The sequence below is a fragment of the Bradyrhizobium jicamae genome (assembly GCF_018130215.1).
Lineage (GTDB): Bacteria > Pseudomonadota > Alphaproteobacteria > Rhizobiales > Xanthobacteraceae > Bradyrhizobium > Bradyrhizobium jicamae_A.
Map to the genome: position 1 here is coordinate 57672 of NZ_JAFCKQ010000010.1, position 114877 is coordinate 172548.

Consider the following 114877-nt stretch of genomic DNA (forward strand, 5'->3'; position numbering starts at 1 on the left):
CGATGATCATGGCAAGCGCCGTCATCAGGACCGGGCGGAAGCGGACGAAGCCTGCCTCCAGCGCCGCCGCCACCGGATCGCCCAGTTCCTCATAGCGCTCGCGGGCGAAGCTGATGACGAGCACGCTGTTGGCGGTGGCCACGCCCATGCACATGATGGCCCCGGTCAGTGCCGGGACCGACAGCGTCGTCTGGGTCGTGAACAGCATCCAGACGATGCCGGCGAGCGCTGCGGGCAGCGCCGTTATGATCACGAACGGGTCCGACCAGGACTGGAAGTTGACCACGATCAGGAAGTAGATCAGCACCACGGCGCCGAGCAGGCCGAACAGCAGGCCGGTGAAGGCCGAGTTCATGGTCTGCACCTGGCCGAGCAGCACCACGGAGGAGCCTTTCGGCACCTCCTTGGCGGTCTCCGCGATCAACGCGCGCACCTCGGTCGCGACCGCGCCGAGGTCGCGGCCCTGGGTCGTCGCATAGATCTGCACCAGCGACTGGATGTCGTACTGCGACACCACGGCGCTCGAGGTCGCCCGCTTGATGTCGGCGATGCCGCCGAGGATCGGCGCCTGGGTGTTGCCGGTCGCCGTGATCGGCAGCGTCTGCAGCGCGCTCAGGGAGTCGATCTGGTATTGCGGCGTCTGCATCACGATCGAATAGGACACGCCGTTATCGGGGTTGAGGTAGTAGGTCGGCGCGACCTGCGACGAGCCGGCGAGATTGACCACGAGCGCATTGGTGACGTCGCGCTCGGTCAGCCCGACATATTGCGCACGGGTGCGGTCGACATCGATGTTGAAGGTCGGGCTGTTGGGCGATTGCTGGATGCGCGCATCCGCGATGCCGGGGATGCGCTTGATCCTGCTGAGCAGCTTGCTGGCGTAGGCGAAGTTGGCCTCGAGATTGGCGCCGCGGATCTGCAAATCGATCGGCGCCGGCGCGCCGAAGTTCAGGATCTGGCTGACGATGTCGGCCGGCAGGAATGCGAAGCTGACGCCGGGGAACAGGCGCGGCAACTGCTCCCGCAGCGTGCGGACGTGCTCGGCGGTCGGCTTGTGGCCTTCCTTCAGCTTGATCTGGATGTCGCCATCCTGCGGGCCGATCACGCCGGTGTTGTTGTAGGTCATGTTGATGCCCGAGATCGGCATGCCGATGTTGTCGGTCATGGTCTCGATCTCGCCCGGCACCAGCTTGCGGATCGCCTTCTGGACATCGGCGAGTTGGTTGGCAGCCTCCTCGACGCGGGTGCCGACCTGGGTGCGGACATGCATCAGGATGTTGCCGGCGTCGACCGCGGGGAAGAAGTTGCGCCCGAGGAACGGCACCAGCAGGAACGAGGCAACAACGACGGCCAGGAAGCAGGTCACGAAAATGGCGCGGTGGCCGAGCGCCAGCGCGAGCAGGCCGCGATAGCCGCCGCGGATACGCTCGAACCGCGTCTCGAAGCCGCGCTGGAACCAGACCAGAGGATTGCGTGACCTGGGCGGCTCACCCTCGTGATGAACATGCGACTGCAACAGATAGTTCGCCATCGTCGGCACCAGCGTGCGCGACAGGATGAACGACCAGATCATCGCGAACATCACCGCTTCCGCCATCGGCACGAACAGGAAGCGTGCGACGCCGGTCAGGAAGAACATCGGCACGAACACGATGCAGATGCAGAGCAACGAGACGAAGGCCGGCGTCACGATCTGGTTGGCACCGTCGAGGATCGACTGCTCGACCGGCTTGCCCTGCTCGAGGTGGTAATTGATGTTCTCGATCGTCACCGTGGCGTCATCGACCAGGATGCCGACGGCGAGCGCGAGCCCGCCGAGCGTCATGATGTTCAGCGTCTCGCCGATCGCCGACAGCATGATGATGGCGCCCAGCACCGACAGCGGGATCGACACCGCGATGATGATGGTCGAGCGCCAGCTGCCGAGGAACAGCAGAATCATGACGCTGGTGAGCAACGCGGCGATCACGCCCTCGAATGCGACGCCCTGGATCGCGCCACGAACGAATACCGACTGGTCGCCGATGAAGCCGATCTTGAGCGCGTCCGGCATCTGGTCCTTGACGTCGATGACCTTCTGCTTGATGCCGGAGATGATGTCGAGCGTCGAGGTGGCACCCGCCTTCAGCACCATCATCAGCACCGAGCGGTTGCCGTCGACATGGACGATGTTGGTCTGCGGCGGATTGCCGTCGCGCACGCTGGCGACGTCGCGCACATAGACCATCGCGCCGTTGACTGTCTTGATCGGCAGGTCGCCGAGCTCCTCGATCCTGAGCGGCGAGTTGTTGAGGTTGACGGTGTACTCGAAGCCGCCGATCTTCTGGGTGCCGACCGGCGTGATCAGGTTCTGCGCGGCGAGCGCGTTGGCGACGTCCTGGCCCGACAGGCCGCGCGCCTGCAGCGCGGTCGAATTGAGGTCGATCTGGATCTGGCGCTGCTTGCCGCCGAACGGATAGGGAATCGCAGCACCTGGCACGGTGACCAGCGGCGTGCGCAGCTGGTTGATGCCGATATCGGCGAGGTTCTGTTCGGTCAGGCCGTCGCCCGATAGCGCGACCTGGATGATCGGAACCGTCGAGGCGCTATAGTTCAGGATCAGCGGCGGCGTCGCGCCCGGCGGCATCTGCTTGAGCAGGGTCTGCGAGATCGCGGTGACCTGCGCATTGGCGGTGCGGATGTCGACATTGGGCTGGAAGAAGATCTTGATGATGCCGACGCCGTTATAGGAATTGGCGGCGATATGCTCGATGTCGTTGACCGTCGTGGTCAGCGCGCGCTGGAACGGCGTGGTGATACGCCCGGACATCTGGTCGGGCGGCAGCCCGGTGTACTGCCAGACCACGCCGATCACGGGAATGCGAATGTCCGGAAAGATGTCGGTCGGCGTGCGCAGCGCCGCCAGCGGTCCGATGATCAGCAGCAGGAGCGCGAGCACGACGAAGGTATATGGCCGGCTCAGCGCGATACGGACCAGTGCAATCATAAAGGAAGCATTCCCGAAAAAAGCCCGCTTCAGGCGAAGGAATCGGCGTTACCAAAGGTCGTTCCGCTCAGGTGCCGATTTACCCGAAGCACGGCGAAAGGCCAACCCGCGCAGCCACGGAGGCCTTCACTTCATTGGCATAGCTCGGTGAGGCCGCGGATCCGTGCGGCCCAACCGTCATGGCATTGCCGGCGGGTCGGTCAATGGGGCGCCTGAAACCAAACGTCCCGGCTCCGAAAATCGTCAGACCGGGAGAACGATTTCTCCTCGCACGCGAGCGGCGCATCGCAGGTCTGCGAAAATGCAAAGCGAACGCCGCAGCCAGCCGAAAGTGGCGCGAGCCGCGTGATCAGCGCATCAGGTTGAGCGCATCAGAGAAAAATTGCGGCCCGCCGAAATTGCCTGACTTCAAGGCGAGCAGCATCTCGCCGTTCTTGATTCCGACGGCGCGCAAAACCGGAACGCCGGCCGCGATTTCCGCGCCGACCAGGAATCCCGGAATCCGCAGGCGATCGACCACAGCGCCGGAGGTCTCGCCGCCGGCGACCACCAGCCTGCGCACGCCCGACTGCACGAGACCTTCCGCGATATCGGCCATCGCCTGCTCGATGGCATGTCCGGCCGCATCGCGGCCATGCCGGGACTGCAGGGCTGCGACTTCGTCCGGGGTCGAACTGCTCGCGATCAGCACCGGCCCATCGCCGACGCGATCCTTTGCCCAGGCGAGCGCGCGCTGTGCCTCGTCCTGGCCGGCGATCGCACGCTCGGGATCGAGATGCAGCACCGGCATCACAGCCTCGGCGCTGGCGATCTGCTGCAGCGTAGCCTGCGAGCAGCTACCGGCGAGGCAGGCGGCCGGACCGCCGATCGCGGCGTCGGTCCTTGCGCCGAGCACCTCCCGCTTGACCCTGCCGGAAGCGACCAGCGCCCGCGCCAGTCCAAGGCCGATACCGGAGGCGCCGACCGAGAGGCGATGGTCCAGCGCCACCTGCCCGATGATTTCGAGATCGCGGTCGAACACCGCGTCGATGACTGCAGCGCCGATGCCCTTGGCGGAAAGCTCGGCCAGCCTGGCCCGGACGGCACCCGCGCCGCGGGTCAGCGACGCCAGATCGACCAATCCGACCTTGGTCCCGCTCTGGCGCGCCAGCACCCGGACCAGGTTGGAATCGTGCATCGGATTGAGCGGATGATCCTTCAGCGGGCTTTCGTTGAGCGGCACGGAGCCGACGAACAGATTGCCCTGGTAGACAGTGCGTCCGGTCTCCGGGAAGGCCGGCGTCACCAGCACGATCGCGTCACCACTATCGGCGCGTAGCGCATCCATCACGGGACCGATATTGCCTGCATCGGTGGAATCGAAGGTCGAGCAGATCTTGAACAGGATGTGCGCGGCGCCCCGGCTGCGTAGCCATTTTTCCGCAGCGCGCGAGCGCGTCACCGCGAGCCTGGCCTCGATCGAGCGGCTCTTCAGCGACACCACGACGGCGTCGACCTCGGGCAGCGCCAGATCGTCGGGCGGCACGCCGATGGTCTGCACGGTGCGCAGGCCGGCGCGGGTGAGTGTGTTGGCGAGATCGGAGGCGCCGGTATAGTCGTCGGCGATGCAGCCAAGCGACAGTTTCGCTGCTGGAGTCACGACTTCGCTCCCGCATAGGGCCTGAACCAGGCGAGGCCGTCCGTGGTGTTGCCGCGCGGATTGTATTCGCAGCCGACGAAGCCGTCATAGCCCAGCCGGTCGAGCTCTTCGAACAGGAACGGATAGTTCAGCTCTTCGCCGTCGGGCTCGTTGCGCGAGGGGATCGAGGCGATCTGGATGTGTCCGATGATCGGCATCATCTCGCGCAACCGCATCGTCACGTCGCCATGGATGATCTGGCAGTGATAGATGTCGAATTGCAGCTTGAGGTTCGGGATTCTGAGCTCGTTGATCAGGTCGCGGGCGAACAGGAAGTCGTTGAGGAAGTAGCCGGGCACGTTGCGCGGATTGATCGGCTCGATCACGACGTCGAGGCCATGAGGTGCAAGGAATTCCGCGGCATGGGCGACGGATTTGCGGAAGGCCGCGACCGCCTTGGGGTCATTGAGGTCGGCAATGCCGGCCATCAGATGCAGCCGCTTGACGCCGGTCGCCTGTGCATAGGGCAGCGCGGTTGTCAGGCTCTGCTGCAATGCGGCAAAGTGATCCGGACGCGCCGCAAAGCCCCGCTCGCCGGCCTTCCAGTCGCCCGGCGGCAGGTTGAACAGCGCCTGCGTCAGGCCGTTGCCATGCAGCCGCTTGCCGATCTCGTCGGCAGGATACTCGTAAGGAAACAGGAATTCGACCGCGGCAAAACCCGCCTTCGCTGCGGCCTCGAAGCGGTCGAGGAACGGGACCTCGTTGAACATCATGGAAAGATTGGCGGCAAAGCGGGGCATCGTTCGGTCCTCTTACTTGTTCTCGCCGGGCAATTTCGTGCCGGTGACCTGCGCGTACATCCGCGCCACCGAGGCGTCGTCGTCGCGGCCCATGCCGGCGGCCGACGTCATCAGGAACATCTGCAGTGCCGCGGCCGAGACCGGCACCGGGAAGCGCGCGGTGCGCGCCATGTCCTGGATGATGCCGAGATCCTTGACGAAGATCTCGACCGCGCTGCGCGGCGCGTAGTCGCCGTCGAGCACATGCGGCATGCGGTTCTCGAACATCCAGGAATTGCCGGCGGAGGCCGTGATCACCTCGTAGACTTTCCGGATGTCGAGGCCCTGCTTCGCCGCGAAGGCGATCGCCTCCGAGGCGGCCGCGATATGCACGCCGGCAAGCAGCTGGTTGATCATCTTGAACGCCGCGCCCTGCCCCGCCGCATCGCCGAGTTCGTAGAGCTTTGCGGCCATCGCATCCAGCGCCGGCCGCGCCTTCGCGAACGCCGCCGCGCTGCCGGAGGCCAGGATCGTAAGCTCGCCCTGCGCGGCGCGTTGCGCGCCGCCGGAGATCGGGGCGTCGAGATAGTGCCGGCCGGTCGCCTCGAGCTGCCTTGCCAGTCGCCGCGCGATATCCGGGTCCATGGTCGCGGAGGAGATGAAGACGGCGTCATTGGCGAGCGTCTCGGCAACGCCGCCCGCGCCGAACAGGATGGCTTCGGTCTGGGCAGCGTTGACGACGACGCTGACGACGATATCAGCGTCCTTGGCCGCCTCGGCCGGCGTCCTTGCGCCCTTGCCGCCGTCGGCGACAAATCGCGCGACCGCATCGCCCGAGACGTCGCAGCCGGTGACCTCGAAGCCGGCGCGCTTCAGCGACGTCGCCATGCCGTATCCCATCGAGCCCAGCCCGATGACGGCGACGCGCGGTTTGGCGGAACTGGACATGCGGCGATCCCTCAAAGGTGTTGTCGGCTTTGAAGCCTGCCTATCACGGCTTGGCCGCGCTGCCAAAGCATGAGACAAGGCAAGGAACGGGAGGCTTGCGGACCGCACCATGAGCGAAACAAGGCTTCGTGAGGACATCTGCCGGTTCGGCCGCTCGCTGTTCGAGCGCGGGCTGACGCCGGGCTCCTCGGGCAATATCAGCGTCCGGCTCGATGACGGCGGCTGGCTGGTGACGCCGACCAACGCCTCGCTCGGCTTCCTCGATCCTGCAAAAATGTCGCGGCTCGACGCCGCGGGTCGGCTCGTCTCCGGCGACGCGCCGACCAAGGAAGTGCCGCTGCACACCGCGCTCTACCAGACGCGCTCCGCCGCCCGCGCCGTGGTGCACCTGCATTCGACGCATTCCGTCGCGCTCTCGATGCTGCCCGAGATCGATCCGCGCGCCGCGCTGCCTCCGATGACCGCCTATTACGTGATGAAATGCGCACCTACCGCGCTGGTGCCCTATTATCGCCCCGGCGATCCCGCGGTCACCGAGGCGATCAAGGGGCTGGCAGGCAAATATTCATCCGTGCTGCTGGCCAATCACGGACCCGTCGTGTCGGGTGACACGCTGGAGGCCGCAGTGTTCGCGACCGAGGAGTTGGAGGAGACCGCCAAGCTCTATCTGCTGCTGCGCGGGCTGAACCCGCGCCATCTGTCGCCGGAGCAGGTGGCGGATCTGGTCAAGACGTTCGGGCTCGCACTGCCCGACCACCCCCACTAGATTTCGCGGAGGATTGAAATGCGGAGGGCTTCCATGCTGAGGTTCGCGTTCGGAATTCTGTTGGTCGGCAGCCTGGCAGGATCGGCCGCACAGGCCGAGACCGTCAAGAACATGCTGGCTGCACAGCTTCGAACCCAGGGCTACACCTGTGACAAGGCACTCGGGGCCAGGCAGGACGCAAGGCTCTCGAAGCCGGACGACGAGGCGTGGATCCTCAGGTGCAGCAACGCAACCTACCGCATCAGACGCGCACCGGACATGGCGGCCAAGGTCGTGGTGATCCGACAGCGCCATCCCGCTCACGGCCAGCAGTAACTCGCAGCCCGCGTCGCGAACGCGATGCATCGTGAAACTCTCGAACGCTTGTTCTTACGCCGTTCGAGAGCGCGAGGTCTGACGTGAGACGACCGGTCGCTTACATCGCGGGAGCCTGGGCGGCTTTCTCGATCACATCAGCGACCACTTTCGGCTGCGACACGTAGATCGCGTGGCTTCCGCTTTGTTCGGTGACCGATGCGCCGGCCCGCTTCGCCATGGCCCGCTGGGCGTCCGGCGGGATCATCTTGTCGGCGGTCGCGACGAGATACCAGCTCGGCTTGGTCTTCGATGCCGGCTCCGTCGCCGCGCCGTTGAGGGCTGCAACGCCCCACCTGTGAGTTGGGCATGAATGAGGCGAGCTGTCGGCATTCAACGCGCGGCCCGCTGGGGGCAAGCGGACGTCCACCGGTCCCCAATCCAGGCGCTCGCTACTCCGATGTCGAGATGCGGACGGCGCCTTCCGGCGGTACCTGAGACGCGACGGGGCCGTTTCTGCCCTCAGTTGGGCCTGCTGCGCAGGGTGCTCCTTGTATGCGCTCAATTTCTTTGGACTCCGCCCGATCGATTTCGAGGCGAGCCATCCGGAGTATCAAGGTTGCGGTCGTCAGGCCGAGACGTTCGGCCTCTTGGGCCGCAGTCTCGACCTTCTGCGCCAAACCGTCACGCTTACCCGGGTATGCCATTCCTGCCCTCACTACCGCCTGTTCATCGTTCTCGATCGAAGGCGTCCCGTTTTGAGCGTGCTTTTCATTTGCGCTTCAAAGTCCCAGATACGCCTTCCTCACGTCCGGATTGCTGCTGATCTCGGCCGCCGTGCCCTGCATCAGGACGCGGCCGGTCTGCAGGATGTAGGCACGGTCGGCGATCTCCAGGCACTCGGCCATGCGCTGCTCGACGATCAGCACCGTCATGCCGGCGTCCCGGATGCGCTTCACGGCCTGGAAGATCTCGTCGACCAGCTTGGGCATGATGCCCTGCGACGGCTCGTCGAGCATCAGGAGCCGTGGCCGCGTCATCAGGGCGCGGCCGATCGCGAGCATCTGCTGCTCGCCGCCGGACAGCGTCTCGGCACGCTGCTCCAGCCGCTCGGACAGCCGCGGGAACAGTTCGAACACGAGGCCGAGCGGCGCATCGCGGTCGTCCTGGCTGCGGTAGAGATAGCTGCCTAGGCGGAGATTATCGTGCACCGACAGCCGCGGAAACAGCCGGCGATTCTCCGGCACGAAGGCGATGCCGCCTGATGTGATGACATGCTGCGGCTTGCCGTCGATACGGACGCCGTCGAAGGTGACGCTCCCCGCGCGCGGCCGCTCCGCACCGGCGATCGATTTCAGCAGCGTCGACTTGCCCGCGCCGTTGGCGCCGGCGACGCAGACGATCTCACCCTTGGCGACGTCGATCGACACCGAGGAGATCGCGACCAGGCCCTGATAGGCGGTGGTGACTTCACGCACCGACAGCATGACGATCCCCGAGATAGGCAGAGATGACCTCTGGATTGCGAACCACTTCCGTGGGCTTGCCTTCGACCAGCACCTTGCCGAGATTGAGCACGATGGCGCGGTCGACCAGCGGCATCACGATCTCCATGACGTGCTCGACCATCAGCACCGTGACGCCGGCAGCGCGCACCTTGCGCACCAGCTCGACGCCGGTCTGCGCCTCGACCGGCGTCAGGCCGGTGAGGACCTCGTCCAGCAGCAGCAGCTTCGGCTCGGTCGCGAGCGCACGGGCGACTTCGAGCCGACGCTTCTCCGACGGCACCAGATCGCTGGCGAGCACGTTGGCGCGCGCGGCAAGGCCACAGAACTCAAGCACCTCATAGGCCTTCTTCCGCGCAAGGCGCATCACGGTGTTGCGGATCAGCGCGCCGACGATGACGTTGTCGATCACGGTCATGGTCTCGAAGCTCTTGACCACCTGGAAAGTGCGCCCGACGCCGCGCTGGCAGCGCTCGGCCGCCGGCAGGTTGGTGACGTCCTCGCCGTCGAAGATGATCGAGCCTTGAGTGGGCGGCAGCACGCCCGCGATCAGGTTGAACAGCGTCGACTTGCCGGCGCCGTTGGGGCCGATCAGGCCGACGATCTCGCCGCGGCCGACCGAGATCGAGACATCGCTGTTGGCGACGAGACCGCCGAAACGCTGCCAGACGCCACGTGTTTCCAGCAGCGGGGTTTCCGGAAGCGCCGTCATCGCGCCGCCTCCTTGCGCCAAGGGAACAGGCTGAACACGCTCACCAGCCCCTTCGGCAGCGCCAGCGAGATTGCGACGATCAGCGTGCCGTAGACGATCAGGTCGACGCCGCGCCCCGAACCGCCGACGAAGGACCGCGTCAACTCGGTGAGCGGGATCAGGATCACCGCCCCCAGGACCGGTCCCCACAGCGTGCCGATGCCGCCCAGCACCGCCGGCAGCGCCATCAACAGCGAGAACTGGAAGCCCATCACGCTTTCCGGGTCGATATAGGAGACGAACTGGGCATAGAAGCTGCCGCCGACCGCAACCAGGAAAGCGGAGACGGCGGCCGCGCCCATCTTGGAATTGAACACGACGACGCCAAGGCTTTCGGCGGCGTCCGGATTATCCTTCACCGCGCGCCACCAATAGCCCCACTTGGAATCTTCCAGCCACCAGGTGACGAACCAGGCGATGCAGGCCAGCGCCAGCGCGAAATAGAAGTAAGGCAGTTTCGAGCGCGCGAACTGGAATTTCAGCCAGCTGTCGCCGCGCACGGGAATGTCGATGCCGAGCGCAGCCCCCGCCCAATCCCAGTTCTGGAATAGCAGCAGCGCGATCTCTGCGATCACGATGGTCGCGATCACGAAGTAGTGCCCGCGCAGGCGGAAGCAGGGATAGCCGAGCGCCATCGCGATCAAAGCCGAGATCGCGCCGCCTGCCAGCATGCCGAACCACGGCAGCACACCGAACTTGGTGAACAGGAGTGCGGTGGTGTAGGCCCCGAGCCCGAAATAAAGCGCATGTCCGAGCGAGATCTGCCCGCAATAACCGGACAGGATGTTCCAACTCTGCGACAGCGCCGCATACATCAGGGTCAGCACCATGATGTTCTGGACATAGACGTCCTTGACGAACAGCGGTACCAGGGCTGCGATCACCGCGAGGCAGAAAGCCATGATCAGGTCACGCCTGCGGCGTTGGGCGAAGTTCGCGTCCATCACATCGATCCGAACAGGCCGCGCGGGCGGATAAAGACGACCAGGAGATAGACGGCATAGATACCGACCGACTTCAGCGACGGCGGCAGAATCAACGCGGTGGAGGCTTCCACCAGGCCGACGATGATGCCGCCGGCAAAAGCGCCGAACACGCTGCCGAAGCCGCCGAGCGCCACCGTAACGTAGGCGATCAGCGCAAAGGACGCGCCGACGTCGGGATAGATGTAGAAGAAGATCGCCATGATCGCGCCGGCAAGGCCCACCAGCGCAGCGCCAAGGCCCCAGCCCAGCGCGAACACCCGGTTCTTGTCGATGCCGACGAGCGCCACGGCGCCGGCATCCTCGCGCGTCGCTTCCAGCGCGCGGCCGAAATCGGTGCGGTTGATGAAGAAGTAGAGCGCGACAAAGGCCGCGATCGAGACCATCGCGCCAATGAGTTGCGGCTCCGGCAGGAAGATGCCGGCAACCGACACCGTCTTGCCGCCGAGCCAGGAATGCGTGACGCTGCGGTAGTCGGGCGTGAAGAAGAATTGCGCCAGACCGCGCATCACGATGGCAAGGCCGAAGGTCGAGAAAATCTGCACCATGCCGGCATTGGCCTTGGCGCGCACCGCAAAGCGGACCACCAATAAATAGACCACCGCGCCGAACACGAACAGCGCAGCCGCGACCAACGGCGCGGCCAGCAGGGGATCGATCGCGAAGAAGGCGAACAGGAAGAAGGTCGCGTACATCGCGATCATCAGGAATTCGCCGTGGGCGAAATTCACGACGTCCATCAATCCGAAGATCAATGCGAGGCCGGCGGCGATCAGCCCGTAGAGCAGCCCCATCAGAAGGCCGCTCGCCAGACTCTGGATAATGGTCTCGGCTGTCACCGCCGTATGTCCCCCCTCTTGGCGAGCGACCGATCAGCTGTTCATCGGCCAGATCGCCTCGGAAACGGCGGCCTGTTCCGGGAAGATCGTCACGAAGTTCTTCGCGGCATATTGCAGCAGCACCGGATCGGCGAAGTTGTTCTGCCCCATCTCGTCGAACTTGACGCGCCGCCACGGCATGATGGTGACGTCGCCCGGCATGTCGGTCGCGACCAGCGCCTCGCGAATCTTGTCGCCGTCGGTTGATTTGGCGCGGTTGATGGCGTCGGCCATCACGATCAGGCCCATGAACTGGCGCGACGAGTAGTCGTTGAAGTCCTTGCCGGACTTGGCACGGTACATCTCGTTGATGAGACCGACCATCGGCCGTTTCTGCGCCAGATCGAGCGAGAAGCTGCCGCGCGAGATCACGCCCTCGAGCTTGTCGCCGACCGCGTCGTACGTCGCCTTTTCCGAGAAGCCGGCATCCTGCGCCACGATGTTCTTCGGCTTGTAGCCGAGCTCTGCCATGGTCTTGACAAGCAGGATCGCGTCGGTGGTGTAGCTCGACGGCATCAGCACGTCGGCATTGGCGGCCTTGATCTGCTGCACCTCGGCGGTCAGCGACGGCGAGTTGGCGCGATACTTGATGTCGGTTACCACCTTGTAGCCGCGCTCGGAGGCAAGCTTAAGCTGCGCGTTTGCCGAATCGGTGCCGAAGATGGTGTCCTCGTGGAACAGGGCCAGCGTCTCGATCTTCTGCCCCTTCTTCTTCATCGCGTCGAAGAAGTCGAACATCGCGGTCGAGAACATCTCGTCATGCGGTGCTGCACGGAAATAGAACTTCAGGCCGCGGCGATGCAGGCTCGGCGAGGAGTTGTCGGCCGAGATGAACGGGATCTGATAGCGCTCGCAGATCTGGCTGACGGTGACGGCGACCGCGCTCTGATAGGTGCCGATCACGGCACACACCTTCTCCTGGGTGATCAGGCGCTCGGCCTCGGCGCGCCCCTTCTGCGGGTCGGCCTGGTGGTCGGCGAACACGAGGCGGACCTTGGCGCCACCGAGACCCGGCAGGCCCTCGCCCTTCGCCAGTGGCAGTGCGAAGTCGTAGTTCTTGTTGATGATGTCGGCCGCGGTCTCGAACGCGCGCTGCGCGTCGACGCCGATCTGTGCGCTGGAGCCCGACAGCGGATAGATCACGCCGATCGCCACCTCATTGGTCTGCGCACGTGCGGTCATCGGACCGAATGCCGCGGCAGCGGTGGCACCAAGCAATACGTTGCGGCGAGAGATCGTCATTCCAGGTTCCCCTATCGTCGGATTGTTTTCATCGATGCGGCGCTTGTAGCGCGCAGTAAAGCCTCAATGAATTGCACGAATTGCCTATTCAGAGCACAGCGAGCTGCCGGTTTCTGAGATCGGTGACGAGCATCAGGCCCGGCGCGTGCGTGATCGCGAACGGCAGTTTTGCGTTGGCGATGACGGCTTGCGGTGTGACGCCGCAGGCCCAGAACACCGGGATCTCGTCGTCGGCGACCGGCACGGGATCGCCGTAGTCGGGCTTTGCGACATCCTTGATGCCGATCGAATGCGGATGGCCGAGATGAACCGGCGCGCCGTGCACCGATGGAAAGCGCGAAGTGATCTGCACCGCGCGAATCGCATCGGCCGGCTTGAATGGACGCATCGACACCACCATCGGTCCCTCGAACGGACCCGACGGGCTGCACGCGATGTTGGTGCGGTACATCGGCACTCGCACATTGTGTTCGATGTGACGGATCGGCAGCCCTTCGTCGAGCAGCGCTTCCTCGAATGAAAACGAGCAGCCGAGCACGAAGGTGACGAGGTCGTCGCGCCAATGGTTCATGATGTCGGTCGGCTCATCCGTCACCTCGCCGTCGCGCCAGACCCGATAGCGCGGCACGTCGGTGCGGATGTCGAGATCGAGACCGAGCGCCGGGATCCTGGGATCGCCGACATCTGACATGCCGATGATCGGGCACGGCTTCGGGTTGAGCTGACAGAAGCGGTGGAAGGCGCCGGCGAGCTTCTCCGGCAGGATCGCGAGGTTGCCCTGGACGAAGCCGTTGGCGACGCCCGCCGTGGAGGACGCCATTCCGTTGCGGCAGGCCCGCCGCGCCTCGACGCTCGGAAGCACCGCTTCTCCCTCGGTTCGCTGCACTGCCGCAAAAACAGTCATGGGAGCCTCCTGCCCATAATCTCGACAGGGACAAGCCAACACCAAGCGTGATATAATGTCTAATCGTCCTTTCTAATCAAAATCGATAAATACATTTTATCGATGGGAACACGCTTTCCATGACGGACTTCCGCTCGATCGAGACCTTCCTGTGGGTCGTCAAGCTCGGCAGCTTCCGCGGCGCTGCCCATCGGCTCAACACCACCCAGCCGGCGATCTCCCAGCGCATTGCCCAGCTCGAGCGCGAGATGGGTGTCAAGCTGCTCAACCGCGACCATCGCGTGGCCTCGCCGACGCCCAGCGGCCGACAGATGATGGTCTATGCCGAGAAGCTGATCGGGCTGCGTTCCGAGATGATGGCCGAGGTCGGTGACCGCTCGGCGATGCGTGGCGCGCTGCGGCTCGGCGTCGCCGAGACCATCGTGCACACCTGGCTGCCGCGGCTGGTCAAGAGCGTCAACGAGATCTACCCGAACCTGTCGCTGGAGATCGAGGTCGACATCACGCCCAATCTCTCCGCGCGGCTGCTCGCGCAGGAGATCGAGCTCGCCTTCGTGCTCGGACCGCTGTCAGGCTCCGGCGTACGCAACCGCGTGCTCTGCGACTACCCGATCGGCTTTCTGGCCAGCCCCGCGCTCGGCCTCGGCAATGGCCCCGTGGCGCGGCAGGATCTCGCGCGGTTTCCGATCATCACCTTTCCACGCAAGACCCAGCCCTACGAGACCGTCCGCGCGCTGTTCAACCGGCCGGACCTGCCGCCCATCCGCCTGCACGCCAGCGCCTCGCTCGGCACCGTCGTCCACATGGCCAATGAGGGGCTGGGCATCGCGGTGATCCCGTCCGCGATCGTGGAGAACGAACTCGCTGACGGGCGGCTGCAACTGCTCGACACCGACTTCAAACTGCCGCCCCTCACCTTCGGCGCGAGCTGGCTCGCATCTCCCGACGCCGTCGCGATCGAGCGTGTTGCACATCTCGCCGGGCAAATCGCGCAGCAGAGCATCGCGGTTGACGCCACGGCGGCGACACGTCAAGAAAAACCGGTCGCATGAAGGGAAGAGCCGCATGAGCCGAGCCGTAACCAATCTGCAGATCGATTCCGCCCGCCTGTGGGACACCATTCACGAAACCGCGAAATTCGGTGCGACGCCCAAGGGCGGTGTGCGACGGCTGACGCTGAGCACCGAGGACAAGCAGGTGCGCGACTGGTTCCGCAGGGCCTGCGAGGAGGCCGGCCTCGACGTTCACGTCGACGCGCTGGGTTCGATGTTCGGGTTGAGGAAAGGACGGGATATGTCGAAAGCGCCGATCGGCGTCGGCTCGCATCTCGACACCCAGCCGACCGGCGGCAAGTATGACGGCATCCTCGGCACGCTGGCCGGGCTCGAGCTGGTCCGCACGCTCAACGGCGCCGGCATCGAGACCGAGCTGCCGATCTGCATCTGCAACTGGACCAACGAGGAAGGCTCGCGCTTCGCGCCGGCGATGATGGCCTCCGCGGCCTATGTCGGCGACTTCACCACCGACGACATTCTGTCGCGCAGGGACGCCGAGGGCGTGACGGTGGCGCAGGCGCTCGACGGCATCGGCTATCGCGGCGATGCGCCGGTCGGCAGGCAGAAATTCTCCGGCTTCGTCGAGCTGCATATCGAGCAGGGACCGATCCTTGAAGCGGAGGGCAAGACCATCGGCGTGGTCGATTCCGGCCAGGGCGTGCTGTGGTACGACGGCAGGATCACCGGTTTCGAGAGCCACGCCGGATCGACGCCGATGCCGCTGCGGCGCGACGCGTTGGCGACGCTGTCGGAGATCGTGCTGGCGATGGAAAGCATCGCGAAGAAGCACGGACCGAAGGCGGTCGGCACGATCGGCGAGGCCGTGATCGCAAAGCCCTCGCGCAACGTCATCCCCGGCGAGATCGCCTTCACGGTGGACTGCCGCAGCGCCGACGCCGCGATCATGGACGCGCTCGACCGCGACCTCCGCGCAGCGGTTGCCGAAATCGCGGCGCGCCGCAAGGTCGAGGTCCAGCTCGATCTCGTCTGGCGCAAGGCGCCGACGCATTTCGATCCCAAGCTGGTCGATGCGGTGGAGAACGCCGCCACGCAGCTCGGCTACTCGCACCGCCGCATCACCTCCGGGGCCGGCCACGACGCCTGCAACCTCAACACCGTGATGCCGGCGGCGATGGTGTTCGTGCCCTGCAAGGACGGCGTCAGCCACAACGAGTTGGAGGACGCCACGCAAGCCGATTGCGCCGCCGGCGCCAACGTGCTGCTGCACACGGTGCTGGCGCTCGCCGGCGTCGCGTCCTGATCATTCCTGCTTCAGCGGAGGTTTTCGTGCGCGCAGTGTTTGTCGACGCCAACGAATCGCTTGCTGTCATCGCCGAGCGGCTGGAGAAACCAGGCGATCCCGCGATGCGGATCAACCGCAATCCCGACATCGCTCCCGAGGACTACCCGACCGTCCTCGACGGCGCCGAGATCGCGGTGGTCGATCACACCGCATTGCCGACCGAGGTCGCGAAGCGATGTGCCGGCCTCAAGCACGTCGTGTTCCTCGGCACCGGCGCGCGCAGCTACATGAACCCGGAAGAACTCGCCGGGCTCGGCATCTCCGTGCATCTGATCAAGGGCTATGGCGACACCGCGGTGGCGGAATCCGCCATCGCGCTGATGTGGGCCTCTGCGCGCGTGATTGCGCAGATGGACCGCGAGATGCGCGCCGGCAACTGGCTGCGCGAGGACGGCATGCAGCTCACCGGCAAGACGCTGGGGCTGGTCGGGTTCGGCGGCATTGCCGCCGAGGTCGCCCGCATCGCGCTCGGCAGCGGCATGAAGGTGATCGCCTGGAACCGGTCGCCGAAGAGTTCTGCTGGCGTCGAGTTTGTCGACCTGGACACGGCGCTTTCGAAGAGCGACGTGGTCTCGATCCATTTGCTGCTGAACGACGAGACCCGCGGCATGATCACACGCGAGAAGATCGCGAAGATGAAAAGCGGCGTGATCCTCGTCAACACCGCGCGTGCCGCTATCATAGACGAAGAGGCGATGATCGACGCGCTGAAATCCGGCCACATCCGCCATGCCGGCCTCGACGTGTTCAACGTCGAGCCGCTGCCGCAGGATCATCCGCTGACAGAGATCCCGAACGTGACGCTGTCGGCGCATTCCGCCTTCCGCACGCCGGAAGCGAGCGAAAATTTGATCCATGCCGCATGGGAGCATTGCCGGCGGATAGTAAGAGGATAAACGGCATCGTCCTGGACAAGCGAGCACAACGAGCGTCGATCCAGGACCCATTGCCGTCGCAGCATGTTTTGGGCAGGCCGTGGCCCAAGCGCGTCGCCACAGCCAAATCCCGGCGTAATGGGTCCTGGCCTTCGCCAGGACGACACCTTGGTTGACCGCGTGACCTAATCCACCATCTCCGCCACCGCCTTGCCGCACGCCGTCGTGTCGGCATTGCCGCCGAGATCGCGCGTGCGCAGCGTGCGTTCGGCAAGTGTGCGCTCGATCGCGCCGACGATGGCATCCGCGACCTGCTTCTCGCCGAGATGCTCCAGCATCATCGCGCCTGACCAGATCATGCCGATCGGATTGGCGATGCCCTGGCCCGCGATGTCGGGCGCCGAGCCGTGCACCGGCTCGAACACCGAGGGGAAATCCCCCTCCGGATTGATGTTGCCCGACGGAGCGATGCCGATCGTGCCGGTGCAGGCAGGGCCAAGGTCGGAGAGGATGTCCCCGAACAAATTGGAGCCGACTACGACATCGAACCAGTCCGGATGCAGCACGAAGTTCGCGGTCAGGATATCGATGTGGTACTTGTCCCACTTCACTTTCGGATATTTCCGGGCCATGGCCTCCACACGCTCGTCCCAATAGGGCATGGTGATGGAGATGCCGTTCGACTTGGTTGCCGAGGTCAGGTGCTTTTTCGGTCGCGACTGGGCGAGCTCGAACGCGAATTTCAGGATGCGATCGACACCGGTCCGCGTCATCACCGTCTGCTGCGTCACGAATTCGCGGTCGGTGTCCGGGAACATGCGGCCGCCGACTGATGAATATTCGCCTTCGGTGTTCTCGCGCACCACCCAGAAATCGATATCGCCGGGCTTGCGGTTCGCCAGCGGTGACGGCACGCCAGGCATCAGCCGCACCGGGCGCAGGTTGACGTACTGGTCGAATTCGCGGCGGAACTTGATCAGCGAGCCCCACAGGGAGATGTGATCCGGGATCTTGGCGGGCCAACCGACTGCGCCGAAATAGATCGCATCGTGCTTGCCGATCTTGTCCTTCCAGTCGGCCGGCATCATCTCGCCGTGCTTCTCGTAGTAGTCGTAGGAGGCGAAGTCGAAATGGTCGAACTGCACCGCGACGCCGTGCTTCTTCGCCGCCGCCTCGATGACGCGCAGGCCCTCCGGCATCACTTCCTTGCCGATGCCGTCGCCGGGAATGACCGCGATCCGATACTGCTTCTTTGCGCTGCTCATCGAGAACACCCTTGTGATTTGCCCGGCCGACGATGCCGCCTATTCTGATCGCCCTGCAATGGACCAAACTTCGCACGAGCGCAACGCTGCAGTGCAGTGTTGACCGCAGCGCGACCCTGCTCCAACAAATTCGCCGACATCCGTTCCTTTTTCACAAGCGAGACATCCCATGGATCTGCATCTGCGCGGCAAGCGTGTCCTGATCACCGGCGCCTCCAAGGGCATTGGCGCGGCTGCCGCCGAAGCCTTTGCCGAGGAGGGCGCCCACCTGCTGCTGGCCGCCCGCAACGGCGAGCAGCTCAAGGCGGTCGCCGACCGGCTGCGCGCCGCCCACCAGATCGATGCCGCGACGAGCGTGGTCGATTTGCGCAAGCCGGACGACCTCGCGCGGCTCGCCAACGAGGCCACCGACATCGACATCCTCGTCAACAATGCCGGAGATATCCCGGGCGGCTCGATCGACAAGATCGACGAGGCGACCTGGCGCCACGCCTGGGAGCTGAAGGTGTTCGGCTACATCAACCTGACGCGCCATGTCTACGCCCGGATGAAGACGCGTGGGGGGGGCGTGATCGTCAACGACATCGGCGCGGGCGGCGAGAAATACGACGCCAACTACATCTGCGGCAGCGCCGGCAACGCCGCCTTGATGGCCTTCACCCGCTCGCTCGGCGGCAGGAGTCTCGCCGACAATATCCGTGTCGTCGGCATCAATCCCGGCCCTGTCGGCACCGATCGCCACGTCACGCTGCTAAAGACCCGTGCCAAACACCAGTTCGGCGACGAGAGCCGCTACACGGAGTTCCAGAAAGGCCTGCCGCGCGGCCGTCCCGCGCATGCACGCGAGATCGGTGACCTGATGGCGTTTTTGGCGTCCGATCGCGCGGGTTATACGTCGGGCGTGATCTACACGGTGGACGGCGGGCTGACCTCGGGGTGGGGATAGGCGCCCCTCCCCGTCATTGCGAGCGAAGCGAAACAATCAATTCACCACTTGCCGAGGCGTGGATTGCTTCGTCGCTTCAGCGCAAAATTGCTTTGCAATTTTGTCGCGAGCTCCTCGCAATGACGGGGAAAAGGCGATTTCCGCTTCCCTACAAATTGCTTTGCTGCAACAACAACTGAAGATGCGGAACGAACGGAGACAAGCGCATGGCAGATCAGGGTTTGGTACGTGAAACGGCCTGCGCCGTCGTCGGCAAGTTGAAGTCCGGCGACGTCACGCCGCTCGACCTTCTCGACGTGCTCGAGCAGCGCATCGCCGAGGTGGATGGCAAGGTCAATGCGCTGCCGACATTGTGCTTCGATCGCGCCCGCAGCCACGCTAAGGTCTTGATGCAGAAGCCTGCGGCCGAGCGGGGCCTGCTCGCGGGCCTTCCCGTTCCGATCAAGGACCTCACCAACGTCCGGGGCGTGCTGACCACGCAGGGCTCGCCGATCTTCAAGGACAACATCCCGGCGAAGTCCGACATCCTGGTCGAACGCCTCGAGGAAAATGGCGGGGTGGTCTACGCCAAGTCGAACACACCGGAATTCGGCGCCGGCGCCAACACGTTCAACGAGGTATTCGGTCCGACGCGCAATCCGTGGGACACTTCACGCTCGGCGGCCGGCTCGTCGGGCGGCGCCGCCGCGGCGCTGGCCAGCGGCACGGCGTGGCTTGCACACGGCTCGGACATGGGCGGCAGCTTGCGCAATCCCGCGAGCTTCTGCGGGGTCGTGGGCCTGCGGCCGAGCATCGGCCGCGTCGCGCATACGCCGAAATTCGGCGTCAACCGAACGCTCGGCGTGCAGGGACCGATGGCTCGCAATGTCGAGGACCTCGCGCTGCTGCTCGATGCCATGAGCGGCGAGCACGCCGCCGACCCGCTGTCGCTGCCGGTGCTGCCGACCTCGTTCCTGTCGGCGGCGCGTTCGGGCAGGAGACCGAAGCGGATCGCCTACTCGCCCGACCTCGGCATCACGCCAGTCGATCCCGAGGTCAAGGCCATCACCCGCAAGGCGGCGGAGCGCTTTGCCGAGCTAGGCGCGATCGTCGAGGAGGCCCATCCCGACCTGCGCGAGGCCCATGAATGCTTCCATGTGCTGCGCGCGTTCGATTTCGCGATCAGCAAGGCAGAGCTGCTGCGCACCAAGCGCGACATGCTCAAGCCGGAGGTGATCTGGAACATCGAGGAGGGCCTCAAGCTCACGGTCGAAAAGCTCGAGCGTGCCGAGGCGCAGCGCGTGGCGATGACCGCGCGCACGCTCGATTTCTTCGACACGTACGATCTCTTGCTGGCGCCGACGACCATCGTCGCGCCGTTCCCGGTCGAGAACCGCTACGTCGCCGAGTGCGGCGGCAAGAAATTCGACAACTATGTCGAGTGGCTCGGCATCGTCTATGCGATCACGCTGGCGTGCTGCCCGGCGCTCTCGCTGCCCTGCGGCTTCACCGCAACGGGACTTCCAGTCGGTTTGCAAATGGTGGCAAAACCGCGCGCCGAAGCCCAACTCCTGGCCGGCGCGAAAGTGCTGGAGGATATTCTGGGCGTTCGCGATACCACGCCGATAGATCCGCGGCTGCCGAAGTAGGGCTTAGGCCTTCTCCCCGGTCGCCTTCAACGCGATGGTGAGCGCCAGCTTGGTCTGCTCGACGATCTCGTCCATGAGTTCCTCGCGGCTGATATGGGCGGCCTCGCCGGTGAGCAGCCCCTGCTCCGCGAGCATCACGATGCCGTGCAGCCCGGCCCAGATCTTCAGCGCCTGCCGCTCGCGCAGCAGGCCGACCGCCGGCGCCTCGAACGACTCGATCAGCAGGGCGAGCGTTTCCATCGCGGCGGTGTGCAGTTCGCTGCCCTTTGGCGCACAGGCCATGGTGCGCGAGGCGAACATCAACCGGTAGATGCCGTGGCGCTCCAGTCCGAAGGCGAGCGCGGCCTGCGCGAAGCGCGACAGCTTCGACTGCATGCCAGGCCTGTCGATGGCCTCGCGCATGATCACGTTGAATTGCCGGAACGCTTCGGCGGTAACCGCCTCCAGCAGCGCGTCGCGGTCGGCAAAATGCCGGTACGGCGCCGGCTGCGAGACGCCGAGCTTCTTGGCCAGCGCCTTGATGCTGATCGCTTCCGGCCCGCCCAGTTCGACCTCCTGCAAGGCAGCCTGGATCAGGGCGTCACGCAGATCGCCATGGTGGTAGGTCTTGAACGGCTTGCGAACGATTTGTCCCATCGCTGACGACATCACTGAATTTTCGCTTGACGCGCAAGCGCAACGATAATGTAATATACTATAACTTGGCGATCGGGTTAAGAGGCCGGACGCCCAAGCAAGCTAGAACTTGCGTATAGACCACGAGGAACCCAGCGCGCCCCGTTGCGCGCGAGAGCCGAGGGAGAGGGTTTGCATGTCCAAGCTCAAGATCCGCGTCGACCAGGACAAGTGCCAGGGTCACGCCCGCTGCAAATCACTCGCCCCGGAGCTGTTCGAGCTCGACGACTACGGCAATGCGCATGAGATCGGCGACGGGACCGTCCCTGATGGCCTCGAGGACAAGGCGTGGCTCGCACAGACCAACTGTCCGGAAATCGCAATCGAAGTCACCGAGGAATAGCCGCTACCGGGAGGCCCTGCGGCTTTCCCATTTGGCTGACCAGTGTTTGAACGAACGAGAAGGAAACGAGCTGATGTCCGATTCCCCGTCCGCAAGCTTTCTGCCCGAACACCCCCCGGTCACCGACTGGGTCAACGATTTCGACCATACCGATCCGACCTGGACGGAAAATCCGTTCCCGATCTGGGAGGAGCTGCGCGCGGCCTCGCCCGTGGTGCATACCGAGCGCTTTCTCGGCTGCTACATGCCGACCACCTACCAGGCGGTGAAGGAAATTGCCTACGACACCGAGCATTTCTCCTCGCGTCGCGTCATCGTGCGCGACGTACGTCCCGACATCACCGCAAGGGCGCCGCCGATCACCTCCGATCCGCCGGAGCACAAACCCGCCAAGCAGCTGTTGCTGCCGCCGTTCACGCCCGACGCGATGAAGAAGCTTGAGCCGCGGGTGCGCGCGATCTGCAACGAGCTGATCGATAAATTCATCGCCGACGGCCAATGCGACGCTGCCGCCCGCTACACCAAGCACATCCCGGTGCGCGCCATCGCCCACATGCTCGGGATTCCCGAGAAGGACGGCGACCTCTTCATCAAGTGGATCCACCAGATCCTCGAGCTCGGCATCAAGGACGACAACGAGCTTATGAGCGGCGTACGGGAGATGACCGGCTATTTCGTGTCCCATCTCGAGCAGCGCAAGCACCAGCCGGGTGACGATTTGATCTCGCAACTGATGTTGGCGAAGGGGCCCGACGGCCAGCCGCTTTCCGACGAACACGTGCTGGGCTCGCTGCGGCTGCTGCTGATTGCCGGCATCGATACCACCTGGAGCGCGATCGGGTCCTCGCTCTGGCACCTCGCCCGGACGCCGGCGGACCGCGAGCGCCTGATCGCGGAGCCCGCATTGATCCCGACCGCGATCGAGGAATTCCTGCGCGCCTATTCGCCGGTGACGATGGCGCGCGAGGTGATGAAGGAGACCACCATCTCCGGCTGCCCGGTCAAGTCGGGCAACATGGTGCTGCTGTCGTTCCCGGCCGCCAACCGCGATCCCGCCATGTTCCCCGACGCCGACAAGGTGGTGATCGACCGCAAGGAGAATCGCCACGCCGCCTTCGGCCTCGGCATCCATCGCTGCGTCGGTTCCAACCTGGCGCGGATGGAGATGACGGTCGCCGTCGAGGAGTGGCTGAAGCGGATTCCGGACTTCCGCCTCGACCCGACCGGCAAGGTCACCTGGTCGGAAGGTACGGTCCGCGGCCCGCGTCAACTGCCGGTGCTGTTCGGCAGGACCGCCTGAGGCATGGGGAAGCAGTTACATCGCGTCCCCCAAATGAGGTAGCTTGCCCCCGGAATCGAACAAACGGATCCGGGGGAGGTTACCGACATGACCGATCAAACCGCTCAGCCCGTGAGCGACCGTCTCGACATCCACGACGTCGAGCGGCGGGTGAAGGCGATCTTCATCGGCTCCGTCGGCAATCTCGTCGAATGGTATGATTTCTACGCCTATACGGCGTTCGCGCTGTATTTCGCGCCGGCTTTCTTCCCCAACAGCGACCCGGTGGTGCAGCAGTTCAACGCCGCCGTGCTGTTCGCCGCGACCTTCCTGATGCGTCCGCTCGGCGGCTGGCTGTTCGGCTTCATCGCCGACCGCTACGGCCGCCGGCTGTCGCTGACCCTGTCGGTGGTCTGCATGTGCTTCGGCTCGCTGATCATTGCGGTGACGCCGACCTACGCCACGATCGGCTTCGCCGCGCCGGCGATCCTGGCCCTGGCGCGTGTCATCGAGGGGCTCAGCCTCGGCGGCGAATATGGCGCCAGCGCCACCTATCTCAGCGAGGTCGCCGATGCAAAACACCGCGGCTTCTATTCGAGCTTCCAGTATGTCACGCTGATCGGTGGCCAGCTCACCGCGATCATCGTGCTGCTGTTGCTGCAAAAGGTGTTCCTGACCCCGGACGAGCTGAAGGCCTGGGGCTGGCGGATTCCGTTCGTGATCGGCGCCGCCCTCGCCATCATCGCAGCGGTGATGCGCCGCGGCCTGCACGAGACCGAGGCCTTCGTCGAGGCCAAGAAGGTCTCGAAGCCGACCGGGTCGATCGTCGGCCTCTTGAACTATCCGCGCGAGTTGCTGCTCGTGGTCGGCCTCACCGCGGGAGGCACCGCGGCGTTCTACACCTTCACCACCTACATGCAGACCTTCGTCAAGCTCTCGGTCGGGCTGACCGAGGACCAGACCACCTTCGTGATCTTCGGCTCGCTGATCTTCGCCACCATCCTGCAGCCGCTCTACGGTGCGATCTCCGATAGAATCGGCCGCAAGCCGCTGCTGATCTTCTTCGGCATCGCCGGCACGATTGCTACGATTCCGATCCTGACCGCGCTGAAGGACACCAAATCACCCTTCACCGCCTTCCTTTTGATCTGCGCCGCCTGGATCTTCGTCGCCGGCTACACCTCGATCAACGCCATCGTGAAGGCCGAGCTGTTCCCGACCAATGTCCGCGCGCTCGGCGTCGGGCTGCCCTACGCCATCACCGTTTCGATCTTCGGCGGCACCGCACCGGCCGTCGCACTCTATTTCAAGAGCAGCGGGCACGAAGACTGGTTCTACTACTATCTCAGCGGCATGATCTTCCTGTCGCTGCTGATCTACTCGACCATGCGCGACACCAAGCACGACTCCGCAATGCATCGCCACGAGTGACGGTCGAAGCCCGATGACCGACGAATCCCAGCCCCCGACCGACAACAAACTGACCCGCAGCAAGCAGCGCTGGGCGCGCGAGGGCAAATTCCTCACCGGCAAGGTGGTGCGACCCGAGGCGCAGCGCCTGCCCCCGGGCCAGCACCTGACGCGGGACTGGCCGGTGCTCGACCTCGGGCAATCGCCCAATATCTCGCGCGAGCGCTGGCGGCTCGACGTCTACGGCGCGGTCGACCAGCCGATCTTCTGGACTTTCGAGCAGTTCCTGGCGCAGCCGCAGACGCAGTTCGTCTCCGACATCCATTGCGTCACGACGTGGTCGCGCTACGACAATCAATGGAACGGGCTCGCCACGCGCGACCTGCTCGCCGCCTGCCGGCCGCGCGAGGACGCGCGCTTCGTCGTGCTGCATTCCCATGACGGCTACACGACAAACCTGTCGCTCGAGGATTTCGCCGCCGAGGACGCCCTGCTGGCCCATAGCTGGTCCGGGCAGCCGCTGGAGCAGGAGCATGGCGGCCCGGTCCGGCTCGTGGTGCCGCATCTCTATTTCTGGAAGAGCGCCAAATGGCTGCAGCGGATCGAATTCCTTAATCAGGATGCGCCGGGCTTCTGGGAGGTGCGCGGCTATCACAACCGCGGTGATCCCTGGGCTGAACAGCGTTATTCTGGCGACTGATCACCAACCATGATGGAGCCCGCCGTGCCGCACGAACGCTTTGAATTCACGGGTGAAGGCGGCCATCAGCTTGCCGCAGCGCTCGATACGCCCGACGGCCCGGTCAAGGCCTTTGCGCTGTTCGCCCATTGCTTCACCTGCGGCAAGGACGTGCTGGCCGCAAAACGCATCGCGGTCGCGCTTGCGGGCAAGGGCATCGCAACGCTGCGCTTCGACTTCACCGGCCTCGGTTCCAGCGAGGGCGATTTCGCCAACTCGACCTTCTCGTCGAACGTCGCCGATCTCGTCCGCGCCGCCGATCATCTGCGCGAGACGCGCAAGGCACCGGCAATCCTGATCGGGCACAGCCTGGGCGGCGCCGCGATCCTCGCGGCTGCCGGGCGGATTCCCGAGGCGAAAGCCGTCGTCACCATCGCTGCCCCCTCCGATCCCGCCCATGTTACGCATTTCTTCAAGGACCGGGTCGAGGACATCCGCACGCAGGGCGAAGGAGTGGTCTCGCTCGCCGGCCGCCCGTTCCGCATCAAGCGCGAATTCCTCGACGACGTCGCCGAGCAGAACCTGATGGCGCAGGTGAAGGCGCTGCACAAGGCGCTCCTCGTCATGCACTCGCCGACCGACGACACCGTCGGCATCGACAATGCGACGAACATCTTCGTCGCGGCAAGGCATCCCAAGAGCTTCGTGTCGCTCAATGGCGCAGATCATCTCTTGAGCGGGAAACAGGATGCCGCCTATGTCGCCGACGTGATCGGTGCCTGGGCCGAACGCTATGTCGATCTCGCCGCCCCTTCCACTGAAGCGGCCAGCGGGCCGCGCAACGTCGTGGTGCAGGAGACCCGCGCCGGCAAGTTCCAGCAGATCGTCACCACCGGCCCGCACCGCATGCTGGCCGACGAGCCGGTCGCCGTCGGTGGCGACGACACCGGACCCGGGCCCTACGATTTCCTGCTCACAGGTCTCGGCGCCTGTACCTCGATGACCATGCGCATGTATGCCGACCGCAAGCAGCTGCCGGTCGATCGCATCACCGTGACGCTCCAGCACAGCAAGATCCATGCGAAAGACTGCGCGGAGTGCGAGACGCGCGACGGCATGCTCGACCAGATCGACCGCGTCATCCGGATCGAAGGCGCGCTCGACGCCGATCAGCGCCAGCGGCTGATGGAGATTGCCGACAAGTGTCCGGTGCATCGCACGCTGACCTCGGAGGTACGGATCGTCACCAAGGCCGCGGAGTAGCGACTAGGCTCTGGCCGCACGCTTGCCGGCCAGCACGTTCGCCATGATCCGGACCGCCGCGCTGATCTCGCTTTCGCGCCACGCCGCGAAGCCGAGCAGCAGGCCGCTGTCGCGCGGCCGCTCAAGCGCAAGGCTCGACAGCGCGCGCAGCTCGACGCCGGCCGCAACCAGGCGCTCGGCGATGCTCCGGTCGTTGGCGCCACGGCTGAATCTCGCGATCAATTGCATGCCGCCGGGCGGGACCTCGGCCGCGAGGACCTCGCCGAGCTGCCGCTGCAGGCTACCTGCCAGATGATCGCGGCGTGAGCGGTAGATGCGCCGCATTCGCCTGATATGCGCGAGGAAATGCCCGCCGGAGATAAAATCGGCCAACGCCTCCTGGACATGGACGGATGCGATCAGCCCGAGATGCCGCTGCGCAATTTCCATCGTCTTCGAAAGCTGCGGCGGCACGACGAGATAGCCGATGCGGATATCTGAAGTCATCGCCTTGGCAAAGGTGCCGACATAAAGCGCGCGCCCCTCGCGATCGAGGCCCTGCAGCGCCGGCATCGGCCGGCTGTCATAGTGGAATTCGCCGTCATAGTCGTCCTCGACGATCCAGGTCCTGCCGGGTTCGGCGACGGCCAGCAATTCGGTGCGACGCGCCACCGGCATCACCCGGCCGGTTGGATGCTGGTGCGAGGGCGTCGTGAAGATCAGCTTCGGCACCCGCGCGCGCGCGTCATTCCCCATCGGTCCAGCCGGATGCCGCGGACGTCGGCGCCTGCGGCACGAAACGCCGCGGCCGCGCCGGGATATCCGGGATCCTCGGTCCACACGGTATCGCCAGGCACGATCGTCGTTGCCGCGACCAATGTGAGCGCGGCCTGCGCCGTCGGCAGGATCAGGATCTGGTCCGCCTCGGCGCGCACGCCCCTGTTGACCTCGAGGTAGTCGCGCAACGCTTCCCGCAGGCCTTGCCGGTTGATCAGCGTCTGGTCGTTGAAGCGGCGGCGCAGCGCGCTGCGCCGCAGGCAACGCGCCCAGATCTCGTGTGGAAACTCGCGCGCATCCGCCAGCCCCGGACGCAGTGGCCGGAAATCCGCCTGATACGACAGCGGCCAGTCCACATCCTTGAGCTGCAGCGCCCAGGGCGACAATAGCGGCTTGCGCGAGGCCTCGCGCTTCGGCATGGGCTCGGCCCTCGCGAAGCGCTCCTCGATGTCATCAGTCACCACCGGCCGCCGCCGCGGGGCGACATGCAGATAGCCTTCCGCCGCCAGCTGCTCAAAGGCATGGGTGACGGTGTTGCGCGACACGGCGAGCCCGGCCGCGAGCTGACGGCTCGATGGCAGAACGGTGCCGCTGCGGAGGCGCCCGCCGGAGATCAGGTCGCGGAGCTGATGGGTCAGTTGCGCAACCAGCCCCGCGTCATCCGTCCGCTCCAGCGCGATCAGTTCGGTAAGGATCAATCTGGTACCATGAATCTTCTCAATGTGGCTCTTTCATGAGAGCCAGTGCGATCCTATTCACGGCTGATGCCGCTTGCAAGGATGCCGCCGTGAACCAATCGCTCTCGCCCGCCAAGGCCGCCGCGCTGTTCATCGTCGTAGTGCTGGCCTGGGGCATCAACTGGACGGTGACGAAATCGCTGGTCCAGGCGGTGCCACCGCTGTGGACCGCGGCGATCCGGAGCTGGATTGCCTTGAGCGCCCTGCTGGTGATCCTGCGCGCGAGCGGCAACCTGATCATTCCCGAGATCGCCGATGTCCCGGTCGTCCTGAGCGTGGCGCTGCTGCACATGACCTTCTTCTCGACGCTGGTTGCCACCGGCCTGCGCTATCTGCCGGCGAGCAAGGGCGTTGTGCTCGGCTACACCACGCCGCTCTGGGTCGCGCTCGCCGCTGCCGCTGCAAGAACCGAACGGCTCGGCAAGCTCAAGCTCGCCGGTGTCGCGACAGGGCTGCTCGGGCTGTGCGTGATCCTCAATCCTGCCTCGTTGAACTGGACCAACGCCAACGTCCTGATCGGCGCAGGCATGATCATCCTCGCCGCGATCTGCTGGGCCGCGAACATCATCTACATCCGCTCGCACCGCTGGATCGCGACGCCGCTGCAACTTCTGCTATGGCAAGTTCTGGTCGCGACGCTGGTGCTGACATCGACGGCACTGGTCACGGAAGGCGTGCCCGATGTGACATGGTCGCCCCACCTCGTGCTGCTGTTCCTCTACTCCGGCTTCATCGGCACGGCGCTGGCCTATTGGGCGATGTCTGTCGTCAACAGGAGCCTGCCGGCGTTGACGACGTCGCTCGGCACCACGGCGACGCCGATCGTCGGCATCGTGACGGCGGCGCTGCTCCTGGGCGAACCGATCGACCCGTCGCTGGCCCTTGCCGCAACCCTGATCGTCGGCGGAATAGCGCTGAGCACGCTCGCGGATGCGCCTTCCGGGGCCTGACCTTCAGGCCGGTGCGAGTGGCCTGACCCGCAGAGCGCCGCGCAGGCCTGCGCCGGTACCGAGCAGGATGCCGGCGACAGCGACGAGGGACGACAGCGACAGCGTCGACAATCCGGTCAGGCCCTGGCCGACCGAGCATCCGAACGCCATCACGCCGCCTGCCCCCATCAATGCGGCGCCGCTCGCCGAGCGCAGCATGTGGCGCGGCGACTGATAGCCCTCGAGCTGGAAGCGCCCGGTGACGATCGCCGTGATCAGGCTGCCCGCGAACACGCCGAACACCGTGACGATGCCGAAATTGAGCGTCGAGCCGGTCGACAGCATGACATATTGCAATGCATCCGCGATCGGGGCGACGAAGGTGAGCGATGTCACCGGCGTTGGATTGAAATCATCGGCGCCGAGGTAGCCGGTCGCGTACCACCCCGCAGCGATCAGCACGCCGACGATCAGGCCGGCCACGATCTGACCGAAGGATTTGCGAAACGGCGCATGCGCGAGGGCGAAGACGATCAACGCCGCCGCGAACGCCGAAGCCGCAGCCATCCGCGCCGGGACGGTACCAAGCCCGGCGCTTGCCAGCAGCGCCGGCACCGAGTTGATCGCGGTCGTAACCTGCGAAATCTGCACCATCGCGATCCGCGCCGGTGCGATAAGGCCCTTGAGCGTCATCTCGGCAAAGATGCCGAGCACGATCACGACCACAAAGGAGCGGAGATTGCCGCGCCCGAGCAGAACCAGCGCCCGCGAGCCGCAGCCATTCGACAGCACCATGCCGTAGCCGAACATCAGCCCGCCGAGGAACATCACCGGCGCCGAGAACGACTGCTGCAGGTAGATCGACTTGCCGAGATCGACGAGGCCCGCGGCCGCGAGCAGCTGCGTGGCCGCGATCGCAACGCCCATCGCGAGCGCAAAGGTGCGGACCAGCCTGCTGTCACCAACCGCCCACCAGCCGCGCAGGCCGCTCATCATGCAGAAGCCGCTGAGCAGGCCGACCGAGCCGTAGATCAGGCCGATGATCAGCGCGGAGAGGATGACTATCGTGGCGGAGTCCATGTGAGGTCCTCAAGCGTTCTCGTCATTGCGCGCGAACCGAGCAATCCATATCGCAATGGATTGCTTCGTCGCTTCGTTCTCGCAATTTCGGTGAATCATGGTCGCAGAATCACGCGATCGCGCGACGAGCCGGCGACCGCGACGAACGCGTCCCTCGCCCGCTCCAGCGGAAAGACCGCGCCCGGCCTGATCGGAAACGGCTTCAGATGCCCGCCGGCGAATCCAGGCGCGAGGTCGCGCAGCACCGCGCCGGTCGCGATTGACGACAGTCCGAGCGTATCGATGCCGACATAGGTGTGCTGGCCCCGGTAGAATTCGAGGATGTCGAACTGCACGATGCGATCGACTGCGGCGATCAGGATCTGACGGCCACGCAGCGCCAGCGACTTGTGCGCGGCCTGGAAATAGGGATCGCCGACCGTGTTGAAGACGATGTCGGCGCCCTTGCCGCCGGTCAGCTCGCGCACCTGCGCGGCGACGTCGGTTGTGGACGAATCGATCACCTCGACCGGCGTATTGCCGTGCCCCTCATAGGGCTCGCTCTTGCGCACCACACCCATCACGCGTGCGCCGTGCCAGCCCGCGATCTGCACCGCGGCCTGGCCGACCTTGCCGTTGACGCCCATCACCAGCACCGTTTCGCCTGCCTTTGGCAGGCCGGCGCGGCGAAGGCCTTCCATCGCGGTGACGAAGGGCACGCCAATCCCCGCCGCCTCCTCCCAGGAAATGCCCGACGGCTTCTCCACCGCCGCATCGGCCTCGACAACGAGATGCGTCGCATGGGTGCCGTCGCGGCGGATACCGAGATCGCCGGACGAACCGAACACTTCGCGTCCGATCCAGCCCGCGGGGCCGTCGATCACGACGCCCGCATAGTCGCGGCCCGGGGTGCGCGGGAACACGGCGTAGGGCATCAGCCCGGTCGCGGCCTTGATGTCCGACGGGTTGACCGCCGCGGCCTTCACCTCGATCAGGAGATCGTTTGTCCCGCACGACAGTGCATGCGTCTCGACGACCGGCGCGACCGCGGCAATTGTCTCGGCCTTTGCCAGCAAGCGCACGCGCCGCGCCGCGACAGGATGACGATCTGTTGGCGGAGCCGGCGGCATGAGCATTCCCGTCTTGGTCGTTTTGGCGCGACGCAATGCCCGCGCGGTTCGTTGCCGCCAGGCGGCCTCGTGTCATGACTAATCGACTGACGGGTCAATTCAAGGGGCTTGTTGCTGACCGCGGCCGATGCAGCCGACGTGCCGGCGACAGGTCAGAGTTTCGGTGGCGGAGCCACGCCCAGGATCGCCTCGATCGACAGTCCGAGCCCGAGCAACTTGCCATCGCCCCCCACGGGGCCATCGATCTCGAGCCCCACCGGCAGTCCATCCGGCGTCATGCCGGCGTAGAGCGACAGGCCGGGAAGGCCGGCATTGCTGCCCGGATCGGTGTTGCGGATCATGGTGCCGAAGGTCGGGACCGGCGCGCCACCGTTGACCGACATCTCGCCGGAACCGCTTGTCTCGTCGATGACTGGCGCCGGAGCAATGCAGGTCGGAAACAGGATGGCATCGAGCTTGTTGTCGCGGAAATACGCCGCGTAGATCGCCTGCAGGGCCGGCCGCTGCACCGCCATCACGTCGTCATAGGCGGCGCCGAAGGCATCCGCGGTGATGGCGCCGAACGCGCCGACGACATCGGGGCTTGCTACGCCGGCTGCGATGTCGGCCAAGGTGATGCCCTCGATCCCGGAGGCGGCGAGCCAGGCCGGGATATCCGCGATCGGCTCATGCAGCGCCACGACGAACGACACCTTCTCGTTCTGGGCAAACAGATCGGGCATGTCGACATCGACCAGAACCGCGCCGGCCTCCACGAGCCGGGCGCAGGCCGCGCGGGCGACCGTCTCGACATCGCGATCCAATCCGCTCCAGAAGCAGGCGGGAACGCCGAGGCGCACGCCACGCAGCGGGATGGCCATGGCGAGCGGCGTGCCCGCGATCACGGAATCGAGCAGTGCGACATCAGCAACCGTGCGACCCATCGGCCCGACGGTGTCGCGGGTATGGCTGATCGGAACCACATGGTTGTCGTCGTGATAGCGCCGATCTGCGCCGCCATTGCCGACCGATGGCCGCAAGCCGACAGTGCCGGTCAGTGCCGCGGGCACCCGGGTCGAGCCGCCGGTGTCGGATCCGAGGCCGCAGGTGACGATGCGCGCAGCGATTGCCGCCGACGTTCCGCCCGACGACCCGCCCGGAATCCGGGTCGTGTCGTGTGGATTCCTCACAGGACCGGCAAACGGCGCAAGATTGGTGCTGGTGATGCCGAAGGCAAGCTCGTGCAGATTGGTCTTGCCGATGACAACGGCACCGGCATCGAGCAGCTTTTGCAGCGATGGCGCATTCCGCGTCGCGCGGGCGTGTTGCAGCGCGGGCGTACCGGCGGAGGTCGGCATATCCGATGTGTTGATGTTGTCCTTGATGACAACCGGAAGGCCGGCAAGTGCACCGGTTCGCGCACCGGCATCGACCTGGCGCGCCGCGGCTAGCGCGCCGTCCCGGTTCAGGACGATGAAGGCGTTGAGATGCTTGAGTCGTTCGGCGCGGTCGAGCGCGGCCTCGACGACGCTGACCGCCGTCACCTTCCTGTCGCGGATCGCAGCCACGATCTCCGCGGCGGTCGCTTCATTGCTGGCTGTCATCGAACCCTTCGCTCTCCCGGATTGCGGGCGAGAGGCTATTCTTTCGGCCGCTTGTCGTAAACACGTTTCGCCTTGCCGAGCGAACGCTCCAGCGTCTCGGGGGCGACGACGCGGACGCGGGTCGAGATGCCGATCGTGTTCTTGATGAAGGTCGACACCTTCTCGGCGTGTGCGACGAGCCCGTTGCCGTCCCAGCTCTCGGGACGGGATTCGGCGAGCACCGTCATCTCGTCCATGCGACCCTCGCGGGTCAGCTCGATGATGAAATGGCCACCGCACCAGTCGGTCGCGAGCAGCGCCTCCTCGATCTGGGTGGGGAAGACGTTGACGCCGCGCAGGATGATCATGTCGTCGGAACGGCCGGTGACCTTCTCCATCCGCCGCATGCTCGGCCGCGCGGTGCCCGGCAGCAGGCGCGTCAAATCGCGGGTACGGTAGCGGATGATCGGGAAAGCCTCCTTGGTCAGCGAGGTGAACACCAACTCGCCCTTTTCGCCGTCGGCCAGCACGTTGCCGGTCACGGGATCGATCACCTCGGGATAGAAGTGATCCTCCCAGATGTGCAGGCCGTCCTTGGTCTCCACGCATTCCTGCGCGACGCCGGGGCCGATCACCTCCGAGAGCCCGTAGATGTCGGTGGCGTCCATGTCGAAGGCCTGCTCGATCTCGACCCGCATCGCGTTGGTCCAGGGCTCGGCGCCGAAAATGCCGAATCTCAGCGATGATTTGCGCGGATCGAGCCCGCGCTTCCTGAACTCGTCGAGGATCGCCAGCATATAGCTCGGCGTCACCGTGATGATGTCGGGCTTGAAATCGTTGATCAGCTGTACCTGCCGCTCGGTCATGCCGCCCGAGATCGGCACCACGGTACAGCCGAGCCGTTCGGCGCCGTAATGCGCGCCGAGGCCGCCTGTGAACAGGCCGTAGCCATAGGCGTTGTGCATCAGCATGCCGGTGCGGCCGCCGGCAGCGCGGATCGAGCGCGCCATCACGTCCGACCAGACCTCGATATCACCCCTGGTGTAGCCGACCACGATCGGCTTGCCTGTCGTCCCCGAGGAAGCATGGACGCGGACCAGCTTCTCGCGGGGGACCGCGAACATGTTGAAGGGGTAGTTGTCGCGCAGGTCCGTCTTCACGGTGAACGGAAACTTCGAAAGATCGGAGAGCTGCCGGAAGTCCGAAGGGTGCACGCCGGCCGCGTCGAAGGCCTTCTTGTAGTGCGCGACATTGTCGTAGGCGTGCTGGAGCGACCAGGCGAGCCTTTTGGTCTGCAGCGTCATCATCTCGTCGCGCGAGGCGCGCTCGGCGTCGTCGAGCTCGGCGCGGTAACTACTGTCCTTGACGTTGAGCTTGGGCGAAGCCATCGCACGTTTCCTCTGAGATAATTTATTTGTTTTCGGTTCCGGCCACCGGAAGCCAGGTGCCCGGTATCACCCGTGAATGGCCGCGGAATTCGGCGATCACGGCACTCCCTGCCATGACGCGCACGTCGTAGATGCCCGAGCGGCCGCTGCGCGAGATTTCCCGCGCCGTCGCAACCAGACGGTCGCCGAGCTTGCCCGGCCGGACAAAGGTGATGTTGCCCTGCGCCGCCACGGCACGCTCATTGTGGCTGTTGCAGGCGAAGGCAAAGGCGGAATCGGCGAGCGTGAAGATATAGCCGCCGTGGGCAATGCGCTGGCCATTGACCATGCGCGGCTGCACCGTCATTGCCATCACGGCCAGTCCCGGCTTGATCTCGACAAGCTCCATGCCGAGGCCCTTGCTGGCGTCGTCCTCCTTCCACATCGCATCCGCGCAGGCGCGGGCCATATCGTCGGGCGATAGCGTGGCCTTGACGTTCACGTCAAACTCCCTGTCAACGGGCCCGTTGTGAAGGGCCTCTTCCAAAATCAGTGTCGGGCGCGACGTATGAGGCGTCAACGCTACTTTCCGTCATTCCGGTGCGATGCGCAGCATCGAACCGGAATGACGAACTAGACATGGTCGTAATCGACCACGACCTTCTCCGAGCAAGGCTTGGCCTGGCAGGTCAGGATGAAGCCCGCCTTCAGCTCCCACGGCTCCAGCGAGTAATTCAATTCCATCGCGGCATCGCCCTCGACCAGCTTGGCGCGGCAGGTCGAGCACATGCCGCCCTTGCAGGCGAACGGCAGGTCCATGCCGGCGCGTAGCGCGGCGTCGAGGATCGATTCACCGTCGGCCACCGGTACATCGCGGCGCTTGCCGTCAATGACGAGCGACGCGACCGCCTTCGGCGGCGCGCCGGCTGGCACGACCGTCTTCGGCCGCGGCTTGCCGCCGAACTCCGAGACGAAACGTTCGACATGGATCCGCTCGTCGGCGATACCGATCTCGCGGCAGGTCGCCTCGACGATCTCGCTCATCCCGGTCGGACCGCAGATGAAGACGTGATCGACGCTTGCGGCCGGCACCAGCGAGCGCAGCAGCACCCTCACCTTGTCTCCGTCGAGCCGCCCGTGCAGGATCGGGATGTCCTGCTCCTCGCCCGAGATGACGTGGAACACCGACAGCCGCTGCATGAAGCGGTCCTTCAGCTCCTCCAGCGCCTCGCGGAACAGCATGCCCTCGGCCGAGCGGTTGCCGTAGAACAGGAAGAAGCGGCTATGAGGCTCCCGCGCCAGCACGCCCTTGACGATCGAGAGGATCGGCGTGATGCCGCTGCCGGCGGCAAAGCCGACATAGAGGCGCGCCTGGTCGGGGGCGTGCGTGACGCCGAAGCGCCCGGTCGGCGTCATCACATCAAGCTCATCGCCGGCCTTCAGGTCATCCGCGGCCCAGTTCGAGAACGCGCCGCCATCGACCTTCTTCACGGCGATGCGCAGCTCACCATCGTCGGGCCCGGAACAGATCGAATAGGAGCGGCGGATCTCCTCGCCGTCCATCGTGGTGCGCAGCGTCAGGTACTGGCCGGGGACGAAGCTGTAATCGTTTCGCAGATCCGCGGGGATCGCGAAGGTCATGGACACGGCATCCGGCGCCTCGCGGCGCAGATCGTTGACGGCCAGACGGTGAAAGCGTGGAGTCGACATGGTCAATGACACTTGAAATAGTCGAAGGGTTCACGGCAGCTCCTGCAACGCCACAGCGCCTTGCAGGAGGTCGAGCCGAATTCGGACAGCAGTTCGGTCGCTATGGAGCCGCATTGCGGGCATGCCACCTGCTGCTCGCCGAACAGCGCGCGGCGCGAGGAGCCCGGCAGCGGCGGCGCGATGCCGTATTCCTTCAGCTTGCGGCGGCCGTCCTCGCTCATCCAGTCGGTGGTCCAGGCCGGCGACAGCACGGTGCGCACTCTTGGCCGGAAAATACCTTCACGTTCCAGCGCGAGCTCGATCTCCAGCGCGATCATGTTCATCGCTGGACAGCCGGAATAGGTCGGCGTGATCGCGACCTCGACATGGCCGTCGCTGACCACGACGTCGCGCAGCACGCCGAGATCGGCGATCGTCAGCACCGGAATCTCGGGATCGACCACCTGCGCGGCCGCGCTCCAGGCGCGCTGGCGCAGGTCGGCATCGCTGATCGCAACCGTCACCATGTCGTCCCCGGAAAGGTCCGCTGCAAGGATTGCAGCTCGCTGAGGAGATGGCCGAGATGTTCGCTGTGGCTGCCGCTGCGTCCGCCCTGCTGCATCCAGTTGTTGGATGGCGGCCGCAGCGTCGCTTCGCTGATCACGCCGGTCACCGTCTTGAGCCAGCGCGACTTCAGCGCCGCGGGGTCGATCGCAATGCCGGCATCGATCAGGCCGCGCTCGCTGTCGTCGACCGCAAACATCTCGCCGGTATAGGCCCAGAGATCGTCGATCGCATCCTGCACGCGGCGATGGCTCTCCTCGGTGCCGTCGCCGAGCCGGACGATCCACTCCGAGGAATGCCTCAGGTGATAGGCACTCTCCTTCTCCGACTTCGCCGCAATCGCGGCCAGCGTCGGATCGGAGGAAGCCATCATCGCGCGCCAGTAGAGATCGGCGAACGCCGCATAAAAGAACTGCCGCGCCATGGTACGGGCGAAGTCGCCATTCGGCTGCTCCAGCAGCAGCAGATTGCGATACTGGCGGACATCGCGCAGATAGGCGAACTTGTCCTCGTCATTACCGGCGCCTTCGACCTTGGCGGCATAGGTGTAAAGCTCGCGCGCCTGGCCGAGCAGGTCGAGGCCCATATTGGCAAGCGCCATGTCCTCTTCCAGCGCGGGCGCATGGCCGCACCATTCGGAGAGCCGGTGACCCAGGATCAGCGCATCGTCGGCGCGGCGCAGCGCGTAGAGCACCAGCGGGGTTTCGGAGACCTTGATGTTCGCGACGGCCATTGGTCAAACTCGCTGATTTCTCGTCATTGCGAGGAACGGAGCGACGAAGCAAGCCACGTTTGCTTTGCTGCCCGATGGATTGATTCGCTTCGTCGCAACGACAAAGCGAAGGCGCCAATTCACATATGCCCGACTTCGTCGGGCACGTCGTAGAAGGTCGGGTGGCGGTAGATCTTCGATTCCGCCGGCTCGAACATCATGCCCTTCTCGGACGGATCGGACGCCGTGATCGCGTTCGACGGCACCACCCAGATCGAGAGGCCCTCGCCACGGCGGGTGTAGACGTCGCGCGCAGCTTGCAGCGCCAGCGTGGCGTCGGCCGCGTGCAGCGACCCGACATGCTTGTGCGCGAGCCCGTTTCGGCTGCGGATGAAGACTTCCCAAAGCGGCGTGTTCGGCGTGGCCATCCCGGTCCTCCCTTATTCCGCGGCTTGCGCGAGCCGGCGGCCCTTGCGCTTTTCGGCATGGGCAGCCGCAGCCTCGCGCACCCACGCGCCCTCCTCATGCGCCTTGCGGCGCGCCGCAAGCCGGTCGCGGTTGCAGGGGCCGTTGCCGGCAAGGACCTGCTTGAACTCTTCCCAGTCGATCGGGCTGTATTCCCAATTGCCGTTCTCGTTCTGCTTCATGCCGGGATCGGGAATGGTCAGGCCAAGGAACTGCGCCTGCGGCACGGTGGCGTCGACGAATTTCTGGCGCAGCTCGTCGTTTGAGAAACGCTTGATCTTCCACTTCGTGGAGGTGTCGCTGTGCTGGCTGGCCTGGTCCGGTGGTCCGAACATCATCAGCACCGGCCACCACCAGCGATCGAGCGCATTCTGCGCCATCGCCTTCTGCTCCTCGGTACCGCGGCACAGCGTCAGCACGATCTCGAAACCCTGGCGCTGGTGGAACGATTCCTCCTTGCAGACGCGGATCATCGCGCGCGCATAGGGGCCGTAGGAACAACGGCAGAGCGGAATCTGGTTCATGATCGCCGCGCCGTCGACCAGCCAGCCGATGGTGCCGATGTCGGCCCAGGTCAGCGTCGGATAGTTGAAGATCGAGGAATATTTCGCCTTGCCGGCGAGCATGGCATCGACGAGCTCCTCGCGCGAGGTGCCGAGCGTCTCGGCGGCGGCGTAGAGATAGAGCCCGTGGCCGCATTCGTCCTGCACCTTGGCAAGCAGCGCGGCCTTGCGGCGCAGCGACGGGGCGCGGGTGATCCAGTTGCCCTCGGGCAGCATGCCGACGATTTCGGAATGGGCGTGCTGGGAGATCTGCCGGGTCAGCGTCTTGCGGTAGGCCGCGGGCATCCAGTCATTCGGCTCGATGCGCTCGTCCTCATCGATGCGGGCCTGGAACTGCGCCGCACGGGCGGCATCCTCGACCGCGCGATCGTCGCCGTCGGATGTGTTGAGCGCCTGCGTGTACATGGCCGACCTCCCGGATGTTGTTGACGTCAACATATAACATAAAAATCATAATGCAAGAAGTTTTTGTAACATATTTCATATCCCCTCGAAACGACGCCCGAGGGCGCCGTTCGGCTTCGGCAGCGGCCCGTCCTCGTTGGTTGCGTGGTCGTCAAGCCATTGTTCCGACGGTGAAAGCAGCCCGCGATAGATCTCTCCGCAGAGCTTTCGCGCCGCCCTGCCCGGCCAGTCGCCGGGCAACAACGGCGCCGGCAGCAGCGGGTCGCGCAGCACAACGCGCCGGTAATGGTGGATCAAGAGGATTCGCGCCGTGAAGGCGTCGACGTCGCTGAGCGTCTCGCCCCGGCCGATCCAGTTTCGAAGCGGCTCGAACGTCCTGATGAATTTCAGATAGGCATCGGCGGTGCGATCGAGCGGCCAGCTCTCGCTGAGCAACCGCCGGCCGCTGTCGTCCTCGGCCGACACCTCGAGCCGGATGGCGCGCGCCGCTTCATCGGGGATCGGCGCGCCCGATGGTGCAACCCACACCCCTGGCAACGGGCTGCCGAAGCCGGCATTCTTCAGCGCGTCGCGCGCGGCGTCGCGATCCTCGGCATTGCCGATCAGCAGCAACTCGAAGCGGCCGGTCCAGTCCGACGGCGGCGGATCGTAGATATGCTTCGTGGCGGTATCGAACGTCTGCCGGCCCTTCTTGATCAGCCGATAGAAGCTGTTGCGGCCGACCCTGCTCCGCTCGAGCCAGCCGTCGGCGGCGAGCCGCGACATCGCGGTGCGCACCACGTTGCCGTCGGTGTCGAGCGATTGGAAGAATTCCAGCAGCGTGCCGAGCCACACCGAGCCGCCGCGCGGCACGATGGCGTCGCCGAACACGGTGATGATGATCGAGCCGGTACGCGACGGCTCGCGCTTCAGCTGGTCGACGATGCGGGCAAGCGGCTGCGGCATGCCCTAGGGCATACCGCGTTTTACCGATTCACGACAATGCGCGTGCGCGACGTTACCGGTTGGGATCCGGATAGACGACGCTGCGCCAGCCGCTGCGGTCGAACGGGGCCCATTCGCCTTCCTTCTGCGCGAGGCGATCGGCGACGGCGTAGACGACGGCGGGGTGATGACCCATGCCGCAATGGCTGCTTTCGACCTCGATGCTTTCGGACATCGACGAGGTCTGCTCGCGGCAGCCCTGCCAGGCGCAGACACCGTCGGTGCGGCTGAAGACGGCGGTGGTCGGCACCGGCGGCGCACCGGCGAGCGAGCCGCCGAAGCGGGCATCCTCCTCCTCGGCGCGCCGGCCGCTGGCCATCTCATAGACGCGCCAGGCGTTGGTCGCCTTCGGGCCGGATGCAAACGGGCTGCCGAGCGTGATCACCTGGCGCACGCGTTCCGGCATCATCTTGGCGAGCTGGCGAGCATAAAGGCCGCCGAGGCTCCAGCCGACCAGCGAGACCTTTCGGCCCTGCTTGTCATTGATTTCCTGTAGCAGATCGACCATCGCGTGCTGCACGCCCGGCCGCAGGCCGAGATTGCGGCCCTGGCGCCAGCCGCTGACGGCGTAGCCCTTGCTGGCGAGGAAGCTGCGCAGCGGCCGTGTCGATGTATCCGACGCGATCAGCCCGGGCAGCACCAGCACCGGATGCCCGTCCCCGCGCGGTGCGAGGCTGAGCAATGGCAATGCACCGAGGAAGGCACCGAGTTCGTGGATGGCACGGCCTTCCAGAAACATCAGCGTCCTGGACGGCGGGCGTAGCGTCTGCGCAGCAACGGACATTCGAGCTCCTGTTCTGATCGGCCCCTGACGTGTCGGCAGCCGTCGCCCGGATCAAAGGGTTTGAGTCAGTGGCATTGACGCAAACCCTGCGGAATCGTTCCGCAACGCAACAATCTGTCGTGAAAAGCTAGGGAACCGATCACTTTCTTGCAAGCGGTCGAGATCACACTTGCTCACGCTTGCCACAACTAAAAGCGCCGGCGTGCCAAATCGGTCACAGCAGCCGCAGCACATATTCCAGCGTGTAAAGCGCCAGACCAGCAAGCCCGCCGATCAGCGAGCCGTTGAAGCGGATATATTGCAGGTCCTTGCCGACATTGACCTCGATCAGCGCGATGAGCTGCTCCATGTCCCAGCTCTTCATCTGGTCGGCGATGAAGGTGGAAACCCCGCTCTTCTGCTCGGCGACGACCGTGCGCAGGATCGCAACGAGGCCCTGGTTGATCTCGCCACGCAGCTCCACGTCACCGGCCAGCGCGTCGCCGGCATCGACGAACATGCGCGCGAGCTGATGCTGCAGCACCTGCGACTCGCCGGAGGCGCTGCGCTGGATGAAGTCCTTTACATTCGCCCAGACCGTGCGCCCGAGATTGGCGAGCTCCGGTCGCGCCATCAGGTCGCGCTTGAGGCCATCGATCCGGTCGGCGAATGCCTTGTCGCTGCCGAGCCGGTCGACGAAGGACAGCAGCATGCGGTCGAATTCGCCGCGGAACGGATGCTGGGGATCGTTGCGCACCTCCTCGAAGAACTTGGTGGCCGAGGCGATGATCCGGTTCACCACGAACTTGTCGGCGCGATAGAGCTTGAGCAGCGTGGGCATCTCGCCGCGAACCTTGTCGCGGATCACGGCCATGGTTTCCTTCTGCGTCAGCGTCTGATGCAGCGCGCGCAGGATGTCGTCGAGCAGGCCCTCGTGCTTGCCTTCCTGCACGAAGCCGCGCAGCGCGCCCGCTGCGAGCGGAGCGAGATCAACCGACAGGATCTGCGTGGTGACGCGCCGGGTGATGAACTGCATCAGGCCCGAATTCTCCGTCGCCGCAAACGCCTCGGGCAGCATCCGCAACACGAAGCGCGCCAGATCCTCAGATCGCTTGCGGTCGCGCAGCCAGTCGGCGATGAAGGTACCGAAATCGATCTCGCGCAGTTTGGCGTCGACCGGCTCGGCTTCAAGGAAATTGCTCTCGATGAACTCGCCGAGTTTCTCGGCGATGCGCGCCTGGTTGCTCTGAATGATCGCGGTGTGCGGGATCGGCAATCCCAGCGGCCGCTTGAACAGCGCGACGACGGCGTACCAGTCGGCGAGCCCGCCGATCGTCGCGGCCTCGGCAAAGGCAGCGACGAAGCCGAAGGCCGGATGCATCGGCAACAGCGCCTTTGACGTGACGAAGATGATGAAGGTCGCCGCCAGCACGCCGGTCGCCAGCCACTTCACGCGCCGCAATTCGGCCGCGCGTTCGACGTCGATGGGCGTTGCGATCAGGGTGGCGGGAAGGGTCATGACTGCTCGACGTTGTTGCGTCGGCTCCAATGCTAACCGTCATTGCGAGCGAAACGAAGCAATCCATGCAACAACGCGAGGACAGATGGACTGCATCGTCGCCTGCGCTCCTCGCAATGACGAGAAGGCGGCAGCGATGATCTAGGACCTGCCTTCACAAAAAGAAGGCCCGCCTAAGCGGGCCTTCGAATTGGACAGTTGGCCGGATCAGCGCGATCAGGCGGTCTTGCCGTAGACCTTGGCGAAGTTCTCCTGCGCGGTCTTCGCGCCGTCGGAGACGAGCTTGCCGAGATACTCGGTGGTGGCCTTCGCCCGCGAGACGAACAGTTCGCCACGCGCACGGACCATCTCCGACTGGATCTGGGCGGCTTCGCTGAACGACTTGGCGGAAGCGAGCTTCTCGATGCCGTTGAAGAACGCTTCGGCGTCCTGGTAGATCGCCTGCTGAACGTTGCGGCTGACCTTGGCGGCCTCGGTCACCGAACCGGCAACGGCGGATTCGATCACGGCGGTCACCTTCTCGGAGCCGGCATAGGCGTCGGCAGCGCGGGTCTTGGCGGTCTCGGCCTGCTTCTTCACGAACTCACGGGCGGCTTCCGGAACTTCCAGGTTCTGGAGCTTGGTGAACGCCTCGGTGACGGGCGCGAAGGCTTCCTTGACGCTGTTCAGCACGGAATTGGTTTCGGTGGTCATTGGGGTCTCTCCATCCTCAGGTTTGAGCTATGGGCTCACCCCGTCCGGATTGGCCCGGGGCAGGTGTGTTATGTCATGGTTGATGGTGCGTCGCAACATCTATGGTGCAGCGCGAAATCACGAATCCGTGAAATGCATAAGAATTCGGCAAACTGCCTGCGGAACCGGCTCACGCCGGTATCAAATTACTGCTCCACCGCTCCCGGCAGTCCGTAGGCCTCCATCTGCGCCCGAACCTGCGCGACATTGTGCCCAAGCACGACAATGTCGTGCGTCTTGCCCTCGACATCGCGGACGTGGTCTCGCAACAGGGCTTCCGCCTTGAAGCCGAGGCTTTCGAACAGTGCGATCGCCGCGCGCTGGTCGACCGTCATCTGCACCGAGAATTTCTCGAGCCCGGCCCCCAGCGCAATCGCGAAGGTCTCCTGCGACAGCGCCCGGCCGACGCCCTGCCCGCGGACATCGAGCGACACCACCATGCGGATCTCGGCGACATGCGGCGACCAGGAATGCGGATCGCGCACCAGCGTGCCGCAACCGACCACCTTGCCGTCCTTGATCGCCAGCAGGCTTGTAATGTCGCCGCGCTCGATTTCGTTGATCCAGGCCGACAACACCTTCGGTTTAGAGATATTGCGCGGCAGGAACAAGAGATCATGCGTCGGCAGCGCCTGCGCGAAGGCCAGCACCGCGGCCTCGTCGGCCCGCGTCATCAGGCGAAATTCGATGTCGCCCGCCTCGGTCTTGACGTGGCGCGGATAGGAACGTTGTTCGGTCATGTCGATCTCTTGCCCAACCAGGAGTCCAGTTTCGGCCACAGCCGCTTGATTGCGTTGGCGCCGGCGACGAGCGAGACGTGACCGCCTTTCAGCATCACCTCCTCCTTGTCCTCGGAGCCGATCTTGGTGATCAGGTGTTTCGCTGCGTCATACGGCACGATGTGGTCGTGCTCGGCGACCGCATGCAGGATCGGCACCTTGATGTCGGCAAGCTTGGCCTGGCGGCCGCCGACCGTCATGGTGTCGTTGTAGAGCTTGTTGTCCCACATCAGGTCCTTGGTGATGGCGCGAAAATACTCGCCCGCCAGCGGCAGCGTGTCGGTCGCCCAGCGGTCGAACATCCGGTAGGACTTGACGAACTCGTCGTTCCAGATGTTCTCCCAGAGCTGCACCTGACCTGCCATGCGCGAAGCCGGCCGCAACATCTCGAACGATTGCAGGATAAGCTCGGGCGGCATGTTGCCTGTGCTGTCGATCAGGCCGTCGACGTCGAAATAGCGGCGGTCGGCGAAGTTCGCGAACAGCTTCATCTCGCGGAAGTCGATCGGCGTGGTGAAGCAGATCAGGTTCTTCATCGGCCCGTCCTTGAAGATCGAGCCGTAGAGCAGCGACAGCACGCCGCCGAAGCAATAGCCGATCACGGAAACGTCGGTCTCGCCGGAATCCTGCTGCACGCGGCGGACGCAGTCCGGAATGAAGTCGAGGACGTAGTCCTCCATGCGCAGCGACTTCTCCTCCGGCTTCGGCGCGGTCCAGTCCAGCATGTAGACGTCGTAGCCGCGCTTGAGCAGGAATTCGATGAAGCTCTGGCCCGGCACCAGGTCGAGGATGTAGCCGCGATTTGTCGTCGCCATCACGATCAGCACCGGCACGCGGTAGACCTCGCTCGCCTGCGGCCGGTAGTGATAGAGATGCATGGTGCCGCGCGAATGCAATTCGTCCTTCGGCGTCGAGCCGAGCGACGGACCCGAGGACGAGAAATACTCGACGCCCTTGATGCTGCGCTGAATCGCGCGCTGCACCTCAGACTGCACCCGCTCCGAGATCGCGGCGAAATCCAATCCGGTGGGAGCATTCATTTGCGCTCTCCCTCTGGCGGTGGTTGTTTGGTACGCGGCGGGCGCGGCTTCGCAGCATAGCCGCCCTCCGGCGCCAGTGAATTGTGGTGCACCTGCTGCAGCAGCGCCTTGATCTCGCTGAGCTGGCCTTCGATCGACTGCAGCCGCTCCGCCATGCCGACGAACTGGGCGCGGCTCGGCATGTTCATCGCCAGCAGGTATTTCTCCATCAGCTCGCCGAGCTGCTTTTGCGCACCCGCAGCGGCGCCGCCGGCCTGATTCATCATCTTGGAGAATTCAGGCGAGGTCATCGCCTGGTTGGCGAAGGAGTTGAATCCCTTCTCCATCTCGCCAATCATGGTCTGCCAGATCACGGCAGGGTCGTTCCCCTTCTCGGCCATTCGGCGTCCCTCCAGACCAATTCCGAGCGCTTGCCGCGCTTCCGCTTGTTTGTGCCATACGACACCGTTGCGGCAGATCGGTCAACAGCGTGGCGTGACCGGCGGCATCGAAAGCCTTCTGCGCTGCGTCAAACCGTGCCATACCAGTCCTGACCGTGATACCAGCAGGGGATGCCCGTGACCTCGCTTGCCCATCAACCGCCGCAGATCATCCACGCCAATGGCATCGACATCTGCTACGAGATCTTCGGCGACGCGAATGCCGAGCCATTGCTGCTGATCATGGGCCTCGGCGCCCAGATGATCCATTGGGACGATGAATTCTGTCGGCAGCTCGCCGCACGCGGCTTCCGCGTCATCCGCTTCGACAACCGCGATATCGGCAAGTCCTCGCATTTGAGTGGCGGCAAGCGCCTCACCGCGCTCGAGTTGCTCAAGCTGCGCTTCCTGAAGATCCCGGTCGCCGCGACCTACAAATTGATCGACATGGCCAGGGACACGATCGCCCTGATGGATGGGCTCGGCATCAGGAAGGCCCACATCGTCGGCGCCTCGATGGGCGGCATGATCGCGCAGGAGATCGCGATCACGTTTCCGGAGCGCGTGCGCTCGCTGACCTCGATCATGTCGACGACCGGCAATCCCAAGATACCGGGCCCGACCCGCGAGGCGGGTGCGGTGCTGATGGCGCCGCCGCCGGCGACCAAAGAGGAATATTTCGTGCGCTTCGCGCAGACCTGGAAGGTGCTGCGCAACGGTTCGTTCCCGCAGGACGAAGCGCTCGACCCCGAGCGCGCGCGGCGCACCTATGAACGCGGTCTCAATCCGGCCGGAGTTGGTCGCCAGCTCCGGGCCATCCTGGCCTCCGGCAACCGCAAGGAGCGCCTGCGCAGCGTCAAGGCACCGACGCTTGTCATCCACGGCACGGTCGATCCGCTGGTGCATCCCGAAGGCGGCAGGGACACCGCGGCCTCGATCCCGGGCGCGAAGCTCGTGATGATCGAGCGCATGGGCCATGCGCTGCCGATCCCGATGTGGCCCGAGATCATCGGCGCGATCGACGAACACGCGCATCGGGCGGCGGCGAAAGCAGCGTAGGCTCCTTGATCGCGATCCAGATCACGTGACGCGCGCCACCACCCCTGCCCGTGGCGCGGACAGCAACCTCATTCACGACGAAGCCGGCGCGCCGAAGCCTGATCGAAAATTTCGCGCTTGGCCCGGACGACCAGACCGCGAGCACGCCGCCACGCCGCATCGCGGCGTAGGCGATCCTCAGCCCGGCGGCGGCGTACAACGCGTCATTGGCCCTGCGGGTGAGACCCTCCGGACCGTTGTCGACGTCGAGCAGGATCGCATCGAAGGTCTGCGGATGTCGTTCGATCTCCTGCGCGACGTCCACCTCCCGAATGCTCACGCGCGGGTCGTTCAGGCAGTCGCCGAAGATTTCCGCCATCGGGCCTCGCGCCCAGCTGACGACCGCCGGCACCAGTTCGGCCACCACGATCTGCGCGCCGCTTCCGAACGCAGCGAGCGCCGCACGGAGGGTAAAGCCCATACCGAGGCCGCCGATGAGCACGCGCGGCCTTGCGACCTTTTCGACGCGCTCTGCGGCAAGCGTGGCGAGTGCAGCTTCCGAGCCCGACAGACGGCTGTTCATCAACTCGTTGGTGCCGAGCTTGATGGAGAATTCGCGCCCCCGCCGCATCAGGCGCAACTCGTCCCCGGTGCCGGGAATGCGCGCCGCGTCGATCTTTTCCCACGGAATCATGCGATGGCATCTAGCATGGCCGACCAGCGAAGGCCCGCCGAACCAGGTCTCCTTGCGGTAACTTTGTGACGTCCGGGTACGCTCTTTCGGGCAGCGGCCGCGGTGCCTATACAGGCAGAGTCGCAACGCGCGACCGGTCACCAGGAGTCTCGAATGAGCTTCAAGTTCCAGCCACTGGCGGCCGTCGCTGCCGCCCTTCTCCTTGCGCTCGCCTCGTACGCGGCCTTGGCAGCCAACAGTGAAACCCGGCAGGAAGCCAACCGCCAGGCCGTGCTCGCCTTCTATGAGAAGGGGCTGAACCAGAAGGATGCCGACGCGGCGCTCGCCTATGTCGGCAACCGCTATGTCCAGCACAATCCCGGCGCCCCCGACGGGCCGGAAGGCTTCCGCAAGTTCATCGCCTTCCTGCGCGACAAGTTCCCGAACTCGCACAGCGAGATCAAGCGCTCCTTCGTCGACGGCGACTACGTCATCCTCCACGTCCACGCCGTGCGCGAGCCCGGCACTCGCGGCAATGCGATCGTCGACATCTTCAAGCTGGAAGACGGCAAGATCGTCGAGCATTGGGACGTGGTGCAGCCGATCCCGGAGAACGCGGCGAACAGCAACACGATGTTCTGACACGCTCCAACGGCTCGGCCGAACCTACCGGCTGCGCGCGAGCCAGCGCTGCGTCGGAAACAGTTGCACGTGCCGGCGGCGCGCCACCTCGCCCCACACGCCCTTGGGCATGAAGAGCATGATCAGGATGGCGAGCGAGCCCAGCACCACCAGATAAAGGCTGCCATACTGGGCGAGATAGGTGACCAGGCCCCATAGCAGCAGCACGCCGACCATCGGGCCTTCAATGGTGCGCACGCCGCCGATCACCACGATGAAGATGACGTATGCCGTCCAGTCGGTGACGCTGAAGGCCGCGTCCGGCGAGATCCGCGCCTTCTGCAGATAGACCATGGCGCCGACCATGCCGGTGGCGAATGCGACCGCAATCCACAACGCGTGGCGAATCCGCGCGGTGCGCACCCCGACGCTGCGCGCCGCTGCCGCATTGTCCCGGCTTGCCGCGAGCGCAAGGCCCATGCGCGATCGCATGAATGCATAGATGCCGAGCGTCACCAGGACGGCGAGCGCAAGTGCAAGCCAGTAGACCAGCACGTCCCGCGCCGCGGCCGGGCGCAGCCCCAGCAGTGCCTGGACCGTCTTCAGCCCGACCATCTGCGACAATTCGCCTGGCGAGATCGACATCCCGGTGCCGCCGCCGAGCGACTTGAACTGCGCGCAGATCAGCCGCAGCGCTTCCGCCGCAACCCAGCTGCCGATCGCAAAGTAAGGCCCTTCCAGTCGGAACAGCAACGGCCCAAGCACCGCGGCGATCAGCGCCGCAAACAGCCCTGCCAGCGGGATCGCCACGACCGGATCGAGCCCCAGCATCACGATGCCGGCAAACAGTGCATAGGCGCCGAGGCCGACAAAGGCCTGCTGCCCGACCGACACCAGCCCACCCCACCCGGCCAGCGCGTTCCAGAGCTGCGCCAGCGTCAGCATCGTCAATACGAAGATCAGATCCTGGATCAGGTTGCGCGATGCGATCGCCGGCAGCGCGGCAAGCGCCAGCACCACGACAACGCCGATGACCGCCGCGATCCGCGACAGCCGCGTGCCGACCCGCATTTGCCACACCGGGACTTCCAACGACCGATCCTCGCGGCTTGCCGGGATCGGGATGCTTTCGACGCTCATGTCCGCCTCGCAGGGAACAGCCCGCGCGGCCGTACCATCAGGACCGCGAGGAAGGTGAGATGGCCGGCGAGGATCTGCCACTCGGGATTGAGGCGGCCGCCGATCGCCTGCGCCAGCCCGAGCACGATGCCGCCGGCCAGCGTGCCCCACAGGCTGCCGAGGCCGCCGATAATCACGGCCTCGAACGCGTAGAGAAGCCGCGCCGGTCCGATCGACGGATCGAAGCTGGCGCGGATGCCGAATACGATCGCCGCGATGACAGACACCGCGAGCGAAAGCCCCACGGCAACCGCGTAGACGTTGCGCTCGTTGATGCCCATCAGTTGCGCGATCGCGGGGCTGTCGGCGGTGGCACGGAACGCGCGACCGAGCGAGGTGCGATAGAAGATGAGTTGCAGCAGCGTGACGGCGGCAACCGCCGTCACCAGCGCCGCGAGCGGCGCGAGCCCCACGCTCAAGCCCGGCGCCAGGGTCACCGACGAGGATTCGAAGGCGCCGGCCTGAAGGCGGCGGCTGTCAGCGCCATAGCCGAGCAGCAACCCGTTCTGGATCACGATCGACAGGCCGAACGTGACGAGCAGCGGCGGCAGGATGTCGTCGCCGAGCACCCGTTCCAGCACCAGCCGCTGCAGCACGAAGCCGAGCACGAACATCGTCGCGACGACCAGCAGGGTCGCGACCGCGAGCGGCACGCCAAGCACGGTTGTCGCGCTGAACACCAGGTACGCCGCGAGCAGGATCAGATCGCCATGGGCCAGATTGACCAGGCGCATGATGCCGAAGATCAGCGACAGGCCGAGCGCGAACAGCGCGTAGACGCCGCCCAGCAGCACGCCTTCGATGATGGTGTCGAACCCGCTCATGGCGCCCTCACGTTCCGAAATAAGCAGCGCGGATCGTCTCCTGATCCACGTCATTGGGCCGTCCGCTCAACGTCACCCGGCCCTCCTGCAGGCAATAGAAGCGATCGGCGGCCCGCAGGGCGCGCGCGATGTCCTGCTCGACCAGCACGACGGCCGTGCCGCCGGCACGGATCTGCGGCAGCATGCGATAGATGTCCTCGACCACGATCGGCGCGAGGCCGAGGCTGATCTCGTCGCACAAGAGCACCGACGGATTGGACATCAGCGCACGGCCGATCGCCACCATCTGTTGCTGACCTCCCGACAGCGCCGTGACGGCGCCGCGCCGCCGCTCCTTCAGCACCGGGAACATGCGGTAGACCGCGGCCAGATCCCACGGTGTGGTGCGTTCGCCGCCATAGGCACCGATCAGAAGGTTCTCCTCGACGCTGAGCGATGGAAACAGCTGCCGTCCTTCCGGGACCAGCGCGAGGCCAAGCCGCACGATGCTGGCAGCCGGCGCGTCGCCGATCGGACGCCCGCTGAAGCGGATGGAATCGGGGCGATTGCGCACCAGCCCGGCCAGCGATTTGAGCATTGTCGACTTGCCGGCACCGTTGGCGCCGATCACGGCGACCGCCTCGCCCTCACGCAGTTCGAAATCGATCCCGAACAGCGCCTGGAAATCGCCATAGAATGCGTCGAGCGCGGTCACGTCGAGGAGCGCGGTCATGCCGGCACGCCCATGTAGATGGTCTCGACCTCACGCGAGCGCATCACCTCTCCAGGCACGCCCTGGGCCACGACCTTGCCGAAGTTCAGCACCACGAGCCGTTGCACCACGGCGAGCAGTGCATGCACCACGTGCTCTATCCAGATGATGCCGACGCCTTCGGCATGGATGGTGCGGATTGTCTCGACCAGTTCGTGGCATTCGGCTTCGGTGAGCCCGCCCGCGATCTCGTCGAGCAACAGCGTGCGGGGCCTCGTCGCCAGCGCCCGCGCCAGTTCGAGCCGCTTGCGGTCGAGCAGTGGAAGGCTGCCGGCCAGCCGGTTCGCCTTGGCCTCGAGGCCGGTCAGGTCGAGCATGCGCCCGCAATGCTGGATCGCATCCGCCTCCGACAGCCCACCGCCGAAAAGGGCTGCCACCGCGAGATTCTCGAACACCGACAGATGATCGAAAGGTTGCGGGATCTGGAACGAGCGGCCGATGCCGGCGCGGCAGCGCGCCTCGGGCGACAGGTTGGTGATGTCGACACCGTCGAGGACGATGCGGCCGGAGTTCGGCCGCAGCAGCCCGGTGATCAGGTTGAACAGCGTCGATTTGCCGGCGCCGTTCGGCCCGATCACCCCGAGCGCCTCGCCCGACGCGAGTGTGAGATCGATCGCGTCGGCGACGACGATGGCGCCAAACGTCTTGGAGATTGCGCGAAGTTCGAGCATGTTCGCCCACCGCATGGTTTCGTCCGGGAGGAGATGCGCGGCAATGACGCGCATCTCGGGAAGCGCGGCCGGCCGTCGCTAGCTCAGGGCCTGCATGTCGCCGCCGAGCGGAATCTGCGGCGCGAGCTTGTTGTCCGTAATCACCATGTCGTATTTGTCGCCGTTGAGCCGCCACTGGCCGCCGACCAGCGGCGTCTTGGCGACGTTCTTCGCCGCAAAGGGTGGCACCGCGCTGGAGCCGAACGCGACCTGGCCGACGATGGTGTCGAGCTTGGTGGCACCGATCGCCTTTGCCAGCGCCGATCCGTCGGTCGGATCGCCGGAGCGCTTGACGGCGTCGATTGCGACCTCGAACAGCGAATGGACGAAGCCGATCGGCTGGGTCCATTGCTTGCCGGAGGCCTGCTCATACCCTCGCGCGAGTTCGGCCGCGCTGACGCCGCTCAGACTCGACTTGTAGGGATGTGTCGGCGTCCACCACACCTCTGTGGAGATGTTGTTGCCACCCTTGCCGAGTGCCTGCACCGAGGCCGGAAACAGCAGCGCCTTGGCGACCGAGACGACCTTCGGCTTCAACCCCTTCTGCCGCGACTGGTTCCAGAACGTGGTGAAGTCGGGCGGAATGATCACGCCGGTGATGACCTCCGCATCGGCGCCGCGGAAGGCGGCGATCTGAGAGCTGAAATCGTCGGTGAGGTTCTGGAAGCGGCCGGGATCGGTGAGCTTGAATCCCTGCTTGGCCAGCACCGGCGGGAAACCGATCGTGGTATCGCCCCAGGCATTGCCGTCGGCGTCGTTCGGGAACAGCGCGCCGACCGACTTGTTGGTCGCGACCTGGCTCCACATGCTGGTGAAGACGCCGATGACATCCTCGAGGCCCCAGAAATAGTGGAAGGTGTATTCGAAGGGCTTCCAGCTCTTGGGATCGCCGGGATTGGCCTGCCGGCCGATGAAGTTGGTCTGCCAGGGTGCAACGGTGGAGATGCACGGCACCTGCTCGAGCTCACATTGCGTCGCCACCGGATTGTTGGTTTCGGGCGTGGCGCCGACCACGATCAGCCCGACATTGTCGCGGGTGATCAACTCCTTGGCGACCTCGGCAGCGCGGTTCGGATTCGACTGGCTATCCTTGGCGATCACCTCGACCGGATAGGTCTGCGATCCGACCTTGACGCCGTCCTTGATGTACTTGCGGAACTCGCCGAGCACGAAATCATCGGCTTCGGCGAAGGCGGCGAGCGGGCCGCTCTTCGGCGAGACATAGCCGATCCTGATCGGCTTGTTGCCGGCGCGCACGACCGGCGCAAACAACGTCGTCGTGCCTGCGGCGGCCAGGCCACCGGCGATACCCTGCAACACGCGGCGGCGGTCGAAAGACGTAGCGTTCAATAGGTCCTTGGCGTTCAACAGGTCCTTGCTCATTTTCCCTCCTCGCTCACGCGCCGGTTTTCACGCGGCTGCCGTTCATTTCGTTCTGAAGACGGTCGGTTGGCGCCGCGCTACGCGGCGGCGACCGACTGCGCTTGCGCCTCCGCGCCGCGGCCGAGGATCCGGCCGAACACCTCGGTCAGGAGGTCGGCGGCATTCGCCACGGCGTTTTTTGCGCGCCATGCGACATACATGTCCGGGCGAACCAGCACGCAGCCGTCTTCGTCCACTTCGCTCTGGCGGTACCAATCGGCGTAGATGTCGAGCGCGTCGCAGCCTTGCGGGCCGATCGTCACCACGTCCACCGGCAGGCCATAGGCCTTCTCGACCGCGGCAGCAGCGGTCCTCCAGCCATCACCGCCGATGCCGGTGAGCAGCGTGAAACGTCCCTTGCCGGCGAGATCGAGGGTCGACTTGCGCTGGCCTTGATGCTCGACCCAGACATGCGGCAGATGCGCGCCGGGCCAGGTGGTCGCCTGATAATAGAGCTCATGATCGCGGGTGAACGCCGGCATCGGCGTCCCGTCGGACACCACGGCCGTCGACCCGTAACGCTGATTCATCTCGACGCCGTGGCAGTTGAACTCGTAGCTCTTGTTGGCGATCGCGTCATAGAGTTTCTTGCGCCGCGCCTTGCCTTCTGTCGTCGACGCCTTGCGCGCTGCAATCGCCTTGCGGGCCTCGACTGGATCGGTCGATGCCAGCAGCCCGACCGCCTCGAAGATCGGCGGGAAATCGCCGATGCTCTTGTTGGCGCGGGTCACGATCTGCTCGCCGACCGGCTGGCGCTCGGCCGAATAGCTCTCGAGCAGCGACGGTGCAGCGTGGCCTTCGAGCACCAGCTTGAGCTTCCAGCAGAGATTGTAGGCGTCCTGGATCGACGTGTTGGAGCCGAGGCCGTTGGTCGGCGGATGGCGGTGCACGGCATCGCCGGCGCAGAACACCCGGCCCGACGAATAGCGCCCCGCATACATCTCGTTCACGGTCCAGGTCGAGGTCGAGGTGACCTTGACGTCGAGGGTCTCGTCACCGACGAGATTGCGCACGATCGAGATGGCTTCGTCGTTGCTGAGCTTACGCTCGCCGTGCTCGATGTCGTAGCCCCAGATGATCAGCCATTCGTTCCACGGCCGCACCATCCGGATCAGGCCGGCACCGATGCCGCCGATCTGCGCGCCCGGCTGCAGCACCCAGTAGAGCACGCTCGGCCGGTGCGCGACGTATTTGCTGAGGTCCGCCTGCACGATGATGTTCATGCTGCCGGCACGACCCATCTGGCCTTCCATCGGAAGGCCGATCACCTCGGCCACCCGGCTGCGGCCGCCATCCGCGCCGATCAGATATTTGGCGCGGATCTGGTAGCTCTCGCCCGACAGCCTGTCCTTCACCGTCGCGGTCACGCCGTCGGCGTCCTGCACCAGATCGAGGAACTCGGTGTTGAATCGCAGCGCGGTGCCACGCTGGCCCGCGGCCTCGATCAGGATCGGCTCGAGGTAATTCTGCGGCAGATCGCAGATGCGGGTGGGGCTCGCAAGATCATAGTCCGCCTTGCGCGACGGATGATTGCCCCACGAATAGAGTCGGCCGAACTCCTCGCCGGCGAGGCTTTCGCAGAACACGTTGTTGGCCATCAGATGCTGCGGCACGGCCTGCGCGACCGCTTTCTCCTCGAGGCCGAGATCGCGCAACACCTCCATCGCGCGCTGGTTGGTGATGTGGGCGCGCGGCGTATCGGCCAGCCAGCCGTATCTGGTGATCAGGATGTGCTTGACGCCGTACATTCCGAGCAGCGCCGCCGACGTTGCGCCGGCCGGGCCGCTGCCGACGACAAGAACGTCGGTCTCGATGAGTTTGCTCGTCATGATCCTCTCCCTGGTCGTCTTGTCGATTGTGGTCGTCATTCCACGCACGAGGCGCGCGGGTTCATTCCGCGGCCGACATCATCGGCTGCGGCACAAGGCCTGTGCCGGGCTTCATCTGGAACTCGTAGGACATCAGGTGCCATGGGCCGGCGACCTGCTCGCCGTTCGGCAGGGCCGGGTCGCTGCGCGGCTCGACGCGCGCGACGAGTTCATCCTTGACGCCGAACACGACGTCGCTCCGCAAGTACGCGTCGCCATCGAGGAACACGTGGGTGATCAGCGGCTCGTAACCCCTGGCCTTGACCAGGAAATGGACGTGCGCGGGGCGCATCGGGTGACGCTTCGTGGCGGTTATCAGATCGCCGACGGGACCATCGGTCGGGATCGGATAGCTGCACGGCAGGATGGTGCGGAACGAGAAGCGGCCGTCGCAATCGGTGACGAAGCGGGCGCGCAGCGATGGACCATGGGTCGCGTAATCGGACTTTTGCGAATCGTAGAAGCCGTCCTCATCCGCGTGCCAGACGTCGATCTCGGCGCCCGCGAGCGGATTGCCGGCCAGATCGGTGACGCGGCTCCGCACGAACATCGGCTCGCCGTCGATGCCTTCGGAGATGTCGGCACCGTGCGGCGTCTCGCGATGCTCGCCGACATAGAACGGTCCGAGCACCGTCGTCTCGGTCGCGCCCTCGCGCTCGCGGTGATTGACCGCGTCGACCAGCATGGAGACGCCGAGCACGTCGGAAAGCAGGATGAACTCCTGGCGCAGCGGCGTGCAGGTCTGCCCGGTGCGGGTCAGCAACTCGATCGCCTGATTCCATTCCTCGAAGGTCAACCCGGTGCGGCGCACCAGATCGTGCAGCGACTTGACGGTCTCCTCGATCAGGAACTTGAGCCGTGCATCGGGCGTGCTGGCGAAGCTGCGGAGCACCTCGTCGGTGAGGTCATGCTCGCTGAAATTGGCCATCGGCATTTCTCCCAGGCCGGCGAACCGGCGATCTTGGTCTGTTGGGAGAAGGCTAGCTTCGGGAGGCCGTGGCGAGCCTGCACGAAACCGGAGAAAATCTGCACAAAACCGGAAAAATCATCGACCCCGGGGGGATGCGGCGGAGATGCTCACGCATCCGGTCGATTGTCCCTCGCTAATGGCTGCGACGGTAACGCCCGGGCGTCACACCGGTGAAGCGGCGGAACATGCGGGTGAGGTGCTCCTGGTGGGAAAAGCCGCAGGCGAGCGCGATGTCGGCGAGGCTCTGCGTCTCGTCGCCGAGCAACGTCCTGGCGCGCTCGATCCGGAGGTTGAGCACGTATTGATACGGCGAAACGCCGCTGGTCGCCTTGAATAGCCGCACGAAATACTCGGTGCTGCGGCCGCAGAGCTCAGCCAGCTGGTCAAGCCGGATATCGGTATCGAGATGAGCTTCGACGAAGTCGCGGATGCGCTGCATCTGCCGGGCGCTGAGCCGGTTCGGGTGCTTGCCGGCTTCCGGGGACGGCTTGTGGAAATTGATGGCGATGAAGCGGTTGGCGATGGCCTGCGCGATCGGATCGACGAACAGCGACGAAGCCGGCAGGCCGCCGGTGATGGTGTCGCCGATCGCCGCGGCAAGATGCTCGAGCACCGCATCCTGATCGCCGAGCATCGGCGCGAGCCCACCGATCAGGCTGGACGCGCCCTCGCGCTCCACGAACAGGTCGGACCGCAGATAGATATGCGTGGATTCGAGCGGCTCTCGCAGCACCACGTTGCAGGCTTGTCCCGCCGGCAGGAAGAACACGCCGCCGCGCGGGATGTGCCGGGTGACCGACTTGCCGTCGACCACGTAGGTGATGTCGACCGGGCCGCCGCGATGCAGCACCATCAGATTGTCGGAGAGTGCATGGAAATGCCCGTCAAAGGGCCGCTCGCGCTGCACCGAGGCGAATGCCGTCGACCAGCCGAGCCCCTCGCTCGAGCCACGGAAATCGGCCTGGAAGCGGTCCAGGATCCCGTGCGTCTCCCGGACCCCAAAAGTCGAATTCACCTGCATCCGACAGACCAAGGATTCGAGGGGGTTGATACCTTTCGAGTGAAACCCAACGGCTACCGATTTTCAATACGACCGATCCGCAGCAGGCCGGCTGATCCCGACAGCCATGCTGCAACGCAACAACAATCCGGAGCCCCGCCGCACCGACCGGCAAGACGGTCCGCCTAGCCGCCCGCCCAGACGTCGAGCACGTAACGGTTCGTCGCGCCCATCTCCTCGATCCAGCGCGCCGCGGCGGTCTCATCCGCGCCGGTCCGTTCGCGATGGATCGACGTCAACGTCGCCTTGACGTCCGGCTCCATCTTGCCGCCGTCACCGCAGACATAAATGATCGCGCCCTGCTGGATCAGGTCCCAGACCCGATCCTTCTCGGCAGCGAGGAGATGCTGCACATAGGTCTTCGGCCCGTCGGCGCGCGAGAACGCGGTGTGGAGATCCGCGAGACCATCAGCCGCGAACGCCTTCAGTTCGTCGGCGTAGATGAAATCCTGCTCGGGGTGGCGGCAGCCGAAGAACAGCATTGCCGGTCCGAGCACCGCGCCGTTCGCCTTTCGGGCGGCGCGCTCCTCGAGGAAGCCGCGGAACGGTGCGAGCCCCGTGCCCGGCCCGATCATGATGATCGGCACCGCATTGTCATCCGGCAGGCGGAAGCCCGCCTTGGTCTCTTTCACAGTGGCGTGGATTGTATCGCCGGCGCGGCGGCGCGCCAGATAGTTCGAGCAGACGCCCTTGTAGATGCCGCGGCCCGAGCTTGCCGGCGCCTCGACCACGCCGACCGTGACGCTGCAGCGCTTTGCTTCGTTCGCCGGTGACGACGAGATCGAGTAGTAGCGCGCCGCCAGCAGCGAGAGCATTTCGAGGTAGAGGTGGAACGGCAGCTCGCAGGCGGGATGTTCCTCCAGCAGGTCGAATACCGATTTGCGCCTGCCCAGTACCTCGCTGCGGTATCGCTCCGTGGCAGCCACGTCGTCGCCGACATAGGCCATCAGCTTCGGCTTGGTCACCGGGCAGCGGGTCTGCTCGGCCATGATCTGGATCTGCTTGCGGGTCGCGACCTGCTGCAGCTCGACGAATTCGGTGAGCAGTCGTCCGACCGACACCGCATTGCCGACCGGCAGTTGCGCGCGACGGCCCTCGGAGACCTGAAGCTTGATCTGGTCGGCCGGCAGGAAACCGAACCGCCGTGCGACGGAATCGACCAAGGTCGGGTCGTTGCGCGGCACCACACTGAGATGGTCGCCGACGCGATAGGACAGCCCCGCCGGCAGCTCGACCTCGATGTGGCGGGTCGACCTGTCGGACGGGTTGGCGCCCGCCTTGTTCTGCAGCTCGTTGTTGACCAGCACCTTCATCGGCACCGCGCCGCCCTGGGCGACGATGGTGTTGACTGCGCCCTGCGCCACCGGCTCGATCGCGTAGAGCGGCTCGTCTTCGGCGGTACGGGTGAAATTCCAGTCGATGCCGAACTCCTTGGTCGCGACCTTGGCGGCCTCCGGGAACCATTTCTGGAACTGGCCGTCGAGATCGCTGCGCGCATCGCCCTCACCGCGCGGGTAGACGGCGCGCGCGCCATGCGCGGCGAGTTGCTCGTCGATGAAGCGCGGCACCGACTGGTAGGTCGCCGCCCAATCGCTGTTGCCGCAGCCGAACACGGCGTAGCGCACTTTTGCGAAGGCATCCTTCGGCAGATCGCCGCCGAGCCATTTGACGAACTGCGTGGCGTTGTCGGGCGCCGCGCCGTTGTACGAGGCGCAGATGATCAGCACGCCGCCCTCCTCCGGCAGCTTGCCGACGTAATCATCGAGCGGCCCAAGGTGGGTGGCAAAGCCGTTGATCTCCGACAGGTCGGCCATCCGGGTCGCCAGTTCCTCGGCCGAGCCGAGGTTGGAGCCGTACAGCACCAGCATCGGCGTGTTGTGGCCCGGGCGCGTGGCCGGCGCGCGCGGCGCCTTGGGCGCGGCAGCAGCCATGCCAGCGCCGCCGGCGAATGCGCCGCGATCCTTGTCATCACGTGGCCGCACCTTGATCTTGAAGCCGTCGGGCTTGACCGTCAGCGTCTCCTTCAGATGCATCTGGTAGCGGTGCACGTCGATCAGCCTGAAGCGCTGCAGGATCATGCCGATCGCGAGCGCCGCCTCGTGCATCGCAAAGCCGCGACCGATGCAGGCGCGCTGGCCGTTGCCGAACGGCTTCCAGGCATTGACCGGGCGGCCGGCTTCGGCCTCGCGGCTGAAATTCTCGGGATCGAACTTGTCGGGATTGGGACCCCAGACGCTCGGGTCGCGGTGCAGCGCCATCACCAGGACGGTGACGAAGGTGTTCTTCCTCAGCTTGTACTTGCCGCCGATAGTCTCGTCATTGAGCGGCGCGATACCATAGGCCGGCGCCGGCGGCCACAGCCGCAGCGCCTCCTTCAGGCATTGCGTGACATAGGTGAGCTGCGTGACCTGCTGATAGGTCGGCTTGGCGTCGATGTCGGGACCGAGGACCCGGTCGACCTCCTCATAGGCCTTCTTCAGGATCTCGGGATGCTTCAGCAGCGCGTAGATCGTGCACGACAACAGGCCCGAGGTGGTCTCGTGGCCCGCGATCAGGAATGTGTTGATCTGGTAGCGGATGTTGACGTCGTCGAGCTGCTCGCCGGTGGCGCGGTCGACGCCGGTCATCATCGCCGCCAGCATGTCCTTCTTGTCGTCGGTCCCGGCCGTATTGCCACGCCGCTCCGCGATGATCTCGTCGACCATCTTGTTCATGAAGGCGACGTCTTCGGTCAGCGTCTTGCGCCGCTTCTGCATCCACAGGCCTTCGAGCGGCAGGCCGCGGGTCATCATGATGGTTTCGAGCGAGCGCACCAGCGACTCCACGAAGGGATGGTAGTCGCGGCGATAGAAGGAGTTGAAGCGGTAGTCGAAGCCGCACAGCCCGATGGTGTCGAGGGTGAGCGCCGTCATGTCGTGGACGACATCGATCTCCTCGTCGGCATTCAGCCGCTCCCATTTCTTGACCAGCTGCTCGGCGATGTCGACCATGCTCGGATGGTAGGACTGCATGGCGCGGTTGCCGAACGGCTGCATCAGGATGTTGTGCGCCTTGCTCCAGTTCGGCTCCGTGGTGTCTGCCGTGAACAGGCCGTCGCCGCCGACCGCGCGCACCCGGCGCAACGAGCCGCGCACCGCCTTGTCGAACCGTTTCTCGTCGGAGAGTTCGTCGACGAGGTCGTGGCCGGACACGATCACGAGCGGCGCGCCCATCATGTCGAGCCAGAAGATCGGCCCGAGCTCCTTGGAGAGCTTGACAAGGTGCTGCACCGGAGCGGTGGAATCCAGCGACAGCATGTTGCCGACCACCGGCTTCGTCGGCGGTTGCGGGATCGGACTCAGTCTGTTGCCGGACGCCATTGCGAGATTGCCCCCTGAAGCCTCGATCCCCTCTCGTCATTCCGGGATGGTCCGAAGGACCAGACCCGGAATCTCGAGATTCCGGGTTCGATGCTGCGCACCGCCCCGGAATGACGACTTCGTCGTCAACCAAACCGCTTTCTACGCCACTCGATCAGCTTGGCGCTGACTTCGTCGGGCTTTTCCTGCTGCGTCCAATGGCCGCTGTCGCGCACCAGGTATTTCTCGAGGTCCGGCACCAGCCGCTCCATCCCGTCGGCGGCAGACGGCGGCAGCACCGCGTCATTCTCGGCCATGATCATCAGCGCCGGCACCCGCACGTGATGATCGAGGCCCGCCGAGCGTTCCCAGTTGCGGGTGAAATTGCGATACCAGTTGATGCCGCCGGTGAAGCCGGTCTTGGTGAAGGTGTCGACAAACACCTTCTTCTCCTCCGCCGACAGGATCGGAATGCGCGGATCGTGCTTGGCGTCGTAGTTCGCGATCATCTGCGGGAACGCCAGATTGAGCCGCGCCGAGGCGCCGACGCCGGCGATCGGCTGTTCCTCCGGCGCACCCGGAGGACGCGCCACCGGCTTGCGCATGAAGGCATCGAAGGTCTGCTCGACCCGGCTGCCGAAGATCTTGTCGGGCTCGCGCGACGGATCCTGGAACTGGACGATGTACATGTGGTCGCCGAAGCGCTGCCGGAACAGCGCGATCGGGTCCATCGGCGCGCGGTCCCAGTGCGGCGTGTTGACGCCGACGACGCCGGCGACGCGCGCGGCGTGCCGGAGCGGCATCTGCCAGACCACGAAGCCGCCCCAGTCGTGACCGACGAAGATCGCCTTGTCGATCTTCAGATGGTCGAGCAGGCCGATGAGGTCGCCGGTCAGGTGCTCCATGTCATAGGCCTCGACCGGCTCCGGCCGGTCGGTCGCGCCATAACCGCGCTGGTCCGGCGCGATCACGCGGATGCCGGCATCGCCCAGTGCCTTGATCTGGTGGCGCCAGGAGAAGGCCAGTTCCGGCCAGCCATGGCACAGCACCACGGGCGGGGTGTCGGTCCTGGGGCCGGCTTCGTAGAAGCCCATACGGATGCCGTTCGTCTCGGCGAACTGCAGCGGCGGCATGTCAATCATTGCAGAGAACCCTGTTCAGCCGAATCCTATTCAGCCGCGCCCTTGATGTCGGCAGGCGGAGGCGCGAACGCCGCCTCGAGCGCATCGAATTCGAGCGGCAGCATGTCGCACAAAACCTGCACATGGGGAATGATGTTGGCGCCCACGATGAAGCCGAAATCGAGCTGGTCGCGATAGCTCTGCACGGTGATGTTCAGCGCAATCCCGTGGGTCGAGATCGAGACCGGGAAGATGTGCAGCAGCTCCGCGCCAGCGGCATAGAGCGTCTGCCGCGGGCCCGGCACGTTCGACACCGTGATGTTGGTGCCCGGCGGCAACACGTTGGACAGGTCGGACCGGCTGTACAGCAAGGCCAGGATCTGCACCAGGATCGGCGCCCCCAGCAGCGAGATATTGGAGACCTGCGGCATCAGGGCGCGCAGCGGATGCGACATCTCCTTGGACTTGGTCGACTGCGCGATGATGGTCTCGAGCCGCTTCCTCGGGTCTTCGACGTCGGTCGCGATCGAGCAGATCATGCCGAACACCTGGTTGTTCGACTCGGCATTGCCCTCCTCGCGCAGCGAGATCGGCACGCCGGCCGTGAGCGACTTGTTCGGCAGCGCGCCCTGGCTGATCAGATAGCGTCGCACCACGCCCGAGGCGAGTGCCAGCACCACGTCGTTGAGCTTGCCGCCGGACGCCTTGGCCAGCGCCTTGGCGCGCGACAGCGAGATCGAGGTGCCGGCGAAGCTGCGCTCCGACGAGATCGCCTTGTTGAGGATGGTCGGCGGCGAGGCCATCGACTGCAGGCTTTCGCGCGACTTCGGATCGGCGACCTTGGCGACGACATCGGAAAGGCTCTTCAGGACGGTCGGCATGCTGCTGGCGAACTTGACCGCGCTCTCGATCTGGAACATGGCATTGTCGAACAGGATCGAGCCGAGGTCGCTCTTGCCCGAGCGCGGCAGCTCGAGGCTCTTCGGCGCGGCGGCCGCATCGAACGGCTGGGTCCAGAGCTGTTGATAGGCGTCGATCAGATTTGCGGCGATGTCGCGCGGTTCCGGCGCCACCTTCTTCGCGGTCGGCGGATCGACCTCGCGCGGCACCGGCGTCAGGTCGTAGATCATGCTGGTCAGCGCGGCTCCCGCGCCGCCGTCGATGCAGGCATGGTGCATCTTGGAATAGAGCCCGACCTCATTGTCCTTCATGCCCTCGAACACGTAGAACTCCCAGAGCGGGCGGGCGCGGTTGAGCAGCTTGGCATGCATCCAGCCGACGATGCGCTCCAGTGTCGCGCGATCGCGCGGCTGGGGCAGACTGGCGCGGAAGATGTGGCGATCGATATCGAACTGGTCGTCCTCGACCCAGGACGGATGGTCGATGTCGAGCGGCGCCTTTTGCAGGCGCGCTTTCAGGATCGGCGCGATGTGCAGCCGCGAGGCGATCATCGCCTTGAACTCTTCGAAGAAGTCGCCCTTGTAGCCCTCGGGCAGGCGGAAGATCGCCATGCTGCCGACATGCATCGGCATTTCCGGCGTTTCCAGATAGAGAAACGATGCGTCCAGCGAGGACAGCTTCCTGGCGTCACTCATGATTTCCTCCCGAGAACCAACTCATGCGGGCGCCTTGGCGGCGCCTCTCGTCATTCAGTCAGGATAGTGCATGGTCAGCCCGCCCGTAGGCAATGGCAAAGGGGCCTGACCGATCAAAATGCCGGAACTCGCCCTCAGGCTGCGCCAGGCGGTCGGCGATCGCCCACAGGGCCGCCGGGTTGACGCCGAGCCCGACATGACTGGCGAAATGCACCTCGATATTCTCCGCCGTCGCCGACGGACGCAATTGGGTGGTGTGCCAGTTCACGATGCCGTCGGTGCGGGAATAGATCGAGGTCGCAGGCACCGGCATGTCGCCGGCGATCGCGGCGCGGATGTCCGGGATGTCGCCCACCGCTTCGCCGGAGAGAAGCTCATAGAGCCGGGTTGCGTTGGTGGCACGGATGTCGTCAGCGAACGGGCTTCCCAGCGTGACCACCGAACGCACAAGGTCGGGCATCTGCACCGCGAGATCGCGGGCATAGACGCCGCCCAGGCTCCAGCCAACGATCGAGACCTTGCGTCCCGCTGCTTCATGGACCCGTTTCAAAAGATCGCGCAACGCAGCGCGCCTCGAGACGACGCCGCCGAAGTTGCGGCCCATGTTCCAGGCATAGGCATCGTAACCGAGCTCCTTCAGATAGCGCCGCAGCGGCGCCATCGACAGGTCGCTGGCCAGGAAACCCGGCAGCGCCAGCACCGGATGGCCGTCGCCCTTCGGCGCCTGCATCAGGAGCGGCGACAGCAACAGCGTCGAATTGAATTCGAGCACGCTGCGCGCCTCGGCCAGCATCAGAAGCAGGCTCGGCGGCCGCAGCCGCCGTTCGGTCACGTCAGTGCTCCTGTCCGCGACCGCCACTATTTCTTGTCCTTCTTGACCATGCCACCGAGGCCGGCCATCGCCACGAACATGTCCTGGAAGCGCTCGGCGAGCTTCGGATCGAAGGTGAACCAGCTCTGCATCAGGGCTTCAGGCGAAACCTTGTCGATGTTCGAGACCATCTGCTGCTGCAGCCTGTCCATCACGGCGGTCTGCATCGGCGCGACGTCGGGTAATCCGAAGAACTGCCGCGCTTCGAGGGGCGTGCAATCTACCTCGACGTTGACCTTCATGTCCGTCTCCTCAAATGCGCCTGACCCGGGCCAGTATCACCGCGACAGGGTGAGTCATGCAAGCGACCGCCACCTGCCCTCGGCCCCAGCCAGCCTCAATCATCCGTTATGGTCAACCAAAACCGCTCCGCGGCAAAGGGTCGGTTACCGGCAAATGGGGCGTCGGCCGTCGATCGGTCCCGGGCGCGGGCACCCCTGACTGACCCGAGTGTCCGGGGCGCCAGATTGTAGCGGAAGTCGAATCGCGGCACTGCGAAAGTCGAATGTCACGCGCTCGCACCTCCCGACTATCCTGACGTTCGGGTCATGGCGCCGCGCCTCGCACAAACCGGTTAACCCATTGGGAAATCGCGCTTGCGCGGGAAGCAAACTCTGGCAACATGGACGCTAAAACCAGCCGGATAGACACAAGCGGCGGCCAAGAGCAGGGATCGGTTTCATATGTCGGTACGTTGGAGTTTGTTTGCCGCGGCAGCAGTCGCGCTGGTCGCATGTGGTCTGCCGGCATCGGCCCAGACGCTGCGTTACGCCAACCAGGGCGAGCTCAAGTCACTCGATCCCTATACGCTGAAGGAAACCACCACGATCGCGCATCACGCCCACGTCTATGAAGGCCTGACCGCGCGCGACAAGGATCTCAAGATCATCCCGGCCCTGGCGGAAAGCTGGGAGACACTGAGCCCGACCAAATGGCGTTTCCATCTTCGGAAGGGCGTGAAATTCCACAATGGCGATCCCTTCACCGCCGACGACGTGCTGTTCTCGGCCGATCGCGTCCGCGCCAAGGGATCCAACTTCCTCAGCAACGTCCCGGCCGATGCCAAGTTCGCCAAGGTCGACGATTACACCGTCGATGTGACGCTGGACTCGCCCAATCCCATCCTGATCTCGCAATGGGATAGCTGGTTCATCATGGACAAGAAATGGTGCGAGGAGAACAACTCCGTCGCACCGACGCCGGCTTCCGCGACCACGCCGAGCTATGCCGCGCTGCACGAGAACGGCACCGGTCCGTTTACGATCGAGAGCCATCAGCCTGGCGTGAAGACCGTGTTCAAGGTCTTCCCGGACTACTGGCGCAAGCCCGAGCATAATCTCAAGGAGATCATCTTCACGCCGATCGGCTCCGACGCGACGCGGGTCGCCGCGCTGCTCTCCGGCGAGGTCGACGTGATCGAGCCGGTGCCGCTCCAGGACATCCAGCGTGTCAATGCCAGCGGAATTGCCAAGGTCATGACCGCGCCGGAAATCCGCACCATCTTCGTCGGCATGGATGAATCGCGCGACGAGCTGCTGTATTCGAGCGTCAAGGGCAAGAACCCCTTCAAGGACATCCGCGTCCGCGAAGCCTTCTACAAGGCGATCGACGTCGATCTGATCAAGACCCGCGTCATGCGCGGCATGTCGACGCCTTCGGCGCTGATGATCGCGCCTGAGCTCTACCCGCTGTCGAAGGACTTCGTCCGGCCGAAGGCCGATCCGGATGCCGCCAAGAAGCTGTTGACCGAGGCCGGTTATCCGAACGGCTTCGAGGTCACGATGGATTGCCCGAACGATCGCTACGTCAATGACGCGGCGATCTGCCAGGCGGTGGTCGGCATGCTGGCCCGCATCGGCGTCAAGGTGAATCTGCTGGCGCAGCCGAAGGCGCAGTATTTCGCCAAGGTCCTGAAGCCGGGCGGCTACCAGACCTCGCTCTTCTTGCTCGGTTGGACGCCTGCGACCTCGGATTCCCACAATGTGCTGCACGACATCCTCGGCTGCCGCGACGATCCGAAGGATTCGACCCGTGGCGAGGCCAATCTCGGCGGCTATTGCAACAAGGAAGTCGATGCGCTCACCGACAAGATCCTGGTCGAGCCCGACACCGCCAAGCGCGACCAGCTGATCAAGCAGGCCTACGAAATCACCATCAAGGACTACGCCTACATCCCGCTGCACCAGCAGCCGCTGGCGTGGGGTGTGTCGAACAAGGTCAAGCTGACCCAGCGTGCAGACAACCAGGTTCTGCTCTACTGGGCGACCAAACAGGGTGAATAGGTGGTGCCTGCGAATTGAGTCCCGGAAGCCGTGCTTCCGGGACTTCGTGTTTTCCGGTCGCGCAACGCCGCGCGCCGAAGCCGGGGCGTTCTCGAGCGAAGCGGATACCGGTTCGCGTGAAGAAAACGTCAAGGCTCCAGAAGACAGTGAAAGGTAGAGATGCTCGCTTTCACTCTGCGTCGCGCAGTCCAGGCCATCGGCGTCATGCTCGCCGTCGGCGTCATTGCGTTCGCGATGTTCCGCTTCGCCGGCGACCCGGTGAACCAGATGGTCTCGATCGACACCTCGGCTGCCGAACGCGCCTCGATCCGGCAATCGCTCGGCCTCGACGATCCCGTGCTGGTGCAGTTCGGCCGCTACTTCATCAATGCGCTGCAATTCAAGTTCGGCGTGTCCTATCAATTCCGCCTGCCGGTCTCCTCGCTGCTGGCGGAGCGCATGCCGGCGACGCTGGAGCTCGCCATTTGCGCGACGCTGTTCGCGATGGTCTGCGGCATCCTGATGGGGGTCTATTCCGCGCTCAGGCGCGACACCGTCCTCGCCAGATTATTCCAGGCCGTTTCGCTGATCGGCATTTCGCTGCCGACCTTCCTGATCGGCATCCTGCTGATCTACCTGTTCGCGGTGACGCTGGGCTGGCTGCCCTCCTTCGGCCGCGGCGAGGTGGTGAAGCTCGGCTGGTGGTCGACCGGCCTGCTCACGATTTCGGGCCTGAAGGCGCTGATCATGCCGTCGATCACACTCGGCCTGTTCCAGATGACGCTGATCATGCGGCTGGTGCGCGCCGAGATGCTGGAGGTGCTGCGCACCGACTACATCCGCTTCGCGCGTGCCCGCGGGCTGACCACGCGCGCGATCCATTTCGGCCATGCCCTGAAGAACACGCTGGTTCCGGTGATCACGGTCGCCGGCCTGCAGTTTGGCTCGGTTATTGCATTTTCGATCATCACCGAAACCGTGTTCCAGTGGCCAGGAATGGGGCTTCTGTTCGTGCAGGCCGTGCAAAACGTCGATATCCCGATCATGGCCGCATATCTTCTGATGGTCTCGCTGATCTTCGTCACCATCAATCTGGTGGTCGACGTCCTCTATACGGTGGTCGATCCGCGCCTGCGCGCGACCGTCGGCCGCGCGAGCTAGGGGGAAGACATGTCCGAGGCGGTCGTTCCCCATCCCGGCGAAGACGGCGCACAGCCGTCACGCGCCAATGCCGGCTGGTTCCGGCGCGCGCTCGACAGCGACATCTTCCATTCATTCCGCCGCTCCAAGCTGACCATGCTGGCGGCTCTCATCACGCTGCTGTTCTTCCTGATCGCGATCTTCGCCTCCTGGCTCGCGGTGCAGAACCCGTTCGACCCGTCGCAGCTGCAATTGCTGAATTCGCGGATCCCGCCGCTGTGGACCGCCGACGGCCAGAGCCCGTTCCTGCTTGGCACCGACGAGCAGGGCCGCGACGTGCTCTCGGGCATTCTCTATGGATTGCGGATCTCGCTCGCCGTCGGTGTGCTTGGTGTCGTGTTCTCCGGCCTGCTCGGCATCGGGCTCGGGCTGGTCGCCGGGTATTTTGGCGGTCCGGTCGACAGCGTGATCATGCGCATCGCCGACGTGCAGCTCACCTTCCCGGCGATCCTGATCGCGCTTCTGGTCAACGGCGTCGCCAAGTCACTGCTCGGCAACCGGCTCGACGAGTGGAGCATGCTCGGCGTGCTCGTGCTCGCGATCGGCCTGAGCTTCTGGGTGCAATATGCCCGCACCGTGCGCGGCTCGGTCATGGTCGAGAAGAGCAAGGACTATGTGGCCGCCGCGCAGCTGATCGGCCTGCCCGCGCCGAAGATCATGCTGCGGCACGTCCTGCCCAACACCACCGGTCCGATCCTGGTCATCGCCACCATCAACCTTGCGCTCGCGATCATCACCGAGGCCACGCTGTCGTTCCTCGGTTCCGGCATGCCCGACACCATGCCCTCGCTCGGCACCCTGATCCGGATCGGCAACAACTATCTGTTCGCCGGCGAATGGTGGATCGTCGCCTTCCCGGGTGTGGCGCTGGCGGGGCTGATCCTGTCCATCAACCTGCTCGGCGACTGGCTGCGCGACGCACTCAACCCAAAGCTCCGATGACCCAGCCTGTTCTCTCCGTGCGTGACCTCGAGGTGGAGTTCGTCACCCGCCGCGCCACCTTGCGCGCCATCAACGGCGTGTCCTTCGACATCGCCAAGGGCGAGGTGCTCGGCGTGGTCGGCGAATCCGGTGCCGGCAAATCGGTGACGGGGCTCGCCGTGATCGGGCTGATCGACCCGCCCGGCCGCATCTCCGGCGGCGAGATCCAGTTGTCCGGCACGCGGATCGACCATCTGCCTCCGGAACAGATCCGCCGCATCAGGGGCAAACGGATCGGCATGATCTTCCAGGATCCCCTGACCAGCCTCAATCCGCTCTACCGGATCGGCGACCAGATCGTCGAGACCATCCGCACCCACACCAGTCTCAGCGAAAGCGCGGCGCGAAGACGCGCCATCGACCTGCTCGCGGAGGTGGGCATCCCCGCGCCGGAGAAACGCATCGACGGCTACCCGCACGAATTCTCCGGCGGCATGCGCCAGCGCGTCGTGATCGCGCTCGCGATCTGCGCCGAACCGGAGCTGATCATCGCCGACGAGCCGACCACCGCGCTCGACGTCTCGGTGCAGGCGCAGATCATCGCGCTGATCAAGCGGCTCGGCCGCGACCATGGCACCGCGGTGATGCTGGTGACCCACGACATGGGCGTGATCGCCGAGACCTGCGACCGCGTTGCCGTGATGTATTCGGGCCGCATCGCCGAAATCGGGCCGGTGCAGGAGGTGGTGCGCAACCCGCTGCATCCCTACGCCAAGGGCCTGATGGGCGCGATCCCGACGCTGGCGGGAGACGACAAGCGACTCGTGCAAATCCCCGGAGCGATGCCACGGCTGTCGGCGATCCCGCCGGGCTGCCCGTTCAATCCGCGCTGCGCGTTAGCCTTCGACCGCTGCCGCGTCGAGCGGCCGGAGCCGATCCGGCAGGGTACGCAGTCCGTCGCCTGCCACCTGTTCGAGCCGGCGAAGGAGACTGCGGCATGAGCACGACGCTGGTCGAGGTGAAGAACCTGCGTCGCGTCTTCGACGTCTCGAAGCCGTGGCTCAATCGCGTGCTCGAAGGCGGTGATCTTGAATTCCTCAAGGCCGTCGACGGCGTCAGCTTCGACATCAAGCGCGGCGAGACGCTGGCGCTGGTCGGCGAATCCGGATCGGGCAAGACCACGGTGGCGCGGATGGTGGTCGGGCTGCTGCCGCCGACATCGGGCGAAGTCGTGATCGACGGTGTCTCGATGACCGACCGACGGCAGTCGCAGGCGCGCCGCCGCCTGCGCCGCCGCATCCAGATGATCTTCCAGGATCCCTATGCGAGCCTCAATCCGCGCTTCCGGGTCGACGCCATCGTCGCCGAGCCGATCCGCGCCTTCGACCTGATCAAGGGCGAGCGCGACATCAAGGCCCGCGTCGGCGAACTGCTCTCGCTGGTCGGCCTGCACCCCGACGACGGCCTGAAATTCCCGCATGAATTTTCCGGCGGCCAGCGCCAGCGCATCGCGATCGCTCGCGCGCTTGCCTCGGAGGCCGAGTTCATCGTCTGCGACGAGCCGACCTCGGCGCTCGACGTCTCCGTGCAGGCCCAGATCCTCAATCTGATGCGTGACCTGCAGGACAAGTTCGGCCTCACCTATCTTTTCATCAGCCACAACCTCGCCGTCGTGCGCCACATGGCGAGCCGGATCGGCGTGATGTATCTTGGTCGCATCGTCGAGATCGCCGAAGGCCGCAGGCTGTTCGGCGACCCCAGGATGCCCTACACCAAGATGCTGCTAGGCGCGGTTCCCGACCTTGCGATGTCCGGCCGCCAGCGCATTCCGGTCAAGGGCGAGATTCCGAATCCGATCAATCCGCCGTCCGGCTGTTCCTTCAACCCGCGCTGCCCTCTGGCTTTCGATCTGTGTCGGAAGAAAGCGCCTGATCTGATCGATGGCGTCGCCTGCCATGCGGTGAACGATCCGGCCGTGTCAGCTGTCCCGGCCTGATCACGCGGATGGGAGGTGCCATGTGCACCAGACTGTTGGCATCCCAGTCAGCCTGTGATCAAGTGCGCGCAAGAAGCCCGAGAATGGTCAACCGTCATGAGCAATATCAATCCCGATCCGTTCACCACCAGGCCTGAGATCGAAGGCACGTTCGGCGTCGTCACCTCGACGCACTGGATCGCGACCGCAGTCGGCATGGGCATACTGGAAAAAGGCGGCAACGCCTTCGATGCCGGCGTCGCGGCAGCCTTCACGCTGCAGGTGGTCGAGCCGCATCTGAACGGCCCGGGCGGCGATGTCCCCGTGATCGTGCACGATGTAAGCCGCGCAAGGACCGAGGTGATATGCGGCCAGGGTCCGGCGCCGGCGAAGGCGACAATCGCGCATTATCGCAGCGAGGGCCTCGAGATGGTGCCCGGCACCGGCCTGCTCGCGGCCTGCGTGCCCGGCACGTTCGAAACCTGGATGCTGCTGCTCCGCGACTACGGCACCATGAGGCTGCGCGATGTGCTGGAGCCCGCGATCGGTTACGCGCGCGACGGCTATCCGCTGGTCGAGCGCGCCTCCGCCACCATCAAGACGGTCGAGAAGTTGTTCCGGAAATACTGGACCACGTCGGCCGACGTCTACCTGCCGAACGGCGAAGTGCCGCAGCCCGGCACCATCTTCACCAACAGGACGCTTGCCGAGACCTACTCCCGTATCCTTGCCGAAGCCGAGAGCGCAGGTTCCGACCGCGTCGCGCAGATCGAGCGCGCCCGCCGCTCATGGTCCAAGGGCTTTGTCGCGGAGGCGATCGACAGATTCTGCCGCACCCAGGAAGTGATGGATGTTTCCGGCTCGCCGCATCGCGGCGTGCTCTCCGCCGACGACATGGCGCACTGGCAGCCAACCACCGAGGCGCCGCTGACCTATGACTACGGCCGCTACACCGTGCAGAAGGCCGGCGTCTGGAGCCAGGGCCCGGTGGCCTTGCAGCAGCTCGCACTGCTCAAGGGATTTGAGCTCGACGGACTCGATCCCGCCGGCCCCGACTTCATCCATCTCCAGGTCGAATGCGCCAAGCTCGCCTATGCCGACCGCGAGACCTTCTACGGCGATCCCAAGTTCAACGACATCCCGATCGGGACGCTGCTGTCGGATGCCTATAACGACGAGCGCCGCAAGCTGATCTCGAAGGACAAGGCCTCGCTGGATTTCCGTCCCGGCTCGGTCGAAGGGTTCGGCGCGGTCGTGAAACTGCGGCGCGCCGAAGGGCATCGCGAGGCCGTAGGCGCCATGGGCGCGGGCGAGCCGACGGTCGGACGGTTCGGCGAGGTGCGCGGCGACACCGTGCATTTCGACATCATCGACAAGGCCGGCAACATGATATCGGCGACGCCGTCCGGCGGCTGGCTGCAATCCTCGCCCGTGATCCCCGAGCTCGGCTTCTGCCTCGGCAGCCGCGCCCAGATGTTCTGGCTCGAGGAGAACCATCCCGCCGCGCTGGCGCCGGGCAAGCGGCCGCGCACGACGCTGTCACCGACCATGGCGCTCCGCGACGGCGAGCCCTATCTCGCCTGGGGATCGCCCGGAGGCGACCAGCAGGACCAGTGGATCACGCAGTTCTTCCTGCGCCACGTCCACGCCAGGATGAATCTGCAGGAGGCGATCGACGCGCCGGCCTGGCACTCAGAGCATTTCCCGATCTCGTTCTGGCCGCGCACCGCGCGTCCCGGCGTGCTGGTGCTGGAAAATCGCGTGCCGAAGTCGACCATCGACGAATTGAAGCGCCGCGGCCATGTGGTGGAGATTGGGCCCGACTGGTCGGAAGGCCGCCTCACCGCGGCCTCCAAGGTCGGTCCCCGCCGCCGCGCCGCCGCCAACCCGCGCGGCATGCAGGGCTACGCCGCGGGCCGCTAGAACGAAGGCATCGAGATGACCTGGTCGATCATCGCGCGTGATAGCGTTACCGGCCAGTTCGGCATCGCCGTGGCCACGCGTTTTTTCGCGGTCGGCGCGCGGGTGCCCTATATCGCCGCCGGCGTCGGCGCGATCGCGACGCAGGCGATGGTCAATCCCTATTACGGCATCGACGGAATTGTGCTGCTGCGCGGCGGCAAGAGCGCGCATGACGTCATCGCGACGCTGCTCGCCGCCGATCCCGGCCGCGACAGCCGGCAGGTGCATGCGATGGATGCCGAGGGACGTATCGCCGCGCATTCGGGCAAGGACTGCATCGACTGGTTCGGCCACATCTCCGGCGATGGCTTTTCGATTGCCGGCAACATGCTTGCCGGTTCCGCGGTGCTCGATGAGACCGCGCGCACCTATGCCGAGGGCGAGGCACTCCCTTTTGCGCAGCGTCTGATCCGGGCGATGTTCGCCGGCGAGGCCGCCGGCGGCGACAAGCGCGGCAAGCAGTCGGCAGCGCTGCTGATCCATGGGACGGAGGAATGGTCGGCGCTCGACCTGCGGGTCGACGACCACGCCGATCCGCTACGCGAGCTGGAGCGGCTGGAGGCCGTCAGCCGCGAGCGCTGGGTGCATTTCCGAGACTTCCTGCCGACCCGCGGCAATCCGGCCGGGATCACCGACCGCGCCACGATCGACGCCGCCATCGACGCTGCAAATGCGGGCGAGCGATGACCGCGAGCCAGCTGATCGAGATCGAGGGCCTGCGCGTCACCTTCCGGGGAGACGACGGCCGCACCACCCGTGCCGTCGATCAGGTCGATCTCAGCGTCGCCAATGGCGCGACGCTCGGGCTCGTCGGCGAATCCGGCTGCGGCAAGAGCGTGACGTCGCTGGCGATCATGGGACTGCTGCCGAAGCAATCCGCTACCGTCTCCGGCGCGATCCGCTTCGATGGCTTCGACCTGCTCGACGTGCCAGACCAGACGTTGCGCAACCTGCGCGGCAACCGGCTGGCGATGATCTTCCAGGAGCCGATGACCTCGCTGAACCCGAGCTTCACGATCGGTGACCAGATCATCGAGACCATCTTGCGTCACCGCGGCGGCTCGCGGCGCCAGGCGCGCGAGCGCGCCATCGAACTGTTGCGGCGGGTCCACATCCCCTCGCCCGACAAGCGCATCGACGAATTCCCGCACAAACTCTCGGGCGGCATGCGCCAGCGCGTGATGATCGCGATGGCGCTGGCCTGCGATCCGCAGCTGCTGATCGCAGACGAGCCGACCACCGCGCTCGACGTCACCTTGCAGGCTCAGATCCTCGACCTGATGCGCGAGTTGAAGGCCGCGAGCGGTGCCGCCATCATCCTGATCACGCACGATCTCGGCGTCGTCGCCGAGGTCTGCGACGAGGTTGCGGTGATGTATGCCGGCGAGATCGTGGAGCGCGCCCCGGTCGACGAGCTGTTTTCCAATCCGCAGCACCCCTACACGGTCGGGCTGCTCGGCTCGATCCCGCGGCTCGACCGCCGCATCTCGCACCTTGCCACCATCGAAGGCATGGTGCCGAACATGACGACCCCGCCGGCCGGCTGCCGCTTCGCCGCCCGCTGCCCCTTCGTCGAAGAGGTCTGCATCAAGTCCCCGCCGCCGCTCGTACAGCTGAGTGCGTCCCACGCGTCGCGCTGCATCAGGGCGCCGCTGGAGCAACTGGTGTCATGACCGCACTGCTCGAGGTCGACGGCCTGGTGAAGCATTTCGTCGCCCGGCGCTCGGTGTTCGGCCGGCCGACCGCCTATGTGAAGGCGGTCGATGGCGTCAGCTTCGCGGTCGAGGCCGGCAAGACGCTCGCGCTGGTCGGCGAATCCGGCTGCGGCAAATCAACCGTCAGCCGGCTGGTGCTGCGGCTGATCGAGCCCGACGCAGGCCACGTCCGTTTCGAAGGCCGCGATCTCGGGACGCTCAATGCCGGGCGGTTGCGCGCCTTCCGCCGCGACGCGCAGCTGATCTTCCAGGATCCGTACGCCTCGCTCAATCCGCGGATGACGGTCGCCCAGATCCTGACCGAGCCGCTGGCGCTGCATGATCTCGTGCCATCCACCCGCCGCCGCGAAAGGGTCGAGGAACTCCTGCGCCTCGTCGGCCTCGAGCCGCGTTTCGCGCGCCGCTATCCGCACGAATTCTCCGGCGGCCAGCGCCAGCGCATCGCGATCGCCCGCGCGCTCGCGGTCGAACCGAAGCTGATCATCTGCGACGAGCCGGTCTCCGCGCTCGACGTGTCGATCCGCTCGCAGATCCTCAATCTCCTGCGCGACCTGCAGGACCGGCTCAAGCTCGCCTACATCTTCGTCTCGCATGACCTCGCGGTGGTCAAGCATATCGCCGACCGCGTCGCCGTGATGAATCTCGGCACCATCGTCGAGACCGCGGACGCGGAAGCGCTGTTCGCCGCACCGCGCCATCCCTACAGCCGCGCGCTGCTGTCGGCGATCCCGCTGCCGAAGCCGCGCGCCAGACGCAGCCGCATCGTGCTGGAGGGCGAGCTGCCGAGCGCGCTCGATCCACCCGCGGGCTGCCGCTTCCACACCCGCTGCCCGTTCGTGATCGCGCGCTGCCGCAGCGAGATGCCGCAATTGCTGGCCGACGGCAGCGGCCACGCCACTGCCTGCCACCGCACCGCGGAGCTGCCGCCGTCCGAGAGCATCGTCCCCTCCGATGGCGGCTTCTCGCCGGCGCTGGAGAAACTGGTCGCGGCGTTCGGTGGCGTAGCGGATGGAGCCCGGCGATCCGGGGTTGATCAGGTTGGGACTGCGCCACCGGCATGAAGATGGGAGTTGTGTGATGCGGATCGTTCTGATGGCGGCGACTGCCGCGGCCCTGCTGCTGTCGCTGGCAGCAAACGTCCAGGCCGAGACCAGCTTGAGGATCGGGCTTGCCGAGGATCCCGATATCCTCGACCCGACCATGGCGCGCACCTATGTCGGCCGCATCGTATTCGCTGCACTCTGCGACAAGCTGTTCGACATCGACGAGAAGCTCAACATCGTGCCGCAGCTCGCGCTGTCGCATGAGACCTCGGCCGACGGCAAGGAGGTCACGATCAGGCTGCGTCCCGGCGTCAAGTTCCAGGACGGCGAGCCGCTCGATGCGGAGGCGGCAAAGTTCTCGCTGGAGCGACACCTGACCTTCCCCGGCTCGTTCCGCAAACCGGAGCTTGCCAGCGTCGACCATATCGACGTCGTCGATCCCCTGACCATCAAGCTGGTGCTCAAGGCGCCGTTCTCGCCCCTGATCGCGCAGCTCACCGACCGCGCCGGCATGATGGTGTCGCCGAAAGCCGCCAAGGCCGAAGGCGACAAGTTCGGCCTGCACCCGGTTTGCGCCGGCCCATACAAATTCGTCGAGCGCGTTCAGCAGGACCGCATCGTGCTGGAGAAGTTCGCCGACTACTGGAACAAGGACAACGTCTTCATCGACCGCATCGTCTATCTTCCGATCGTGGACCCCACCGTGCGGCTCGCCAATCTGAAATCCGGCGGGCTCGACCTGATCGAGCGCGTGCTGGCGACCGACCTGAAGGACGTGCGGGCGGATTCGCGGCTGAAAGTGTCGAGCGCGATCGAGCTCGGCTATCAGGGCGTCACGCTCAACATCGGCAAAGACAAGGCCAAGGGCCCGCTCAGCCAGTCCGCCAAGGTCCGCCAGGCGCTGGAGTTGTCGATCGATCGCGAGGCCATGAACCAGGTCGTGTTCAACGGCGAGTTCAAGCCCGGCAACCAGTGGGTCAGCCCGGAGCATCCCTATTACCAGGCGGACTTCCCGATCCGGCCGCGCAATGTCGAGCGGGCAAAGGCGCTGTTGAAGGAGGCCGGGGTCACGCCGCCGGTCAGCGTCGACTTCATGGTGCCGAAGGGACCGGAGACCGAGGGTACCGCGCAGGTGATGCAGGCGATGGCGGCGGAGGCCGGCTTCGACCTGAAGATCAGGGTCACCGAGTTCGCGACCTCGCTGAAGCAGGCCGAAGCCGGTGAGTACCAGGCCTACATGCTGGCCTGGAGCGGGCGTATTGATCCTGACGGCAATTCATACGTCTTCCTGCACAGCAACGCGCCGCAGAACTACAGCGCCTGGAACAACGCCGAGGCCGACAAGGCGCTCGACGACGCCCGGCTCACCACGGACATGACGCAGCGCAAGGCGATCTACGCCAAACTGACAAAACTGGAGCAGGAGGACGAGCCCATCCTCTACCTCTATCATCGTCGCATCATCATCGCGCAGACCACCAAGCTCGAAGGCTACAAGCAGATGCCCGACGGCCTCGTGCGCGTGGTCGGACTGAAGCTGAAGTGACCGGTCAAGCGTCAGGGGCACGCGCATCGCCATGCTGAACTTCCTCGCCAAGCGGCTGGTTCAGATCGTCCCGACGCTGTTCTTCGTCTCGATCCTGATCTTCTCGCTGCAACATCTGCTGCCGGGCGATCCCGCGCTGGTCATGGCCGGCGAGGAGCGCGACCCGGCCGTGATCGCGCAGATCCGCGCGCAGTACCATCTCGATCAGCCGTTTCCTGTGCAATATGTCTACTGGATCAAGGGTGTCCTGTCGGGCGACTTCGGCGAGTCCTTGCGCAACAAGATGCCGGTGCTGAGCCTGATCGCGCAGAAGCTGCCGGTGACGATGCAGCTTGCCGGCATGGCGATCGTGATCGCGTTCCTGATCGGCATTCCCGCCGGCATCGTCTCGGCGGTGAAGAAGGGCACCGCCTGGGACTACGGTGCCAACCTGTTCGCGCTGTGGGGCATCTCGACGCCGAATTTCTGGCTCGGCATCATGCTGATCTTCCTGTTCTCCATCGAACTGGGTTGGCTGCCGGCCTCCGGCTACGTGCCGCTGAGCGAGGACTGGCGCGCCAGCCTCGCCGCAACCATTATGCCGGCCTTCGTGCTCGGCAACGCGATCGCGGCGATCCTGATGCGGCACACCAGAAGCGCGATGTTGCAGGTGCTGGAAAGCGACTATGTCCGCACCGCGCGCGCCAAGGGCCTTTCCGAGCGCGCCGTCATCCTCAAGCACGCGATGCGCAATGCGCTGACGCCGATCATCACGCTCGGTGCGCTCGAGCTCGGCACGCTGCTGTCGGGCGCTGTTCTGACCGAGCAGATCTTCTCGATCCCGGGCTTCGGCAAGCTGATCGTCGACGCCGTGTTCAACCGCGACTACGCCGTGGTGCAGGGCGTGGTGCTGGTCACGGCGACGATCTACATCACGCTCAATCTGATCGCCGACATCGCCTACATCCTGGTCAACCCGCGGCTGAGAGGCTGACGGGATGACCGACACCCTGCTTGGCACAGTCACGCTCGCCGTCTCCGATGAACTGGAGAGCCCAGGACGGCGCGCCTGGCGGCGCCTGATGAAGCGCAGGGGCGCGGTTCTGGGCCTCATCGTGATCGCGATCTTCATCCTGATGGCCGTGTTTGCACCACTGATCGTGCCCTACGACCCGATCGCGACCGGCTGGTCGCTGGTGCGCAAGGCACCCTCGGTGCAGCACTGGTTCGGCACCGACGAGCTCGGCCGCGACGTGCTCGCCCGCGTGGTGTACGGCGCCCGCGCCTCGCTGCTCGCCGGCATCACCTCGGTCGGTATCGCGCTTCTGATCGGCGTGCCGCTCGGGCTGGTTGCCGGCTATCGCGGCGGCTTCATCGACGCGCTGATCAGCCGCATCACCGACGCGATGCTGGCCTGCCCGTTCCTCATCCTGGCGATCGCGCTCGCTGCCTTCCTCGGTCCGAGCCTCGGCAATGCGATGATCGCGATCGGCATTTCGGCCACGCCGATCTTCATCCGCCTGACCCGCGGCCAGGTGATGAGCGTCAAGGTCGAGGATTATGTCGAGGCCGCCCGCGCCATGGGCAATCCGCGCTGGCGCATCGCGCTCGTCCACATCCTGCCCAACATCCTGCCGGCGCTGCTGGTGCAGGCGACGCTGTCGATCGCGGCTGCGATCATCGCCGAAGCCGCGCTTTCCTTCCTCGGCCTCGGCCAGCAGCCGCCGGCGCCCTCCTGGGGCAGCATGCTGAACGCCGCGCAGCGCTTTCTCACCAGCGCGCCATGGATGGCGATCTGGCCGGGCCTTGCGATCTTCCTGGTCGTGCTCAGCTTCAACCTGGTCGGCGACGGCCTGCGCGACGCGCTGGATCCGAAGGCGCGGTAGGCACCCCTCGCCGCAAGCGCGTCTCGGTCATCCCAACGACAAAGGCGAAAGCCTTCGCGCAAGGATGACGGGGCTACGGCAATCGTCGCTACCTCGAAAATCCTGTAGCCCGGATGGCGCGCAGCGCAATCCGGGGAAGCCGGATTGGCGGACAGATCGGCCCCGGATTTTCGCTTCGCTGCATCCGGGCTACGCATTCCTTCACATACTCTCAGGTCGATGGGCCGGGAAAAGCGTCACTAAATCACCACCTCCCGCAACACCCTCCGGCAATCCATCTCATACTCGAGATCAACCACCGGCGGACGGCAAAAGTGCCAGGTCAGGCCGGAGCGCGTGGCGCCGTGGCGGACCAGTTCGTCCACCATGACGGGATGGATGTCGTGCACGGTGTAGGCCTGCACGGACGTGGTCTCGGCCCAGGTGAAGCCGAACTCCGCCAGGCGGCGCGCCATCTCGCTCACCGTGAAGCGAACCTTTTCGCGCCACGCATCGGGGTTGAGTTCGCGATAGCGCACGATGCGCTCCGGATAGCTGCCGGCGCCGCCGCGCGCCTCGGCTCCACCAGCGATCACGAAGGAGGGCGATGTGCGCGCTGCGGGCCGCGTGAAGGAGAAGGCGTAGAAAGACGGCTCCGACGGCGGGTCGATCTCGGGACAGACATTGCTGCGCGCCACCGGATTGATGGTACCGTCGAACAGGCCCCATTCGGCGAGCGTCTTGACATAGTGCAGGTTGAAGGCGCGGAAACCGTCTTCCGTGAACGCGGCCGGCGAGCGCAGCTCGCAGGCACAGAACGCCGTCAGGGGCCGCCCTGCCCCCTGGATGTGGGCTGCGATCCGCGCAAAGCCCTCGGCGAGCGGCACCAGGCGATCGAACCGCACCCGTTCGATCTCGTAGCCCGTGCTCGCCTGCGCGCCGCTCGAATACTGGAACACGGCGGGAATGAAGCGGTAATTGCCTGATGCGAATTCGCTGACCATGTCTGTTCCTCCAGATCTTGTCGGGCCACCTCTCCCGCAAGCGGGAGAGGGAGCGCGGCGTCTTCGTGCTCAGCACCGGCGTCGGCGATTGATCCTACGCGACAAAGAAAAGGCGGCAATGGCTTTCGCCAGTGCCGCCCTTTCCCGTGAGCATGAGCCTTGAGGGCTCACGTTGGTTTCAGCGCACCATGCCCCTGACCACCGCGGAGATCGAAATCGGCGATCTGCTTGGCGCGGTCGGAGCCGGCCGCGGCCTGGTGATCGGTCGCGATCACCGTGTAGACCGCCGGCAGCACGAACAGCGTGAACAGCGTGCCGATGGTCATGCCGGCGACGACGACGAGGCCGATCGAGAAGCGGCTGGCGGCGCCGGCGCCGGTGGCGGTCAACAGCGGCAGCAGGCCGGTAACCATCGCCGCCGTCGTCATCAGGATCGGACGGAGCCGGATCCGGGCCGCCATCTCGATCGCGGAGCGGCGATCGAGCCCCTCGTTGAGCTGCAGCTCGTTGGCGAACTCCACCATCAGGATGCCGTGCTTGGTGATCAGGCCGACCAGCGTGAGCAGGCCCACCTGGGTGTAGATGTTCATGGTCGCGACGCCGAAGAACAGCGGGACCAGGGCGCCGACGATCGCCATCGGCACGGAGATCATGATCACCAGCGGGTCGCGCAGGCTCTCGAACTGCGCCGCCAGCACCAGGAAGATGATGATGATGGCGAACACGAAGGTGACCAGGAGCTGATTGCCCTCGTGGACGTATTGCCGGGAGTCAGCCAGGAAGTCATGGCTGAAGCCGGACGGCAGCTTGCTGGCTTCGCCCTGCAGGAAGTCCACGGCCTGGCCCATCGAGACGCCCGGCATCGGCACGGCCTGGAAGGTCGCCGAGTTGAGCTGGTTGTAGTGGGTCAGCGCGTTCGGATCGACGCCGGTCTCGACCGCGACCACGGTCGACAGCCGCACCAGTTGCCCGGTCGCGCTCGGCACATAGTAGTTGTCGAACGCTTCAGGTGCGAGCCGGTTGGCGCGCGGCACCTGCGGGATCACCTGGTAGGAGCGCCCTTCGAGGTTGAAGCGGTTGACATAGTTGCCGCCGAGCAGCGTCGCCAGTGCATTGCCGATCGACTGCATGGTGATGCCGAGGTCGCTCGCCTTGGTCCGATCGACCTTCACCCGCACCACGGGCTGGTTGAAGTCGAGGTCGCTGTCCGTGACGATGAACAGACCGCTCTTGCGCGCGGCGGCCTTCAGCTTGTTCATCTGGTCGAACACCTGCTCGAAGCCGGCCGTCGAGCTGATGACCATCTGGACCGGCAGACCGCCGGGACCGCCGGGCAACGGCGGCAGGCTGAACGCGAATGCGCTGACACCCTCGATCTTGGACAGCTCGCCCTGGACCAAAGGCTGCAACTGCTGCGCGGTGCGCTTGCGCTCATCCCACGGCTTCAGCAGCATGCCGGCGAAGCCACCCTGCGGACCGGTAATGCCGTTCAGCACGAACCGCAGATCAGTCTCGGGAAACTTCGCGAACTCCTTGTCCATCTTGTCGCCGTAGAAGTCGATGTAGTCGATGTTGGCGTATTTCGGCGCCTTGGTGATCGCGAACACGATGCCCTGGTCTTCCTGGGGCGCCAGCTCCTTCGAGGTGTGCATGTAGAGGAAGCCGACGAGGCCAAGGATGGTCAGGGCGAACAGGCCGGTGATCGGGCGGTAGTCGAGCGAGCGGTCGAGCTGGCGGCCATAGGCGCGGGTCAGCGCGCCGAACACGCGGTTGACGAGCTTGGCGAAACGGCCCTCCTCGGAGTTCTTCAGGAACACCGAGCACATCATCGGCGACAGCGTCAGCGCGATCACGCCCGACACGATCACCGAGCCGGCCAGGGTAAAGGCGAATTCGCGGAACAGCGCGCCGGTCACGCCGCCGAGGAAGCCGATCGGCGCGTACACCGACGCAAGCGTGATGGTCATGGCGACAACCGGGCCCACGATCTCGCGCGCGCCTTTCAGCGACGCCTGCACCGGTGGCATGCCTTCCTCGAGATGCCGATGGATGTTCTCCACCACCACGATGGCGTCGTCGACCACGAGGCCGATCGCCAGCACCATCGCGAGCAGCGTGAGCAGGTTGAAGCTGAAGCCCGCCGCCAGCATCAGGATGCAGACGCCGATCAGCGACAGCGGAATGGTGACGACCGGGATGATCACCGAGCGGACCGACGCCAGGAACAGGAAGATCACGATGACGACGATCAGCACCGCTTCACCAAGCGTTTTCTCCACCTCGTCGATCGAGGACTGGATGAACTTGGTGGAGTCGTAGGCCACCTTCATCTTCATCGACGGCGGCAGGTTGCGCTCGAGGTCGGGGAACAGCGCGCGCACGCCCTTCACCAGACTGAGCGGGTTGCCCTGCGGCGTCGCCTTGATGCCGATGAAGATCGCATGCTCGCCGTTGAAGGCGACGCTGGAGTCCGTGCTCTGCGCCGCCAGCTCCACCGTCGCGATGTCCTCGATGCGCACGAAGCCGCCGTTCTTCGACTTCACGATCATCCGCTTGAACTGATCGATGTTCTGAAGGTCGGTGTTGGCCGAGACGTTGGAGACGATGAAGAAGCCCTTGGTCTGGCCGGCGGCGGCCTGGAAGTTGTTGGCCGCGATCGCCGCGGAGACGTCGTTCGGCGACACGCCGCGCCCGGCCATGCGGGTCGGGTCGAGCCAGACCCGCATCGCAAACGTCTGGCCGCCGAGGATGTCGGCGGATGCGACGCCATCGACCGTCGAGAGCACCGGCTGCACGACGCGCGTCAGGTAGTCGGAGATCGCCGAGCCGGTCAGCTCCTCGCTGGAGAAGCCGAGATACATCACCGCGATGGTGTCGCCGGTCGCCTTGCTCACGACCGGGTCGAAGGCTTCCTTCGGGATCAGGTATTTGACCGAGTTGACCTTGGCGAGAACCTCGGTCAGCGCCTGGTTCGGATCATGGTTGAGCTTGACGAAGACCTGGATCGTCGAGGTGCCGAGCACCGAGTTCGACGTCATGTAGTCGACACCCTCCGCCGAGGCGACTGCCTGCTCGATCGGCGTCGTGATGAAGCCGTTGATGAGCTCGGGTGACGCACCGGGATACGACGTCGTGATCGTCACCACGGTGTTCGACAGGTTCGGATATTGCCGGATCGGCAGCACCATCGCCGCGCGCAGGCCGATCAGGAGGATCAGCAGGCTGACGACGATCGACAGCACCGGGCGCTTGATGAAGATATCAGTGAAGGCCATCGCCAACTCGATTCGTGTTGTCTGCCGTGTTCAGGCAATTCGTGGCGGAGGGCCACCGGCCCTCCGAATTCGGATGTCCGGGATCAGTACCGCGGCGGCTCCGCCGGAATCGGCGGTGCCGGATCGGTCGAGATCGCGACCGGCATGCCCGATTGCAGCTTGATCTGGCCGACGGCGACGACCTTGTCGCCGGGCTTCAGGCCTTTCAGGATCTCGGCGCGACCTTCGACGCGGTTGCCGGTCTTCACGAAGGTGCGCACCGCGCTCAGGCTGGTCTTGCCGTCGTCGCCCTTCTTCTCGGTGATCAGGAACACCGAGTCGCCGTACAGCGTATAGTCGACCGCCGTTTCCGGAACGGTGACGACAGGCGGCTTCTCCGGCAGCACGATCGTGGTGGTGGCGAACATGCCGGGCTTGAGGATATTGTCCGGATTCTGGATCGTCGCCTGGACGCGGATGTTTCGGGTATCGGTCGAAATCTGCGGCTCGATGGTCGTGATCTTGCCCTCGAAGGTCCTGCCCGGATAGGCGTCGACGGCCACACGCACGGTCTGGCCGACCTTGATCTGCGAGCTCTGCTTCTCGGTGACGGTCAGGTTGGCGTACAGCACCGACAGGTCGGTGAGCGACACGATCTGTGTCCCTGCGGTCAGGTACTGGCCGACTTCAACCTGGCGAACGCCGAGGTCACCATCGAACGGAGCACGCACGAGCTTCTGCGAGATGAGCGCCTCGGTCTTGGCGATGCCCGCCTTGGCCTGGTCGAAGGTCGCCTGCGCCTGGTCGACGGTGGACTGTGGTCCGAACTGGCGCGCCGCGAGTTGCTTGGCGCGGTCGAGCTGGAGCTCGGCCACGACCGCCTGCGCCTTGAAGTTGGCGAGATCACCCTGGTCGGGGGTATCGAACAGCTGCACCAGCGGTGTCCCCGCCTTCACATGGCTGCCCGCCTTGAACAGGATGTCGGTGATGCGTCCCGACACGTCCGACGTGACGTTGACCTGATGCACCGCGACGAGATCGCCGACCGCGGTCAACAGGTTCGGAATCACCTCGGACTTCGCCTCGGCGACGGTGACGTTCGCCGGCGGCGGTTTGTTGTTGGCGAAGAACTGCGCGATCATGTGGCTGCGGAAGGCATTGAAGCCAACGAGGCCGCCGACCAGCAATGCCAGCAGCAGACCCACGATGATGGTCCAGCGCACCATGCGCACCGGGCGCTTGGCCTGCTTTTCCTTGATCGGTTGCCCCGAGATGTGGCTTTCGGTCTGTATGTTCATGTCATGCACTTTCTGCTGTTACCGACGGTCCCTCGGTCGGCGACGGCTGGCGCCCCAAATGGGTAGCGATTGCGGCTTCGGTAAGTCCGATGCCGCGGAGGATGAACTGGCAGAGCTGCCGCTCCGCCGCAACGGCATCGCCATAGGCGAGACAAGGTGTCACGGGCAGCTGCGTCAGTGCCGCCATCAGCACCGCGTGATGCGCGAACCAGAACAGATTGAGCGGATCATCACCGACCCGCGTGGCCTCGCCTGCTGCTATCGCGCGCTCGATCGAGGCGGCGAAGGTCGGTCCGATCAGCTTGCCGACCTTGTCGTAGAGCAGCCGCGCGAACTCGCCATCGTCGAGGTGGCTCGTCACCATCAGCCGCATGCGCTGCGTCTCTTCCTGGTCCGGCGCGCTGCGCAGCTGCATGAAGTGGCCGACCATACCCTCGATCAGCTCGACCAGCGTCGCGGTCGACGGCTCCTGGCCCAAGAGGTGCGCAAGATCGGGATCCGCCTCGCACTCCTCGGCCAGGATCTCGGCATAGAGCGCTGCCTTGGACGGGAAGTGCTTGAACAGCAGCCCCTCCGAAATGGCAGCCGCAGCCGCCACGCTCTTGGTCGTGGTGCCGGCAAAGCCGTTGCGGGCGAAACACCGCTTGGCGGCGCTCAGGATCAACTGACGCCGCAAGTCACTCGTCATGCGTAAGGTCGACATTTGGGAGCGTGAGTAATCACTCACCTAACCGAATGTCAAGGTTCTATTGCACCGCGAAGGTCGCTTTATATCGGGGTGTGTCCGATCGACCCGCGGATACGGTTGACGATGTAGGTGCCGTCGCGGCTCGACAGCACGCGCTCCAGATTGGCGGCGTCGATCTTCGCGCTGGCGAACCGCGGTCCTGCGGTAACATCCTGTAAAGACGAGGCAAAAGCCTCAACCTCGGCCATGGTGCTGACCGCCTTGCTGTCCGTGATTCCGCAGGCCTTGGCAACCCCGACGAGATCGGCGGAAGCGGCAGTGTGGCTGACCTGACCGCCTGTCTCGCCGTAGGCCTCATTGTCCAGCACGATGATCGAGAGGTTCTTGGGCTGTTGCAGGCCAACGGTGGCGAGGCTGCCGATGCCCATCAGCATCTCGCCATCCCCTGTGATCACGATCACCGGCAGGGTCGGCTGCGCCAGGGCCAGCCCGAGCCCGATCATGACGGCCCCGCCCATGCCGCCCCAGAGATAGAAGTTGCGATCGTGGTCGCCGGCGGCGGCGATGTCATAGGTCGAGGCACCGAGGCCGCCGACGGCGAACGCACCCTTCCGGTCCTTCAGAAGTTCCGCGACGACGGCGCGACGGTCGAGAAGGTTGGCTTTGCTCATTTGGTGAAGACCTTTGCCCCGATCAGGCGCTGCGACAGCAGGACGGCGGTCGGGGTGCACGCGTTATAGGCTTGCGCGGCGCCGGCCTCGACGACCTCGCGAACCTCGTCCGGATGCGAGGCGCGCAGCACCTTGATTCCCGACAGTTCGAACACCGCCTGGGTGTTCGAGCCCATCGGCACCTGCCAGGGATTGAACTCGCCCCACTCGCCGCGCATCGTCACCAGGGTGAAGAACGGAAGGCGGAAGATCTGCACCAGCGAGAACATGTTGATGCAGTTGCCGACCCCGCTCGACTGCATCAGGAGCACGCCGCGCTGGCCGCCGGCCCAGGCGCCCGCGAGCAGTGCCACGCCCTCCTCCTCCGTCGTCAGCGCGACGCCGCGCATCGAGGGCGAGCCGAGCACGCGCTGGATCAGCTGCGAATGTCCGGCATCCGGCACATAGGGCACCTGCCGCACCTCGAAGCGCTGCAATATCGAAAAAATCTCCTCGGGCCAGGCGGCCGCGGTGTCGGCACGGGCGTGCATCGGCGTTTCCAGTCACTGATTTGTTGGTCGGGACTGTAGAGGCGCCCGTGCTTTTCATCAAAGCGCAAAACCGCATATGGCTCTGCGATTTCCTCTCATCGCGCCCGCACGCAAATTCGGTTGCGCGGCGCCCGGCTCCGGCCTAGGATAGTTGCAACTGAAACTAATTGGGGATGGAACTCCGGCATGAGCGGGCACGCGCGAGAGCTGGCTGACAGTTTCGACCTGGAGCATTTGTCGGCGGATTTCTACGCCAATCCCTATCCGACCTATCGCGCGCTGCGCGAGACCGCGCCCGTCAAGCGGCTGCCGAACGGCTGCTATTTCCTGACCCGTTACGACGACCTCGTCACCGCCTACAAGAACACCAAGGCGTTCTCGTCGGACAAGAAGAAGGAGTTCCTGCCGAAATACGGCAACTCCCTGCTCTACGAGCACCACACCACGAGCCTCGTCTTCAACGATCCGCCGGCCCATACGAGGGTGCGGCGGCTGATCATGGGTGCGCTCTCGCCGCGCGCGATCGCCAGCATGGAGGGCGATCTGACCGCACTGGTCGACAGCCTGCTCGACCGCATCGCCGGCAAGGAGCGTTTCGAGCTGATCGGCGATTTCGCGTCCGCGATCCCCGTGGAGGTGATCGGCAACCTGCTCGACGTGCCGCACGAGGAGCGCGAGCCGCTGCGCGATTGGTCGCTGGCGATTCTGGGCGCGCTCGAACCGGTGATCAGCGCCGCGGCCTTCGACCGCGGCAACACTGCCGTGAAGGATTTTCTAGCCTATCTCGAAACCCTGGTCGCGCGGCGCCGCGCCAGGCCCGGCAATCCCGAGCGCGACGTGCTGACCCGGCTGATCCAGGGGGAGGACAATGGCGAGCGGCTGACCGCCAAGGAGCTGCTGCACAACTGCATCTTCCTGCTCAATGCCGGCCACGAGACCACGACCAACCTGATCGGCAACGGGCTCGTCGCGCTGACCGAGTTTCCCGCGCAAAAGCAGCGGCTGATCGCGCAGCCCGACCTGATCAAGAGCGCGGTCGAGGAGATGCTGCGCTATGAGAGCTCGAACCAGCTCGGCAATCGCATGGTCGTCGAGGAGATCGAGCTCGGCGGCGTCAAAATGCCACCCGGCACGCTGGTGACGCTGTGCATCGGCGCCGCCAACCGCGATCCGGCGCAGTTCCCCGAGCCTGAAAGCTTCGATGTCGCACGCACGCCGAACCGGCATCTCGCCTTCGGTACCGGCGCGCATCAATGCGCCGGGATGGCGCTGGCGCGGCTCGAGGGCGCGATCGCGATCTCGCGGTTCCTCGCACGCTTCCCAAGTTACGGGCTCGACGGCGCGCCGTTGCGCGGCGGCCGCGTCCGCTTCCGCGGCTTCCTCAGCGTGCCCTGCCGACCCAACGCATAGCCGCCCGGCTCGCCGATCTGGCCGTCCGCCACTTCCCTGTGGACGGGCCGATGCCCAAATCAGACTCAGGTGCAAGTTGATGTAGTGTTGCATGCGCTGCAGCAGGAGTGACGCGGGATGACGAGCCCATCGGTCACTGATTTCCTCGCGACTGAAGCACGTTTTGGCACCCGTAATTACGAGCCGATCGGGGTCGTGCTGTCCCGCGGCGAAGGCATCTGGGTCTGGGACACCGACGGCAACCGGTATCTTGACTGCCTGTCGGCCTATTCGGCGGTGAGCCAGGGCCACTGCCACCCCAAGATCCTGGCGGCGATGGTGGAGCAGGCGCACCGGCTGACGCTGACCTCGCGCGCCTTCCACAACGACCAGCTCGCTAACTTCTACCGTGAACTCGCCGAGCTCACCGGCTCGCACAAGGTGCTGCCGATGAACAGCGGCGCCGAGGCCGTGGAGAGCGCGATCAAGTCCGTGCGCAAATGGGCCTATGAAGTGAAGGGCGTGCCGGATGGCCAGGCCGAGATCATCGTCTGCGCCAACAATTTCCACGGCCGCACGCTCGGCATCGTCGGCTTCTCGACCGATCCGGGCTCGCGCGACCATTTCGGACCGTTCGCGCCGGGTTTCAAGATCATTCCGTTCGGCGACGCCGCCGCGCTCGAGCAGGCGATCACGCCGAACACCGCTGCATTCCTGGTCGAGCCGATCCAGGGCGAGGCCGGCGTCATCATTCCGCCGCCGGGCTATTTCACGCGCGTCCGCGAGATCTGCACCGCGCACAATGTGATGCTGGTGCTCGACGAGATCCAGACCGGGCTCGGTCGCACCGGCAAGCTGCTCGCCGAGCAGCATGAAGGCATCGAGGCCGACGTGACACTGCTCGGCAAGGCGCTGTCAGGCGGCTTCTATCCGGTGTCGGCGGTGCTCTCCAACAACGACGTGCTCGGCACGTTGCGGCCCGGACAGCACGGCTCGACCTTCGGCGGCAATCCGCTCGCCTGCGCGGTGGCGCGGGCGGCGCTGCGCGTGCTGGTCGAGGAAGGGATGATCGAGAACGCCGCGCAGCAGGGCGCGCGCTTTCTCGCCGGCCTCAGCGATATCCGCGCCAACGTCATCCGCGAGGTGCGCGGCCGCGGCCTGATGCTGGCGGTGGAGCTCCATCCGGAGGCCGGCCCTGCCCGCCGCTACTGCGAGGCGCTGCAGGCGCGCGGCATCCTCGCCAAGGACACCCACGAGCACACCATCCGCATCGCCCCGCCGCTGGTGATCAGGACCGACGAGGTCGACTGGGCGCTGGAGCGGATCGCCGCCGTGCTGACACAGGAGATCCCGTGAGGGGAAGCGGATGAGCCGGCCGTCTTGCCTTTGCGGCCGTCGCGCATCAATGTTCGATGTCGGCGACGCAGGGCAGGACACATGATTCGATGAAGCTCGATCAATTGCGCGAGCGCTGGGGCGATTCGCTGCTCACGGTGCTCACCGCCCTGATCATGGTCATGATGTTCGTGGTGGCGCCGCTACAGGCACTCGGCCTGTTCGAATTCCAGGTGTTCGAGCTGCTCCTCGCCATCTTCCTGGCCGGCGGCGTATTCCTGATGTCGGGCAGCGCGCTCGCCGTGGTCGCGTTGCTGGTCGCGCTGGTCATGATCGTGACCGGCGGGATCTTGCGGCTGCGCTCGCCCTCGATCCTCGACCTCAATCTGTTCGCCGGCTCCTGGCTGATCGTCGGCATCACCATGGCAGTGACGGTGGCGCGCGCGACGTTTGCCCCGGGGCTCGTCAATTATCACCGCGTGATCGGCGCCATCCTGCTCTACCTCACCGTCGCGGTGATCTTCGCGGCGCTCTACACCTTTATCGGCACACTGGTGCCGACGGCCTTTTCCGGCATGAAGGTCGAGGACAGCCCGACACTGGCAAGCCAGCTGATCTATTTCTCCTTCGCCACCATGACGACGACGGGCTATGGCGATCTCGCGCCGCTGCATCCGATCGCGCGCAGCCTGTGCAATGTCGAGGCGATCTTCGGCCAGCTCTATCCCGCAACGCTGCTGGCGCGCCTGGTGACGCTGGAGATCGCGCACCGCGACCAGGATTCGTGACCGCGGCTAGACCGCCGTCCTGTGCCGCTCGATGCAGGTCTGCAAAACCTCATCCATCGGCCGGCCCCACCAGTCGTTGGAAAAGATCTCGATCTCCGAATAGCCGGCAAAGCCCTGCGCCTCGACGGCCGATCGAAACGATCTGATGTCGATCACGCCATCGCCCATCATGCCGCGGTCGTTGAGGATATCCTTGGTCGGCACCAGCCAGTCGCAGACGTGGAACGCGAGCAGGCGATCCTTGCCGGCGCGCGCGATCTGGCCCATCAGCTCCGGATCCCACCAGATGTGATAGACGTCGAGCGCGACGCCGATCGCGCCGGTCCTCGCAGGATCGAGCGCATCGCAGATGTCGAGCGCCTGCCTCGTGGTGTTGACGCAGGCGCGATCGGCGGCATAGGCCGGATGCAGCGGTTCGATCGCCAGCGGCAGCTTGGCCCGCCTGGCATAATCGAGCATCTCGGCGACGCCGTCATGCACCTGGGTCCGCGCCGCAGCGATGTCCTTCGTGACAGTGCTGCCCGGCCGCGAATATTGCGGCAGCCCGCCGACCACCAGCACGATGCAGGGCGCGCCGAGCGCCTGGGCCTCGTCGACGGCGCGGCGGTTGTCGTCGCGCGCCTCGATCCGGTGCGCAGCGTCTGCCGTGAACATGCCACCGCGGCAATAGCCTGATAACTCAAGCCCGGCGTCCTTCACCGCACGCACGACGCGCTCGAGGCCGACGGCAGCGACCTGGTCGCGCCAGGGATCGATGGCGCGGATGCCGTGGCGCGCGCAGGCCTCGACGATGGCCGTGAGATCGCCCTGCTTGCGGACGGTTGCCGTGTTCAGCGACAGCCAGCGATGATCTCTGGAGAAGTCGCGCATCAGGCGTCGATGCCCCGCGTGGCAAGGATCGCCGCCATCCTGCGCGTCGCAAGCTCCGGATCGGCAAGCAACCCTGCCTTGTCGGCGAGCCGGAACAGCTCGGCGAGATGCAAGGTCGAGCGCGCGCTCTCCTGTCCGCCGACCATCGTGAAGTGATCCTGGTGACCGTTGAGATAGGCCATGAACACGATGCCGGTCTTGTAGAAGCGCGTCGGCGCCTTGAAGATGTGACGCGACAGCGGCACCGTCGGGCCGAGCACGTCGTGGAAGCCGGCCGCGTCGCCGGCAGCCAACCGCGACAGCGCGTAGGACGCCGCGGGTGCGATCGCATCGAAGATGCCGAGCAGCGCGTGGGAATAGCCGTTGCCGTCGCCGGCGATCAGTTCGGCATAGTTGAAGTCGTCGCCGGTATACATCTTCACCCTGGCATCGAGCCGCCGCCGCATGTCGATCTCGCGCTGCTTGTCGAGCAGCGAGACCTTGACGCCATCGACCTTGGCCGCATTGGCGTTGATGATCGCAACCGCCGTGTCCATCGCCTTGTCGAGATCGGCCGTGCCCCAATACCCCGCCAGCGCCGGATCGAACATGTCGCCGAGCCAGTGTATGATCACGGGCTCGCGCACCTGCGACAGCACGCGGTCATACACCCTCGCATAGTCTTCAGGACTCCTGCCGAGCTTTGCCAGCGCACGCGAGGCCATCAGGATGATGCGTCCGCCGGCCTTCTCGACCGCGGCGATCTGTGCCTCATAGGCCCGGATCACGTCGTCGATCGACCCGGCATCCTCCGCTGCGAGATGATCCGTGCCGGCGCCTGAAAACACCAGCGCATTGGCCCGCGCCTTAGCCGCTCCCACCGACCGCCGGATCAATTCGAGCGAGGTCGCCCAGTCCAGGCCCATGCCACGCTGCGCGGTGTCCATCGCCTCCGCAACGCCGAGGCCGAGATCCCAGATATGCTCGCGGAACGCGATGGTCCGGTCCCAGTCGATCGCGGCCGTCAGCCACGGATCGACGTCGGCGCGCGGATCGGCCACGACATGCGCCGCCGAGAAGGCGACGCGATTCAGCGTGCCCTCGAGCTTCGCCGGAAAGGTGCGCGACGCCGCGAGACGGTAGGTCTCGAGGCCGCCGCCTGCGGTCGGCAGCTTCAGGGACAGCGATGATATCGGCAGGACCGGCTTGTTCATCGAAAGTCCTCCTCAGACCACGATCGGCGCGACGTCGATCCAGCGTCGCTCCTTCCAGCTCTTCAGCGCGCATTCGGCGAGCTGCACGCCCTTGGCGCCTTCCAGCAGCGTGTATTTGTAGGGCGCATCCTCGCAGACATGACGGATGAACATCTCCCACTGCTCCTTGAAGCCGTTGTCGTAGACGACGTTGTCCGGCAGCTTCTGCCAGTCGGCGTAGAAGTCATGCAGCCGCTTCTCGTCCGGGTTCCACACCGGCCGAGGCGTCGCCTGGCGCGCCTGGATCATGCAGTCGGTGAGGCCCGCGACCGCCGAGCCGTGGGTGCCGTCGACCTGGAAGGTGACGAGGTCGTCGCGATAGACCCGCGTCACCCAGCTCATGTTGATATGCGCGATCACGCCGCCCTTCAGCTTGAAGGTAGCGTATGCGGAATCATCCGCGGTTGCCTGGTACTTGCTGCCTTTCTCATCATGGCGCTCCGGGATGTCGGTGTTGCCGATGCAGACGACGCTTTCGACCTCGCCGAACAGATTGTCGAGCACGTAGCGCCAGTGGCAGACCATGTCGAGGATGATGCCACCGCCGTCCTCGGCGCGATAGTTCCATGACGGCCGCTGCGCCTCCTGCCAACCGCCCTCGAACACCCAGTAGCCGAACTCGCCGCGCACCGAGAGCATGCGGCCGAAGAAGCCGGAATCGCGCAGGAAGGCGAGCTTCTTCAGGCCGGGCAGGAACAGCTTGTCCTGCACGGTGCCGTGCTTGAGACCCCTGGCGTTGGCGAGCTTCACCACCGCGACGGCCTCTTCCAGCGAGGTCGCGATCGGTTTCTCGCAGTAGACGTGCTTGCCGGCGTTGATCGCTTTCGTCAGCAGCGAAGGCCGCGCCTGCGTGGTCGCGGCATCGAAGAACACGGTGTCGCCCTTGTCCGCCAGCGCGCGGTCGAGATCGGTGCTGTGGCGCTCGATGTTGAAGCGCTTTGCCAGCGCCGAGACCTTCTCGGCGTCGCGCCCAACCAGGATCGGATCGGGCATGATGCGGTCGCCGTTCGCAAGCTGCACGCCGCCCTGCTCGCGGATCGCGACGATCGAGCGGATCAGATGCTGGTTGAGCCCCATCCGGCCGGTGACGCCGTTCATGATCAGGCCGAGGCGCTTGGTCGTCATGGTGCTTGCTCCCTTGAAACGCGTTGTCTTGGCCGCTGCAGCGGCTGCATGGTGGACCAGTCCGGATGAACGGCACTGGCAAATCCCGGTACGGCCAGCGATCCCGTCGACAGATCGCCGTCATGGATCGCGAGGCGGATCTTGCCGCCGTCGCGGATGTAGAGGTCAGGATGCGCAGCGAGGAAGGCTTCGGCCTCCGGCGCCGGCGTCTCGGCAAAACCCTCGACATAGTGGTGCCCGTTGCGCTCGGCATGGGAGATGCCGATCAGCGCGCCGAGCGCGAGGTCCTGCTGCACGGCAAGTCCGGCCTGGCAGGTCAGGTCCTCGCCGCTGACGAAGGTGCGGCCGCCTTCCGCGCTCCACGCCTCGGCGCGCGTCGCGTTGATGATCGACTTGTAGAGCCCCTTGCAGGATTTCGAGGAGATGCCGCGATAGCCGAGCGCCCGCGCCGCCGGAAATGCGTCATAGCTATCGTCGGCCTCATCGATGATGAAATTGCCCGCGGCGAGCCGGCCGAGCGGCGAGGCCCTGGTGACATCGCGCGGCATCGGCTGCTCGATATAGAGCAGGTTCGCGGCGACCGGCGCGAGCATCGCGTCATGCTCGAGCCGGTCGATCAGCGCGTTCAGGGCGACGAGGTCGGCATATTGCTCGTTGGCATCGAGCGTGACCTTGAAGGGGTAAGGCAGCGTCGCGAGTTCCTTGCCGGTCCGTGCCAGACGCGCCGCGTCGTGTGCGGGATCGCCGTTCAGCTTGAGCTTGAAATAGCGCGCGCCGCAATTCGCCCTGGGGTCGGCGACCCCGTCCTCGCCTTCGATCCTGTCGTCCATGCCGACGGTGTGCCTGATCGCGACGCGATTGAGCCGCCGACGGCTGGCCAGGAAGCGCGCGATCGCGGCGTCTTCGAGATCAGGCGTCAGCCGCGCGTCGATGCCGGCGATGTTCGCCGCCATGCCCTCGAAAACGTCAACCCTGGCCGCGCGCAACAGCGCATCCAGGATCGCCTTGTCGATTTCGGCCGGACCGAGCGTGGCGGCGAGCGGCGGAATGTCCTCTTTCGCGCAGGCCGTCACCTGCGTTGCAATGCATCGGGCATGCAGGCCGAACGCGCTGTCGAAGCCGCGATCAGCCAGATAGACCTCGCGCGCGATCATGAGCGAGCGGCGAAGATCGCCGATCGTGTCGTCAGGCGTCAGATGTGGCCGCTTGTCGAACCATTTCGGTGCCAGCATCTCGGCGCTTGCCCCGACCGCCCGGCCCCTGCCCTCCAACTCGATCTCGACCCGCACGAACGCCTGCGAAGCCGCGGTGATCGTGACCGCGCCAAAGCGGAACGCCCGCGCAAAGACCAGCGGACGTTCGAACAAGGCGATCTCTCTGACAGCGAGGCGAAGCGGCATCACAGCATATCGTGGAGCGGAATGGATCGAGGCACGCTGGTCGTTTCTCCCTCGCCCCGCTCTTGCGGGGAGAGGACCGGGGTGAGGGGCTCTCTCCGCGGGCGACCCGGGTGGACGGACCGGTACCCCCTCACCCGGCGCTGCGCGCCGACCCCTCCCCGCAAGCGGGGCGAAGTAACCGAAAGGCGCGTCGCGATGCCCATCCTAGTCCAGCGTCCCCTGCGTGAAGAAGTGTTTCCGGATCTGCTGCACCAGCGCGGTGAAGACCGGGTCGGACATCGATTCCAGCGAGCGCGGGCGCGGCAGAGGCACGTCGTAGATCGCAGCGATTGCGCCGGGCCGCTCGGTCATGACAAGCACGCGATCGGCGAGGAACACGGCCTCCGGGATCGAGTGCGTGATCAGCAGCACCGTCTTGCCGGTCTCGCGCTGGATCCGCATCAGTTCGACATTCATCCGCTCGCGGGTCATGGCATCGAGCGCGCCGAACGGCTCGTCCATCAGCATGATCCTGGGATCATGCACCAGCGCCCGGCAGATCGAGGCTCGCTGCTGCATGCCGCCGGACAGTTGCCAGGGCAGTTTCCGCTCGAAGCCCTCGAGCCCGACCAGCTTCAGCAGGTCCCTGGCGCGGGTGAGATATTTCTCCCGCGGCAATCCCTTCATGTCGATCGGCAGCATCACGTTGGAGAGGATGTTGCGCCAGGGCAAGAGCAGCGCGTTCTGGAACACGATACCGACATTGCCGTGCGGCCTGGTCACGACCTCGCCGTCGACCAGCACCTCGCCTGAGGTCGGCGGCAACAGCCCCGAGATCATCTTCAGCAGCGTGGACTTGCCGCAGCCGCTTGGCCCGACCACAACGAAGAACTCGCCGTCATTGATGGTGAAGTCGAGCGGCCGCAGCGACGGCACATCACCGTCGCGCGTCCGGTAGGTCTTCGACACGCCCGACAGCGTGATGCCGGCCGGAGCGCCTTCCGCGCGGTCCGACACCAGGCGCAGATGGGCGGCGGGTTGCCCGGCGGCACTGATTTGCGTTGCTGGCTTCATGCAGCCTGGCCCGGTCCAGTACGGTTCACGAGTCGCCCTTCGGCAGATAGTCGTTGGTATAGAACGCCTTCGGATTGTCCTTGGCCTTGGCATCGAGGCCGCCATATTCGACCATCAGGTTGACGGAGTCGGTCATGTTCTGGTCGGTGACCTGGAACGGCCGCTTGTTCTTCGTCTCCGGCGTGCGGTAGAGCGGGATCGTCAGTTCAAAGCCCTGCGTCAGCGTGTCGATCTTGCCGCCCTTCGGATTGGCGTCGAGGATCGACTGCGCCGCGGCCTTGGGATCCTTCTCGGCGGCTTCCACCGCCTTCGTGGTCGCCGACATGAAGCGGCGGACCAGATCGGCATGCGCCTTCACGTAGTCGGTATTCGCGATGATGCCCGACGACACCATGTTGATGCCGTAGTCGGCGAACTTGATCGGATAGACGTCCTTGCCGGTCGCGTCCTTGATCTTCATCGACTGGTCCATGACGTAGCCGAGCAGGAGGTCCGCCTGACCATTGATCACGGCGTTGAGCTTGGTCTGGCCGTCGCCGGCGACGGTATGGAAGTCGCTTTCCTTCAGGCCGGTCTTCTTCAGGAACAGCGGCCAGATCTGCGTCATGGAATCGGCGGGCGTGATCGCGACCGTCTTGCCCTTGATGTCCTCTGGCTTCCTGATGTTCTTGTCGGCGAACGCCATCGCGGACATCGGGCTGGTCTGCAGCAGCACGCCGGTGGCGATGACAGGGGCGCCCTTCACTGCAGCGCGCATCATCGTCGGGACATCGACATAGCCGAAATCGGCGGTCTTGGCGGCGACGGCCTGCGTGGTCGCGGCCGAGCCGCGGCCTTCCTGGATCTCGAGATCGATGCCCTCGGCGGCATAAATGCCCTTGGCCTTGCCGTAATAGAACGGCGCATGCTCGCCATAGACATACCAGTTCAGCATCAGCACGACCTTGTCGGCCGCGGCGGCTGGCGCCGCCGCCGTTGCCGCCCAGGCCAGCGTCGCAAGAACAGCAGTGATCAATCGCATCAGATAATCCTCCCGTTATTGTTCTTCGTCATTGCGAGGAACTCGCGACAAAATTGCTTAGCGATTTCGCGCTGAAGCGACCAAGCAATCCATTCGTCCGCTTCGCCTCGCTCGCAATGACGCTGTTTCTATGCATGAACCCTACGAAGCGAAGATGATGTCGTCGCGCTGGCTGACGTGCCATGGAATCACCAGCCGCTCGATGCGATCGACGATCCAGAACAGGATCACGCCGAGCAGCGCCAGGATCACCAGCGCCGCGAACATCGTCGGCAGGTCGAAGGTGCCGATCGAGCGCTGCATCACATAGCCGATGCCGGAATTGGAGCCGACGAACTCGCCGACGACGGCGCCGACCACAGCCAAGGTCACCGAGACCTTCAGGCCGGAGAAGATCGCCGGCATCGCATGCGGCAGATTGACGGCACAGAACACCCGGAAGCGACTGCCCTGCATCGCGCGCGCCAGATCGACCATGTCGGGGTCGACGGACTTGAAGCCCTGCACGGCCGAGACCACGACGGGGAAGAAGCCGAGCAGGAACGCCGAAATCACCTTGGGGATGATGCCGAAGCCGAACCACACCACGAACAGCGGCGCGATCGCGATCTTCGGCACCGATTGCGAGAACACCAGCAGCGGATAGACGTAGCTTTCCACCGTCTTCGAGCCCGCGATCAGCATCGCGACCGGAATGCCGAACAATGCCGAGAGCAGGAAGCCGCAGATCGTCGCGTAGGTGGTCGGCCAGGACTGCTGCAACAGTTCGGGCCAGTCGCTCCAGAGCACCGCAACCACGTCACCGGGCGAAGGTATCTGGTAAGCCGGAATACGGAACAGGCGGATCGACAGGTCCCATGCGACCACGATGACGACCAGGAACAGGAACGGCCGCACCCATGCGGCGTTCAGCACCCTCGACACACCGGAAGGGCTCTTCGCCTCCGCCACGTCACTCTCCCATGCATTCTCTATTGTCCGAGAAATTAACCCGTTGGATAAATACTGTCCAGCCCCTCGCGCCGCGCAAAATCGCGCCGGAATCTGCGACTTTCGTCAGGTGAGGATTTTACCGTTGGATGTCGGTAGCCCGGATGCAGCGAAGCGAAATCCGGGGAAACGCTATCCGCGGACGGAGTTGCCCCGGATTGCGCTTCGCTCCATCCGGGCTACGAACTCGTCGTACCGACCTCTAATTCGCCTGCTGCTCCGCCGACAGCAGCGCGGACATCCTGCCCTTGCCGAACACGTCAGTGGAATTCCCGGTCAGCGCCGCAAGCACCAGCGCGGTCATGTGCGCGAGGCGTTCATCGCGGGCGTCCTTCCTGAGCAGGTCGCGGCCGAAGATCACGCTCAGCGTGGCGCTGTTGGAGAGGTAGAAAAACGCCAGCCCGGCAATCGAGATGTAGAGTTGCACCGGATCGACGGCGGCACGGAAGTCGCCGCTCTCGACCCCGCGGGTCACCACCGCGCGGATCATCTCGACAAACGGCGAATGCATCGACTTGACCTTGGTCGAGCGCTTCAAGTGCTTTGCCTTGGCGAGATTCTCGGTGTTCAAAAGCGCCAGGAATTCGGGGTTGCGCAGGAAATAGTTCCAGGTGAAGTCAATCAGCCGCGCGATCGCCTCCGGCGGATCGAGATGCTCGAGGTCGAGCGTGCGCTCCTCGGCGCGAATCTTCTCATAGGCGCCTTCCAGCACCTCGAGATACAGATCCTCCTTGTTGCCGACGTGGTAGTACAGCATGCGCTTGTTGGCATCGGCATTGGCCGCGATGCGGTCGACGCGCGCGCCGGCGAGGCCATGGGCGGCAAATTCCTGCTTCGCCGCCTCGAGGATGCGCAACCGCATGCCTTCGGGGTCGCGCTGCCATTTCAATATTCGCTTCGCCTTGGCCAAATCGATTGCTCGGTGATGCCGGTGCATGAAGCTAGCACGACATGCGACGTTTGAGAATGAATGTTGTCGCGATAATCCGCCCAGTCATTTCCCGGGGCGACGCGATGGCATTCGCCGCCAAGCTTGATTTGCCCGTCGGCGCGGGCCTCCCGCCTCAAGCACAGCCGCCTCTAAAATATGCGCACGTGATGACACCGAACAAGTGGTTCGGCCAAGGCCGGTACGACGCGTGGAGGGTGCTACTCCCCCTTCCCCTGCGACGGCTGCACCAGCAGCGTCGGCACGCCGCTGGTGCCGCTGCGCACCGTCATCACGCGGGTGCCGGGCTTGCGGCCGGTGCGCACCTCGGAGACGTCGACGCCGGCCGCAACCAGCCGCGCATGGGTGGCGTCGATGTCGGCGACGCGCCAGCAGATGCCGCGCAGGCGGTCCGGCGCCTCGGCGTTGCTGCTGCTCTTTTCCTTGCCCGGCCTGTGCGTGACCTCGACGATCAGATCGCCGCAGCGGAAGAACATCAGCCGGCCCCAGTCGGGGTGCGAGCGATCGAGCGCCATGTCGAGCCCGAGCCGCGCACCGTAAAGTGCGGCGGCACGCTCCGGATCGGCGGTCGCGACCACGACATGGTCCATCGCCGTGATCGAGCCCGGCGACATGCGCACCGACAATGGCCGCTCCTTCTCCCGCTCCAGGAAGAACATGCGAATGCCCCGCGTCGCCTCGGTCGCGGCCCGCGTGCGCTTCCACGACAGCGTGGCGCCGCTGGCCTCGTCGCGGCTCTCGACCTCGGCGACCGGCTCGGGCTTCAAGGTCAGCCGGTCGAGCCGGCGGTGCAGCTTGCCAATGTCGTTGCTGCGGAAGCAGAGGCTCGCCAGCCCCTCGCCCTGGGTGACCAGCGCGTTGCGGACGCGCTGCGCGGCCTCGTCCTCGCCACGCGGCGCCATCAGTTCGAGCGTCGTGTTGTCGAGCGTGAACAGCACCCGGTCGGCGCCATCGCCACTGTTGCGCCAGGCCGGTCGCCGCGCAAACAGCGTTTCATACGCGGCCGCGGCAGCAGTGATGTCGGAGGTCAGCACGACGACGTGATCGAGACCGGTAATCATGGCTGGCGCCTCCCCGAAACTGCCGTCATTGTGCGCTCCCTTGAGGTACGACCAGGAACCACCGACAGCGGCCCGCCATTGTGCGGCATGCCAGAGCGGCCATTGGTCACCTCATCTCTAGCCGCAAACAAGGCAGGGTTGCGAATAATTTCAGCTGCTGCGGCCGGCCGGCGCTGCAAGACGTGTTTTCAAGCGAAGCGGAGACCGGCTTGCGCAAAGAAAAAGCGTCAAAACAGGAATCCAGAGCCCGTTCCGATTCCATCGGAAGGGAAATGGCTCTAGAGTCCGTGCTGCCGGCCGGGACCACCCCTAGCCACAACGGAAAGCGAATGCAGGCTCTTTTTATCGGACAGACCTATATCGATGTCACCTTCATCACCGATCACATGCCCGTTGGCGACGAAAAACACGTCGCCGACGCCTATGCCGTGTCGTTCGGCGGCAACGCCGTGACCGCGGCATTTTGCTGCGCCAAGCTCGGCATCGAGCCGGACCTGATCGCGACCATGGCCAATGACTGGCTGGGACGAATGTTCTGGGACATGGCCGACAGGTACGGCATCTCGTTCCACCCCCGCAAGGTGAACTCCTCGTCGCTGTCCTTCATCATGCCCAATGACGGCAAGCGCGCGATCGTCCGCTGCCGCGACGACCAGCACATCCATCCCTTTCCGCTGCTGAACATCAAGGGCTGCCGCGCGCTGCACATCGACGGCCATCAGCCGGACGCCGCGATCCACTACGCAAAGCTCTGTCGCGAGGACGGCATCCTGACCTCGCTCGACGGCGGCGGCCTGCGCACCAACACCCATGAGCTGCTTGAGTTCATCGATGTCGCGATCGTCGCCGAACGCCTGTGCGAGCAGATGGACAAGACGCCGGAGCACATGCTCGACTATCTGAAGAGCCGCGGCTGCCGGGTCGGCGGCGTCACCATGGGCGAACGCGGCCTGCTCTGGTACGACGAGGCGGGCGTGGTCGGCATCCTGCCGGCGCTGCCGATCCAGCGCAAGCGGGTGATCGACACCAACGGTGCCGGCGACGTATTCCACGGCGCCTACATCTATTCCTACCTGGCAGATCCGAGCAAAGCCTGGCATGAGCATTTCGAGTTCGCCCGCGCGGCATCGACCTACAAGATCCAGAAGCTCGGCAACGAAGCCGGCCTGCCGACGCTCGCCGACATCGAGGCGGTCAAGCACGAGTTTCGTGCCGCGGTCTGACTGAATTGAATGAGGCCGGGCATGGGACGCGTCTTCGTCGCGGGTAGCATCAACATGGACGTGGTGGCGACCGCCGAGCGCCACCCGCGGATCGGCGAGACCGTGGCCGGCGATTCCGTGCTCTATTTTCCGGGCGGCAAGGGTGCCAACCAGGCGGTGGCCTCGGCCAAGCAGGGCGTGCCGACCACGCTGGTCGGACGGCTCGGGACCGACGCCTTCGGACGGGAGCTGCGGAGCTTCCTCGCCGCGCAGGGCGTCGAGCTCGCCTTCGTCAAGGACACGACCGGCACGCATTCCGGCACCGCCATCATCACCATCGCAAATGCCGACAACACGATCGTGGTGGTGCCCGGTGCCAATGCGCGGGTCGACGCCGACGATGTGGCCGCTCCCACGCTCGCGACCGGCGACGTCGCGGTCAGCCAGTTCGAGATTCCGCTGCCGACGATTTCAGCCTTCTTCAAGCGCGCCCGCGCCGCCGGTGCCACGACCATCCTCAACCCGGCGCCCGCAAAGAAGGTCGATGCGGCGCTGCTAGACCTCGTCGACATCCTGATCCTCAACGAGACCGAGCTCGGCTTCCTCACGGGGACGGAGCTCAAGGACAGCGATGCGCCTGCACGCTTTGCCGAGGCCGCGGGATCGCTGGCGCAAGGGAAGATCGAAGGGAAGATCGTCTGCGTCACCCTCGGCAAACGCGGCGTGCTGGCGCTGGTGGACGGCGAGCAGATGCTGGTGCCCGGCCGCGCGGTGAAGGCCGTCGACACCACGGGCGCGGGCGATTGCTTCGTCGGCGCGCTGGCCTCGCAGCTCGCCGGCGGCAAGACGCTGCGCGACGCCCTCGTCTATGCCAACATCGCCGCCTCAATCTGCGTGCAGCGGATGGGCGCCGCGCCGTCGATGCCGACGGCGGAAGAGGTGAAGGCGATCGTCACCTGACCCGGCTATCTCAGCGCGCTCTTCAGATCGAAACCGGGATCCGCCGCCTGCTCCGGCGTGATCGAGCCGCCGGCGCCGAGCAGCCGGCGCCCGAACATGTGATCGCCGGCGCGGTTGACCGACTCGATGCCGAGCAGCCTGTCGCCCTTGTAGCAGAACGCCGAGAACGCCCCCTGCGCACGGTCGCCGCGTACCACGACGCGATCATAGCCGGTGGTGAGGCCGGCCATCTGCAGCTTGTCGGGCCCCTGGTCGCTCCAGAACCACGGCAGCCCGTCATAGACCTCGGTCTTGCCGGTCAGGCGCGCCGCGACGCAGCGCGCATGGTCGGTGGCGTTCTGCACCGACTCCAGTCGCAGCGAACCTCCGGAACGCCTGCTTGCATAGAGCGCGCAATCGCCGATCGCGGAGATATCGGGATCGGCAGTCGAAAGGTGCTCATCGACGATGATGCCGGAGGCCACCGGCAATCCCGCCTCCGCCGCGAGCTCGACATTCGGGAGCACGCCGACGCCGACCACGACGAGATCCGTGGGGATATGCGTGCCGTTGCTGAGGCTGACGCCGGTCACCTTGGCGTCGTCGGCCTCGATGCCGGTGACCTGGACGCCAAGATGAATGCGGATTCCGGCCGCGGTGTGCCGGGACTGCGAGAACTCGGAGATCTCGGCGGTTACGGCGCGTGCCATGACGCGCGAAGCGAGTTCGACGACGTCGACTTCGAGGCCCTTGCCGCGCGCGGTGGCGGCGAATTCGAGCCCGATGAAACCCGCGCCGATCACGACGACGCGCATGCCGGGCTTGACGACCTCGCGCAGCGCCTCGCTCTCGTCGAGCGTGCGCAGGTATCGCACCGCATCCAGCTTCGCATTGGGAATATCGAGCAACCGGTTCCGCGCACCGGTCGCAAACACCAGATGGCCGTAGTCCAGCGACGTGCCGGAGGCGAGCGCGACCTTCCGGGCATTGCGATCGACCGTATGGGCGCGATCGGTGATCAGCTCGATCCTGTTGTCGTGGTAGAATTTCTCAGGCCTGAACATCAGGCTGTCAGGCCCGCCGGTTCCCTTGAGGTAAGCTTTCGACAGGGGCGGCCGCTGATACGGCAGATGGCCCTCGTCATTGAGCAGCACGATGCGTTCGGCGAAGCCGCCCTGGCGCAGCGACGCGGCGAGCTGGAAGCCGGCGTGTCCCGCGCCGACGATGATGACCCCGTTTGCCGTCATTGGTTCGACCCGGATACGAGCGAGCAGGCGTGACCCATGCCGTTTTCCCCACCATTGATGTTAGCTTGCTTGCCCCGTCTCCACAGCGCTCGTGTCTGCGTACCGAAGGCGCTGGCCATTTGGCCTCATGGCTGGCGCCGACGCAAGGGGGTCCCGGCCAAATCGGGCGCGCAGGTGCCCGCTCCTTGAGGCCGTGGCCGGATTGCCACCGCCTCCGCCCGGGCATTAAATGGCCGCAAGCAACCAGCCCAAGGTCCTCAATATGCCAGAACCCGCCACCACTCCCGCCGCCGACCCGGCCCTGCTCCGGATCGACGGACCCGTCGCGACCATCACGCTGAACCGGCCGGCCGCGTTCAATGCCATCGACATGTCGATTGCCAGGAAGCTGAAGCAACTCGGCGCCGAGGTCGAAGCCAACAAGGACGTCCGTGTCCTCGTCATCGAAGGCGAAGGCCGCGCCTTCTGCGCCGGCGGCGATCTGCAGACCATCGGTGCCGCAGCGGAAGCCAACACTATCGCGCCCGTCGTCGGCGAGATGCTCGGGAACTATCATGCCTTCATCACCGCGCTGCGGCGGATGCCGAAGCTGGTGCTGGCCAGCGTGCACGGTTCGGCGGCCGGCGCCGGTCTCTCGCTCGCCTTCGTCGCCGATCTCTGCATTGCCGCCGAGGACGCACGCTTCACGCCGGCCTATGCCAAGATCGGCGTCTCGCCCGATGGCGGCGGCACCGTGGGGCTTGCCGCCAGCGTCGGCCCGCGCCGTGCGCTGCAGATCTTCCTCGCCGAGGACAGTTTTACCGCGCAGCAGGCCCAGCAATGGGGCCTCGTCGCCAGGATCGTGCCGGCGGCCGAGCTGAAGGCGGCAACGCGCGAATTCGCGCTGCGGCTGGCGCAGAACGCGCCCGCCGGGCTCGCGGCTACCAAGGCGCTGATCCATCAGGCACCGACCACGCCGATCGAGGCGCAGCTCGACGCCGAGCGCGACGCCATCATCGGCTGCATGAACACCGAGGAGTTCCGTGTCGCGGTGAAGAAGTTCACCAGCAAGTCGAAGTAAGCAAACCCAGATGGCCTTGCCGTCCCGTTCCTTTCTGTGTCTCCGCCACGGCGCCACCGACTGGAACCGGCAAGGCCGCTTTCAGGGCCGCACCGACAATCTCCTGAACACCGACGGCATCGCGCAGGCCCGTGCCGCAGCATCGCGGCTTGCGGGCGTTCCGGTCGGCGTCATCGTCGCCAGCCCGTTGCGTCGTGCCGTGCAGACAGCCGAAATCGTCGGCGCAGCCCTGTCGCTGCCGGTCGCGATCGATGCCGGCATCATCGAGTGCGATTTCGGCAGCCTCGAGGGCCAGTCGATCCGCGATACCATGCGCAAGCACGCCCTCACCGCACTCGAGCAACTGGTCTCGATCCTGCCCGCGGATGGCGAGCCCTGGGCCGCGGTGTCGGCGCGCGCGCTGGGATGCATCGCGACGTTGCAGAACCGCCATCAAGGCGCCGAGATCCTGTTCGTCTGCCACGATGCCGTGATGCAGGCGATCGCCCAGGTCCTGTGCGGCAGCTTTTTCGAGAATCGCTACGGCACGCCGTTCCGCTTCGCGCGCGAGGGAGATGGCTGGACGGTGCACGAGATCGGTCAATTCGGACAGATGTAGCCCTTGCCGCCCGGCGCCTTGAAGCAGCCGACCGATTCCGGGATCACCTGCTTGGGCAGCCACAGCACGACCTTCGGGAAGTAGATCGTGAAGCAGATGGTGACCAGGAACACGACATAGATCGGCAGCGCCGCGCGCAGCGCTTTCGCAAAGCTGATGCCGACGAATTTCGAAGCCATCAGCAGCACCAGACCGTAGGGCGGCGTGATCAGGCCGAAAGCGAGCGTCGCGATCAGCACCACGCCCATATGCACGCCGTTGATGTCACCGGCCTGGGTCAGCGCATTCACCAGCGGCATGAAGATGATGATGGTCGGCACCGGTTCTATGAAGTCGCCGACCACGGTGAACAGCAGCACCATCAACAGCATGATGAGATGCGGATCGCTGCCGGCGATCGAGGTGATCCAGTCGGCGATATAGATCGCGCCGCGCAGGTAGGCCAGCATCCAGCCGAACGCGTTCGCTGCCCCGATCGTGATCAGCGGCAGCGAGAAGATCAGGCCGGCAAGGCAGAAATCGTAAGGGATCTTCTTGAGGTGCCCGCGGTTCAGCGCCGGGATCACGACGATGGTGATATAGGCAACCGCGACCACGCCGGCCTCGGTCGGCGTGAACCAGCCGGTCAGGATACCGCCGAGCAGGATCACCGGAATCATCAGCGGCAGCGCCGCGTCGCCGGCGGCAAACACCACCTGGCGGAGCGGCGCGCGCGGCTTGCGCAGGCCGGAAGGGCCGAAGAAATAGCAGTAGATCATCAGACCGAAACCGATCATCAGCCCCGGCACCACGCCGGCCATGAACAGCCCCGCGATCGAGACGTTGCCGACCGCGCCATAGACCACCGCCGTGATGCTCGGCGGCACCAGCGCCGCGATGGTGGATGCGGAGGCGATGATCGCGGCGATGAAGGCGGGCTCATAGCCCTCGCGCTTCATCGGCCCGCCGAGCGCCCGGCTCATCACCGCAACGTCTGCGGTGGTCGAGCCCGACATTTCCGAGAAGAACATGCTGAAGACGACAACGACCTGCGACAGCCCGCCCCTGATATGGCCGACCAGCGAAACCGACAGATTGGCAATACGCACCACGACATTCGCCGAGCTCATGAGCTCGCCGACCAGGAGAAAGAACGGGATCGCCAGCAACGCCTCGGAATCGACGCCGTCAAAAATCTTCTGGACGATCGCGGCCAGCGACACGTCGGACAGCACCGCGCCCACGAACACGCCGGCCATCAACGAGAACGGCACGGGCACGCCGAGATAGCCGAAGAACAGGAAGCAGGACGACATCAGCACAAGGACGACCGGAGCGCTCACCGCTGCGCTCCCGGCGTCGCGCTTGTGTTGATCGGGGGGATCGCGAGGTCGTCGTCCGGAGGCTCGGGATGGTCAAAGCCGTTGCGGATCCCGTTGACGAGTTGCTCGACCGTGAACAGGCCGATCAGGATGCCGCACAGCGGGATCACGGCGTACAGCGACGCGATCGGCGTGCCCGAGGGCAGCCGGAAGCTGCCGAAGCCGCGGAGGTAGTTCAGATAGCCATACCAGATGAGGCAGAAGGCCACGCCGAGCACGACAAGCCGGGTGACGATCTCGACAATCAGCCGCGGCGTGCCGTGCATCGCCTCCGAAACCGCGGTGAGGTAGAGATGATCGTTGCGCCGCGTTGCGACCGCCGCACCGATGAAGATCGCATAGATGAACAGCGTCGAGGTCACTTCCTGCAGCCACAGCCAGGGATGGCCGATGGTGCGGGTGACGATGTCGGCGGTGACGGAGAGCGAGAAGCCGAAACACAGCAGGCCGCACAGCATCATCAGGATGAGCTCGAGCCTGTCCAGCGCCGGCCATTTCAGATGCCGCTGCCGTTGCAGCACCAGCTTGTCGGAGATGGCCATGGCGCGAGCTCTCCGGCGTACCGCGCTCTAGTTGATCGCGCGGATCAGGTTCTTGATCTTCTCCGCGTGCGGGCCGAGTTCCTTGGCGAGCTTGTCGAGATAGGGATCGGCGATTGCGGTAAAGCTCTTCTTGTCCACGTCCTCGACCACCTTGACACCGTACGATTTCAGCTTGGTCAGCGCGGTCCGCTCCAGGTCGAACGCCTTCGCCGGCTCCTTGGCGCTGACCTCGTTGGCGGCCGCCTGCACCCACTGCTTCTGCTCGGCGGACAGGCTTTGCCAGAGCTTGTCGGAGACAAACAGCAGCGCGTTGTTGGCCTCGTGCTCGGTAATCGACAGCACCGGTGCGACCTCATAGTGCTTGTTGACGAGGTAGACATTGATGCTGTTCTCGGCCGCATCGACCACGCCGGTCTGCAGCGAAGTGTAGACGCTGCCGAACGGCATGTGAACCGTCTGCGCACCATAGGCCGGGAACATGGTGTCCTCGGTGGCAGTCGCCTGCACCCGGACCTTCATACCCTTGAGGTCGCCGACGTTGTGGATTTCCTTCTTGCTGTAGATGTGCCGCACGCCTTGCGAGCCCGTGCCGATCACATGCAAGCCTTGAGCCGTCTCATCGATCATGGTCCTGATCGCGTCGAACACCTGCGGGTCGGCAAGTCCCTTGATCACATGGGCTTCGTTGCGGAACAGGAAGTGCAGCGACATCACGCCGGCCTGCGGCGAAATCGTCGCGGTGTTGGCCGAGGAGATGATCGAGAAATCAATATCACCGGATTTGACCAGTTGCAGCACCTGCGGCTCCTGGCCGAGCTGCGCGCCGGGATATTGATCGACGATCATGGTGCCCTTGCTCAACTCCTTGAGCTTCTCGGCGAACAGATCTCCCGCGATCGAATAGCCGGTGTTGCGCGGCTGGTCGTAGGCAAAGCGGAAATGCTTGACCTCCTGCGCATTTGCGCCGGCAGCCAGCAGCAACGCTGCGGCGGCCACGGCAATCCCGACGATCTTGGCTGGATAGCCCATCGCGACGCTCCCCCTGTTCTTGATTGGCTTGGATCATCCCACCAGTCGCGCGGGATTGTCAATAAAACAGAAGACTCTAACGGCCTGGGCTTTCGAGCAGGCGCTGCCCAACAGGAATTATCGATAATTCGAGATCGGCTACTTGCCCTTGGCGCGCATGAAGTCGAAATCGCAGCCCTCGTCGGCCTGCAGGATGGTCTCGTTGAAGAGGTGCGCATAGCCGCGCCTGGCCCGTTCCGGTTTCGCGGACGGCGCGAGCGCAGCGCGGCGCTTCTGCAACTCGGCCTCGTCGACCAGCAGATCGATGCTGCGCTTCGCGACATCGAGCCGGATCATGTCGCCGTTCCGCACCAGCGCGAGCGGACCGCCGACGGCGGCCTCCGGCGTGATGTGCAGCACGATGGTGCCGAACGCAGTGCCGCTCATCCGCGCATCCGAGATGCGGACCATGTCCTTGACCCCGGTGCGCCCAAGCTTCTTAGGGATCGGCAGATAGCCGGCCTCGGGCATGCCGGGCGCGCCCTTGGGGCCGGCATTGCGCAGCACGAGGACGTCGTCCGCCGTCACATCAAGCGCGGGATCGTCGACTCGCAGCGTCATGTCCTCGACGGATTCGAACACCACGGCGCGGCCGGTGTGCTGCAACAGCTTGGGGCTCGCAGCCGACTGCTTGATGACCGCACCGCGCGGCGCGAGATTGCCATGCAGGATGGCCATTGCGCCCTCGGCCTTGATCGGATTGGTCTTCGAGCGAATCGCGTCCTGTCCGGGCACCTCTTCGGCGCCGGCAACCACCTCGCGCAGCGTCTGGCCGGTGATGGTCCTGGCGTCGAGATCGATGAGATCTCCGAGCTGCGCCATCAGTTTCGGCACGCCACCGGCGTGGTGGAAGTGCTCCATGTAGTGCTCGCCGGACGGCTTCAGGTCGACCAGCACCGGCACCTCGCGGCCAAGCTTGTCGAACGCCTCGAGGTCGATCTTGTGCGGGCTGCGATTGGCGATCGCGGTCAGGTGAATGAGGCCATTGGTCGAGCCGCCGATCGCCTGCATCACGATCTGGGCGTTGCGGAACGAGGACGGGGTCAGGATCTCACTCGGCTTCGGACCCTTGGACTTCGCCATCTCGGCCGCGACACGGCCGCTCGCCTCTGCCAGGCGGAAGCGCTCGGCGTGCGGCGCCGGGATCGTCGCGCTCATCGGCAGCGACAGGCCGAGCGCCTCGGTGACGCAGGCCATGGTCGAGGCCGTGCCCATCACCATGCAGGTGCCGACCGACGGCGCGAGACGGCCGTTGACCGCTTCGATCTCGGTGTCGTCGATCTCGCCGGCGCGATACTTGCCCCACAGCCTGCGGCAATCGGTGCAGGCGCCGAGCACCTCACCCTTGTGATGACCGACCACCATCGGCCCGACCGGAATCACGACCGTCGGCAGGTCGGCGCTGATCGCAGCCATGATCTGCGCCGGCAGCGTCTTGTCGCAGCCGCCGATCACGATGACGGAATCCATCGGCTGCGCGCGGATCATCTCTTCGGTGTCCATCGCCATCAGATTGCGCAGATACATCGAGGTCGGATGCGCGAAGCTTTCGGCGATCGAGATGGTCGGGAACACAAACGGCATCGCGCCCGACAGCATCACGCCGCGTTTCACCGCCTCGATGATCTGCGGAACGTTGCCGTGGCACGGATTGTAGTCGCTGTAGGTGTTGGTGATGCCGACGATGGGACGATTGAGCGCATCGTCCGAATAGCCCATCGCCTTGATGAAGGCCTTGCGCAGGAACAGCGAGAAGCCAGCGTCGCCGTAGCTCGTCAGTCCCTTGCGAAGTCCGTCAGCCATTTTCTTGCTTCCTGCGGTTGTTTGTCCGCACTAAAGGAGCGAGTTGAATTATTGTCAATACGAGATGATCTTGCCCCGGGAACCGGCCCGCCATGCGATGAACCAGCCCCATTATTGACAATGACCTTGGCGTCGTGTTGTCGTCCAACACCATGAAAGCGCAGGCCGCATCCGCCGACATCCCAGCCCCTTCGCGCGAGGAGGAACAGGCGGAGGTGATCCGCCGGCTGGAGGAGGACATCATCTTCGGCCGCTTCGCGCCGGGCTTGCGGCTGGTCGAGGATACGCTGATGCAGCGCTACGGCGCGAGCCGGCATTTCGTGCGCCAGGCGCTGTTCCAGCTCGAGCGCCAGGGCATCGTGCTGCGGGAGAAGAATGTCGGCGCCACCGTGCGGTTCTATTCCGCCGAAGAAGTGCGGCAAATCTACGAGGTGCGCGAGATGCTGACGCGCCAGGCTGCGCTGATGATCGCGCTGCCCGCACCGGCAAGCCTGATCGACGAGCTGAGCGAGTTGCAACGACAATACCGTGGCAGGGCCGACGCGCGGGACATGCGCGGCATTCATGAGACCAACGACGCGTTCCATCTGGCGTTGTTCTCGGCCTGCGGCAATCCCTATCTCGTCCGCTCGCTGCAGGACTACATGAACCTGACCCTGCCGATGCGGGCGAAGAACCTCGCCGACAGCGAGGGCCTGGCACTGTCGCGCCGCCAGCACGAGTTGATGATCGAGCTATTGAAGGGACGTGACAGCTGGGCGCTGGCGCAGCTCTGCGTCGACCATATGCTGTACAGCAAGGCGGATTATCTCGACCGCATTGCCGCGGAAAAGCCCTCGCAGTGATCCGCCGTCTGCTGATCATCTCGCTATCCCTGCTCGCGGCTGACGCGGCTGCGGTCAGGGCCGATGATGCGCGAGCCGCGCAGCTGACCTACGATCCCTGGACGAAACTGTGTTTTCCCCGCACCGACGGCAATTCGGACTGCTTCATCTCGGCCGCGGCGCGGGGCGCGTGTCATCGGTCCGGCGGCGGCGTCTCGGTCTGGATCCGCGACGAGAGGCAGCTTCATCTCGTCACCAATTTCGCGACAAGGCGTCCGCTCGACGGCGGGATCAGCGTGCGGATCGATCAAGACGCCCCGATCGAGATCGCGCATGCCGATTGCTTCGGGCTCGGTTGCCGGGGCACGCTGCCGATCGATGAAGCGTTCATCGAGCGGCTGAAGCAGTCGCGAACGATTGCGATCGAGGCCACCGACACGGTCCATCAAAAACTCAGCCTCTCCTTCCCGCTCGCCGGTTTTGCGACTGCCTATGATGGGCCGCCGGGCAGCCCGCCCAGGGCCCGCGAAGACATCGCGGGCGAAAAACCGGCCGAGCAGCAGGCGAAGGCACCTGAATGTCGGGACTAGTGCTACCCAGGTTTCCAGACCCTGCTCGCATCGCCGTCGAACTCCATGCCGCAGAACGCGCCGCCCTGGTAGAAGTCGCCGACCGTATCAGGCGGCAGCTTGGCCTGCTCGGCCATCGCGTGCTCGCGGAAATCCTCGGCGCGCCCGGTCGGACGATAGCCGAGATCGAAGGCGCGGTGATTGTCCCACCACGAACGCTCGTTCCACGACGCGCCGTAGACAATCTCGAAATGGATGTCGGGATGCTCGAGCCCGATGCGGCAGAGCTGGACCAGATCCTCCGGCTTCAGCCAGATCGAGAGCCGCCGATGGTCGAGCGGCACCTCGCCGAAATTGCCGATCCGGATGCAGGTGACCTTGAGCCCGTGCTTGTCGGCATAGAGCGCGCCAACCGCTTCACCGAACACCTTGCTGACGCCGTAGCGGCTGTCCGGCCGCGCCGTGACGTCGGTACCGATGCGGTGATGGCGCGGGTAGAAGCCGACGGCATGGTTGGACGAGGCGAAGATCACGCGCTTGACGCCCTGCTTCCGCGCCGCCTCGAACAGGTTGTAGCCGCCGATGATGTTGGACTGCAGGATGGAATCCCAGGGCCCTTCGACCGAGTAGCCGCCGAAATGCAGGATGCCGTCGACGCCTTCGCATATCGCCTCGACCTGCGCGATGTCAGCGAGATCGGCCGCCTTGAACGTCTCGTGCTTGCCGAGGTCGGCCGGCGGCCTGAGGTCGCTCAACACCAGGTCCGGATAGATCGGCCGCAGCAGCTTTCGCAAGCTCGTGCCAATTCCACCCGACGCGCCGGTCATCAATATGCGTGCCATCTCGTTCCTCGCTTTTCTTCCTGGCCGCAACCGAATTGCGGTTGCAGGCCGACAATGATAGCAAACCAACCGTTCAGGGAAACACCAGCGAAACGCAACAACGAGAACAGCAAATGTCCGATGCCCATTCGGCCGGCTGGCGTCCGGCGACCTATTATCCCGATCCCGCGATCCATGCGCTCGACCCGCGCTTCGAGAAATACTGGCTGAAGCTTTCGGCGGTCGAACGTCTCGCCACCGGCCTGCGCTGGGCCGAAGGGCCGGTGTGGTTCGGCGACGGGCGCTTTCTCCTGTGCAGCGACATTCCGAACCAGCGCATTCTCAAGTGGGAAGAAGAGACCGGTGCGGTCAGCATCTTCCGCAAGCCGTCGAACTTCGCCAATGGCAACACCCGCGACCGCCAGGGCCGCCTCGTCACCTGCGAGCACGGCGGCCGCCGCGTGGTGCGCACCGAATATGACGGATCGATTACGGTGCTGATCGACTCCTTCGGCGGCAAGCGGCTGAACTCGCCGAACGACGTCGTGGTGAAATCCGACGGCGCGATCTGGTTCACCGATCCGACCTTCGGCCTGCTCGGCAATTACGAGGGCTACAAGGCCGAGCCGGAGATCGATGCCAATGTCTATCGGATCGACGGCGCGACCGGCAAGGCCACCATCGTCGCCGAGGGCGTGCTGGGGCCGAACGGGCTGTGCTTCTCGCCGGACGAGAAGATCCTTTACATCGTGGAATCCCGCGGCGTGCCGAACCGCAAGATCCTGGCCTATGACGTGTCGCCGAACGGCACGACGATCTCCAACAAGCGCGTCTTCATCGATGCCGGCCCGGGCACACCCGACGGCATGCGCTGCGACGTCGACGGCAATCTGTGGTGCGGCTGGGGCATGGGCGACCCCGAACTCGACGGCGTCGTCGTGTTCGCGCCCGACGGCGTCATGATCGGGCGGATCGCGCTGCCCGAGCGCTGCGCCAACCTCTGCTTCGGAGGAGTCAAGCGCAACCGCCTGTTCATGGCGGCGAGCCAGTCGATCTACGCGCTGTATGTGAATACGCAGGGCGCGCTCGGCGGTTAGCCCCGCCTGGCGCCGTCGCACCGGGTCATTCCTTCTTCTCCAGTGCGGCGGTCTGCTTGGCAAGGCTGTCGTTGAACTGCTTTTCCAGCGTCGCGGCATAGGTGTTGAACTCGCCGGGATTGACGAACGGATTGGGCGCGCCGTCGGCGATCTTCGCGCGCTTGCCCGCCATGTCGTACATCTCCGGATGCGGCGCGAGCAGCACGTCGACCTTCATGTCCCTGGCCCGGGCAAAGGTCTTGCGGTAGTCGTCGACGATGCCGGGATAGGTCGGATGGCCGACCAGCCGGTTCAGCGCCACCGTGCCGCTGCAGAAGATCAGCACCGAGCGCGTGGCATCCCCGTCCTTCACCGAGAAGGACCAGCTGGTACAGCCCGGCGAATGGCCCGGCGTCTCATACGCCGTCAATGTGACGTTTCCCACCGTGACGGTATCGCCCTCGTGCACCGTGCGATCGACCTTCACCGGCGGGAAGTTCAGCGCGGCTTCCTCCTGCGCGCCCGGATAGTAGCCGCCTTCCAGCAGGGGCTTGTCGCGCTCGCCGGCGACGACCTGTGCACCGCTTGCCTGCTTGATTTCAGCAAGGCCCCCGGTGTGATCGATATGGGCATGCGTGTTGAGGAGATATTTGATGTCGGTGACCTTGAAGCCGAGCTTTTCGATGCTCGCCTCGATCTGCGAGGTCGCCTCCGGCATCGCGGTATCCACCAGGATATGCCCCTGCGGCGAGGTGATCAGGTAGGACGCGAGTCCCGCGGTGCCGACATAATAGACGTTGTCGATGATCCGGAACGGCTCGGTCGGCTTGTCCCACGCCGCCCGCAGCGTCGCGAGCATGTCCTTGATGGTCTGGGCGTGCGCCGCGCCGGTCAGCGGCAGCAGCGCGACCAACGCAATGATCAGCTTCTTCACGTTCCGTCCCCTTGTTCTTTTATTGTTGTTCAATGAAGAATGCCGGCTGCTTTCGGAGCCGGCATTCTCACGTCACGAACGGCGCAGCCGCCGCATCGAGTTGCCTTTACGCCGCGTTGTAGCCCGCGACGGCCTTGGCCTCGAGATACTCTTCCAGACCGTAGCGGCCCCACTCGCGGCCGTTGCCCGACTGCTTGTAACCCCCGAACGGCGCGGAGCGCTCGTTCGGCACGCCCTGCAGGTTGACGTTGCCGGCGCGGATCTGGCGGCCGACGCGGCGCGCGGTTTCCACGGTGTCGGCCGAGACGTAGCCAGCGAGGCCATAGGGCGTGTCGTTGGCGATCTTGACGGCCTCAGCCTCGTCCTTGGCGCCGAGGATGGTGAGCACCGGCCCGAAGATTTCCTCGCGGGCGATCGTCATGTCGTTGGTGACGTCAGCGAAGATGGTCGGGCGGACATAGAAGCCCTTGTTGACGCCCTCGGGCAGACCCGGGCCGCCGGCGACGAGCGTTGCGCCCTCGTCGATGCCCTTCTGGATCAGCGTCTGGATCTTGTCCCACTGGCCGCGATTGACCACCGGACCGATCGTGGTGTCGGCAGCGCGCGGATCGCCCGCCTTGGTCTTTTCGGCGACGCCCTTCGCGATCGCGGCCACTTCCTTCATCTTGGAGAGCGGCACGATCATGCGCGACGGTGCGTTGCAGGACTGGCCCGAGTTGTTGAACATGTGCATCACGCCGCCGGCCACCGCCTTGGCGAGGTCGGCGCCTTCGAGGATCACGTTCGGCGACTTGCCGCCAAGCTCCTGGCTGACGCGCTTCACGGTCGGCGCCGCGCGCTTGGCGACGTCGACGCCGGCGCGGGTCGAACCGGTGAAGGAGATCATGTCGATGTCCGGGTGCTCGCTCATCGCGGCACCAACCTCCGGGCCGAGGCCGTTGACGAGGTTGAACACGCCCTTCGGCACGCCGGCTTCATGGAGGATTTCTGCGAAGATCAGCGCCGAGGTCGGGGTGAACTCGGAGGGCTTCAGGATCATGGTGCAGCCGGCGGCGAGCGCGGGCGCGACCTTGCAGGCGATCTGGTTCAGCGGCCAGTTCCAGGGCGTGATCATGCCGATGACGCCGACCGGCTCGCGCACCACCACGGCGGTGCCCATGGCCTCCTCGAACTCGTACTTCTTGAGCACTTCGAGGGTGTTCATGAGGTGGCCGAGGCCGGCGCCGGCCTGCAGCTTCTCGGCCATCGGCAGCGGAGCGCCCATCTCGTCGGAGACGGCGGCGCCGATCTCCTTCATGCGGCCCTTGTAGACTTCGATGACCTTGGTGAGCAGCGCGACGCGCTCGTCGCGGGTGGTCTTGGAATAGGTCTCGAACGCGCGCTTGGCGGCCGCGACCGCCTTGTTGAGATCGGCCTTGGAGCCGAGCGCGACTTCATACATCGCTTCTTCAGTCGCCGGATTGACGACCGGGGTGGACTTCTTGACGGCGGGATCGACCCAGGCGCCATCGATGTAGAATTGCATGCGATTGACCATCGGAAACCTCTTGTACGGGGCGTATGGAAAGGGGAACGGAAGCGTTCGGCAAGCATCCTTGCACGAAAGCCCCGGGAATTGAACCCGCCATCTGCGGGACGCGGCTCGTGCGCGCCCTCCGGATATAGGCCCTCGGCGGCGCAAGTGGCAAGGCTCGCCGCCCCCTCCTCCATACGGCGTCACACCGCCATCTTGCGATGCCGCACCGGCGCGCCAACCGAAAGCCCTTCCGCAGCGTCGATGATCGCGTTGGCATCGATGCCGTAATGGCGGTAGAGGTCGCCGATCGTCCCGGTCTGGCCGAAATGCTCGATCCCCAGCGCCTCGACCCGGTGGCCGCGCACGCCGCCGAGCCAACCGAGCGACGCCGGATGGCCGTCGATCACGGTCACAATGCCGCAGTCGCGGCCGAGCGGCGCAAGCAACTGCTCGATATGACTCAAATGCTGCACTCCGCGGCGATCCCGGCGCAAATTCCGCGCGGCGGACCATCCGGCGTAAAGCCGGTCGGCGGAGGTTACCGCCAGTAAACCGACGTCACGATGGCTTTCGCCGATCAGGCCGACCGCCTCGATCGCCTCCGGCGCGACGGTGCCGGTGTAGGCGATGACGATGTCGCAGTTCGGTCCGGGCTTGCGCAGCCAATAGGCGCCATCGGTGATGTCGCGCGCGAGCTCCGGTGTCATGATCCGCTGCGGCTGCTCGAGCGTGCGCGTCGAGAGCCGCAAATACACGGAGCCGCCCTCGGCGCCCTCGCGCTGCATGTGCTGGAATCCGAAAGCCATGATCACGGCAAGTTCATCGACGAAGGCCGGCTCGAACGATGCGAGCCCGTCCTGGCCGATGCCGATCAGCGGCGTCTTGATCGACTGGTGCGCGCCGCCCTCCGGCGCCAGCGACACGCCTGCCGGCGTCGCCGCCACCATGAAGCGGGCATCCTGGTAGCAGGCATAGTTGAGCGCATCGAGGCCGCGCTCGATGAAGGGATCGTAGAGCGTGCCGACCGGCAGCAGCCGCGCGCCATTGATCTCATGCGACAGGCCGAGCGCCGAAAGCATGATGAACAGGTTCATCTCGGCGATGCCGAGCTCGATGTGCTGGCCCTTGGGCGAATACTCCCAGGTGTAGGCAGACGGGATCTTCTCCTGCCGGAACAGGTCGTGGTTCTCAAGCTTCGCGAACAGGCCGCGGCGATTGACCCAGCCGCCGAGATTGGTCGACACGGTCACGTCGGGCGATGCGGTGACGATGCGCGAGGCCAGCGCGCTGTCGCCTCGCGCGAGCTCGTGGAGGATCAGGCCGAACCCCTGCTGCGTCGACATCTGCGCCGAGGCCTTGAAGGCGAGCCGCTCCGGCACCTCGATCTCCGGCGCAGAGAGGCGGCGGCGTCCCTCGCGATTGAACGGCGCGCCCGCAAGAAACGCTTCGAGCTTCGCGGGATCCTGCGACAGGCCCTCGAACCGATCCCATTCATGACCCGCGCGGATGTTCTGCGCGGTGCGCCACTTCTCCATCTGCGCCACGGTCATCAGGCCCGCATGGTTGTCCTTGTGACCCTGCATCGGCAGCCCGACGCCCTTG

107 protein-coding genes (2 of these 107 only partly in view) are annotated in these 114877 nt (G+C 65.2%); 37 read left to right on the forward strand and 70 right to left on the reverse strand.

The genetic code is table 11. The features are described 5' to 3' along the window. The 4 genes from JQ586_RS14340 to ltnD form a co-directional block, all read right to left on the reverse strand. Positions 1-2986, reverse strand: partial view of an efflux RND transporter permease subunit gene (locus JQ586_RS14340; protein ID WP_212395228.1) — the 5' portion only. It extends 194 nt beyond the left edge of the window; only the first 2986 of its 3180 coding nucleotides appear in the window; the start codon lies at positions 2984-2986; its stop codon lies beyond the left edge, outside the window. A 349-nt stretch (positions 2987-3335) separates the two neighbouring features. Further along, positions 3336-4625, reverse strand: a complete 1290-nt coding sequence (gene otnK / locus JQ586_RS14345; RefSeq protein WP_212395229.1) for a 3-oxo-tetronate kinase — start codon at positions 4623-4625, stop codon at positions 3336-3338. Continuing rightward, the gene (otnI, locus tag JQ586_RS14350; protein WP_212395230.1) at positions 4622-5404 is read right to left on the reverse strand and encodes a 2-oxo-tetronate isomerase; all 783 of its coding nucleotides are present in this window, start codon (positions 5402-5404) and stop codon (positions 4622-4624) included. Before otnI ends, otnK begins: the two co-directional genes overlap by 4 nt. 12 nt (positions 5405-5416) lie before the next feature. Then, positions 5417-6346: an L-threonate dehydrogenase gene (gene ltnD, locus JQ586_RS14355; RefSeq protein WP_409334471.1), complete on the reverse strand. Its 930-nt coding sequence runs from the start codon at positions 6344-6346 to the stop codon at positions 5417-5419. 94 nt (positions 6347-6440) lie between these two features. Here ltnD and JQ586_RS14360 point away from each other — a divergent pair, with 94 nt between their 5' ends. Next, the gene (locus JQ586_RS14360) at positions 6441-7097 is read left to right on the forward strand and encodes an aldolase (protein ID WP_212395232.1); all 657 of its coding nucleotides are present in this window, start codon (positions 6441-6443) and stop codon (positions 7095-7097) included. 33 nt (positions 7098-7130) lie between these two features. Continuing rightward, positions 7131-7412 carry a hypothetical protein gene (locus JQ586_RS14365; protein WP_212395233.1) on the forward strand — a complete coding sequence of 94 codons (282 nt, stop codon included), beginning with the start codon at positions 7131-7133 and terminating at the stop codon, positions 7410-7412. A 100-nt stretch (positions 7413-7512) separates the two neighbouring features. On the opposite strand, the gene JQ586_RS41520 is transcribed toward JQ586_RS14365, so the two are convergent. The 7 genes from JQ586_RS41520 to JQ586_RS14400 form a co-directional block, all read right to left on the reverse strand. After that, entirely contained in the window at positions 7513-7956 is a 444-nt protein-coding gene (locus tag JQ586_RS41520; RefSeq protein ID WP_409410984.1) for an alpha/beta fold hydrolase, read from the reverse strand. A gap of 217 nt (positions 7957-8173) precedes the next feature. Further along, positions 8174-8878 (reverse strand): ABC transporter ATP-binding protein, encoded by a 705-nt coding sequence (locus tag JQ586_RS14375; protein ID WP_212395235.1) that lies wholly within the window; start codon positions 8876-8878, stop codon positions 8174-8176. Further along, positions 8862-9608, reverse strand: a complete 747-nt coding sequence (locus tag JQ586_RS14380) for an ABC transporter ATP-binding protein (protein ID WP_212395236.1) — start codon at positions 9606-9608, stop codon at positions 8862-8864. The genes JQ586_RS14375 and JQ586_RS14380 overlap by 17 nt, the downstream gene beginning before the upstream one ends. Continuing rightward, entirely contained in the window at positions 9605-10591 is a 987-nt protein-coding gene (locus JQ586_RS14385; RefSeq protein ID WP_212395237.1) for a branched-chain amino acid ABC transporter permease, read from the reverse strand. The genes JQ586_RS14380 and JQ586_RS14385 overlap by 4 nt, the downstream gene beginning before the upstream one ends. Beyond that, on the reverse strand, positions 10591-11469 hold the full coding sequence (locus JQ586_RS14390) for a branched-chain amino acid ABC transporter permease (protein WP_212395238.1): 879 nt from the start codon (positions 11467-11469) through the stop codon (positions 10591-10593). The genes JQ586_RS14385 and JQ586_RS14390 overlap by 1 nt, the downstream gene beginning before the upstream one ends. A gap of 33 nt (positions 11470-11502) precedes the next feature. Beyond that, positions 11503-12750 (reverse strand): ABC transporter substrate-binding protein, encoded by a 1248-nt coding sequence (locus JQ586_RS14395; protein ID WP_212395239.1) that lies wholly within the window; start codon positions 12748-12750, stop codon positions 11503-11505. A gap of 88 nt (positions 12751-12838) precedes the next feature. Continuing rightward, positions 12839-13654, reverse strand: coding sequence for a putative hydro-lyase (locus JQ586_RS14400; RefSeq protein WP_212395240.1), 816 nt, complete (start codon positions 13652-13654; stop codon positions 12839-12841). A gap of 119 nt (positions 13655-13773) precedes the next feature. Here JQ586_RS14400 and JQ586_RS14405 point away from each other — a divergent pair, with 119 nt between their 5' ends. From JQ586_RS14405 to JQ586_RS14415, 3 genes are read left to right on the forward strand one after another with little or no spacing between them, the layout of a single operon-like run. Beyond that, entirely contained in the window at positions 13774-14706 is a 933-nt protein-coding gene (locus tag JQ586_RS14405; protein ID WP_212395241.1) for a LysR family transcriptional regulator, read from the forward strand. 13 nt (positions 14707-14719) lie between these two features. Next, a complete protein-coding gene (locus JQ586_RS14410; RefSeq protein ID WP_212395242.1) occupies positions 14720-15970 on the forward strand; it encodes a Zn-dependent hydrolase in 1251 nt (416 codons plus the stop codon). 26 nt (positions 15971-15996) lie between these two features. Further along, positions 15997-16908, forward strand: coding sequence for an NAD(P)-dependent oxidoreductase (locus tag JQ586_RS14415; RefSeq protein ID WP_212395243.1), 912 nt, complete (start codon positions 15997-15999; stop codon positions 16906-16908). Between the two features lie 164 nt (positions 16909-17072). Here JQ586_RS14415 and JQ586_RS14420 read toward each other — a convergent pair whose 3' ends face one another. Then, positions 17073-18152 carry a tartrate dehydrogenase gene (locus JQ586_RS14420; protein WP_212395244.1) on the reverse strand — a complete coding sequence of 360 codons (1080 nt, stop codon included), beginning with the start codon at positions 18150-18152 and terminating at the stop codon, positions 17073-17075. A 169-nt stretch (positions 18153-18321) separates the two neighbouring features. Here JQ586_RS14420 and JQ586_RS14425 point away from each other — a divergent pair, with 169 nt between their 5' ends. Together JQ586_RS14425 and JQ586_RS14430 are read left to right on the forward strand one after the other, a co-directional pair. After that, on the forward strand, positions 18322-19098 hold the full coding sequence (locus JQ586_RS14425) for an SDR family oxidoreductase (protein WP_212395245.1): 777 nt from the start codon (positions 18322-18324) through the stop codon (positions 19096-19098). A 206-nt stretch (positions 19099-19304) separates the two neighbouring features. Beyond that, complete coding sequence (locus JQ586_RS14430; RefSeq protein WP_212395246.1) at positions 19305-20726, forward strand: amidase; 1422 nt, start codon at positions 19305-19307, stop codon at positions 20724-20726. A 3-nt stretch (positions 20727-20729) separates the two neighbouring features. Here JQ586_RS14430 and JQ586_RS14435 read toward each other — a convergent pair whose 3' ends face one another. Further along, a complete protein-coding gene (locus JQ586_RS14435) occupies positions 20730-21362 on the reverse strand; it encodes a TetR/AcrR family transcriptional regulator (protein ID WP_212395247.1) in 633 nt (210 codons plus the stop codon). A 175-nt stretch (positions 21363-21537) separates the two neighbouring features. Here JQ586_RS14435 and JQ586_RS14440 point away from each other — a divergent pair, with 175 nt between their 5' ends. From JQ586_RS14440 to JQ586_RS14460, 5 genes are all read left to right on the forward strand, one after another. Next, positions 21538-21744 (forward strand): ferredoxin, encoded by a 207-nt coding sequence (locus JQ586_RS14440; protein ID WP_212395248.1) that lies wholly within the window; start codon positions 21538-21540, stop codon positions 21742-21744. A 73-nt stretch (positions 21745-21817) separates the two neighbouring features. Beyond that, positions 21818-23044, forward strand: a complete 1227-nt coding sequence (locus JQ586_RS14445) for a cytochrome P450 (RefSeq protein WP_212395249.1) — start codon at positions 21818-21820, stop codon at positions 23042-23044. Positions 23045-23131: 87 nt separating this feature from the next. Then, complete coding sequence (locus JQ586_RS14450; protein WP_212395250.1) at positions 23132-24454, forward strand: MFS transporter; 1323 nt, start codon at positions 23132-23134, stop codon at positions 24452-24454. Between the two features lie 13 nt (positions 24455-24467). Further along, positions 24468-25133: a sulfite oxidase-like oxidoreductase gene (locus tag JQ586_RS14455; RefSeq protein WP_212395251.1), complete on the forward strand. Its 666-nt coding sequence runs from the start codon at positions 24468-24470 to the stop codon at positions 25131-25133. 24 nt (positions 25134-25157) lie between these two features. After that, complete coding sequence (locus tag JQ586_RS14460) at positions 25158-26375, forward strand: bifunctional alpha/beta hydrolase/OsmC family protein (protein ID WP_212395331.1); 1218 nt, start codon at positions 25158-25160, stop codon at positions 26373-26375. Positions 26376-26378: 3 nt separating this feature from the next. Here the strand turns inward: JQ586_RS14460 and JQ586_RS41525 are convergent, their stop codons facing one another. Both JQ586_RS41525 and JQ586_RS41530 read right to left on the reverse strand, forming a co-directional pair. After that, positions 26379-27110: a PLP-dependent aminotransferase family protein gene (locus JQ586_RS41525; RefSeq protein WP_409410986.1), complete on the reverse strand. Its 732-nt coding sequence runs from the start codon at positions 27108-27110 to the stop codon at positions 26379-26381. Beyond that, positions 27074-27829, reverse strand: a complete 756-nt coding sequence (locus JQ586_RS41530) for an aminotransferase class I/II-fold pyridoxal phosphate-dependent enzyme (RefSeq protein WP_409410987.1) — start codon at positions 27827-27829, stop codon at positions 27074-27076. The genes JQ586_RS41525 and JQ586_RS41530 overlap by 37 nt, the downstream gene beginning before the upstream one ends. 89 nt (positions 27830-27918) lie before the next feature. On the opposite strand from JQ586_RS41530, the gene JQ586_RS14470 reads away from it, so the two are divergent. Then, positions 27919-28818 carry a DMT family transporter gene (locus JQ586_RS14470; protein ID WP_312016966.1) on the forward strand — a complete coding sequence of 300 codons (900 nt, stop codon included), beginning with the start codon at positions 27919-27921 and terminating at the stop codon, positions 28816-28818. A gap of 3 nt (positions 28819-28821) precedes the next feature. Here JQ586_RS14470 and JQ586_RS14475 read toward each other — a convergent pair whose 3' ends face one another. The 17 genes from JQ586_RS14475 to JQ586_RS14555 form a co-directional block, all read right to left on the reverse strand. Then, entirely contained in the window at positions 28822-29877 is a 1056-nt protein-coding gene (locus JQ586_RS14475; protein WP_212395253.1) for a YeeE/YedE family protein, read from the reverse strand. A gap of 95 nt (positions 29878-29972) precedes the next feature. After that, positions 29973-30986 carry a zinc-binding alcohol dehydrogenase family protein gene (locus JQ586_RS14480; protein WP_212395254.1) on the reverse strand — a complete coding sequence of 338 codons (1014 nt, stop codon included), beginning with the start codon at positions 30984-30986 and terminating at the stop codon, positions 29973-29975. A gap of 152 nt (positions 30987-31138) precedes the next feature. Continuing rightward, the gene (gene iaaH / locus JQ586_RS14485; protein ID WP_212395255.1) at positions 31139-32569 is read right to left on the reverse strand and encodes an indoleacetamide hydrolase; all 1431 of its coding nucleotides are present in this window, start codon (positions 32567-32569) and stop codon (positions 31139-31141) included. 35 nt (positions 32570-32604) lie between these two features. Further along, entirely contained in the window at positions 32605-33936 is a 1332-nt protein-coding gene (gene paaK, locus JQ586_RS14490) for a phenylacetate--CoA ligase PaaK (RefSeq protein ID WP_212395256.1), read from the reverse strand. Positions 33937-33958: 22 nt separating this feature from the next. Beyond that, positions 33959-34417, reverse strand: coding sequence for a hydroxyphenylacetyl-CoA thioesterase PaaI (gene paaI / locus JQ586_RS14495; RefSeq protein WP_212395257.1), 459 nt, complete (start codon positions 34415-34417; stop codon positions 33959-33961). Positions 34418-34548: 131 nt separating this feature from the next. Next, positions 34549-35625 (reverse strand): 1,2-phenylacetyl-CoA epoxidase subunit PaaE, encoded by a 1077-nt coding sequence (paaE, locus tag JQ586_RS14500; RefSeq protein WP_212395258.1) that lies wholly within the window; start codon positions 35623-35625, stop codon positions 34549-34551. Positions 35626-35627: 2 nt separating this feature from the next. After that, the gene (gene paaD, locus JQ586_RS14505) at positions 35628-36131 is read right to left on the reverse strand and encodes a 1,2-phenylacetyl-CoA epoxidase subunit PaaD (RefSeq protein ID WP_212395259.1); all 504 of its coding nucleotides are present in this window, start codon (positions 36129-36131) and stop codon (positions 35628-35630) included. Then, positions 36125-36901 (reverse strand): 1,2-phenylacetyl-CoA epoxidase subunit PaaC, encoded by a 777-nt coding sequence (paaC, locus tag JQ586_RS14510; RefSeq protein ID WP_212395260.1) that lies wholly within the window; start codon positions 36899-36901, stop codon positions 36125-36127. Before paaC ends, paaD begins: the two co-directional genes overlap by 7 nt. A gap of 119 nt (positions 36902-37020) precedes the next feature. After that, on the reverse strand, positions 37021-37308 hold the full coding sequence (gene paaB / locus JQ586_RS14515; protein WP_212395261.1) for a 1,2-phenylacetyl-CoA epoxidase subunit PaaB: 288 nt from the start codon (positions 37306-37308) through the stop codon (positions 37021-37023). Between the two features lie 12 nt (positions 37309-37320). Then, entirely contained in the window at positions 37321-38313 is a 993-nt protein-coding gene (gene paaA, locus JQ586_RS14520; RefSeq protein ID WP_212395262.1) for a 1,2-phenylacetyl-CoA epoxidase subunit PaaA, read from the reverse strand. A 75-nt stretch (positions 38314-38388) separates the two neighbouring features. Further along, positions 38389-39258, reverse strand: a complete 870-nt coding sequence (paaX, locus tag JQ586_RS14525; protein WP_212395263.1) for a phenylacetic acid degradation operon negative regulatory protein PaaX — start codon at positions 39256-39258, stop codon at positions 38389-38391. A 52-nt stretch (positions 39259-39310) separates the two neighbouring features. After that, positions 39311-40081, reverse strand: a complete 771-nt coding sequence (locus tag JQ586_RS14530) for a triacylglycerol lipase (protein ID WP_212395264.1) — start codon at positions 40079-40081, stop codon at positions 39311-39313. 214 nt (positions 40082-40295) lie between these two features. After that, positions 40296-41579, reverse strand: coding sequence for a DUF445 domain-containing protein (locus JQ586_RS14535; RefSeq protein ID WP_212395265.1), 1284 nt, complete (start codon positions 41577-41579; stop codon positions 40296-40298). A 216-nt stretch (positions 41580-41795) separates the two neighbouring features. After that, positions 41796-42272 (reverse strand): phasin, encoded by a 477-nt coding sequence (locus tag JQ586_RS14540; protein WP_212395266.1) that lies wholly within the window; start codon positions 42270-42272, stop codon positions 41796-41798. 185 nt (positions 42273-42457) lie between these two features. Next, positions 42458-43051: a GNAT family N-acetyltransferase gene (locus JQ586_RS14545; protein WP_212395267.1), complete on the reverse strand. Its 594-nt coding sequence runs from the start codon at positions 43049-43051 to the stop codon at positions 42458-42460. Further along, entirely contained in the window at positions 43048-44130 is a 1083-nt protein-coding gene (locus JQ586_RS14550; RefSeq protein WP_212395268.1) for an alpha/beta fold hydrolase, read from the reverse strand. The genes JQ586_RS14545 and JQ586_RS14550 overlap by 4 nt, the downstream gene beginning before the upstream one ends. After that, positions 44127-44510, reverse strand: a complete 384-nt coding sequence (locus JQ586_RS14555; protein WP_212395269.1) for a hypothetical protein — start codon at positions 44508-44510, stop codon at positions 44127-44129. The genes JQ586_RS14550 and JQ586_RS14555 overlap by 4 nt, the downstream gene beginning before the upstream one ends. A 171-nt stretch (positions 44511-44681) precedes the next feature. On the opposite strand from JQ586_RS14555, the gene JQ586_RS14560 reads away from it, so the two are divergent. Further along, complete coding sequence (locus JQ586_RS14560; protein ID WP_212395270.1) at positions 44682-45608, forward strand: alpha/beta fold hydrolase; 927 nt, start codon at positions 44682-44684, stop codon at positions 45606-45608. Here JQ586_RS14560 and JQ586_RS14565 read toward each other — a convergent pair. Beyond that, positions 45556-46281 (reverse strand): spermidine synthase, encoded by a 726-nt coding sequence (locus JQ586_RS14565; protein ID WP_212395332.1) that lies wholly within the window; start codon positions 46279-46281, stop codon positions 45556-45558. The genes JQ586_RS14560 and JQ586_RS14565 overlap by 53 nt on opposite strands. A gap of 153 nt (positions 46282-46434) precedes the next feature. On the opposite strand from JQ586_RS14565, the gene JQ586_RS14570 reads away from it, so the two are divergent. After that, complete coding sequence (locus JQ586_RS14570) at positions 46435-46902, forward strand: nuclear transport factor 2 family protein (protein ID WP_212395271.1); 468 nt, start codon at positions 46435-46437, stop codon at positions 46900-46902. A gap of 24 nt (positions 46903-46926) precedes the next feature. Here JQ586_RS14570 and JQ586_RS14575 read toward each other — a convergent pair whose 3' ends face one another. The 13 genes from JQ586_RS14575 to JQ586_RS14635 all read right to left on the reverse strand — a co-directional run bounded on the left by JQ586_RS14575 (position 46927) and on the right by JQ586_RS14635 (position 62832). Next, the gene (locus JQ586_RS14575; RefSeq protein ID WP_212395272.1) at positions 46927-48021 is read right to left on the reverse strand and encodes a branched-chain amino acid ABC transporter permease; all 1095 of its coding nucleotides are present in this window, start codon (positions 48019-48021) and stop codon (positions 46927-46929) included. Continuing rightward, on the reverse strand, positions 48018-48884 hold the full coding sequence (locus tag JQ586_RS14580) for a branched-chain amino acid ABC transporter permease (protein WP_212395273.1): 867 nt from the start codon (positions 48882-48884) through the stop codon (positions 48018-48020). The genes JQ586_RS14575 and JQ586_RS14580 overlap by 4 nt, the downstream gene beginning before the upstream one ends. A 7-nt stretch (positions 48885-48891) precedes the next feature. Next, positions 48892-49596, reverse strand: a complete 705-nt coding sequence (locus JQ586_RS14585; RefSeq protein WP_212395274.1) for an ABC transporter ATP-binding protein — start codon at positions 49594-49596, stop codon at positions 48892-48894. Continuing rightward, positions 49593-50306 carry an ABC transporter ATP-binding protein gene (locus JQ586_RS14590; protein ID WP_249147585.1) on the reverse strand — a complete coding sequence of 238 codons (714 nt, stop codon included), beginning with the start codon at positions 50304-50306 and terminating at the stop codon, positions 49593-49595. The genes JQ586_RS14585 and JQ586_RS14590 overlap by 4 nt, the downstream gene beginning before the upstream one ends. Positions 50307-50384: 78 nt before the next feature. Then, on the reverse strand, positions 50385-51728 hold the full coding sequence (locus tag JQ586_RS14595; RefSeq protein ID WP_212395276.1) for an ABC transporter substrate-binding protein: 1344 nt from the start codon (positions 51726-51728) through the stop codon (positions 50385-50387). Positions 51729-51805: 77 nt separating this feature from the next. Beyond that, positions 51806-53596 (reverse strand): FAD-dependent monooxygenase, encoded by a 1791-nt coding sequence (locus tag JQ586_RS14600; protein ID WP_212395277.1) that lies wholly within the window; start codon positions 53594-53596, stop codon positions 51806-51808. Positions 53597-53657: 61 nt separating this feature from the next. Then, complete coding sequence (locus JQ586_RS14605) at positions 53658-54563, reverse strand: dioxygenase (protein WP_212395278.1); 906 nt, start codon at positions 54561-54563, stop codon at positions 53658-53660. Between the two features lie 175 nt (positions 54564-54738). Next, complete coding sequence (locus JQ586_RS41310) at positions 54739-55620, reverse strand: helix-turn-helix domain-containing protein (RefSeq protein ID WP_212395279.1); 882 nt, start codon at positions 55618-55620, stop codon at positions 54739-54741. Positions 55621-55790: 170 nt separating this feature from the next. Beyond that, entirely contained in the window at positions 55791-59024 is a 3234-nt protein-coding gene (locus JQ586_RS14615) for a bifunctional cytochrome P450/NADPH--P450 reductase (RefSeq protein ID WP_212395280.1), read from the reverse strand. A 125-nt stretch (positions 59025-59149) separates the two neighbouring features. Beyond that, positions 59150-60145: an alpha/beta fold hydrolase gene (locus JQ586_RS14620; protein WP_212395281.1), complete on the reverse strand. Its 996-nt coding sequence runs from the start codon at positions 60143-60145 to the stop codon at positions 59150-59152. A gap of 26 nt (positions 60146-60171) precedes the next feature. Then, positions 60172-61719: a wax ester/triacylglycerol synthase family O-acyltransferase gene (locus JQ586_RS14625; protein WP_212395282.1), complete on the reverse strand. Its 1548-nt coding sequence runs from the start codon at positions 61717-61719 to the stop codon at positions 60172-60174. Positions 61720-61777: 58 nt separating this feature from the next. Next, positions 61778-62512, reverse strand: coding sequence for an esterase/lipase family protein (locus JQ586_RS14630; protein ID WP_249147601.1), 735 nt, complete (start codon positions 62510-62512; stop codon positions 61778-61780). Positions 62513-62577: 65 nt separating this feature from the next. After that, a complete protein-coding gene (locus tag JQ586_RS14635; protein ID WP_212395284.1) occupies positions 62578-62832 on the reverse strand; it encodes a DUF6489 family protein in 255 nt (84 codons plus the stop codon). A 441-nt stretch (positions 62833-63273) separates the two neighbouring features. Here JQ586_RS14635 and JQ586_RS14640 point away from each other — a divergent pair, with 441 nt between their 5' ends. From JQ586_RS14640 to JQ586_RS14695, 12 genes are all read left to right on the forward strand, one after another. Then, positions 63274-64872 (forward strand): ABC transporter substrate-binding protein, encoded by a 1599-nt coding sequence (locus tag JQ586_RS14640; RefSeq protein WP_212395285.1) that lies wholly within the window; start codon positions 63274-63276, stop codon positions 64870-64872. Between the two features lie 159 nt (positions 64873-65031). Then, entirely contained in the window at positions 65032-66012 is a 981-nt protein-coding gene (locus JQ586_RS14645) for an ABC transporter permease (RefSeq protein ID WP_212395286.1), read from the forward strand. Positions 66013-66021: 9 nt separating this feature from the next. Continuing rightward, positions 66022-66993 (forward strand): ABC transporter permease, encoded by a 972-nt coding sequence (locus tag JQ586_RS14650; RefSeq protein WP_212395287.1) that lies wholly within the window; start codon positions 66022-66024, stop codon positions 66991-66993. Then, positions 66990-67973: an ABC transporter ATP-binding protein gene (locus JQ586_RS14655; protein WP_212395288.1), complete on the forward strand. Its 984-nt coding sequence runs from the start codon at positions 66990-66992 to the stop codon at positions 67971-67973. The genes JQ586_RS14650 and JQ586_RS14655 overlap by 4 nt, the downstream gene beginning before the upstream one ends. Further along, a complete protein-coding gene (locus JQ586_RS14660) occupies positions 67970-68968 on the forward strand; it encodes an ABC transporter ATP-binding protein (RefSeq protein WP_212395289.1) in 999 nt (332 codons plus the stop codon). The genes JQ586_RS14655 and JQ586_RS14660 overlap by 4 nt, the downstream gene beginning before the upstream one ends. Before the next feature lie 96 nt (positions 68969-69064). Next, positions 69065-70870, forward strand: a complete 1806-nt coding sequence (locus JQ586_RS14665; RefSeq protein ID WP_212395290.1) for a gamma-glutamyltransferase family protein — start codon at positions 69065-69067, stop codon at positions 70868-70870. Positions 70871-70885: 15 nt separating this feature from the next. Beyond that, on the forward strand, positions 70886-71596 hold the full coding sequence (locus JQ586_RS14670) for a DUF1028 domain-containing protein (protein ID WP_212395291.1): 711 nt from the start codon (positions 70886-70888) through the stop codon (positions 71594-71596). Next, a complete protein-coding gene (locus JQ586_RS14675; protein ID WP_212395292.1) occupies positions 71593-72582 on the forward strand; it encodes an ABC transporter ATP-binding protein in 990 nt (329 codons plus the stop codon). The genes JQ586_RS14670 and JQ586_RS14675 overlap by 4 nt, the downstream gene beginning before the upstream one ends. After that, the gene (locus tag JQ586_RS14680) at positions 72579-73685 is read left to right on the forward strand and encodes an ABC transporter ATP-binding protein (protein WP_212395293.1); all 1107 of its coding nucleotides are present in this window, start codon (positions 72579-72581) and stop codon (positions 73683-73685) included. The genes JQ586_RS14675 and JQ586_RS14680 overlap by 4 nt, the downstream gene beginning before the upstream one ends. A gap of 31 nt (positions 73686-73716) precedes the next feature. After that, a complete protein-coding gene (locus JQ586_RS14685; protein WP_249147603.1) occupies positions 73717-75213 on the forward strand; it encodes an ABC transporter substrate-binding protein in 1497 nt (498 codons plus the stop codon). A gap of 31 nt (positions 75214-75244) precedes the next feature. Continuing rightward, on the forward strand, positions 75245-76186 hold the full coding sequence (locus JQ586_RS14690; protein ID WP_212395295.1) for an ABC transporter permease: 942 nt from the start codon (positions 75245-75247) through the stop codon (positions 76184-76186). A 4-nt stretch (positions 76187-76190) separates the two neighbouring features. After that, positions 76191-77078, forward strand: a complete 888-nt coding sequence (locus JQ586_RS14695; protein ID WP_212395296.1) for an ABC transporter permease — start codon at positions 76191-76193, stop codon at positions 77076-77078. A gap of 239 nt (positions 77079-77317) precedes the next feature. Here the strand turns inward: JQ586_RS14695 and JQ586_RS14700 are convergent, their stop codons facing one another. From JQ586_RS14700 to JQ586_RS14725, 6 genes are all read right to left on the reverse strand, one after another. Further along, positions 77318-78061, reverse strand: a complete 744-nt coding sequence (locus JQ586_RS14700; RefSeq protein WP_212395297.1) for a hypothetical protein — start codon at positions 78059-78061, stop codon at positions 77318-77320. A 167-nt stretch (positions 78062-78228) separates the two neighbouring features. After that, positions 78229-81336: a multidrug efflux RND transporter permease subunit gene (locus JQ586_RS14705; RefSeq protein ID WP_212395298.1), complete on the reverse strand. Its 3108-nt coding sequence runs from the start codon at positions 81334-81336 to the stop codon at positions 78229-78231. A gap of 83 nt (positions 81337-81419) precedes the next feature. Next, positions 81420-82613, reverse strand: a complete 1194-nt coding sequence (locus JQ586_RS14710; RefSeq protein ID WP_212395299.1) for an efflux RND transporter periplasmic adaptor subunit — start codon at positions 82611-82613, stop codon at positions 81420-81422. A gap of 1 nt (position 82614) precedes the next feature. Continuing rightward, complete coding sequence (locus tag JQ586_RS14715; RefSeq protein ID WP_212395300.1) at positions 82615-83316, reverse strand: TetR/AcrR family transcriptional regulator; 702 nt, start codon at positions 83314-83316, stop codon at positions 82615-82617. Between the two features lie 65 nt (positions 83317-83381). Beyond that, positions 83382-83972 carry a thiamine pyrophosphate-dependent enzyme gene (locus JQ586_RS14720; protein WP_212395301.1) on the reverse strand — a complete coding sequence of 197 codons (591 nt, stop codon included), beginning with the start codon at positions 83970-83972 and terminating at the stop codon, positions 83382-83384. Then, positions 83969-84502, reverse strand: coding sequence for a phosphonopyruvate decarboxylase (locus JQ586_RS14725; protein WP_212395302.1), 534 nt, complete (start codon positions 84500-84502; stop codon positions 83969-83971). Before JQ586_RS14725 ends, JQ586_RS14720 begins: the two co-directional genes overlap by 4 nt. Positions 84503-84688: 186 nt before the next feature. Here JQ586_RS14725 and JQ586_RS14730 point away from each other — a divergent pair, with 186 nt between their 5' ends. The 3 genes from JQ586_RS14730 to JQ586_RS14740 all read left to right on the forward strand — a co-directional run bounded on the left by JQ586_RS14730 (position 84689) and on the right by JQ586_RS14740 (position 88014). After that, complete coding sequence (locus JQ586_RS14730; protein ID WP_212395303.1) at positions 84689-85912, forward strand: cytochrome P450; 1224 nt, start codon at positions 84689-84691, stop codon at positions 85910-85912. 117 nt (positions 85913-86029) lie between these two features. Then, the gene (rocD, locus tag JQ586_RS14735) at positions 86030-87247 is read left to right on the forward strand and encodes an ornithine--oxo-acid transaminase (protein WP_212395304.1); all 1218 of its coding nucleotides are present in this window, start codon (positions 86030-86032) and stop codon (positions 87245-87247) included. An 89-nt stretch (positions 87248-87336) separates the two neighbouring features. After that, complete coding sequence (locus JQ586_RS14740) at positions 87337-88014, forward strand: potassium channel family protein (RefSeq protein ID WP_212395305.1); 678 nt, start codon at positions 87337-87339, stop codon at positions 88012-88014. A gap of 6 nt (positions 88015-88020) precedes the next feature. On the opposite strand, the gene JQ586_RS14745 is transcribed toward JQ586_RS14740, so the two are convergent. The 9 genes from JQ586_RS14745 to JQ586_RS14785 all read right to left on the reverse strand — a co-directional run bounded on the left by JQ586_RS14745 (position 88021) and on the right by JQ586_RS14785 (position 97715). After that, positions 88021-88884: a sugar phosphate isomerase/epimerase gene (locus JQ586_RS14745; RefSeq protein ID WP_212395306.1), complete on the reverse strand. Its 864-nt coding sequence runs from the start codon at positions 88882-88884 to the stop codon at positions 88021-88023. After that, positions 88884-90077, reverse strand: coding sequence for a dihydrodipicolinate synthase family protein (locus JQ586_RS14750; RefSeq protein ID WP_212395307.1), 1194 nt, complete (start codon positions 90075-90077; stop codon positions 88884-88886). The genes JQ586_RS14745 and JQ586_RS14750 overlap by 1 nt, the downstream gene beginning before the upstream one ends. Positions 90078-90089: 12 nt before the next feature. After that, positions 90090-91241: a Gfo/Idh/MocA family protein gene (locus JQ586_RS14755; RefSeq protein WP_212395308.1), complete on the reverse strand. Its 1152-nt coding sequence runs from the start codon at positions 91239-91241 to the stop codon at positions 90090-90092. Beyond that, complete coding sequence (locus JQ586_RS14760; RefSeq protein WP_212395309.1) at positions 91238-92641, reverse strand: hypothetical protein; 1404 nt, start codon at positions 92639-92641, stop codon at positions 91238-91240. Before JQ586_RS14760 ends, JQ586_RS14755 begins: the two co-directional genes overlap by 4 nt. Positions 92642-92845: 204 nt before the next feature. Then, positions 92846-93694, reverse strand: a complete 849-nt coding sequence (locus JQ586_RS14765) for an ABC transporter ATP-binding protein (protein ID WP_212395310.1) — start codon at positions 93692-93694, stop codon at positions 92846-92848. Between the two features lie 25 nt (positions 93695-93719). Next, positions 93720-94718 carry an ABC transporter substrate-binding protein gene (locus JQ586_RS14770; protein ID WP_409410989.1) on the reverse strand — a complete coding sequence of 333 codons (999 nt, stop codon included), beginning with the start codon at positions 94716-94718 and terminating at the stop codon, positions 93720-93722. Positions 94719-94856: 138 nt separating this feature from the next. After that, complete coding sequence (locus tag JQ586_RS14775) at positions 94857-95666, reverse strand: ABC transporter permease (protein ID WP_212395312.1); 810 nt, start codon at positions 95664-95666, stop codon at positions 94857-94859. Between the two features lie 241 nt (positions 95667-95907). Further along, entirely contained in the window at positions 95908-96615 is a 708-nt protein-coding gene (locus tag JQ586_RS14780; RefSeq protein WP_212395313.1) for a TetR/AcrR family transcriptional regulator, read from the reverse strand. A 239-nt stretch (positions 96616-96854) separates the two neighbouring features. Next, on the reverse strand, positions 96855-97715 hold the full coding sequence (locus JQ586_RS14785) for a VOC family protein (protein ID WP_212395314.1): 861 nt from the start codon (positions 97713-97715) through the stop codon (positions 96855-96857). 329 nt (positions 97716-98044) lie between these two features. Here JQ586_RS14785 and JQ586_RS14790 point away from each other — a divergent pair, with 329 nt between their 5' ends. Both JQ586_RS14790 and JQ586_RS14795 read left to right on the forward strand, forming a co-directional pair. Beyond that, a complete protein-coding gene (locus tag JQ586_RS14790; RefSeq protein WP_212395315.1) occupies positions 98045-98938 on the forward strand; it encodes a sugar kinase in 894 nt (297 codons plus the stop codon). Between the two features lie 21 nt (positions 98939-98959). After that, complete coding sequence (locus tag JQ586_RS14795) at positions 98960-99877, forward strand: ribokinase (RefSeq protein ID WP_212395316.1); 918 nt, start codon at positions 98960-98962, stop codon at positions 99875-99877. A 5-nt stretch (positions 99878-99882) separates the two neighbouring features. Here JQ586_RS14795 and JQ586_RS14800 read toward each other — a convergent pair whose 3' ends face one another. Continuing rightward, entirely contained in the window at positions 99883-101103 is a 1221-nt protein-coding gene (locus tag JQ586_RS14800) for an NAD(P)/FAD-dependent oxidoreductase (RefSeq protein WP_212395317.1), read from the reverse strand. Between the two features lie 262 nt (positions 101104-101365). Between JQ586_RS14800 and JQ586_RS14805 the strand changes: the two genes are divergently transcribed. Beyond that, positions 101366-102163, forward strand: a complete 798-nt coding sequence (locus JQ586_RS14805) for an enoyl-CoA hydratase/isomerase family protein (RefSeq protein WP_212395318.1) — start codon at positions 101366-101368, stop codon at positions 102161-102163. A gap of 10 nt (positions 102164-102173) precedes the next feature. Continuing rightward, positions 102174-102761 carry a histidine phosphatase family protein gene (locus JQ586_RS14810; protein WP_212395319.1) on the forward strand — a complete coding sequence of 196 codons (588 nt, stop codon included), beginning with the start codon at positions 102174-102176 and terminating at the stop codon, positions 102759-102761. Here the strand turns inward: JQ586_RS14810 and JQ586_RS14815 are convergent. The 4 genes from JQ586_RS14815 to JQ586_RS14830 form a co-directional block, all read right to left on the reverse strand. After that, the gene (locus tag JQ586_RS14815) at positions 102743-104083 is read right to left on the reverse strand and encodes a TRAP transporter large permease (RefSeq protein WP_212395320.1); all 1341 of its coding nucleotides are present in this window, start codon (positions 104081-104083) and stop codon (positions 102743-102745) included. The genes JQ586_RS14810 and JQ586_RS14815 overlap by 19 nt on opposite strands. Continuing rightward, positions 104080-104664: a TRAP transporter small permease gene (locus tag JQ586_RS14820; protein WP_212395321.1), complete on the reverse strand. Its 585-nt coding sequence runs from the start codon at positions 104662-104664 to the stop codon at positions 104080-104082. The genes JQ586_RS14815 and JQ586_RS14820 overlap by 4 nt, the downstream gene beginning before the upstream one ends. Positions 104665-104691: 27 nt before the next feature. Continuing rightward, the gene (locus JQ586_RS14825) at positions 104692-105693 is read right to left on the reverse strand and encodes a TRAP transporter substrate-binding protein (protein WP_212395322.1); all 1002 of its coding nucleotides are present in this window, start codon (positions 105691-105693) and stop codon (positions 104692-104694) included. A gap of 138 nt (positions 105694-105831) precedes the next feature. Then, positions 105832-107535, reverse strand: a complete 1704-nt coding sequence (locus JQ586_RS14830; protein ID WP_212395323.1) for an IlvD/Edd family dehydratase — start codon at positions 107533-107535, stop codon at positions 105832-105834. A gap of 152 nt (positions 107536-107687) precedes the next feature. Between JQ586_RS14830 and JQ586_RS14835 the strand changes: the two genes are divergently transcribed. Further along, positions 107688-108380, forward strand: a complete 693-nt coding sequence (locus tag JQ586_RS14835; RefSeq protein ID WP_212395333.1) for a GntR family transcriptional regulator — start codon at positions 107688-107690, stop codon at positions 108378-108380. Next, positions 108377-108949, forward strand: a complete 573-nt coding sequence (locus tag JQ586_RS14840) for an invasion associated locus B family protein (RefSeq protein WP_212395324.1) — start codon at positions 108377-108379, stop codon at positions 108947-108949. Before JQ586_RS14835 ends, JQ586_RS14840 begins: the two co-directional genes overlap by 4 nt. 2 nt (positions 108950-108951) lie before the next feature. On the opposite strand, the gene JQ586_RS14845 is transcribed toward JQ586_RS14840, so the two are convergent. Beyond that, the gene (locus JQ586_RS14845; protein WP_212395325.1) at positions 108952-109770 is read right to left on the reverse strand and encodes an NAD(P)-dependent oxidoreductase; all 819 of its coding nucleotides are present in this window, start codon (positions 109768-109770) and stop codon (positions 108952-108954) included. A 113-nt stretch (positions 109771-109883) separates the two neighbouring features. Here JQ586_RS14845 and JQ586_RS14850 point away from each other — a divergent pair, with 113 nt between their 5' ends. Beyond that, a complete protein-coding gene (locus tag JQ586_RS14850; RefSeq protein WP_212395326.1) occupies positions 109884-110846 on the forward strand; it encodes an SMP-30/gluconolactonase/LRE family protein in 963 nt (320 codons plus the stop codon). Positions 110847-110871: 25 nt separating this feature from the next. On the opposite strand, the gene bla is transcribed toward JQ586_RS14850, so the two are convergent. From bla to JQ586_RS14865, 3 genes are all read right to left on the reverse strand, one after another. Continuing rightward, complete coding sequence (bla, locus tag JQ586_RS14855) at positions 110872-111759, reverse strand: subclass B3 metallo-beta-lactamase (RefSeq protein WP_212395327.1); 888 nt, start codon at positions 111757-111759, stop codon at positions 110872-110874. 106 nt (positions 111760-111865) lie between these two features. Continuing rightward, positions 111866-113296, reverse strand: a complete 1431-nt coding sequence (locus JQ586_RS14860) for an aldehyde dehydrogenase family protein (RefSeq protein ID WP_212395328.1) — start codon at positions 113294-113296, stop codon at positions 111866-111868. A 179-nt stretch (positions 113297-113475) separates the two neighbouring features. Beyond that, positions 113476-114877, reverse strand: partial view of a transketolase gene (locus JQ586_RS14865; protein WP_212395329.1) — the 3' portion only. Its footprint extends 965 nt past the window's final position; the window shows 1402 of its 2367 coding nt (coding positions 966-2367); its start codon lies off the right edge, out of view; it ends in the stop codon at positions 113476-113478.

Coding starts and splice junctions, on each gene's coding strand:
- JQ586_RS14605 (WP_212395278.1), bottom strand. CDS start 54,563: ATGGCCAATTTCAGCGAGCATGACCTCACCGACGAGGTGCTCCGCAGC.
- JQ586_RS14730 (WP_212395303.1), top strand. CDS start 84,689: ATGAGCGGGCACGCGCGAGAGCTGGCTGACAGTTTCGACCTGGAGCAT.
- JQ586_RS14670 (WP_212395291.1), top strand. CDS start 70,886: ATGACCTGGTCGATCATCGCGCGTGATAGCGTTACCGGCCAGTTCGGC.
- JQ586_RS14820 (WP_212395321.1), bottom strand. CDS start 104,664: ATGGCCATCTCCGACAAGCTGGTGCTGCAACGGCAGCGGCATCTGAAA.
- JQ586_RS14760 (WP_212395309.1), bottom strand. CDS start 92,641: ATGCCGCTTCGCCTCGCTGTCAGAGAGATCGCCTTGTTCGAACGTCCG.
- JQ586_RS41525 (WP_409410986.1), bottom strand. CDS start 27,110: ATGGGGAATGACGCGCGCGCGCGGGTGCCGAAGCTGATCTTCACGACG.
- JQ586_RS14530 (WP_212395264.1), bottom strand. CDS start 40,081: ATGTCCGTTGCTGCGCAGACGCTACGCCCGCCGTCCAGGACGCTGATG.
- JQ586_RS14595 (WP_212395276.1), bottom strand. CDS start 51,728: ATGAGCAAGGACCTGTTGAACGCCAAGGACCTATTGAACGCTACGTCT.
- JQ586_RS14695 (WP_212395296.1), top strand. CDS start 76,191: ATGACCGACACCCTGCTTGGCACAGTCACGCTCGCCGTCTCCGATGAA.
- JQ586_RS14645 (WP_212395286.1), top strand. CDS start 65,032: ATGCTCGCTTTCACTCTGCGTCGCGCAGTCCAGGCCATCGGCGTCATG.
- JQ586_RS14680 (WP_212395293.1), top strand. CDS start 72,579: ATGACCGCACTGCTCGAGGTCGACGGCCTGGTGAAGCATTTCGTCGCC.
- JQ586_RS14765 (WP_212395310.1), bottom strand. CDS start 93,694: ATGAAGCCAGCAACGCAAATCAGTGCCGCCGGGCAACCCGCCGCCCAT.
- JQ586_RS14365 (WP_212395233.1), top strand. CDS start 7,131: ATGCTGAGGTTCGCGTTCGGAATTCTGTTGGTCGGCAGCCTGGCAGGA.
- JQ586_RS14410 (WP_212395242.1), top strand. CDS start 14,720: ATGAGCCGAGCCGTAACCAATCTGCAGATCGATTCCGCCCGCCTGTGG.
- JQ586_RS14710 (WP_212395299.1), bottom strand. CDS start 82,613: ATGAACATACAGACCGAAAGCCACATCTCGGGGCAACCGATCAAGGAA.
- JQ586_RS14570 (WP_212395271.1), top strand. CDS start 46,435: ATGAGCTTCAAGTTCCAGCCACTGGCGGCCGTCGCTGCCGCCCTTCTC.
- JQ586_RS14750 (WP_212395307.1), bottom strand. CDS start 90,077: ATGAACAAGCCGGTCCTGCCGATATCATCGCTGTCCCTGAAGCTGCCG.
- JQ586_RS14440 (WP_212395248.1), top strand. CDS start 21,538: ATGTCCAAGCTCAAGATCCGCGTCGACCAGGACAAGTGCCAGGGTCAC.
- paaD (WP_212395259.1), bottom strand. CDS start 36,131: ATGGTGACGGTTGCGATCAGCGATGCCGACCTGCGCCAGCGCGCCTGG.
- JQ586_RS14565 (WP_212395332.1), bottom strand. CDS start 46,281: ATGATTCCGTGGGAAAAGATCGACGCGGCGCGCATTCCCGGCACCGGG.
- JQ586_RS14435 (WP_212395247.1), bottom strand. CDS start 21,362: ATGGGACAAATCGTTCGCAAGCCGTTCAAGACCTACCACCATGGCGAT.
- JQ586_RS14715 (WP_212395300.1), bottom strand. CDS start 83,316: ATGTCGACCTTACGCATGACGAGTGACTTGCGGCGTCAGTTGATCCTG.
- paaA (WP_212395262.1), bottom strand. CDS start 38,313: ATGTACACGCAGGCGCTCAACACATCCGACGGCGACGATCGCGCGGTC.
- JQ586_RS14795 (WP_212395316.1), top strand. CDS start 98,960: ATGGGACGCGTCTTCGTCGCGGGTAGCATCAACATGGACGTGGTGGCG.
- JQ586_RS14445 (WP_212395249.1), top strand. CDS start 21,818: ATGTCCGATTCCCCGTCCGCAAGCTTTCTGCCCGAACACCCCCCGGTC.
- JQ586_RS14640 (WP_212395285.1), top strand. CDS start 63,274: ATGTCGGTACGTTGGAGTTTGTTTGCCGCGGCAGCAGTCGCGCTGGTC.
- JQ586_RS14620 (WP_212395281.1), bottom strand. CDS start 60,145: ATGATTGACATGCCGCCGCTGCAGTTCGCCGAGACGAACGGCATCCGT.
- JQ586_RS14650 (WP_212395287.1), top strand. CDS start 66,022: ATGTCCGAGGCGGTCGTTCCCCATCCCGGCGAAGACGGCGCACAGCCG.
- JQ586_RS14535 (WP_212395265.1), bottom strand. CDS start 41,579: ATGACCCTTCCCGCCACCCTGATCGCAACGCCCATCGACGTCGAACGC.
- JQ586_RS14660 (WP_212395289.1), top strand. CDS start 67,970: ATGAGCACGACGCTGGTCGAGGTGAAGAACCTGCGTCGCGTCTTCGAC.
- paaE (WP_212395258.1), bottom strand. CDS start 35,625: ATGTCGACTCCACGCTTTCACCGTCTGGCCGTCAACGATCTGCGCCGC.
- JQ586_RS14405 (WP_212395241.1), top strand. CDS start 13,774: ATGACGGACTTCCGCTCGATCGAGACCTTCCTGTGGGTCGTCAAGCTC.
- paaX (WP_212395263.1), bottom strand. CDS start 39,258: ATGCCGCAGCCGCTTGCCCGCATCGTCGACCAGCTGAAGCGCGAGCCG.
- JQ586_RS14800 (WP_212395317.1), bottom strand. CDS start 101,103: ATGACGGCAAACGGGGTCATCATCGTCGGCGCGGGACACGCCGGCTTC.
- iaaH (WP_212395255.1), bottom strand. CDS start 32,569: ATGACAGCCAGCAATGAAGCGACCGCCGCGGAGATCGTGGCTGCGATC.
- paaB (WP_212395261.1), bottom strand. CDS start 37,308: ATGGCCACGCCGAACACGCCGCTTTGGGAAGTCTTCATCCGCAGCCGA.
- JQ586_RS14810 (WP_212395319.1), top strand. CDS start 102,174: ATGGCCTTGCCGTCCCGTTCCTTTCTGTGTCTCCGCCACGGCGCCACC.
- JQ586_RS14740 (WP_212395305.1), top strand. CDS start 87,337: ATGAAGCTCGATCAATTGCGCGAGCGCTGGGGCGATTCGCTGCTCACG.
- JQ586_RS14475 (WP_212395253.1), bottom strand. CDS start 29,877: ATGGACTCCGCCACGATAGTCATCCTCTCCGCGCTGATCATCGGCCTG.
- rocD (WP_212395304.1), top strand. CDS start 86,030: ATGACGAGCCCATCGGTCACTGATTTCCTCGCGACTGAAGCACGTTTT.
- JQ586_RS14600 (WP_212395277.1), bottom strand. CDS start 53,596: ATGACGAGCAAACTCATCGAGACCGACGTTCTTGTCGTCGGCAGCGGC.
- JQ586_RS14560 (WP_212395270.1), top strand. CDS start 44,682: ATGCCCGTGACCTCGCTTGCCCATCAACCGCCGCAGATCATCCACGCC.
- JQ586_RS14400 (WP_212395240.1), bottom strand. CDS start 13,654: ATGACTGTTTTTGCGGCAGTGCAGCGAACCGAGGGAGAAGCGGTGCTT.
- JQ586_RS14790 (WP_212395315.1), top strand. CDS start 98,045: ATGCAGGCTCTTTTTATCGGACAGACCTATATCGATGTCACCTTCATC.
- JQ586_RS14425 (WP_212395245.1), top strand. CDS start 18,322: ATGGATCTGCATCTGCGCGGCAAGCGTGTCCTGATCACCGGCGCCTCC.
- JQ586_RS14825 (WP_212395322.1), bottom strand. CDS start 105,693: ATGGGCTATCCAGCCAAGATCGTCGGGATTGCCGTGGCCGCCGCAGCG.
- JQ586_RS14755 (WP_212395308.1), bottom strand. CDS start 91,241: ATGACGACCAAGCGCCTCGGCCTGATCATGAACGGCGTCACCGGCCGG.
- JQ586_RS14630 (WP_249147601.1), bottom strand. CDS start 62,512: ATGCTGGCCGAGGCGCGCAGCGTGCTCGAATTCAATTCGACGCTGTTG.
- JQ586_RS14550 (WP_212395268.1), bottom strand. CDS start 44,130: ATGAATGCTCCCACCGGATTGGATTTCGCCGCGATCTCGGAGCGGGTG.
- JQ586_RS14455 (WP_212395251.1), top strand. CDS start 24,468: ATGACCGACGAATCCCAGCCCCCGACCGACAACAAACTGACCCGCAGC.
- JQ586_RS14860 (WP_212395328.1), bottom strand. CDS start 113,296: ATGGTCAATCGCATGCAATTCTACATCGATGGCGCCTGGGTCGATCCC.
- paaK (WP_212395256.1), bottom strand. CDS start 33,936: ATGGCTTCGCCCAAGCTCAACGTCAAGGACAGTAGTTACCGCGCCGAG.
- JQ586_RS14665 (WP_212395290.1), top strand. CDS start 69,065: ATGAGCAATATCAATCCCGATCCGTTCACCACCAGGCCTGAGATCGAA.
- JQ586_RS14805 (WP_212395318.1), top strand. CDS start 101,366: ATGCCAGAACCCGCCACCACTCCCGCCGCCGACCCGGCCCTGCTCCGG.
- JQ586_RS14380 (WP_212395236.1), bottom strand. CDS start 9,608: ATGACGGCGCTTCCGGAAACCCCGCTGCTGGAAACACGTGGCGTCTGG.
- JQ586_RS14725 (WP_212395302.1), bottom strand. CDS start 84,502: ATGCACGCCCGTGCCGACACCGCGGCCGCCTGGCCCGAGGAGATTTTT.
- JQ586_RS14540 (WP_212395266.1), bottom strand. CDS start 42,272: ATGACCACCGAAACCAATTCCGTGCTGAACAGCGTCAAGGAAGCCTTC.
- JQ586_RS14635 (WP_212395284.1), bottom strand. CDS start 62,832: ATGAAGGTCAACGTCGAGGTAGATTGCACGCCCCTCGAAGCGCGGCAG.
- JQ586_RS14785 (WP_212395314.1), bottom strand. CDS start 97,715: ATGATTACCGGTCTCGATCACGTCGTCGTGCTGACCTCCGACATCACT.
- JQ586_RS14830 (WP_212395323.1), bottom strand. CDS start 107,535: ATGGCTGACGGACTTCGCAAGGGACTGACGAGCTACGGCGACGCTGGC.
- paaC (WP_212395260.1), bottom strand. CDS start 36,901: ATGGCCGTCGCGAACATCAAGGTCTCCGAAACCCCGCTGGTGCTCTAC.
- JQ586_RS14590 (WP_249147585.1), bottom strand. CDS start 50,306: ATGCTCGAACTTCGCGCAATCTCCAAGACGTTTGGCGCCATCGTCGTC.
- JQ586_RS14700 (WP_212395297.1), bottom strand. CDS start 78,061: ATGGTCAGCGAATTCGCATCAGGCAATTACCGCTTCATTCCCGCCGTG.
- JQ586_RS14555 (WP_212395269.1), bottom strand. CDS start 44,510: ATGGCCGAGAAGGGGAACGACCCTGCCGTGATCTGGCAGACCATGATT.
- JQ586_RS14845 (WP_212395325.1), bottom strand. CDS start 109,770: ATGGCACGCATATTGATGACCGGCGCGTCGGGTGGAATTGGCACGAGC.
- JQ586_RS14835 (WP_212395333.1), top strand. CDS start 107,688: ATGAAAGCGCAGGCCGCATCCGCCGACATCCCAGCCCCTTCGCGCGAG.
- JQ586_RS14545 (WP_212395267.1), bottom strand. CDS start 43,051: ATGACCGAACAACGTTCCTATCCGCGCCACGTCAAGACCGAGGCGGGC.
- JQ586_RS14615 (WP_212395280.1), bottom strand. CDS start 59,024: ATGGCGTCCGGCAACAGACTGAGTCCGATCCCGCAACCGCCGACGAAG.
- JQ586_RS14360 (WP_212395232.1), top strand. CDS start 6,441: ATGAGCGAAACAAGGCTTCGTGAGGACATCTGCCGGTTCGGCCGCTCG.
- JQ586_RS14720 (WP_212395301.1), bottom strand. CDS start 83,972: ATGAGCAAAGCCAACCTTCTCGACCGTCGCGCCGTCGTCGCGGAACTT.
- JQ586_RS14430 (WP_212395246.1), top strand. CDS start 19,305: ATGGCAGATCAGGGTTTGGTACGTGAAACGGCCTGCGCCGTCGTCGGC.
- JQ586_RS14450 (WP_212395250.1), top strand. CDS start 23,132: ATGACCGATCAAACCGCTCAGCCCGTGAGCGACCGTCTCGACATCCAC.
- JQ586_RS14655 (WP_212395288.1), top strand. CDS start 66,990: ATGACCCAGCCTGTTCTCTCCGTGCGTGACCTCGAGGTGGAGTTCGTC.
- JQ586_RS14575 (WP_212395272.1), bottom strand. CDS start 48,021: ATGAGCGTCGAAAGCATCCCGATCCCGGCAAGCCGCGAGGATCGGTCG.
- JQ586_RS14745 (WP_212395306.1), bottom strand. CDS start 88,884: ATGCGCGACTTCTCCAGAGATCATCGCTGGCTGTCGCTGAACACGGCA.
- JQ586_RS14375 (WP_212395235.1), bottom strand. CDS start 8,878: ATGCTGTCGGTGCGTGAAGTCACCACCGCCTATCAGGGCCTGGTCGCG.
- JQ586_RS14420 (WP_212395244.1), bottom strand. CDS start 18,152: ATGAGCAGCGCAAAGAAGCAGTATCGGATCGCGGTCATTCCCGGCGAC.
- JQ586_RS14580 (WP_212395273.1), bottom strand. CDS start 48,884: ATGAGCGGGTTCGACACCATCATCGAAGGCGTGCTGCTGGGCGGCGTC.
- JQ586_RS14395 (WP_212395239.1), bottom strand. CDS start 12,750: ATGACGATCTCTCGCCGCAACGTATTGCTTGGTGCCACCGCTGCCGCG.
- JQ586_RS14385 (WP_212395237.1), bottom strand. CDS start 10,591: ATGGACGCGAACTTCGCCCAACGCCGCAGGCGTGACCTGATCATGGCT.
- JQ586_RS14685 (WP_249147603.1), top strand. CDS start 73,717: ATGGCGGCGACTGCCGCGGCCCTGCTGCTGTCGCTGGCAGCAAACGTC.
- JQ586_RS14480 (WP_212395254.1), bottom strand. CDS start 30,986: ATGCCGCCGGCTCCGCCAACAGATCGTCATCCTGTCGCGGCGCGGCGC.
- JQ586_RS14675 (WP_212395292.1), top strand. CDS start 71,593: ATGACCGCGAGCCAGCTGATCGAGATCGAGGGCCTGCGCGTCACCTTC.
- JQ586_RS14625 (WP_212395282.1), bottom strand. CDS start 61,719: ATGAGTGACGCCAGGAAGCTGTCCTCGCTGGACGCATCGTTTCTCTAT.
- JQ586_RS14585 (WP_212395274.1), bottom strand. CDS start 49,596: ATGACCGCGCTCCTCGACGTGACCGCGCTCGACGCATTCTATGGCGAT.
- otnI (WP_212395230.1), bottom strand. CDS start 5,404: ATGCCCCGCTTTGCCGCCAATCTTTCCATGATGTTCAACGAGGTCCCG.
- JQ586_RS14705 (WP_212395298.1), bottom strand. CDS start 81,336: ATGGCCTTCACTGATATCTTCATCAAGCGCCCGGTGCTGTCGATCGTC.
- JQ586_RS14850 (WP_212395326.1), top strand. CDS start 109,884: ATGTCCGATGCCCATTCGGCCGGCTGGCGTCCGGCGACCTATTATCCC.
- JQ586_RS14690 (WP_212395295.1), top strand. CDS start 75,245: ATGCTGAACTTCCTCGCCAAGCGGCTGGTTCAGATCGTCCCGACGCTG.